Source organism: Collinsella sp. CLA-ER-H6, assembly GCF_040092305.1.
Taxonomy (GTDB): domain Bacteria; phylum Actinomycetota; class Coriobacteriia; order Coriobacteriales; family Coriobacteriaceae; genus Collinsella.
On record NZ_JBBNLS010000001.1, the window covers coordinates 1 to 115,343 of the forward strand.

Sequence of the window (115,343 nt, forward strand, 5' to 3'; positions counted from 1 at the left end):
AACGAGGGCAGCCCTGTGGGCGCCAGCGGAATGTGGGGTCACCGCGCGGTCCGCATCTGATGGTGTCGACGTCAATGGTATACGGGTGCATCATCGACGTCTTCAATACAGAAAATATCAGTGCGGAATGTACGGATTGCTGCCGTATCCTTAGTAATTAAAACTGTCCGTTCAGTAGTAGGGGCGCGCCGGCGTTAGCCGGTGCGCCCCTACTTTGGGAAACATAAAACTCGCTTTTAATCGGTTGCCTGCGTAGCTCAAAGCGGGAACAACCGCCATGACGATGCATGCGATACCGAGCGGCGGTGCGCGGCAGCTATAAGCGCTGCTCCTAGCAGGAATAGCGCTAATGAGGCGGCGATCCAGTTGCTGTCGGCGGTCTTGGGGAGCGTGGCGGTGGCGGCGCCGGCAGCCTTGGCCTTGGATGGCGTGGACACCGTGGTCCTGTTTACTGTCGTTTTGGTTGTCGTGATCGTCTTGGGCGTCGCAGTCGCGGGCTTCAGGGCGGGATCCGTCGCGGACCCGGCACCGGGCTGCCCACCGGCAGGACCGGCGCCACCAGCCGGCTCGCCCGCGCCACCGGGCACCTCGCGCCCGTCGGTCTCCCCCGCCGGCGCCGTCGCGCCCTCGGGCTCAATCACCACATGCGGAGCCATGGCCCCGGAGGCATCCACCACGCCGCCGGGGCCAAAGGTCCCGCCAACGGGCGCCACAAATCGCGCAGACACAAGTGATCCGCCCGTGCACGCAACGCCGCCGTCTGCGCCGGTCGCATCCAGCCACGAGGCATCGACGGAAAGCCGACTGCCGGCCGCGCCATCCCCAATGCCATCGTCCTGCAGATACACGCCGTAGGCGCGCACGCCCGCTCCGGACCCGGCGCCCGCGGCAACGACGCGCCCGCCGCCGCGCACGGCCATGTCGCCGGCAATCACGCCGGCGACCGCCTCGTTTGTAATATCGGCCCCGTCTGCCCGCGCATCGACGGTGCAGCCGTCAACCACGAGCGCCTGCGACACGTGGATCCCGCACTGCGAGCCCGTCGCCGTCAGGGTCCCGGTGCCGCGAAGCGTCAGGTTGCCCCACACCTCCATGCCGCACAGCGTGATGTCCGCATCGGGCGCATGCGACTCCGTCACGGAGTTCTGCCCGGCAAGCGTCAGCACCAGGTCGCCCTCGGCGCCGATGGTCTCGCCCGCGTAGCCATTAAGCTCCAGGTGGTCGGCATCGGTCCAGGCCCAGCCAGGACCCGACACGCCCGGCTCGCAGTACGTCGCGCCCGCGATGATGAGGCTCTCCGCGCCCGCGGCATAAGAAGGCCCGCCCAGCAAAACGCATAGGCAGGCCATGGCAGCGATCGCAATGTAATGACGGCTGGTGTGGGACTCGGCGGCAAACATACCCGCTCCGATCTTCGCAGGAGCCAATAGGATGTGCACCAGAAAATGCCCTGGTAGCAGCAGTTATTAGTTTAGCGAGATCAATGCGGGAGCAAAGAGAAATCGTGTGGGCAATGTCCACAATTAGGTGTAAATCGTTTTGCCAGTCGGTGAAAGGAGGGATCAACAGATTAGATATCCATCTTATTAAAGTCGATGGAATATCCCATGGACTTGAGTTCTTTCAAGAGGCCGAACTCCCAACTGTCTGTTCCGGTATAAACGACGCCCTGTAGATCGGAGGGAATCTCGATACCTTTGTCAACAAGAATTGCAACGTTTTCCCTGCCAAGCCGACCAATAAAGTATCCGGCTTCAAATACAACATTTTGTCTAGCCCTGGGCTTTTCCGACTGTTCTGCCTGGGCTCTTCCTTCGTCGTCCGCCGTAAAAAGGCATACCGCTCCTGCTGCATCGCCTTCAATTTCCAGCTTTTCGATGATTGTCTTGCCCTGATTTGACTGCTCGTTTAGGACAACCGCCGTCAGGCCCTGCCTTTCGATGATTCTCGCGACCCTTTCTCTAAGCTCTCCGTTGTGACCATGAACGATAAATACCTTCGAATAATCTCCAACATTTGCAGTCGATCCGGTTTCCCCTTCGTCTGAAAACTCATCAAGGTATGTCTCTAGCACAGCTTTTGCACTGCGCAGGCCGTCCGCACAGGCTTCAACGAAAGCCGAGTCGGGCGTACCGGAGGTGAAGAAAGACAACGAGTAGCTGATTTTGTTAAAGCTTTTAAATTCGTAGCTGTCTTTTCCAAATCGCCTAATTAAAAGCCTGTCCGCCCTTGTCTTCCATGCTTTAAAGTCAGGCGAACTAGAGCTGATGTATTTCTTTGAAAGTTCGTCTGCTGTTTCGCACAACTGCTGCAAAATTTCAAAATCAGACATTAAGCCTTCTTTCTATAACCAATAACGGAGCTAAGAAGCATCTTATTCCAATGAGCGGCCAAATCTCTTTACTGTTTCCTCGGTGCCCCTATCGGAGATGGACTTGCCCAGTGCGAACTCAATAGCGTCCAGCAAAGCCATGACGCGAGCTTTGAAATAGGCATCAAAGTCATCATTAATGAACGCATCCCAGTCAATGAGATTCGATTCGATGACGGAGTTCACAGTGTTCGATGTCAGCTTTCTTAACGAATTTCGCTGAGTAGACGCTGGGAGCCGCGCCTCCAATTTCTGTGCCCGAATAGGAGTACGAGCACGTCGGTCAAGATGCATTCGGTGGTCAACATGGCGGGATCTATCTGCGAGCGGAAAACAAGCGGCGCTGCTAATGGTAGCGCCGCTCGCATCATCAAAGAAGAATCGTTATCGATTGTCTCTGGGACTTTTCGTTCAAAACCAGAGCATGTCGACTACTGCTTATCGAAGTACATCCACCCTACAGGCTGCATTAGATCGTAATAATCGACGGGCGTTTTGAAGCGAATCCTGCCCAAATAACCACGCTTTTCAGCAACCAACTGCATCTGTCTGCGTCACGGCAAACTCTTTGAATTGGCGTTGCGGCAAGTTTGTCTTAAGAAAATAAGGCTGTTAAGACAAACCCATTTTGACGTTTACGTAACGTCGACCATCGATCAAGCCGTATTATTCGGAGTTAGATTTATCGCCCCACGACGCTAAGCTGGTGACCATCCAGTGCCTTTTGATATCGATATAGACATCGTCAATCTGATTGTCCAAGCATTCATCGGACTCGTTACCTTGGGGGCCTTGATTGCCGCACTCTGGCAAAGTAACCAGAGCAAAAAGAACAGGGAGGACGACATCAAGCGGCATCAGCCATCCCGCATATCGGCATGGTACGAAGGGGATCGAAACCGAACTGATCAGCCCGAGGACAATCGGTTCGTCTGGCAATTCGTCGTGCTTCGAAACGAAAGCGAGTCCCCCGTCTACGACGTAATCGTCACCTGCGTCGGGATTAGCGGGGCCGGCCCCTCTTTCAAAGGTGAGGATAACCGCCCCGCTTATCCCAACCGCGTCTGCGTCGGCACGCTTCCTCCTGGAGCATGGTGCATATGGCTCCCGACGGAAGGGCACGGAATGGGAGTACGCACGGCACCCGAAACGGCTTTCACCGACGCAAGCGGAACTTCATGGGTTCGGCGGGGCAACGGAAGGCTCGAGGAGATCCCTATGGAGCCAACCTCGTTCTACAGGCTGCCCCTTCCCTTGACCTGGCACGGATGCAAGAAGCTGACCGAGTAACCCCTTGGCATCGTCGTTTCAGGCATTGGGTTTTCCGGACTGGGACGCGAACTTCCCCAGATGTTCCGGATAACGGGAAAGTCAGAACTATTCGGGTTTGCGAGGCGGGATCGAGAGAGCGACTCCGCCCTATTATTTCGATGCGTCCATGAATTGAAGTGAGATCGGCATCATCACCTCGAAGCACTTACATACAGATCCATATGGCAAAGGCAGCAATTCGCCACCTTGGTTGCAGCAGCGGAGGTTATTACTCAGGATACAAGCGGAAGTAGCCAAATAGGCGCTGGGCGCAACCGAGACGCAGCCAGAGAAGGGTGACATGAGAGTTGTTTCAGAGGATTGGGGTGATATGGATGAAGTTGACTGGTAAGTGCATCTCCAGGTTCAACGGATGACTGATCAAGGCCGTCTTTAGGTTCACGTAGGGATCCGCTTTTGCTGACAAACAAACACGTGATTGATTTATGGCTTCCAGACGCTTAGCGTGTCTGGAAGCTCATTTATTTTATTGTCAGCAACCACGAAGCCAGCGCTGAACCTCGCCCTAGTAATTGCAACATAGAGCTTGGAGCGTGTTTGCGGCTTCAGATCCGTCGAGGCATCTTGCAACCAAGAGGCCATATCGGCAACTGGATAAATCAAAACATGGTCATATGTTCGGCCTTTTGCTTTGCCGAAGTTGCAGATCGATGAAGCGTTCGCGGTCTGAGTGGCGACGCTACGTCTCAAAATCACTGGATCCAAAAACTCGCAATACCTTTGCGCAAGTGACTCTGGAATGGCCCAAACTCCATTATGGGTTTCATTTGAGGCGGCGCGCAAAGATGCGGTTGGTGAAAACTCCGGATAAACCATGTTTGCGAATCGCCATTCTTGATTTGCTGCTTTTTCGTTATCTTGTCTATGCAATGCAACTGAAACGCATCGGTGTCTCATCTGCAAATACTCGTAGGGCGATAAATGATTATTTAGCCGATCCTTCTTCGAATCCGAAAAGCAAACCGTCCTCATTTGGTAAACAGCCCCGTTCGACGCATTCCAAGATTAGCGCTTGCAATAATTTTGCAGAATCGGAAACACAAGACTCAGAAGGTTGTTTTCCCTCATGAACGGCTTCTGACCTTGCTCTATATAGTTTCTTTATTTCTTGCTGTTTTTGCTTGCCTCCTCCAAGAAACAAAGCTGCGAGAGTACTGACACGAAAAACAAGTTCGCTCCGGACTCCAAACAATGACTCAATCCCAGCCCATATAATCGCCATTTGAACTGAAGGTCGAAGCGATTGCTTGTAGCTCCACAAGGAATTCACCGCGGTCTCAAATCGCGTGTTTTTATCAAACAGTTCCCATGCGTCCCGATAATGCTGTCTTATCCACTGCTTCTCTGAATCGTTGATCACTTTCAATTTTCTTGGAATGAACAACCTTGTAGAAAGAACAACATTGATTGCCGAGCATGGCGAAAAATCTTCTGTCCGCGAATCGCTCTGAACATGCCAATACAATTCGCAATTCAAAAGCGCGGACAATAGAACTATTGCAGATTGGGCATTCCAAACTCGAACTGCAAGCTCTTTGCCCTCTCAAACAAAGCGCAACTGAGCTGTAGTTTTCCTAAGGACGGCAATCAAGACACCTAAATCGGTCTCATCTCCGCTGCCATATTTCATCACAGAATTTATCATGTCGTCCGGCGAGGCCTTGCACGTGGCCGGCAATAGAGAGAGGTGTTGCGTAAGCGGCAGCTCTTCGTCTATGGTTAATCCCATTAGGTATAGATATGAAGCAGCAGCCGATTCATTTACAACAATCATCATCTTCGCCCCCCTGCCATAGCGCTCTATACCTAATCCATCCGAACAGCGCCAAACTGAGAGACGTCGATTTCGCCCTACATGAGTTTGGGAAGCAATGCGTCACGCAGTTCGCCAAGAGCCTACGACTTGAGTATATTAGCCTATATGAGCTCAAGAATACCATTGAGCGTCGAAGTCGTTCTTTCTATTGCACAAGCTGGAGCAAACGGGACGTTCATCGACTTAATGTTTTTTAATGCAAGCTTGGTCTGAACGGCACCAACAGTTCCAAGCCTAATAGCTTCCATGCCCATTGAGCTACGAAGAAAGAAATACGACCACGCCGCAAAGTCGCCTTTAAACGAAGTAAGTTTGTTGCAATTCTCTGTGAGGTTTGCCTCATCGAGCGTTTTTCCGATATACGCCGTAAGGCCAATCGTTCCGACAACGGAAACAATTAGATCGCCAGTGTTGACAACGTAGCGCGAAATATTAGATCGTGTTTCATCGTCGATATATAGCATTTCCGAAGTGAGTAAGAGAACAGAAGCGTTGTTTAAGTCGCGGACTCGAATATATGGATGAGAGTTTGCCTCTGCAATTAGCTCTGAACCTTTAGGGAGCCTCTAACCGCCCTTGACTTCGCAGAATGACTCGACTGAACGGTAATGATTTTCTCGCTTGTTCTCTTCAATTGTTTGAGCAAAAAGGGCTTCTCCGAGTTCAGCTAAATAATCATTTACCGGAACATAGGCCTGCACTTCAGAATTGTTTCCATCGAACCAAGGGGAAAGGAGCCCCCGGTGGAAGCGATGATCAATATGGTTCTAACACAGATGTAGCCGGTTCTAGACTATCTGCAGATAAAGCAATCTTAAAAGCAGTGCTCGAAAGCACTATGTGTAGCCATGCCGAAAGCAGCGTGCCCAGCAACTCGAGTCTACTCGGTCTCTTCCTTACCGACAAGGAAGTCGAGGGGTGCTCTCCGAGAACAATCGCGTACTACGAAAGCACCCTCAAACCATATGAGGCATGGATGGAAGAGAAGACGATGCTGAGCGAAGACGGCCGAATCGTCAGGGTGGACAACCCATGGTGTTCGTTCTACATCGACACCGAGCTGGCACCTGCGCTAGACGAGAGCAGGTGCGGGAAATGGATGTTCTACTTCAACGATATCGAGTTCGCGGAGGAAGTCTGCCGCAAGGCGGCCCTCGGAATGGTCGTCGCGGAATGCAAGCACAGCTCATTCGAGTCCGTTATCGAGAACGGCAGAGGCGTCTCCTGCTTCTACCTGAACTTGGACGACGTCGAAGCACATCGCCGCGTTGTCGCATTCATGCTGGAGCATGGCCTGGTTCGGAAGACGAAGTCGGGGAAGCTGTATAACATCGGCTTCAAGTTGGATGACCAGGCACGGGCGGGAGAATATGGAGCCGGTTTCAAGGCACGAATCACGTTGAGCGATCGCTCGAATTAGGCGAATTTTACCTGCGAAGAACAATGAAGGGCGGGGGTGTATCGGCTAATGCCGAACACCCCCGCCCTCGACGCGGTTAAAATAGCGAATGATTGAAGCGGATCAGCCTGGTTCCGCCCTCTCCCCTAGACCCTCTTAAACAAATCCCTCGTGTACGCCTTGTCCGCCACGTCCGCGAGCTCGTCGCTCCAACGGTTGGCGACGATCACGTCGCAGCCGGCCTTGAAGGCTTCCAGGTCGTGGGTCACCTCGGAGCCGAAGAACTCCGGCGCGTCCAGCGTAGGCTCATAGACCACCACGGGCACGCCCTTGGCCTTCACGCGCTTCATGACGCCCTGGATGGAGCTCGCGTACGGGGCATCGGAGCCGAGCTTCATTGTCAGGCAGCATCTCGCCCGCCGCAAAGTCCTTGCGGATGGGGTTGGCCTCCACGATGGCCCCGGTCAGGTTCCGCGGCACGTACTTGTAGATCGTCAGCGGCTGCTTGGCGCCCTTTGGCAGGCAGTAGCCGCCGCAAGCGAAACTAGAATCAGGTGAGGAGAATCCGAATCAACGACTGTGCTATAAATAATCACTACATAATGATTCAGTTGCAACAAAATCAGTTAAATTGAAATGAATAGACCCTTTTGAATCAGGGTTATGAATAAGAATTTTATCCAACCTTGAATGTCGCTTCGCCAAGGCTTCATCGAAGCTCAGTTAATGAATGAAATCAACCTTAATGTCATCGAGGATGTCGACAGGATAGCCGGCATCCTCCCCTGCGACTAAATGGGCCTCGCAGTTATAGTGCAAAGGTCGACGGTAGGTTCCTGAAAAACAATGCAAGGGCGCACGTTATCCACATCTCACCATAGGTCACTTTCCAATCAGTTTCAGCAACTTGTGCTTCTTGGTGCGAAGCCAGAATCGTTTCCAGGCCCAAGTCTTCCGAACGGCCGATTCGAACCCAACCTTTCCATATGCCTTAAGGAACCGAGACCTGTCCCTTGTCCTTGGGGAGGGTTCGTGGAGGTTGGTCTGTTCCACATTGTCGGCCTCGCTGAAGAGACGCTCCTCGCGGTAGACGGTCTCAGGTAAATCGGCGAGAGCGTCGATGCCAGTCTCCGTATTGCACAGTACTACGGAGACCTTGCCGGGCGGCTCAGACCCAAGTGTCGACTTATCTAGGCCCCAAAAGTCTCCGAGTGTGATGTCTCCCGCCCGCTGGTTGCACGCGTAAGGACATTCGTAACAGACCTCACGATGGATGACGCCTGTTACGAAGACGGAAAAATATTCGTCTTCGTAACAGGGCTCGTCGAAGACGAGCTCACCGTCGCGATATGCGCACATGTGGAAATCGTTCGCCCCACGAAACGAGAACGAATCCCAGCTCCCTTTGACCTTAAGGTCCAAATGTTCGCGAAGGAATGCAATCGGAGGGGTGCCGTGGCATATGAGATCGATGCAAATCAAGCCCTCGCGCGTATCGCCAACGATAGAGCGCAAGGCAGCGACCTGGCATGGTGTCGAAATGAAGAGTACTTTCCTGCCGTCTGCGAGATGCTTCTTAACGTCCTTGTATGCGCCGCCGGGATCACTGTAGACGTACTTGGATCCTCGTAGGCTCTCCAAGTCGACTTCTCGATCGACTGAAACGCAGCGCGCCGCCCCGTTTACAGAAGCCGTCCCGTATACGACGCCGCCCCCGTTGATGACCTTCCTTGCAAGCGCTGTGGCAATGCCGCCCGATGAAGAGAGCGCAACGTCACTCGGTTCACTGCTCCAAGCAGCATAGGTCTTTAGGGGCTTCCTGAGCTCGACGGGAGCGCATGCGGGACAAACAGCATGACATCGACCGCAATCCCTGCAATTTGAGGGGTCGACAGTCGGCACGGGCTCGCCACAAAGGCCGCTTTCCTTCATACTAAGCGCATGGAAGGGGCACGCTTCGACACATGCCCCGCACCCAGAGCACTTCAAGTCACCGCAAACGAAGTTAGCCGGCATTTCCTCTCCTAAAGCCAAGTTTATCTCGCATGATGTCGAAAATTACAAAACGTTCTCCCTTGTCAAACAAAGTGAGCAGCTCGAAGGTATAACCGATGGCGGCAGCAGCAAAAGCAACGGCTACGAGCGTAGCCCAATTTGTGCACAGACCAATCTGGTCAACAAGTGCGTAGCCGAGCCAAAGGACCGCGAAAACGAAAATCTCTCGCATAAGCGGCTTGTAGAACGTCCGTCTGTGTACATCGATGACAACCGCACAATAAAATGGTTGGACAAGTGCATGACGGACAAACATCAGAATCGAGCTTGTCCCGGCGATGACGGTGAGCTTGTCGAGCGAGGTGAATAAGATCAAAGGGAACTCTATGGCGAGCGTTGCCAAGCTGAATCCGAAGGCGATGAGGACCGAACCCTTAATTTTTGTGGTCAGCGTGTTCGCATAATATAAGGGCTCGACAAGAGCGCTCGCAATGAGCGTAATGACGGTCAAAACCGAAAGAAGCTGAATATCGCCTAATTCGGCAACAGAACGGCCAGGCAGCCATAGGGAGTAGAACGACGGCCCGAAGCCGATGAACCCGGCAAGCGGTACGATCATGAACGCTGAGGTGAAACGCATGGCGAAATCGAATCTGCTCACCAGCTCTACCTTGTCCCCACGGGCATAGGCTTGGGCCATCTTAGGGTAAAAGAGGTTCGCTATGCTTCCGGAAAGATTAGTCAAAGCCTGGGGGACCGTCTTAGCAATGGACAGGAGTCCCATGGCGGCCCCGCTAATGAAGATATTGGCAACCAGGAGGTCGAGGCCGGTCTGGATGAGGTTGTTGACGTTCTGGAGGCTGTTCCACACGCCGATTTTGAGAAGCTCCCAGACTTTGCTGGGACTGAACCGCGAAAGCGACAGCTTGAGTTCGGGAAGGAGCCTGCGTGTCACAGCAACTTGCGCCGCGCCGGTCACGACTGTCGCCACGAGGCCCGCGACGCTGAAGTACCACATATGAGGGAAGGCTACCCAGAACAGGACGAACAGGAAGATGACGCGAAGGACCGAACCGAGAAGCTGGCCGATGGAATTTAGGAATAACTCGTTTTTTATGAACGCCGCAACACCAAATACGACCGTAAGCAGCCCTATCCCAGCATTCATGAACGCGAGCAGAACGGTGATTCTCAAGTCGCTGACCAATTCCGGCGTCACACTGACAAGGGTCTCTATGTTAGCGGCGAGGAACACCGATCCCACGAAAATTGCAAACGCCATAATACAGTTCGAGAAAAAGACCGAAGAGAAATACTCTTCGGTCTTTTCGGTATCCCCCTCATGGTAGGAGACCGTGATGAACCGGCTTGCCATGGCATTAAGTGCTGCAGTGATGATTGCGACATAGCTGACGAAGTTGTTGACCAGCCCTACGAACCCATATGCCTCGTCGCCAAGCTTCTGGAGCACGATCGGCGTGAGAACGAAGCTAATGATGAACTGAGTGCCGAGTACCGCGATTTGCGCGGCGAAGTTAAGGGCGAATTTCTTTTTGTCTCCCATCGGTTTTGGCAGAACGCCTAACGCACCCCCCTGCCAACGGAAATGTTGCACCTTAAATAAGACAGGGAGCTTTCGCGAGCGGCCGCTCTGACGGCATCGGCAACTTCAAACTTCAGGGGCTTGTCGAGAATAAACGAGAGGTCTTCTGGTGTCGTCGCGAGTCTCTCCTTGAGCGACAACCTGTCGAGAAGGTCAACAAGCTTGTTTGCATTCTGTCCGCGCTTTATCACCGCGAAAGGGACGTGCGTTATGGCGGAGAATATCGTTCCGTGGAAGGTGTCAGTCGCCACGAAATCGGCTCCTTTGAAGTAATTCAGAATTTCATCAGGGCCGCAATCGACGTTCTCATCGCAGAAATCTTGATGTCCGTAGACCGCAAGGAGCTTGACGCCCCTTTTCTCGGCGATGGCCCTGATGGCCTCGGCCTCGTCCTGGGTGAAACGGTTGCCGTATCCGTAAACTAGGGCATAACGTTCTGGTGTCGCTACGGGCTTCCATTCAACATTTTCGACACCGGAGACAAGAACCGGATCGAGATGCGTGCTAACGCCATCGATTCCAAGGGCCTCGAGGATGGCACGGGAGTTTGCGTCCCTAACGGAAATGGCGTCGAAGCATCGGAAGCAATTCCTCACGTCGTCGGCCACGTGGTACTTCTCAAGGTCGGACAAAGTCGTGTGCCCGAAAGACCCGGCATAGCTGATTACGGATTCGCAGTTGTTCCCCCAACCAAGAAGCTGGCGGCAGAAACCGACATTTGGTCCCGCCTGTGTACAGTTGAAGACCTCATCGCTTCCGATGACAAGAACGTCGACATGCTCCCCGATGTTGCGCTTGCACGGGTCGACGCCGAGAAGACCGAGGCATCGCTCATATTCGACGTCCATCGGAGTTCGCTTATAAATTCCTGCGGCAATGAGGGCACGCCTTCCCGCGCCAGTAAACCTGACATCGGCCTTAATCCTTCCAAGAAAGTCCTTGAGCCTTCCTCGTGCGTCCCTGAGCCCCGGCACGCACGAGGAAGGCTTGTAGTCAACGAAAAGGACCTCGTGTCCCAGCGACTCAATCATTGACTTTAATCCGTATGCTTGCATGAAGGAGCCGTGGTTCACGACTCTCTGCATTGACATAATGCCAACGCGCATGTTTACCTCCTTGTGAGCGCCCCATTGACACAACAGACACTCTGCTTCTCGTCTTTTTCGATTCCTCCACTCTGGATATCCTCGCTAGCCACGAAAATAGCCATGAGCGCAATGAAAAAGTAGTAGTTGTACGTAATTTCGACGATAGATCCTGCGATCATCGCGTAAAGCATGATGTACATGCCCCAGCTCCAAGAAGGCTTATCTCCTTTTACGCTAGTCCAGGCCATATAGAAGACGGCGAATAGACCCACGACACCATAGTTGACGAGCGTCTCCATGATAGAGTTCTGAGCGTTTCCATACCCGACGTACATGGCCACGGCTGCGTTTCCATAGCCGTGGCCGAAGATAGGAGATTCGCTGATGACGGCCCGAAGCCCACTGTAAATCAAATCCCTGCCCGTCAACGTCAAGTTCTCACCGAGGACGTCTACGACAATATGCTTCACAAACGGCACCTGGAGGAGCTGTAATAAGAAGGCAAGGATAACGCCCGTCAAGACCATTGCCGCTATGACGACTGCAGGCTTTTCTAGAATACGCTGGGCTTTCCGTGGGAGGACCACTAAAGCAATCAAGAGGGCAGACATTGCGACGGCCGTCGAGCAGTAGACCGTATGAGCCACGACGAGGGCAAGCAAACCAAGGCCCGCGGTGACCAGGACAACTAAATCTTTGCTCCTGCCTTCGCGACAAAGCTTGGCGTAAGCCAGACATGCCAACATGATGAAGTAATAGCTCGTTGAGAACTTGTTGCCTGCAAAATAGTAGAGCAGGGGGCCATCGGCTGTACCCACCCTTGCAATGAATACAATAGATAGAACGCAGTAGATGACAGTCATCCAGAAGAAGACGCTCATGAAAGTCTCGAGCCTGCCACGTCTGCTGCATGTCGTAATTAGAAGGGCGAGGGCGTAGAGACAGATGGCGTAGAGAAGCGCGTCGGTGCAGTTGGAGGAGTCTACGTACCCAGCCAGATAGCCCGCGATGCTCGAGATCACGACCATGATGCAAAACAGGGCCGACGGGTGTTTGTACTCTCTTCCTTTGAGGTTGGTGATGAGAAAGAGAAGGACGAAGAACACGCAGCTGACTTTAAGGCCTTGCTGCAGCACCTTCGGGATGCAGACCAACTTGAAGACCGCAAAGTAGATAGCAACGAGCGACGCCGTGAGCCAATCGAAGCGTATCCGTTTCGACAAGATAGAATCTCGCGTCCACGACAATTGATGATGCATATGCCGGCCCACCTAAAGGTAGCTGTAGAAGCGCGGCGAAGCAGCGAACAACAGCGCCTTGGCCTTCTCTTTTGTGTTCATGCCGTATTCGAACAAAAACTTCTTGTCTACGCCCGGCACCTCAAGGCCGCCCCGAAGTCCAAGCTCGCGGCAAGTGTGTAGATAGCACTTCGCAAGATAGCCATATAAAGCGTGGCGAAGCTCCAAATCGTTGATTGCGTCAAATTGAGTCTTCCAGCGCCCTAGGATCTCGCACATGGAAATCGCACGTTCAGAAGAATTCTGCGATTTCATGATGGAGCCCGGCCGTTGAATGTAGTTGTAGAACTTGTATTTCAGGCAGACGACGGTATCCGCTGCAAGAAAGACTCTAGGCTGCATCTCCATGTCTTCATGCAGCAGCCCCACGGCAAACCTGAGCCCGTTTTCATTAAACAACGAGAGCTTACAAAACATGAAGCATGCGCACGGGTACCATTCTCCCGCTTTTAGAGCTGTGAGAATGAAATCCTTAGTGGGATACGCCTTTCCCTCCTCAAGCGACGCGTAGTGATCGGGCCTGTCCGGACCCGGGGTTACCCTCCAATCCCCAAGGACGATGTCAGCTTGGGAATCGGTTGCCAAACGCAGCAGCCTCTCGCTAGCATCGAGCTCGATAGAATCGTCTGAATCAACGAACATGATGTAATCCCCAGTCGCCTCGGCCAGACCGAAGTTGCGCGCATCCGAAAGCCCTCCGTTCTGCTTGTGGACAACTTTTACCCTCGAATCCGCAAGGGCGTAATCATCGCAGATTCGAGGGCAGTCATCCGGACTCCCGTCATCGACGAGAATCACCTCGATATCGCCCAACGTCTGGCAAAGGACACTGTCAACGCAGCGGCCAAGTTCTTTTTCGACCTTATAGACTGGAATAATTATGCTTACAAGCGGCACAAGCAACCTCCGTTTATATCTTGTCCCCAGGCCCAACGTCCTTCGTAACTATTCGGGCCGCCTTCACAATCGCGCCGTCCCCAACGTATATCGGTCCGAAAATGCAGGAGTTCGTGTACACGATAACGTTGCTCCCGAAATGGGGCTGCCAGAAGACCCCCCCCGACCATCTTCGCGATGACGTCCATGAGAGCCGCCGATGGTCACACCCTGATACACTGTGAGCGGCCCCTCGCTGACGACCCCAGCGCCTATAACAACGCCGAGCCCGTGGACGAGGCGAAACCCCGGTGCCAACTTCGCTTTGTAATCCAAATCGACGTGGTAAAGCATCCTGTTCAAACACCAAACAATCTTTGCCAGTGGCTCAAGATGGCAACGGTAGAGCAGGGCGGACAGGCGGAAAAGAGCCACAGCGTGGAAGCAGGGGTTCAAAAGAAACGTCCCGAGCGAACGAGGGAAGCCTTTTCCACCGGCGGCTTCGGCAAAGTCGACGTTGATGTTCATTCCCGTCCTCCTTTACGATCCAATGCGGCCTCGTATGCGCCCTCAAGAAGGTGGTAGCTCGAGGAGATGTCGAAAGGCTCCAGGCTCCCCGCACGGAAGGAGCCTTTGCTCCTATCATGTGGCCAAAAGGCCATCGCAGCTATCTCGCCCGCCCATCTTTCAGCGGTTTCTGTAAGGGAAATCGCGTGGAACCTGTCACTCACGCAAGCGTCCTGCGGCACATTGGACGATACGAAGCATTCAAGGCCGGCGAGTTGTGCCTCCACGAGGACGATACCAAGTCCCTCGTGAATCGAGGGAAACACAAAGCAATCCATCGCCGAATAGAGCTTGGCTGGGTCTTTTACGTTGCCAAGCAGCATAATAGAATCATGGGCAGGCGATGCCTCAACCAAGGCCCTAACATCCTTCTCTCCAGGTCCCCCGCCAGCAATCATCAGAATCGATTCGGGGTTCTCAGCATGAAATGCCTCGAAAACCTTGATTAGGAACGCATGATTTTTCTCGGGGTTCAACCTCGCCACGTTGCCAAGAATATAGACGTCCTCGTCGATACCGTAGGCTCTGCGCAGCTCGAGGCGAGCTTGCGGATCGAACCTGAACTTGTCAAGGTCGAAAGAATTAGGGATGACGGAAAAGCCCGCATTTCCAAAAAGCCATTTGCCCGCCTCGTCACTGCACGCGAACATGCAGTCGCAAAGTCGAGGCACGAAAGGCCTCAGCACCCTGTGCAGCACGGGATGTTCGCATCCCGTGCTGTGACAGTGGCAGGCCACCACTACAACACGGGAGCACTTTGCTATAACCAACTCAGGGAAGACCATACCACTGTTGCCGTGGACATGGCAGATGTCGAATTGTCCCTCGTCGAGGGCTTTGCTCAGCGCCTCGAAATAGCCAAGGGTGTCGGACCTCTTATCGGGAAGCTGTGTGACCGCGATGCCGTGAGCTACGGCCTCATCAACTTTCTCTTGTTCGCATGGACCACCGACGAGCAAGGTCACCGTGTGCCCATGCCGGATAAGTTCGAACGAATATGTGAGCACTACCTTGCCAATGCCATTATTGACGAGATTGTATGTAATCATGCAGACGTTCACTTGGCTACCTCACCGTAGAGCAGCAACCAGGCTTCTGCAGCATAATCCAGGGCAATCATTCGCTTTTCGAAACATGTTCTTGAATGTTCCAAGCCCATGGGATTTCTATCTTTCATTCCAAATGCAATCTTTGATGTAAGCCAGGGCTTACTGAGTGAATTAGATCGGGCGGAGTCTGGACCATGTTCTTCTCGGGATTATCCACACTCGCTAGATAACACTACCTACGCCGTTACATTCGCAGTTACGAATTCTGCTTAGGCAAAACGAATAGCTCTCCGAGCTCGCAATCGAGCCTGTCCGGCTGCTTCTCATCAGCGTAGAAGGGGTCGAAACCGCCCCCGGTGTAAAAAGTCATCTCGCCGAAGAAAGGATTGCCCGCGATGTTGTAAAGATCGACTCGTACATGCGGAAGATCCGACGCCAACGTCTCAGCAAGTCTGAGCATCAAATCGTAGTTCTCGGGCTTTTCAGTGGGTTTACGATTGGATACTTCGTGATTGATGTCTCCACGTTGCTCCCAGCATGGAGTGAAATACTGCATATCGTGCGCGGTAAAGCGATCGGCATCGGTCTGCACGAGCGCCGCCTTACCATCGAAGCAGTAGAACTTATAGTCAGTCGGGGTCTGCCTACCCGGTTCGTCGAGGTACGCCTCGGCAACCACACGAGGAGCTATATCCTTGTAGGCCCACTCCCGACCCTGCCAGTACCAGTTCCGTTGAAGTGCAGTACGCAGGCGTTTCTTAGCGACCTCAAAATCGAATATTGATTTGTCCGTACACACGATTGTGCTCTGCGAGTCGTGAGTGCACTTCAGCACGAACTTTTCCGGCAACTCATCAATGTCGATTTCTTCCACCGAATCGTAGACGCCATAAAGCGGAACAAGGTACTCATCGCCGATACGCTCCCTTACAAAGGATCGCACTTCAAACTTGTCAACAAGCGTGGTCAAGACTGGATTGTGATAATGCAGCTTGCACCACTGGAGCTTCTCATTAAAGGTCCTGGGATGATCAAGATCGAGCTTATAGTGCAGCTTTGCTCTGAAGCACATGCGAATAAAATCCTCGTCGGGGATAAAGCGCAAGTTGTTCCTCAGAGAAAGCGCGAATCTTTTCTTAAGTTTCATCGTACGCCTCCAACGCCATCGATGTAATCGGAAAGGTCGGCGCAGAACCGCGCCGCGTTGCTCTTATAGGGCAGGTAATCCTTGGAAAGCACCCGCGCATAAGCGGCGGGCAGGTCGGCAGGGTCCATACACGGCTCAATCAGCCCCATGTCCCCGAACTGTCGAACAATCTCAATCTGGTGATCATCCACATGTTCGCCGTATTTTGCTAGACGCGGAACAGCGATGACTTTCTTGTTGTCCTTAACGGCGCCGATGATGGCGCCGGTACCTCCATGGGTTACCACGACATCGCAAGCATCCATATGAACGCGGAAGGAATCACGATCGAGAAATGCCTCGTGTTCCAAATACTCAGGAATGTAAGTGCACACACCCGTCTGAGCAAAAGCTCCATCCTCAGCAACACCGCTCGCAACGAGAGCATCTACCGCCCTGACCAATCTGTCGAATTGGAACTTCTGGGAGCCTACGGTAACGAATATCATGCGACCACCTCCCTAGTACACGCCGCCGACAAAGCGGGCATTGGGGTACACGGATAGCATCGACTCCCACTGCACGTAAAAACGATCGGCGCGTTTGCTCAGCAGCTTTCCCGTCATGGTTGGTGAGTCAGTTTTCGCGAAAGACTCGACATACACAAGCTTAGCGCCCATTGCATGCCCGATCAGGCAAAACGGTATGGTAGCCAGTACCCCCGTACACACAATCACGTCGGGGTGTTCAGCGAACCAATAACGAAGAGACGTCACGGCATTGAACGCCATTCGAGGAAGAAAGCTTGCCTCGTGTCGATTCACCTGGTGCACATAGCGAGCCCGCACAGGTAGCTTGGCATCGTAGGCAGTCTTCTCGGTGAGGATGAAACTGTCGTAGCGCTCCATCAAAGGCTTAAGCGCAAGTAACTGCTCCAGATGCCCACCAGATGACGCAGCAAAGCACACTTTTATGTCCTTGCGACACCCCGTCATGAACTAATCCCTCTTAAACAAATCGCGAGTGTATACCTTATCCGCCACGTCAACGAGCTCGTCGCTCCAGCGGTTGGCAACGATCACATCGCAGCCGGCCTTGAAGGCCTCCAGGTCGTGCGTGACCTCGGAGCCGAAGTACTCCGGCGCGTCCAGCGTGGGCTCGTAGACCACCACGGGCACGCCCTTGGCCTTCACGCGCTTCATGACGCCCTGGATGGAGCTCGCGCGGAAGTTGTCGGAGTTTGACTTCATTGTCAGGCGGTACACGCCCACGACCGGCTTCTCCCTGCCCTCGTAGACGCGGTCCCACACCATCTGCAGCACCTCGTCGGCGACGAAGTCCTTGCGGGTGCGGTTGGCCTCGACGATGGCCTCGATCAGGTTCTGGGGCACGTCCTTGTAGTTGGCCAGCAGCTGCTTGGTGTCCTTGGGCAGGCAGTAGCCGCCGTAGCCGAAGCTGGGGTTGTTGTAGTGGGAGCCGATGCGCGGCTCCAGGCACACGCCGTCGATTACGTCGCGGGTGTTGAGGCCGCGGACCTCGCAGTAGGTGTCGAGCTCGTTGAAGTAGGCGACGCGGAGGGCCAGGTAGGTGTTGGCGAAGAGCTTGACCGCCTCGGCCTCGGTGGTGCCCAGCACGAGTTCCGGGATGCCCGCGGTACCGTCGGCGTTCACGCGCTCCAGCTCGGCGGGGTCGGCGCCCTGAGCGAGCAGGCCGGCGAAGCGTTCGGCCGCTGCGACGGCCTCGGCGTCCTCCTTGGGCGCGCCCACCACGATGCGGCTGGGGTGCAGGTTGTCGTAGAGCGCCTTGCTCTCGCGCAGGAACTCCGGGCTGAAGAAGATCTTGCTGTCGCCCAGCCTCTCGCGCAGGCCCGCGGTGTAGCCGACGGGGATCGTCGACTTGATGACGATCCAGGCGTCCGGGTTAACCGACCGCACGGCGGCGATGGCGGCCTCGACGGAGGAAGTGTCGAAGAAGTTCCTGTCCGAGTCGTAGTTGGTCGGCGTGGCGATGACGGCGTAGTCGGCGCCCGTGTAGGCCTCGGCCACGTCGACGGTGGCGTGCAGGTCGAGCTCGCGCTCCCCCACCTTGGCCTCCGCCAGGAAACGCTCGATCTCGTCGTCCTGGATGGGCGACACGAAGTTGTTGATCTTCGCGACCTTCTCGGGCACGATGTCCAGCGCGTGCACCTCGTTGTGCTGCGAGAGCAGGACGGCGAGGGACAGGCCGACGTAGCCGGTTCCGGCGACGGCAATCTTCATTTTCTTCTCCGATTCGAATCGGGTATTAAGGTTAGGCATTAGTACGCATCGCTCCCGTTAAAGACCTCCAGAACAGTTAGAAGGACGATCTTGAAGTCCATGAGTATTCCGCGCTTGGCTATGTATTCAAGGTCCCGGCGGACCATGCCATCAAAACCGGTTGAGTTGCGCTCCGTAACCTGCCAGAGCCCGGTAATCCCGGGCTTCACAGCAAGGCGCTGCAGGTCGAACTCGGTGTACTCGGCCACCTCGTTGGGCAGCGGCGGGCGCGGGCCCACGACGGACATCTGGCCCAGGAACACGTTCAGGAACTGCGGGAACTCGTCGATGGAGTGCTTGCGGATAAACTTCCCGATCTTGGTGACGCGGGGGTCCTCCCTCATCTTGAACATGGCGCCAGCGATCTCGTTCTGCCCCTTGAGCTCGGCGAGGCGCTCGTCGGCGTCCTTGTACATGGAACGGAACTTCCACATGCGGAAGGTGGTCAGGCTCCCGTCGGGGCGGGTCTGTCCCACTCGGATCTGGCTGTAGAAGGGGCTGCCCTCGCTCTCCAGGCGGATGAGCGCCGCTAGTACCACGCTGGGAATGGCGATGGCAACGAGCACGACACCGCTGAACACGATGTCGAACGTGCGCTTCACGGCCCTATAGACAAGGCGCGAGCGATCCCAGTCCATGATGGATTGCATGGCCTTGTAGCGACCGGCGCCCTCACGCCGGTCCATCGCCTGAGCAATCAGCGCCGCCCCCGCGGGCGCATCCGTTACTAATTGAGTTTTATCTGACTCGTTCTCTTCCAACACTTTGTCCCCAGGTCGGGGATCCTCCCTGTTCTGTGCAGCGGTCGCCAGCAGCTAGGCGATCGCCTTTTTGAGGTTGCGCATGACGCGCTGCTCGTTTGAAAGCACTGCAAGGCCAACGCGGGTGGTTACGCATCGGCCGCACAGGTCGAGCTCCAAATAAGCAGTGCTCTTGCGTCTGTTAATGGTTTTGATAAGGCCTTCGTGGCCCAGCAGCGGACCTGCCGTCACTACGACCTGGTCGCCGTCTTTTAAGGCCTCGCTCATGGGCACTACGCGGTCTCCCCTATGTGTAAAGCCGCCAATAAGCTGAACCTCTTCTTTTGCGAGCGGCACAAACTGACCGTCCTGGGAAAGCATCCGGGCAAAGTCGTCCATACGTAGCAGATACTGTTGCACGGTGCGGGGATCTGCCGTATCGCAGATTAGATAACCGGGAAAGAGTGGCTTGGTCGTATTAACCCATTCGCCGTGTACCTTGATCTCGGTTTGATATTGGGGATAAAAGAGCTCCTGCATGGCGACAGCCGGCACCATGTGCTCAATGCGCTCACGCATTACGTCTTCGCGACCGTTAATGACCTGGATTACATACCACACGAGCACCACCCCCTTGCTTTCTTACGTATGGCTCACGTGATTTGGATATGGCTTCGCCAGGGCGCTTGTGCGCGAAGGCGCTCCATATTCAAACCCTGAGCCCAGTAAGACAAGCACGTGGCTCTGCCCCACCGTGAACGGTATGTATAAGTGCAGTTGCTAGAGACGCGGACGTGTATCGCAAAATGACCGCGTCTCCAGCTGGCTGCGTGCGAACCAGTCAAACGGGTACAAAACTGGACCGCACGCAAACAGCTGTAGGACTGCTACGCTTTGACACACAAACAATTAAATGCATCCTCGAATTAACTCAATGCAAATAATTAACGTTGCATGGCATCTTTATTGGAGCTCGTGGTGTTTCTAGCACCGCCGTTACGGCCGGATGCTGATCGACCCTGTGCTTTGTGACTTGCTAGAGCCGTGAGCACAGTTGAACTCATGTAACGTTAGATATACTAGCATAAGCTGTTAGTGAAACTGATTTGGGCTGCGCTGGACAACATATCGTTCATTTGACGTGCTTAAGGGGGTTGTTTTGGGAAGTTGTTCACGTTGGCGCAGGTTATTGGGGTGCTGGCAATAATTGGGAGCGTTCCTGAAGCCCAACTGGAGCCGCGAGCTGCACTGGTAATTGCGTTTGGCTAACAAACTATGTACAGATACGGGAAATAAATTGTGCAACTTTTTGTAGGCGTAGGTGCGGCTTGCGGCGTGAGGTATTTTGGCATGAAAAAAAGCTTCGGTATTCCGAAGCCCTTAACATTCACGATGGTGGAGACGAGGGGGATCGAACCCCTGACCTCTTGACTGCCAGTCAAGCGCTCTCCCAGCTGAGCTACGCCCCCGTGACGAGGAGATACTATAGGGGAATGTTTTGCTTGATGCAAGGGGGAATTTTGATTGATTGTCGTATCTTACGGGTTTTCCTGGGATGGGGCTGAATTAGCTATTTTGGCGGGTATGAAAATAACTTGCTGGGTTTATTAGTTTTTCTGGTTGAAAAAGTCTCCTACCATTTTGTTAAGCCAATGGTTGGATTTAAAGCGGAGCAGCTCGATGAAGTTATAAAATCTCTGGTTGAAATCGTCTTTGCCAGGGAGGACCGACCATGGCCGAGAAGTTCGCGTTCGACTACGTGAACGAGATTTTGGGTATCGTCAACTACGTGCGCGAAGTGCTACGCCCCGCCTTCACTACTGGGACTGCCGAGCCGCATCTCAATTGCATCATCGCGTGCAGCAGCCTGACGATTGGCCCGCGCATCGACGTCCCGGAACCGCTCTTCGTGACCGAGCCCGACCGCGACGACGAGATGGTGGATGAGTTTATCGAACCGAGGACAGATCTGAGAATCGACGCAGAAACGGGCGAGGTGTTATGAACATAGCAGCAATTGCCGATTGGGAGCCCATGCCCTCTACGTGTTTAAAATGCAGCGACAACGAATACGGGTTCCCCACCGTCGTCTGCCGTACGCCCAGCAGACTTGTGGAAGAGTGCGAAAAAGCCTTCGACGCAGGGCTGCTGCTCGCCGCTTTGACTCTCGTAGTAACCATCCCAGACGTATGCGCAAACATCGACGGGACGGATTACCGAAAATGGTGCAAGGAGTACCTGGAGCTCCCGAACGATGGGAGAAAAATGACCAATGCGCGCAAGGGCGAGAAGCGCCCAGATGAGATAAAAGAGGGGTTTGAGACGATAGAGGATCGAGGCATCTTTACGGCATCGGATCTCTATCAGCTTCGCTGCGCGGTGATCCATGCGGGGTCGTCGGTCATCGAGGGAAGGGGCGAAGCGTATAGCCCCTACAAAGCCATCGGGGTTTGCGTTCAGGGCGATGCGCGCGGGATAATCGCGAGTTATGGGCATAAAGGAATCGGCTATGGAAGCCAACAAGACTGCGAGTTCGATTGCGTCGTCAAGCTTGAAGGGCTCATCTCTCTCATAGCAAAGGGTGTGTGGAAATTCGTCGAGGAAAACCCCGGGCGCGATCGAGAATACTCGACGGGGAAAGGACTTTCCCGCCAAGGCGTGGTGGACTTCAGGCCTTTAATCGAAAAGCAAAGTTGTTAAGTATGTGGTTGGATTTGCATACGAGCGGGTTGTTAGATAAGTGGTTGGATTTAACGGAATCCCGTTTGCGGAAACCAAACAATCGTTTAACAACTTCCAACCACTTATTTTACTTACCCTTTTTTGCGTTGCCAAAATTAGCCAATTCAGCCCAGTCCCGATAAAACCCTCACGCCAGCAAATAGCCGATCGCAACGCCTTGATGGACTTGGATCTTGGCCGTACCCCTAACGACATTGGAGATGCCGGTGTCAGCCAGTAGTCCCAGGGGGCTGTGATTTAGCTCCCATTCTAGGCCGTGTTCGCTTACCTCGGTGTTGGGGGCAACGGCGATGATGGAGAACGTCTTGCCTTCGGAGCCTTCGATGGTCCACGATTCGCCTGCGCGAAGGATGCGGGCGACAACCTTGTCCTCGGCAATCCAGACTGGGGCGTCATCGTAGCCCGCGAGCAGCCCCAGTACGGAAAGAGCCATGTCTGGACGGCCGCCGGTGGCGCAGGTCGCAACCACTTCGGCACCCGGCCAGCGACGACGGACGGAATCGAGCGCCAGCGCCAGATCGGTATAGTCCTTGTACGGGTCGTGGCGCTCCACTTCAAAGGCTTCGGCGGCATCGACCAACGCACGACCCGCGTCGCTCACCGTGTCGGCATCCCCCACATATACGTTGCAGCCCAGGCCAGCGCCCAGCAGTGCGTCGAGCCCGCGGTCCACGGCGACAACGTGGTCGCACTCCCCTGCTAGCCTACGCAACAGATCTGTGCTCGCCACCACGGGCGAGCCGCAGACAACTAATACCTTGCAAGCCACAGCCCTCGCCTATCCCTCAAACGAAAGCACGCGGGCCAGGTCAAGCTCCTCGTAGCTGTCGATAAAGATATCGCAGTTGGCGCGCACATCGTCGCGCTTCATGCGGCCATGCGGGTCATAAATACCTACACGCTTAAAGCCGGCGGAGCCAGAGCTCTTTAGGCCAAAGACGGCGTCCTCAAACACCCAAGCGCGCTCAAACTTGTGCCCATGGCGCTCCTCCAGGCGGCGCAGCGCCAGCTCGTACACATCGGGGAACTGTTTGGAGCGTCCTGCCTCACCCGTCGTGGTAACAAATTCCATGTAAGCATCGAGACCGGCACCAGCGAGCGCGGACTGCACCAGCTCGGCCGGCGTGGACGTGGCAACGCACATGGCAATACCGGCCTCCTGCGCCTGCTTCAAAAATGCCAGGAGCCCGTCGCGCGGCGGCACCTTGGAGTACCCATCGATCAGGATATCGCTCAGTTCGCGATACAACTCTTCGCCATTCGTGCCAATGCCCCACGTGTCGTGGTAGGCCTGGCACTCGTCCTCCAGCGACAGGTGCTCAAATTGGGCAAAGTCATCCACGGTCACGTCAATCCCGTGACGGTGCAATAACTCGGGCTGGGCATAGGCCCAAACGGGGGTGCTATTAACCAGTGTGCCGTCGCAATCGAAAATAAAAGCAACCTTGGGAGCGGCGGTATGGGACATAAACGAACCTTTCGATGTCAAATGGTAAACAACCTGCTAAAAACGTTTTACCAAACGTAAGCCTAACAATTTTGAAACCCTAATTGGTAAAACTGTCAAGAGTTTTACCACGGCAATTCTGCCAGTGGTATAAACATGTCGCTTACCGATTAAACGCCCCCGCAAATCCGCTTTCGTCCATAAAACTAACGCACAGGTGTTATCGTAGTTTCTGCCGAAAGTTCCACCGAGCACGCGAGGTGGAACGAATCACAGAAACTTCGCCGTCCCTTCGATTCGTGCAGCCTTGGACCTTTCGCATCTAGTCACCAAGGCAACACGCTGCCGCGTCATGATGGGATCAAACGTGAGCGATACAAAGCTAAAGCCAACGGCTAAAAAGCCCGCAACCCGCAAACCGGCTCCGCACGCACCGGAGCTCTCCAAGGACGATGTCTACCTGTTTGGCATTGGAATGTGGGAGCGCAGCTGGGAAAAGATGGGCGCGCATCCCGACACGCAGAACCGTACGCGCGGCTGGCGTTTTTGCGTTTGGGCTCCCGACGTAAAGAGCGTCCATGTCATTGGTGAATTTAACGACTGGGATGAGCAAGCCAACCCACTGGTGCCCGTGCATACGAGCGCTATTTGGGAAGGCTTTATTCCTGGCGCCGAGCAGGGTCAGCTCTATAAATACCTTATCGAGACCAACGAGGGCGAAAAGCTCTACAAGGCCGATCCGTATGCCTTTAAGGCCGAGTGCCCTCCGGGTACCGCGAGCGTACTGTGGACCCTCGATGGGTACCAGTGGAACGACGCCGCATGGCTCAAGCGCCGCGCCGGCCATAACCACATGTCGCAGCCCCTTAACATCTACGAGGTGCATATTGGATCGTGGAAGCGCCACGGCGACGCACCGCAGGGCGAACCCGACGAGTACGGCAATTACCCCGGCCCCATGGATCCCTTCCCCGCGCAGCGCGGCGAGTTCTACACCTATGACGACCTGTCGGTGGAGCTCGTGGACTACGTGCGCGACATGGGCTACACGCATATCGAGGTCATGCCGCTTATGGAGCATCCCTTCGATGGCTCCTGGGGCTACCAGACGACCGGCTACTACGCCGCCACGTCGCGCTACGGCAACCCGCAGCAGCTCATGCACTTTATCGATGCATGCCACGAGGCGGGCATCGGCGTGATCATGGACTGGGTGCCCGGTGGTTTTTGCGCCGACTCCCACGGCCTAGCCACCTTTAACGGCCACATGCTGTTTGAGCACGAGATTCACCCCAACTGGGGCACGCACAAGTTCGACTTCGCCCGCGGCGAGGTCCGCTCCTTCCTGGTCTCCAACGTGCTGTACTGGCTCGAGAACTTCCACGTTGACGGCATTCGCATGGACGGCGTGTCCAGCATGCTGTACCTCAACTTTGGCATCGACGATCCGGGCCAAAAGAAGTTCAACAAGTACGGTACCGAGGAGGACCTGGACGCCAGCGCGTTTATCCGCCAGGTCAACTGCGCCGTGGAGGCCCACTTCCCCGACGTGATGATGATGGCCGAGGAGTCCACCGCGTGGCCGCTCGTGACCTACCCGCCGCAGGACGGCGGCCTGGGCTTCCACTACAAGTGGGACATGGGCTGGATGAACGACACCCTGCACTACATGCAGACCGATTTTCCGTGGCGCCCCGGCAACCACGGCCTGCTCACGTTCTCCATCATGTACGCCTTTACCGAGAACTTTATTTGCCCGTTGAGCCACGATGAGGTCGTGCACGGCAAGTGCTCGCTGATCGGCCGCATGCCGGGCGACTGGTGGCGCCAGTTTGCCGGCCTGCGCACGCTCGCTTTCTACCAAATGACGCACCCCGGTGCCAAGCTCAACTTTATGGGCAACGAAATCGGCCAGTTTATTGAGTGGCGCTACTACGAGTCCATCCAGTGGTTCCTGACCGAGGAGTACGAGACCCACCGTCATCATCAGGCGTTCATCAAGGCGCTCAACCATCTGTACACCGCCGAGCCCGCCCTGTACGAGCGCGGCTACACCGACGACGGCTTTACCTGGATCGACGCGGACAACTCCAAGCAGTCCATCGTGAGTTTTGTGCGCCAGGGCGAGGACGTCGATGACGACCTGGTGATCCTGATCAACTTTGACCCGGCGAGCTACGAGAGCTTCCGTGTGGGCGTGCCGCGCGAGGGTGACTGGGATGTCATCTTTGATTCCGACCGTCCTGAGTTCGGCGGCAGTGGATACGCCGGTGAGGAGCCCTACACCTGCTCGAGCGAGCCCTATCCCTGGAACGGGCAGATGGACTCCATCGAGATGAAGGTGCCCGGCCTGGCGGGCGTGGTGCTTAAACGCCGCGGTCCCAGCAGCTACAAGCCGCCCGTGGTTGAGGCGCCCAAGAAGGCGACGCGCAAGCGTGCGTCCTCGGTAAAGCCCAAGCCCGCGGCCGACAAGAAGGCTCCGGCTAAGGCGAAGGCTGCCAAGTCTGCTGCCAAGGCTTCGGCCAAGTCCAGCACGGCCAAAAAGGCAGCCACCAAAAAGGCTGCCCCCAAGACTAAGGCAGCTGCTGTTAAGGCTCCTGCCAAGAAAGCGTAACAAAGGCGTTACCACTGCAATTACCCGCCCCGCGGGGGCGTAGGATACAAGTCATAACCGTTCCGGGAGAAACATCCCCGGGGGAAAGGAACGTATGAATAAGATCTTCGACAACAAGCAGGAGTTTACCGAGCTCTATCGCGATGCCGTCATGAGCATCAGCGGCAAGAGCGTCGAGGCCGCCAGCGACCTGGACCGCTTTAACGCCCTGGCAAAGCTCGTGGCCGAGAAGGCACGCACCGTTGCCACCAAGAGTGACGCCCGCGTCACCGCCGAGGGCAAGAAGCGCGTGTACTACTTCTCGATCGAGTTTTTGATCGGCCGCCTGCTCGACAACTACCTGCTCAACTTTGGCGTGCGCGATATGGTCGCCGAGGCTCTCGACGACATGGGCTTTGACCTGTCCGTCATCGAGAACCAGGAGCCCGATCCGGCACTGGGCAACGGTGGCCTGGGCCGTCTGGCCGCATGCTTCCTGGATTCCATGGCAGCCGAGGGCATTGCCGGCTACGGCAACGGCATGCGCTACCGTTACGGCCTGTTTAAGCAGGAAATCGTCAACGGCAGCCAGGTCGAGGCCACCGACGAGTGGCTCACTCACGGCTATCCCTGGGAGGTCCGTCGTCAGGACAAGGCCGTGACCATTAAGTTTGGTGGCCGCGTCGAGGGCTTTGAGGAGAACGGCCGCACGTTCTACCGCACGGTGGACACGCAGGATATCCTGGCCGTTCCTTATGACATCCCCGTGGTGGGCTATGCCGGCGAGACCGTCAACAAGCTACGCGTCTGGGCCGCCGAGCCGGTCGAGGAGCACTTTGACCTTGAGGCCTTCAACCGCGGCGACTATGCCCTGGCCGATGCCGAGCGTGCCGAGGCCGAGGCCATCAGCGCCATCCTCTACCCCAACGACGCCGGCGAGCACGGCCGTCTGCTGCGCCTGAAGCAGGAGTACCTGTTTGTTTCGGCCGGCATCTACAGCCTGCTCGACACCTTTGAGAAGGAGCATGGCGAAAACTGGGAGCTGCTGACGCAGTTTGTGGCCATCCACACCAACGACACCCACCCCGCCATGTGCGGACCCGAGCTCATGCGCATCCTGATCGACGAGAAGAAGCTTGAGTGGGATGACGCCTGGAACATCGTGACGCAGGTCGTGAGCTATACCAACCACACCATCCTGCCCGAGGCTCTGGAGAAGTGGCCCATCGGCACGTTCTCCAAGCTCCTCCCCCGCGTGTATCAGATCATCGATGAGATCAGCCGTCGTTGGCACGAGTCGTTCGACACCACCCAGGAGGGCTGGCAGGAGCGTTTGCGCCAGACCGCCATCCTGTGGGACGGCGAGATTCGCATGGCCAACCTGTCCGTGATCTGCAGCCACAGCGTCAACGGCGTGGCCAAGATCCACTCCGACATCATCAAGAACATCGTGCTCAAGGACTTCTATGCCCTGACACCCGAGAAATTCAACAACAAGACCAACGGCATCTCGCATCGTCGCTTCTTTGCCGAGGCCAACCCCACCTACGCCAAGCTCGTCACCGATGCCATTGGCGATGGCTGGCTCAAGGACGCCTTTGAGCTGGAAAAGCTTAAAAGTTTCCAGAACGACACCGAGTTCCTGAAGGCCGTGGGTGCTTCCAAGCGCGCCAACAAGGAGCGCCTGGCCGCCTACGTTAAGGCCGAGACCGGTTTGGTCATCGACCCCAACACCGTCTTCGATGTTCAGGTAAAGCGCTTCCACGCCTACAAGCGCCAGCTCATGAACATCATGAAGGTGATGGACATCTACAACCGTCGCATCGCCGATCCCAACTTCCACGTGACGCCGACGACCTTCATCTTTAGCGGCAAGGCTGCCTCGAGCTACACCTTTGCCAAGGAGACCATCCGCCTCATTAACTCCGTCGCCGAGGTCATCAACAACGACGCCCGCGTCAACGAGGTCATGAAGGTCTGCTTTATCCCCAACTTCCGCGTGAGCAACGCCCAGCTCATCTACCCTGCCGCCGAGATCTCGGAGCAGATCTCCACGGCCGGCAAGGAGGCCTCGGGCACGTCCAACATGAAGCTCATGATGAACGGTGCCATTACGCTGGGCACTCTCGACGGCGCCAACATCGAGATTGCCGACCTGGCCGGTCGCGAGAACGAGGCCATCTTTGGCCTGACCGCTCCCGAGGTCGAGCAGCTCTGGGCATCCAACAGCTACTTTGCATGGGATACCCTCAACGGCGACCGCGAGCGTCTGGGCCGCGTGATGGACGAGCTCAAGGACAACACCTTTGCGGGCCTTTCGGGCAACTTCGAGAGCATTTACAACGAGCTTATGAACAACAACGACCCCGACCTGGTTATGGCCGATTTCCGCAGCTACGTGGATGCGTGGGAGAAGCTCACGAACAGCTACGGCAACCAGGAGACCTGGAACCGCAAGGCGCTGCTCAACACCGCCTCGAGCGGCTGGTTCTCGAGCGACCGCACCATTCGCGAGTATCGAGACGAGATCTGGCACGCGTAAAGGCGCGCGAGTTCCCTTCTTTGCCGCACGGCATTATTCGGTGGGCGCGACCAGGAGCCGTGCCCACCGCTAATGGGTTAGAAACATCGATGACAGAAGGAGAAATCGATGAGTAAGAAAGAATGCATCGCGATGCTCCTCGCAGGAGGACAGGGCAGCCGATTGGGGGCACTCACCCAAAAGATCGCCAAGCCGGCGGTTAGCTTTGGTGGCAAGTTCCGCATTATCGACTTTTCGCTCTCCAACTGCTCCAACTCGGGCATCGACACGGTGGGCGTTCTGACGCAGTATCGCCCCTACCTGCTTCATGCCTACGTGGGCTCCGGCGAGGCGTGGGATCTGGACAGCCGCGACGGCGGCGTGTCGATCCTGCCGCCGTACGAGACGCAGACCGGTGGCGCCTGGTATGCGGGCACGGCCGACGCTATTACGCAGAACCTCGACTACATCAAGGCCAACGACCCCAAGTACGTCCTGATTCTTTCGGGCGATCACCTGTATCGCATGGACTACCGCAAGATGCTCAAGACGCACATTGAGAACAACGCCGACCTCACGGTGAGCGTTATGCCCGTGCCGTGGGAGGAGGCCAGCCGCTTTGGCATCCTGACCACCGACCCCGAGGACGGCCGCATCACCAAGTTTACCGAGAAGCCCGATAAACCCGATTCGAACCTCGCATCCATGGGCATCTACATCTTCTCGGCCGACGTACTGATCGAGGCGCTCGAGGAGGACACTCTGGACCAGCGTTCGAGCCACGACTTTGGCAAGGACATCATCCCCAAGCTGCTCGGCGAGGGCAAGCGCCTGTACAGCTACGAGTTCCACGGCTTTTGGAAGGACGTCGGCACTATCGCCAGCTTCCACGAGACCTCGATGGACCTGTTGGGCAACAACCCCGAGTTCGATCTGTTTGACAAGCACTTCCCCATCATGTCCAACATCACCACGCGACCGCCGCACTACATTAGTCCGGATGGTCGCCTGGACGACTGCCTGGTCTCCAACGGCTGCAAGATCTACGGCACCGCTCGCCACTCGATCCTTTCGACCGATGTCATCATCGAGGAGCGCGCCGTGGTCGAGGATTCCGTACTGCTGCCGGGTGCGCACGTTAAGAGCGGCGCGCACATCTGCCGCGCTATTTTGGGCGAGAACTCCACGGTCGAAGAGGGCGTGAAGCTCGGCTCTGTCGATACCACCAAGGATACGGCCGTCGTTGGAAATGACGTCGTTATCGGGAAGGGGGAATGATCCGATGATCAATCGCAAGGCCATCGGTTATATCACCGCTAACTACTCTTCGACCTACGGCAGCGTGCTGCTCAAGGACCGCCCCATCGCGTCCGTCCCGTTTTTGGGTCGCTACCGCCTGATCGACTTTCCGCTGTCCAACATGATGAATGCCGGCATCAAGACCGTCGGTGTCGTCATGCCGGGTAACTACCGTTCCCTGATCGACCACGTGGGCTCGGGCAAGGACTGGGGCCTGGACCGCAAGAAGGGCGGCCTGTTCATGGTGCCTGGCAACGCGTATGGCACCACCAAGGGCGGCATACGCTTCCTGCTGCGCGACATCATCTCCAACAAGACGCTGTTCCAGCGCTCGGACAAGCCCTATGTCGTGATGATGGGCACCAACATCATCTTTAACATGGACCTCAACACCATCATCGACGCGCACGAGAACTCCGGCGCCCAGATGACCGTGGTGTACTGCAAGGCCACGCGCAACGTCGATGACGAGACCAAGCTGCAGATCAACGAGAACGGTCGCCTGACGGGCGTGAGCGCCGGTGTCGTGTACGGCGACAACGCCTCTATGGACTGCTGCATCGTCAACCGCGAGACGTTGCTCGAGATCATCGACCACTACCAGGCCGCCGACTATCTGGACCTGCTCGAGGCGCTCCAGGGCGACTTTGGCAACATCGACGTGTGCAGCTACGAGTACAAGGGCGAGGTCGTGGGCGTGTTTAGCGAGAAGTCGCTGTATCGCCGCAGCATGGACCTGCTCGACCAGACCGTGGCCGACCAGCTCTTTGACCCCGAGCGCCCGATCCTGACCAAGGCCCACGACGTGCCGCCTTCGCGCTACGCGACCGGCAGCCACGCGTGCAACTCGATCATCTCGGCCGGCTGCATCATCAAGGGCACCGTGCGCAACTCGATCCTGTCGCGCGGCGTCGTGGTTGAGGAAGGCGCCTCGGTGACCAACTCGATCATCAACCAGAGCTGCATCATCAAGAGCGGCGCCCGCGTTGAGAACGCCATCCTGGACAAGAACAACGTGGTTCCCACCAACACCGAGCTTCGCGGCACGCCCGAGAACATCCTGGTGCTGGGCAAGGCTCCGTTAACTTCCGATACCACGATCGTACGTTAACGTTGGCACCGCAACATCGCTCGTAACATGTAGAATAGCCGCCCGGTTCGCGCCAGGCGGCTATTCTCGAATTGCAACATGGGAGACAATATGGCTGATTCCAGCAAAAAGATGCAGATCGTGTTTGCCTCGGCCGAGTGCGCGCCGTTTGTGAAGACCGGTGGCCTGGGCGACGTGGCCGGCTCGCTACCTGCGGCGCTTGTGCGCGCCGGCGCCGAGGTCATCGTGATGGTGCCCAAGTACGCCACCATCAAGGACGAGTACAAGGCGCAGATGGAGCACTTCTCCGACTTTTACGTGAGCCTGGGCTGGCGCAACGAGTACTGCGGGCTCGAGAAGCTCGAGCACGACGGCGTCACCTATATGTTCATCGACAACGAGCGCTACTTTGCGCGCGACTATCCGTACGGCTTCTTTGATGACGGCGAGCGCTTTGCGTTCTTCTCCAAGGCCATTACCGAGAGCCTGCAGCACCTGCCCGAGGGCTTTGAGTGCGACATCCTGCACTGCAACGACTGGCAGACAGCGCTGGCGCCCGTTTTTTTGCGCGAGTTCTACCAGGGCCTGCCGCTGTACGACCGCGTCAAGACCGTGTTCTCGATCCACAACGTGGCGTTCCAGGGCCAGTTTAGCGACACCGTAATGGAGGACATCCTGGGTGTGGCACATATTCCGGCGGCCGCCTCGCAGCTGCGTTGCGACGCCTGCAGCATCAACTACATGCTGGGCGCCCTGCGCTATGCCGACGCCATCACCACGGTGAGCCCTACCTATGCCAACGAGATCCAGACGCCCGAATTTGGCGAGGGCCTGGACGGTGTGCTGCGCGAGCGTTCGTACGCGCTGCAGGGCATTTTGAATGGCATCGACGTTGCGGGCTTTGATCCAGCAACTGACAAGCGCATTGCCGCCAACTACACCGTGGAGGACCGCTCCGGCAAGGCCGTGTGCAAGGCCAAGCTGCAGGAAGAGCTGGGGCTCGAGGTTCGCGATGACCGTCCGCTCATGGTGATGGTCACGCGCCTGACGCGCCAGAAGGGCATGGACCTGGTCATGTACGCACTCGACCGCATCCTGGCCGGCGGCGTGCAGGTGGCGGTGCTGGGCACCGGCGACCGCGACTACGAGGACGGCCTGCGCTATTTCCAGGACAAGTACCCCGGCACCATGGCCGCGCGCATCGAGTTCGATCCGGCGCTGTCTCAGCGTATGTATGCTGCCGCCGACATGTTCCTGATGCCCTCGAAGTTTGAGCCCTGCGGCCTGTCGCAGATCATCGCCATGCGCTATGGCACGCTGCCCATCGTGCGCGAGACCGGTGGCCTGAAGGACACCGTGCAGCCGTATAACGAGTTTACCGGCGAGGGCACGGGCTTCTCGTTTACCAACTTTAACGGCGATGAGATGGGCGATGCCGTATTCCGCGCGGCGCGTCTGTTCTGGGATAACCGCGAGGCCTGGAACCAGCTGGTCACGCAGGCTATGAGCCAGGACTTTAGCTGGACGCGCTCGGCCGATAAGTATCTGGACCTGTACTTCTTTATGCATCCGGAGATCGAGCGCCCGGTGGCTGTGGAGGCTGCGACGACTGTCGAGGAGCCCGCTGCCGCAGAGTCCGAGCCTGCGGCGACCGTTAAGGAGCCCGCTGCCGCTGAGGAGCCCAAGGCCGAGGAGATGCCGGTTGAAGCCGAGCCCGTTAAGGTCGATCCTGAGGTGAAGCCAGCGTCGAAACCTGCCGCCAAGAAGACGACGGCCCGCAAGACGACGGCTAAGAAGGCCACGACCACGAAGGCCGCTGCTAGCAAGACTAGCGCCGCTAAGGCAACTACTGCCAAGGCATCGACTACGCGCAAGCGTACGACCGCCGCTGCCAAGAAAGCTGCCGAGGCCGAGGTCGCTCCCGAGGTAAAGGCCAAGCCCGCGGCAAAGGCTCCGGCCAAGACCGCTGCCAAGAAGACGACCGCGAGCGTCAAGAAGGCAACGGCAGCCAAGAAGACCACGGCAACGAAGTCGACGGTGTCCAAGGCTGCCACGACGAAGGCCGCCGCGAAGACGACCCCGAAGGCTGCTGCAAAGCCCACCGTCAAGGTCGAGGAGGCGCACTCCGAGCCCAAGGCCAAGGCAGCTGTCGAGGCAAAGCCGGCCGCCAAGACCACCACGCGCAAGCGCTCTACGACGACGGCCAAGAAGACCACGACCAAGGCTGCAGCTCCAAAGGCAGAGGCTAAGGACGAGGACAAGCCCGCAGTAAAGGCCGAGCCGACGCCGAAGGTCGCCGAGGTCAAGACCGCTCCCAAGGCTAAGGCAAAGGCCGAGCCCGCCAAGGAGGCCCCGATCTCCCCCGCCACTCCGGCCGAGGAAAAGGCTCCGACCAAGAAGACCTCCGTCCGTAAGGCAACGGCCACCCGTAAGCGTCACTAGTCTGGACGATTAAAACTTAATCCAACGCAAAAGAGGGCGCCCCAATTAGGCGCCCTCTTCTTGGTTGAACTTCTGTATTAAAAAGAGGGCCGGTTTACTACGACAAAATAGCTCTGGCCGACCACGGAGAGTATTCTATGAAATTGGCAACGCTTCTACCTGCGGTTTTAATATCACCAAATTGACCGTGGTTGAGATCATTCAATTCGTCGTAGTAAACCGATGTACTTTTGTTTGGCTACAAATAGTATCGGTATAGGCTTTTTCGAATATCGCGATAATATGGATGGTAAAACGATTTTCTAGGACAACCGTTCGCCGATGGTAAACGGATGTTGTTTATACAGCCTGTGTACAACAGATATACTTATATCCTGTGCGTAAAGCCCATGGCCCGCAGGCCGTGATTCTATTGAACTGGACCGTATTATGAGATTGATTCACAACAGCCGTCTGCCGCAGTTTCGTACTCCGTTTGGCGCTGTGACCACTGGAACTTCCGTTTCGCTATCGGTGATTTTGGAGGATGCCGACCCCGACCAGGCAACGCTTACACTGCGTACCTGGGTCGATGAAATCGGTGAGTCTCTGTATCCCATGACGCACGAGGGCGACGGCATATTTACTGCAGAGCTTGAGTGCACCGAGCCCTGTCTTATCTGGTACAGCTTTATCTGCAATATCGAGGGCCAGCCCGAGGTCCGTTTGGGTGCACCGCAGGGTCGCACCGGTGGCGAGGGCGTAACCTACGACTACGCCGAGGTTCCGTCTTTCCAGATTACCGTCTATAAGCACCGCGAAAACCGTCCCACCTGGTACGAGCGCGGTATGGTCTACCAGATCTTCCCCGACCGCTATGCCCGCGACGAAAACTGGCGCGAGCGCACGCTGGCCGAGGTCGAAAAGCCGCGCAACGGAATCCAGCGCCGCATGGTCGAGGACTGGAACGAACCGCCCGAGTACGAGCGTGCCGAAGACGGCTCCATCAAGACCTGGGATTTTTACGGCGGCTCGCTCAAGGGTATCCAAAATGACCTGCCCCGCATTGCCGAGCTAGGCTTTACGGCCATCTACCTCAACCCCATCTTTGAGGCCGCGAGCAACCACCGCTACGACACGGCCGACTACACCAAGATCGACCCGATTCTGGGCACCGAGCAGGACTTTACGGAGCTGTGCGAGGCGGCCAAGAAGCTCGGCATTTCCATCATCCTGGATGGCGTCTTCAACCATACGGGCGACGACTCGATCTACTTTAACCGCTACGGCAATTATCCCGGCGTCGGTGCGTGGCAGAGCGAGGACTCGCCGTGGCGCGATGCGTTTTACTTCCATGAGGACGGTTCGTATGACTGCTGGTGGGGCGTGGGCAACATGCCCGCCATCAACGAGAGCTCCGAGCTGGTACGCGAGCGGCTCCTGGGCAAGGACGGCGTGATTCGCAAATGGCTGCGCGCCGGTGCCCACGGCTGGCGACTCGATGTGGCAGATGAACTTTCCGATGACTTCCTGGCTGAGATCAAAAAGGCCGTGCTCGCCGAGAAACCCGACGCGCTGCTGCTCGGCGAGGTCTGGGAAGACGCCTCCAACAAGATCAGCTATGGCCATCTGCGCCGCTACCTGCAGGGCTCCGAGCTTGACTCTGCTATGGATTACCCCTTCCGCGACATGGTCATCGGCTTTTTGATGGGTTACAAGAACGCCTACCAGGCAGCCGAGGATATCGAAACCCTGCGCGAGAACTACCCGCGCGAGGCACTGGCCTGCGCACTCAATCTGCTTTCGAGCCACGACCGTCCGCGCATCATCTCGGTGCTCGGCGGTGGTCCCGACGAGTCGCAGCTGCCCGAGAGCGAGCGCAGCAAGTGGCGCCTGAACGAGAATTCCATGGGCCTGGCCAAGAGCCGCTTTTGGTTGGCGACGCTCATGCAGATGACCTTCCCGGGTGTGCCCTCGATCTATTATGGCGATGAGTACGGCCTGGAGGGCCTCACCGATCCGGGCAACCGCCGCACGATGCCGACCAAGGACCAATTGCACGACTTCGATACACTCGCCATCCTTAAAAACGCCTCGGCCGTGCGCCGTGCTCTACCGTTTATGGTCGACGGCGAGATCAAGGCTTTTGCGCTCAACGACGACGTCTTGGCCTACACGCGCACGGGCCAAGACGGCGAGGCCGCGACGGTTATCATCAACCGCAGCCTGCGCAATTCGCACTGCGTGACGATTCCAGCGCTCGGTGAATGTGCAAGCGACGTGATCAGCGGCCACGAATGCGAGATCCACAACCGCACGGTTACGCTCGACCTGTACCCGTTGGGCTCTTCGATCATCTATCACCATGCCGAGGAGCGCCTGCAGGAACCGCTCGATCATGGCGCAGGCGTCGTGTGCCATATCACCTCGGTGCCGACCGATGACGGCAAGCCCGGCACAATCGGCGCGCCCACGCGTCGTTTTATCGACCACCTGGCCGCCATGGGCATGCGTTACTGGCAGGTCCTGCCCGTCAATCCCACGGACTTCTTCCGCTCCCCCTACGCCGGCCCCTCGGCCTTTGCAGGCAATATCGACCTGCTGCCCGAGAGCCACGAGGAGCTGGCCGCCGACTTCGTCACCTGGAAGACCCGCGGCGGCGAGGATGCCGACCCGCTGTACACGGCGTTTAAACATCGCAACGCCGACTGGCTCGAGAAGTACTGCGTCTACATGGCGGTAAAGAAGCACTTTGAGGGTCTGTCGCGCCACGATTGGCCGGCGGATGTCGCGCGCTACAACGAGTACCTGATCGATGACAAGCGATTCCACGACGAGGCCGAGCTGCAGGCGTACATGCAGTATCGCTTTGACCTTGCCTGGTGCGAGCTTATGAACTATGCACACAAGAAGGGCATCGAGGTCATCGGCGATATCCCGATGTATGTCTCGGACGATTCGGCCGACGCGTGGAGCGAGCCCGAAAACTTCTGGCTGTCCGACACCGGCAAGGCGATTGAGATTTCGGGCGCGCCGCCCGACAACTTTGCACCCGAGGGCCAGGTCTGGGGCAACCCCACCTTCCGTTGGGATCACATGAAGAAGAACGGCTATCGCTGGTGGATGGATCGCCTGCGTCGTGCGTTCGCGCTCTACGACCGCGTGCGCCTGGACCACTTCCTGGGTTTCCACAGCTACTTTAGCATCCCTGCCGGCAAGGCCTGTGCCGACGGCCGCTGGCTGGCTGGCCCGGGCAAGGACCTGTTCCAGACGGCCTACGACGAGCTGGGTCCGCTCAACTTTATTGCTGAGGACCTGGGCTATTTGACGCCTGGTGTTCGCGCGATGGCTTCGACCTGTGGCTTCCCCGGCATGGACGTACTGGAGTTTAGCAACTACGACGTTCGCTGCGGAATTCATCCCACACCGGGCAAGATCCTGTACACCTCGACGCACGACACCTCGACGCTTGCCGGCTGGTGCACGCACTCCTTTGCAGGCGGCGACGAGCCGAGCGGCATTGCATTGGCAGGCGAGCTCATGGGCAATGCCCTGGCAAGCGATGCTCCGCTCGTGATGATGCCGTTGCAGGACGTGCTGGGGCTTGGCGACGATGCACGAATGAACGTACCGGGCGTGGCCACGGGCAACTGGACATGGCAGGCTGACGAGGCCGACGTTGCGGCAGCCGAGGAGAAAACTGCGAAGCTCCTGCGCAACACTCATAGATTCTGGGGCGAAGCGTGATAAAACCCCCGATATAGGGTACAGTTACAGCTGTTTGAATTTTTGCGGGCAGAGCGATCTGCCCGCTTTGTGCTGAAAAGGAAGTATTATGGCGCGCTACGATTACAAGTGCACGAGCTGCGGCAACGTGTTTGAGGTTGAGCACCCCATGTCCGAGACGCCCGAGATCGTATGCCCCAGCTGCGGCGCCCCGGCATCCAAGACGTTCTCGGCCAGTGGCATCAAGTTTGAAGGCAGCGGTTTCTACAACACCGACCAGCGAAGCGGCGGCTCCAGCACCAACGCCACCAGCGGCTGTTGCGCCAACTGCCCGCATAACCACTAGTGACAAGCGGCCCCGCTACCCAGGTTTCCCTATGAGTTGCGGTGAAATAGTTCCTGAATCAGCCCATCCAACGGCCAAACGGGAACTATTTCACCGCAACTTTTCTTTAGATCGGATTTCGGGCTGATGCTAAGTTTGTAGCTTTTCAAAACTTTGCCGGATTACGGGGCTGAATTGACAACCTCTATCCATTCCGGTAATTTGCAAATTTCAACAAACCATCTACCTGCGGTTTTATTTAGGCCATTTTTGCTGTGGTCGGGCATCACCAATCTAGCCCCGTAATCCGCCCTACTTTTGATAGCAGCAAGTATGAAACAGGGCTGTTTTCCCACTCTTTACCGCTATTGCGATTTCCGCTCGCATGACCTTCTGAGTTGCGGTGAAATAAGAACTGTTTGGCGGCTAGAAGCCGCTGTTCAATCCCTATTTCACCGCAACTTAGTTGTTACTTGTGGACCAGGCGGGCGCAGAAGTGACCGTCGTAGGAGTCGGCGTTTACGGGGACGCTTTGGAAAAGTCCACGGTCGTTTTGGCGTACGGAGACAAGCTTCTTGGCTTGTTCGAACTCGGGTAACTGCAGAATTTGGGCTTCGGAGAGCGGCGCCACGGTAAAGTCGGCGCCCTCGGGAGAGGCCAGGAAGGCATCCACGACCTGCGCGTTCTCCTCATCAAAGACCGAGCACGTCGCATAGATAAGCTCGCCATCCTCGGCAACGCGCGCGGCTGCTTCCTTGAGCATCGTCAGCTGCAGCTTGGGCAGCTCAGTCGTAACATCGTTCTCGGTCAGGCGCCAGGGAATCTCGGGATGACGACGCATGGTGCCGGTGCCCGAGCACGGCGCATCGATAAACACCGTATCGAACTTAACCGGCTCGCCAAGCATGGCATCAAACGATGTGAGCACCTCATCAAGCTCGCAGGCATCACCCGAAACCGTACGAACACCCGTAATACCCGCCTTATGCAGGCGAGCGAGATTCAGATCGCACTTGCGATCATGCAGATCGAGCGCCGTATGCTGACGCTCATAGCCCGCACGCTTGGCCTGGCACATCATCACATAGGTCTTGGTGCCACGACCGGCACCAATCTCAAGGCAGCTACCAGGGCGCGTGCCAGCTGTGGCGATAAGCTGCGCGTTGAGATCAGATGCCACCGCGGCAGCACGCTCAAACACACCCGAAGCAACGGTAACCTGGGCATCAACCGGGGCATGGCAGCCCGGGAAGACAGGCGCGACGAGCTGCGAGATATACGGATCGGGCTTGGTCGCAAAGGCGTTCTCATGCAGGGCCAGCGGAGCGGGGGCCAGATTACCGGCAAAGCTAAGCGCGCCCTCCGGTGTGTCAAACGAAGCCATAATACGAGCGCACAGCCAACGCGGCAGACCCATCAGGCGCGACAGACGAACCAAGCGTCGCTCAGACTCGTCTACATCGGACGCAGTGGCAAAGTCCTCAACGTTGTCCGCGACCTTATGCAGCACGGCATTGGCCAAACCGGCGGCAGACTTAGCTCCGCTGCGCACCAGCTCAACGCCCTGACTCACCGCAACGCGGCCAGGCGTATGCAGGTAGAGCATCTCAAAGGCCGAGATGCGAAGCGCCATGCGAACACGCGGCGTGACCTTTTTGGGCTTATCGAGAAACTGGTCGAGCAGCTCGTCCAAAATACCCTGCGTAGCGGCCACACCCAGCGCCAAGCGGGCGGCAAAAGCGGAATCGCGCTGGTCAATAGCCTTGGCCGATGCGCGAGAGGACAGCACGTCACGCGCATACATGCCGCGGCGATCGGCCTCCATTAGCACATCGAGCGCAAGTTTGCGCGCGGGAGACAGCTTGCTCATGACAAAACACCCCAGATAAGATCAGCGCCTTGCAGCCCAGCAGCCCAAGCAGAAGCGGCCATGGCACGCTTGCCATCGGGCTTAACCTCGAGCAGTTCAACCGCACCATCGGAAAGACCAAGGTAAACACGCTTGGCCTTAATGAGAACCTGACCCTCGCCAAGCGACACATCAGCCGGCGCAGCATCGAGCACGCGCACGGTCTTGCCGGCAATCACGCAACGAGCAGGCGCGGTATCGGACGAAGCGAGCACATGACGCACGCAATCGAGCGGAGCCATCTGCGGATCCAGACGCATCTCCAGCTTGGAAATCTTGGCAGCATGAGTGACGAACGACTCATCCTGCTCAGTCCACACAGCGGTGCCATCGGCAAGAGAAGGAAGCGTATCGGCAAGCAGTTTGCCGCCAAGCTCACCAAGCTCCATGGTCAGCGCCTCAGCATGCTTACCGGCAACCGACGTGGAAGCCTGAGCACAATAAGCACCAGTATCCACGCCATGCCCAATGCGCATAATGGAAACGCCAGCAACCTCATCACCAGCAAGAATGGCACGCTGAATGGGAGCAGCCCCACGCCAACGAGGCAACAAGGACGCATGAACATTCACAATACCGAGCGGCGCCATATGCAGCACCTCATCGGGCAAAATGCAGCCATAGGCAGCCACACAGAAAATATCAGCCCGCGCAGCCTTGAGCGCCTCAACAACTTCAGGCGTCATACGATTAGCCTCAACAACCGGCAGCCCAAACTCAAGCGCCTTGGCCTTAACAGGAGAAGGCTCAAGCTTCTTACCGCGCCCACGAACAGCATCGGGACGAGTAATAACAAGCGCAATCTCGTTCCCAGCCTCAACAAGCGAAGTCAGCGAAGGCACAGCAAAATCAGGCGTACCCATAAACACAATACGCATAAAGGACGTCTCCCCTCAACCAAAGCCGAGACAGCTACAAATAACAGCGGAAAGCCAAGTACCCAGCCCATCCGCAATAACAATTCAACAAGAACAAATATACCCAAAACCAAAGAAAGAGCCGCAATAAAAGCAGCTCTTCCAACAAAGCAATTATCAGCGAAGACGCCCCTCCCTGGCCCAACGGCACCCGGGCGAACCGAAGAGTGGCAACGCAGTCCCCGGGACAGGGCCCGCATATATCGTCCCGCGCGCAGTTTCGCAGCAAAGCGAGAATGTTTGAGCACGGGATGATATATGCGGGCCCTGTCCCGGGGACGGACGACTTACTCCGTCTCGCCCGGTCGAGCGCCGCGGGCCAGGGCGTCCTGGTACTCCTTGACGGCCTTGAGCCTCTGCATGGGCTTCAGTCGCTCGAACATGGTGTTGCCGTGCAAGTGATCGATCTCGTGCTGCAGGCACACGCAGAACAGGTCGCCCGTGGCCTCGTAGCGAATCAGGTTGGCGTCCAGGTCATACGCCTCGACGACAACGTGATCGGGACGCTCGATCTCGCAGCTAATGCCCGGAATGGAAAGGCAGCCTTCGCTAAAAGGAACCAGGTGGTCGCTCTGCTCAACAATGACAGGGTTGATGAGCACGTACGGGTCGTAGTCGTTCTTGTCGCTGTAATCGCAGTCGATGGTAACGAGTTGGATGAGCTCGCCGATTTGCGGGGCAGCCAAGCCGCAGCCGCCGTTCTCGAACATGATCTTCTTCATCTTCTCGGCAAGCGCCTCGATCGCCGGGGTGATCTCCTCGATAACGGCACACTCCTGACGCAGACGAGGGTCGGGCGACAGTACGATTCCGTTGGCTTCCATGGCCATCCTTTCGGGTTGTTACATCAAATCATAGGCGTCGACGTCAACGCTCACGCTCACGCCGCGCACGGAGCCCACCTCTTTGAGGCAGGCGTCAATATCATCAGAGACATGGTACCCTACCGGCGACTTCACAAGCAGATGGAAGCGGTAACGGTCCTTGGCTCTCTCGATTACACATGAAGCCGGGCCCAGCACCTGCGGCACCGCGCTGCCCGCCCGCAAAAAGTCGGGCGCGGCGGCATGCCAGCGACGCTTGAGGAGCTTCGCGATGCGACCGATGTAGTCCCGCGCATCATCCGCGTTCGTCGACCAAACCAAAATGTTGACCAGGCGCACGAAGGGCGGATACAGGGCGTCGCGACGCTGGTCCAAGTCGTGGTCGGTAAAGATCGAACGGTCATGCTCGGCAACGGCGCGAATGACCGGGTCCTCGGGCAGATAGGTCTGGATAATAACCTCGCCAGGGCGATCGCCGCGACCGGCACGGCCCGCGACCTGCTCCAGCAAATCGTAGGCGCGCTCCCCCGCTCTAAAATCGGGCAGCTTCAGCGCGAAGTCGGCATTGACCACGCCCACTAACGTGACCTCGGGAAAATCGAGGCCCTTGGCAATCATCTGGGTGCCCAGCAGCACCGCGCAATCGGCGGCGTCGAACTGTTCGAGCAGCTTTTTGTGTGCGTCCTTGCCGCGTGTGGAATCGGCGTCCATGCGAATGATGGCGACGTCGTCGGGCAGCATCTGGTGCAGCGCGTCCTCGATCTGCTGCGTGCCAAGACCCATTTTTGCCAGGTAGCGGCTGCCGCATTTGGGACAGCGGCTCGTGGGCGCGGGATAGGGCTGCACGCGCCAGGACGAACCGCAAGTGTGGCACTGCAGTGTATGCGTGCGCTCGTGATACGTGAGCGCGGTGGAGCAGTGGTTGCAGGTGGGGACGCAGCCACACTCGCGGCACATCAAAAACGGCGCAAAACCGCGGCGGTTATGCAGCAGCACAGCCTTCTCGCGGCGCTCGACCACGCGTTCCAAACCTTCCATCAGCGGTTTTGAGAACATGGAGCGGCTGCCATGCGAAAACTCGCGGCGCAGGTCGGCAATGCGGACCGTGGGAAGCACGGCGTGTCCCGGGCGCTCGGGCATCTCGACGCGCGTCCAGGTGGCAGCGTTGTACGTGCCGCGGCGGCAGCGGTCGAGAGCCTCGGCAGAAGGCGTAGCCGAGCCCAGCACGAGCGGGCAGCGATACCGACGCGCCATCTCGGCCGCCACCTCGCGCGCATGGTAGCGCGGGCTGGAGCCCTGCTTGTAGCTGGTCTCGTGCTCCTCGTCAATGATGATGAGACCCAAGTCGCAGAGCGGGCAAAAGAGCGCCGAGCGGGCGCCCACGACCACGCGCGCGGCACCGCTGGCAACCATGTCCCATTGGTCCAGGCGCTCGCCGGCCGAAAGGCGCGAATGGAACACGGCGACCGTCTCGCCAAAGCGCGAGCGAAAACGACCGACGGTTTGGGCCGTCAGCGAGATCTCGGGCACAAGCACGCACGCTGAGCGCCCGGCCGCCAGCACGCGCTCAATAGCGGAGAGATAGACCTCGGTTTTACCGGATCCGGTGACGCCGTCGACAAGGACCACGTCGCCGTGTGCGTCCAGGCGAGCACGCTCAATCTGCGCAAGCGCCTGCTGCTGGCCGTACGTGAGCGCGACCGGCGCCTTGCCGCTTGCCGAGGACAGCGTAGTCTGTTCGCTGCAGCCACGCCAGGCACGGCGCTCCTCCACCACCACGACGCCGCGTTTTTCGAGCGCCTTGATGGTCGCCGACATGCTGTTGTAGAGCAGGTTGAGATCGCGCGTCGTGACCGGCCCGCACTGGAGCGCCTCGATGAGCTGGCGCTGACGAACGGCGGTCTTGGGCGGCGTATAGTCGAAGCCCTCGGGAGTGAGCATGACCCAGCGGTTTTGAATAGGCTTGACGGCGGGACGTTCGACCATCCACGCCCCGTCATCACCCTTCACGACCTGCGGGCTGCCACCCGGAGGTAAGAACAGGCGCAGGCATTCGGAAAGCGTCGCGACATATTCGCGGCTCATCCAGCGCGCAATGCGGGCGGCCTCGGCGCCAAAGAGCGGTTTGCTGAGGATGGCCTCGATGGGCTTGATGCGAGAGGGGTCGAGGGCGTTGTTGCCTTGCAGGTCCCCCAACTCAGATGCAATGTCGACGATATAGCCCGCGGCCGCACGGTTGCCAAAGTGGACTAGGACCGTGGACCCGATCTGGGCCTCATTGGCAAGGGACTGCGGAATGCCGTAGGCAAAAGGCTCGGACAGCGCACGGGTGGGAATGTCCAGGACCACGCTCGCGTAGGCGGCAATGGGCTCTGGCGCAGGCTCAGGTTTGGCCTGCTCGTCCGTGTGGGCATGCTTCATGGGAGCTTGCTCCGGTTCGGGCGAACCAAACAGCGACAGTTGCTCGGCCATGGTCTCTGTGCCTCCCATCCCATACGTCTTTAGAAACAAGAGCCCCACTCGTGGTGAGCGGGGCTCGGATACATGCGTTTGCGCGACTGTTACAGCGCCATCGTGCGGGCGCGGTCGATGCGCGCCAGGCAGTCGTCGCGGCCGACGAGCGCCATGGTCTCGCCCAGCGGAGGGCTCACCATGTTGCCGCAGACGGCGACGCGTACGGCCTGGAACACCACGCGCTTCTTGAGGTCCATCTGCTCGGGCAGCGGCTCAAGCGCGGCGTCGATGTTCGCGGCCGTCCATTCGTCCACGCCCTCGAGCGCGGTCTTGGCGGCATCCAGAATGGCACCCATGCCCTCCTTGGCCAGACCCTTGTTGACAGACTTCTCGTCATACTCAAGCGTCTCGGCCGTAGCAAAGATGGGGGCGGCGACGGTCACGGCGTCAGCCGGCATCTTGGTACGCGGCTTGACGATGGCGGCAAGCGCGTCGATCCAATCCTCGCCGTACTCTACATTACCCTCGATGAGACCCGCCTCGTGCAGCTCGGGGACCATGATCTCGTCGGCAAACTGAGCATCGGACATGCCGTTGATGTACTCGGCATTGACCCAATCGAGCTTTTTGGGGTCGAAGGTCGCCGGGTTCTTGGAAATGCGGTCGAGCGAGAACTTGCTGGCCAGGACATCGCGCGGGATGATCGTGGTCTCGCCGTCGAGCGACCAGCCGAGCAGCGCCAGGTAGTTGACGAAGGCGTCGGGCAGGTAGCCGGCATCGCGGTACTCCTCCACCGAGGTGGCGCCATGGCGCTTGGAGAGCTTCTTGCCGTCGGCACCCAGGATCATGGAGATATGGGCAAACGTGGGCACGGGCGCACCGAGGGCCTCGTAGACCATGACCTGGCGCGGGGTGTTGGACAGGTGGTCGTCGCCACGAATGACATGGGTAATCTTCATCATGGCGTCATCGACGACGGTCGCGAAGTTGTACGTGGGCGTGCCGTCGGAGCGGAAGATGACAAAGTCGTCGAGCTCCTTGGCGTCGAAGGTCACCTCGCCGTGGACGGCGTCGTGGATGACGACGTCGCCGCGGTCCTCGGGCACTTTAATACGCAGGACGTAGGACTCGCCGGCCTCGATGCGGCGGCGGGCCTCCTCGGGATCAAGATCGCGGCAACGGCGCTGATAGCCCTGGAAGGGGTCCTTGCGCTCCTGCGCGGCCTTGCGGTCGGCGTCGAGCTGCTCCTTGGTGCAGAAGCAGGGATAGGCCTTGCCCTCGTCCCAAAGCTTCTGGGCGGCCTGCTTGTACAGGTCCAGGCGCTCGGTCTGGGCGTAGGGGCCAAAGTCGCCGCCAACCTCGGGACCCTCGTCCCAGTCCAGGCCCAGCCAACGCATGGCGCGCAGGATGATCTGCGTGTTCTCGTCGGTAGAGCGGGTGGGGTCGGTGTCGTCGATGCGCAGGATGAACGTGCCGCCGTTAGCACGGGCGAAAGCCCAGTTATAGATAGCGGTGCGGGCGCCGCCAATGTGCAGCTTGCCCGTCGGTGAGGGTGCAAAGCGGACGCGAACGTCTGATGCCATGGAAATCTCCTCGATTGCAGGATGGATGTCTAACCGCACCAGTATAAAGCATCAAAGCAACCTCCGCACAAAGGGCACCGACCTACTCATTGGGGACAGACTTAAATGACCATTCTTTAGGCAACCTGTCGGCACTTAGGTAAGGCTGGTCGTTTAAGCCTGTCCCCAATGAGTACACGGATGGTCATTTAAGTCTGTCCCCAATGAGTACACGGATGGTCATTTAAGTCTGTCCCCAATGAGTAGGTGCGGAAAGGGTGTGAATGTTTGATTTACGCGCTATGATGTGCCCTTGCATAGAGAGCCTGGCGGAATGGTAACGGTCGCCGGGACACGTTTTTGAAAGGACAATCATGTCAGAAGAACTTCGTTCCATCCCGCCCCAACACGGGTCCTTTGTTTTTACGTCGGAGTCGGTGACCGAAGGTCATCCCGATAAGATCGCTGACCAGATCAGCGACGCCGTCCTCGACGCAATCCTCGCCAAAGAAATAGAGCTGCAGGAGCAGGGCTACATCGCCCCCAACGGCGTGCCCGCCAACGTGGAAAACGTCCGCTGCGCCTGCGAGACCCTCGTGACCACCGGCACCGTCATCGTCGCCGGCGAGATTCGCACCCAGGCCTACGTCGACGTACAGGAAATCGCCCGCGGCGTTATCCGCCGCATTGGCTACAACCGTGCCAAATTCGGTTTTGACTGCGACACCTGCGGCGTTATGAGCCTCATCCACGAGCAGTCGCCCGATATCGCCCAGGGCGTCGACGAGTCCTTCGAGACCCAGACCGGCGCTACCACCGACCCGATCGACCTGATCGGTGCCGGCGACCAGGGCATGATGTTTGGTTATGCCTCCAACGAGACCAAGACCCTCATGCCCATGCCGCACTACTTGGCGAGCCGCCTAGCCGAGCGCCTGGCCGCCGTGCGTCACGACGGTACCCTCGCTTATCTGCGTCCCGACGGCAAGACCCAGGTCACCGTGCGCTACGAGGAAGGCAAGCCCGTCGAGGTCACGACCATCGTCATCTCCACGCAGCACGCCGCCGAGATCGAAGACATGGGTAAGATCAAGGCTGACCTCATCGAGCACGTCATCACCCCCGTGATGGCTGCCGAGAACATGCCGTGGGACAACGCGGACATCTACGTGAACCCCACCGGTCGCTTTGTCGTGGGCGGCCCCATGGGCGACACGGGTCTGACCGGCCGCAAGATTATCGTCGACACCTACGGTGGCTACGGCCGTCACGGCGGCGGTGCCTTTAGCGGCAAGGACTGCACCAAGGTCGACCGCTCCGCCGCGTATGCCGCGCGCTGGGTCGCCAAGAACGTGGTCGCCGCCGGTCTGGCCGACCGCTGCGAAGTCGAGCTTGCTTACGCCATCGGCGTTTCGAAGCCCCTCTCAATCATGGTCGACACCTTCGGTACTGCCAAGGTTGCCGAGGACAAGATCGTCGAGGCCGTAGAGAAGACCTTCGACCTGCGTCCGGGTGCAATCATCCGAGACCTAGACCTGCGTCGCCCCATCTACGAAAAGACGGCAGCCTACGGCCACTTCGGCCGTGAAGACGCCGACTTCACCTGGGAGAAGACCGACCGAGTCGAAGAACTCAAAGCAGCCTGCGGACTGTAAGCTAACGGCAAAAGCTGCAGCCACATATCGATGCGCCAAAAGAAGTACCGGCCCCAACCGGTACTTCTTTTTTTATTTAAAGGTGGTGAAGATGAGCCGACCTGGGACATGGAATAGGTCACAGGCCGATAAATTTCGCAGCAGAGCGACTCCAACCATGTATCCTAAGTTCCGAGGGCTTTAGTATTTGGTCGGTCGCGAGTTCCGCACGAGCCGGAGGCCACTTAATGTGGCCTCCGTGCGAGCAGGACTGTCCGAGCAGGCGACCAAATACTAAAGCCCTCGGAACGGCGGGACAGAGTATGCCCCGTCCCTCGGGACGACGGGATAGAACAGGAGCACCCATGGCAGGCAAGCCGCAAACACTAGCTACGACCTCGGCATTCGAGATCTTGGGCCCCGTCATGGTCGGCCCCAGCTCATCGCACACCGCCGGCGCCCTACGCTGCGCCCAAGTTGCCGCCAGCCTGCTGGAAGGCCGCATCACCAAAGTCACCTTTGGCCTGTGGAACTCCTTCGCCCACACCTACCGCGGCCACGGCACAGACCGTGCGCTCGTCGCGGGCATACTGGGCCTCGACACCGATGACGAGAACATCAAGCAGGCCTTCGACCTCGCAAGCGAGCAGGGCCTCGAATATCACTTTGACATCAAGGGCGACGACGCCTCCATCCACCCCAATACCGTCGATATCGACATGGTCGACGACACGGGCGCCACGGCTCAGGTCCGCGGCGAGAGCCTGGGCGGCGGCAAGATGCGCATCAGCCGCATTAACGGCGTCGGCGTCGACATCTCGGGCATGTATTCCACGCTCTTCGTGGCGCACAAGGACGTCCCCGGTGTACTCGCCGCGCTCACCAACCTGCTCGCCTACGCCCACGTGAACATCGCATTCTGCCGCACCTACCGCACCGAAGTGGGCGGCCAGGCCTACTCCGTCTTTGAGACCGACGGCGCGCCCGACGACACCGTCGTCCCGATGCTACGCAAGCTCGACAATGTTGATTACGCGACCTTTATCGAGCTCCCCGGTTCTGCCTCGTCGCTCTCCCCCGGCGTCTCGGCCAAGGAAATCTTCGACGACGGCGAGCAGCTGCTCGATGCGTGTGAGGAACTGGGGCTCAGCATCGGCGCCGTCATGGCCGTTCGCGAGGCGCGTCTGACCGGCGAGGCCCACGCCGTCGCCGCCATGCGCCGCGTGCTCGACGTCATGCGCGAGGAGACCACGGCCCCCCTCGCAAATCCGCTGCGCTCACTCGGCGGGCTTATCGGCGGCGAGGCCAAGCTCGTCGAAGCCACCGGCCGCAACGATTTGAGTGCAAACCTGATGGGCCCCGTTCAGACCGACGCCGTGGCCCGCGCCATGGCCGTGCTCGAGCGCTCCGCCACCATGGGCGTGATCGTCGCCGCCCCCACGGCAGGCTCAGCGGGTGTTGTGCCCGGCTGCGTGCTGGCGCTCGCCGATCGCCTGCAGCTCGACGACGAACAGGTCATGGACGCGCTCTACTGCGCAGCCGCCATCGGCCTCAACCTCACCACAAGCGCCTGCGTTGCCGGCGCCGAGGGCGGCTGCCAGGCCGAAGTCGGAAGCGCCGCCGCCATGGCAGCCGCCGCGCTGGTGCAGATGCTCGGCGGCACGCCCGAGCAGGCGCTCGACGCCAGCTCCATCGCGCTAAGTAACCTGCTGGGTCTCGTTTGTGACCCCGTCGGTGGCCTCGTGGAAGTGCCCTGCCAAAACCGCAACGCCATCGGCGTGGCAGCGGCCTTTAGCTCGGCACAACTCGCCCTCGCAGGCATTAAGAGCCTGGTGCCGTTTGACCAGATGGCACATGTCATGCTCTCGGTGGGTCACGCGTTGCCGGCAACGCTGCGCGAGACGGCAAAGGGCGGCATCGCGCAGGCTCCGGCCGCACTTTCGGCCTGTGCAAAATGCGGTGTGTGTGGATAACGGCAAAGAACGACTCAAAGGTGGGACAAATGTCCCACCTCTTTTGAATGCCACCGTTTCCGTACCACAAACAGCAGGGCAATCGCTATAATGCAAGCCCAGTAAAAACACGATGAACCGCAAGGCGAAAATCGAAGGATATGCATACGATGTCGCAAAACGATCGAACTCAACTGATTCCCGATCCGCAGCAGCCGAGCAGGCACACCGGCGGCGTTCAGTCACCGCGTCCTATCGCGCCGAGCCACGGTCAGCAGCGTGGTGCGGCAAACGCTTCCCAACGCCCGAACCAACAGCGACAGCAGCGTCAACAACGTCAGCAGCGCCAGGCAAACGGCAATGCGCCCAAGCAGACCCCCACGCACGCTCGAGGCGATCGCGGCCCCGCGCGCAAACCCGCCGAGAACAAAAAGTCGGGCAAAAAGACGACGCTCTTTGTCGTCCTGGGTCTTATCGTCATTGTCTATATCGTAGGCGTCGTAGCGTTTTCGCAGCTAGCCTACCCCAACACCACCATCGCCGGCGTGGATGTCTCGTTCTCCAACGCCACGTCTGCCGCCACCAAGGTCAACTCCGCGTGGAAGCACTATAAGCTCGCCGTGACAGGCGATGACTTTAGCTGGACCTATCAGCCCGAGTCCGATGAACCCATCGTCGACGGCGAAGCTGCCGCAAAAGAAATCATCAGCCACAACGAAGCCTTTGTATGGCCGGTCCGCCTTGTGGAATCCTTAAGCGGCAAGACCAAAACAACCGCCACCTCCAACGAAGTCGATCTTGATCAAGACGTCGACCTGTCCATGCTCTCCGACACCTTTGACCAAAAGAAGTTTGAGAAGGATCTGGGCGCCGCCATCGACGAGTTTAACGAGGGGCGTTCGGGCACGTTCGAGGCCAATAGCTCCTATGACGAGCAAGCGGGCAAGTTTACCGTCGAGAAGGCACGCTCCAACGAAAAACTCAACCGCGAGCATGTCATTAAGTATGTCGAGCTCGAGCTTGCCTCGCTGGCCGAGACCGTAGATCTTTCGAAGCTCGGCAACGATGCCTATGAGCCGCTCAATGGAACGCTGACAGATGATCAGATTCAGGCCGCATGCGATGCCGCCAACAACTTCCTGGGCGTCAACGTGACCCTTAAGCTCAACGGCGAGGATGCCGGAAAGGTCGACGGCAGCTCCGTATTGCAGTGGATCAGCTTTGCCGATCCGGCCAACCCCACGCTCGATACGTCGCAGATCAGCAGCTGGGCAGCCGAGCTCGCCAACGGCTTTAATACCGTGGGCTCCACTCGCTGGTGGACGCGCGCCGATGGCAAGCAGTGCGCCGTCGAAGGCGGTGACTTTGGTTGGTCCATCGACAGTAGCTCGCTCGCCAAGCAGGTCGAGGACGCCATTAACAACAAACAGACCGGCGAAATCGAGATCAAGTACTCCCAGAAGGCCGACACCTTTACCGCAAAGGGAGAGCCCGACTGGAAGGCATACATCGATGTCGATCTGTCCGAGCAGCACGCGCGCTACTACGACGAGAACGGCAATATCGTTTGGGAGGCCAACTTTATTTCCGGCAAACCGGGCGAAGACGCCACCCCCGAGGGCGTGTGGCAGATCAACAGCAACGACGGCGGCAGCACTCTGATCGGAGCCAAGGACCCCGAGACCGGTAAGCCCAAATACGAGAGCCCGGTGAGCTACTGGATGCCGTTCGAGGGCAAAATGATCGGCTTCCACGACGCCACCTGGCAAAACGACAAGAGCTTCGATAATGCCGAGTCGTACAAGTGGTGCGGCAGCCACGGTTGCATCAACCTGCGCCTGGCAGACGCCAAGGCACTTCACGACTGCATCAAAGTCGGCCTGTGCGTGGTTGTCCACTCGTAGTGCAACGCGCACATTCCTACAAAATGGAGCTGCTGCGACCAATCTAACAGTTCCGAAAGAAACCATCCTATGCGCCCGCCCCAACTGGTGGGCGCATATACTTATCGAGGTACTTTCTATAAAGGAGACGCTATGCCGAATGTCCCCACGATCACCCCGGGCCCGGATGATACCGAGCACACGCCCGAAGATGTCACCGAAACGATTCCTCTGATTACAAACGTACATGCCGATAAGCAGAACGGACGCGCGAACGATGCAACCGAGATTTCCGATGAAGAGGCCTACGCCAAGCTCAAAGTAAAACGTGCCGAACGTCGACGCAAAAAGCTCATCCGACGCGGCATTGCGGCCGGCGTCGTGGCCGCCATTGTGCTCATCGCCGTTGTCGTGACCTTAGCCATCAACGCACGGCCCGCAGGCAACAACGGGCCGGTGACCGACATGGTGACCGAGGGCACGTTTACCACAACGGTCGAGGCGAAAGGCCAGCTCAAACCCATTTCGTCCTCAGTGGTCTCCCCTTCTGTCGACGGCACGGTCGATTCTATCAACGTGCAGGCAGGCCAATCCGTCAACGAGGGCGACGTGCTTATGACCATTAAAAACGACGAGCTCGATCGCAACGTTGCCGAGGCGCAACGTGCAGTTGCAGCCGCTCAGGAAGACCTCGCCAACGCGCAGAAAGCCGCAGCTGCCGCGCAGGCCACCCCAACGACGGACGTCGAGGGAGCTTCCGCAGCGGCTGGCGTCTCCGCCGCATCAGCGGACACGAACGCCGTATCGGCCGCGCAGCGCAGCCTCGCATCAGCCCAGGCAAACCTCGACCAGGCGAACGCCAAGGCCTCCAGTCGCACGGTCACGGCCCCGAGCTCGGGTAGCATCGTGGAGCTCAATGCCAAAGTGGGCGCCACGGTTACAGGCGGCATGATCATGGGCGAAAGCGATACGAGCGGCGGCAAGCAGTGCATGCAGATCGCCGACCTATCTAAGATGAAGGTGACCGTGCAGGTGGGCGAAAAGGACATCGCCAAGATCGCCGTTGGGCAGAGCGCCAACGTCACGTATCCCGCGTTTCCCGATATCGTGAGCCAGGGCACCGTCACGGCTATCGCGTCGGTGGCAAACTCCGACGCCGCCAACGGTGGCGGCGGCAGCGTGACCTTTAACGTCGACATCCTCATCGAGGCGCCCGACGCGCGCCTGAAGCCGGGCATGACGGCCGAGGTATCGGTGGTGACCGAGCAGCTCGACGACGTGGTGATGGTGCCGACGATGGCGCTCATGACCGAAGACGGCGAACACTATTACGTCAACGTGGCGACTGATGACGAGGGCAAGCAAACCCGTCGCGTGAAGGTGACCGTCGTGACGCAAAACGACAACGAAGCCGTAGTCGGCAAGACACAGGTCAAGCGCGACGACCAGGGCAACGAGATCAACCCCAACGTGCCGGTTACCAAGCTGCGCGATGGCGACACCCTCGTCATGGACACCGGAGCGGACGCAACGGCTGACGGCGGCTACAGCACGGATTCGGGCAGCATGTCTGACGACGAGGGCATGTAATGCGACCCGTTATCGACATCCGCAACGTGCACCGCATCTTTGAGAGCGAGGCAGGTTGCGCCCACATCCTGCATAACGTGAGCCTGGCGGTAGATCCCGGCGAGTTCGTCACCATTACCGGCCCTTCGGGCTCGGGCAAGTCAACGCTCATGAACATCCTAGGCTGCCTGGATAAGCCAACGGCAGGTGACTACTACCTGCAAGGGCTCAACGTGGCCGAGCTCGATGATGACGAGCTCACCGAAGTTCGCGCCCTGAGCATTGGCTTTGTCTTTCAGAGTTTCAACCTGCTGCCGCGCCTGTCGGTTATCGAAAACGTGATGCTGCCGCTGGCCTACACCAATGTGCCCCGTAGCCAGCGCGAAATGCGCGCCGTGCACGCGCTGCAGGCCGTCACGCTGCCGGTCGACCACTGGGACCACCGCATATCCGAGCTCTCGGGCGGCCAGATGCAGCGCGTCGCAATCGCGCGCGCCCTCGTCAATGACCCGCCCATCATTCTGGCTGACGAGCCGACAGGAAACCTGGACTCCGCTACCGGAGCGCTTGTGATGGAGACCTTCCATAAGCTCCAGAAGCGCGGCAAAACCATCGTGCTTATCACACACGACCCCAGCATCGCCGCCGAGGCCGACCGTGCCGTGACCATCCGCGACGGTCGCATTCACGACGGCGCGTATATTTCACATACACCGCGGACCCTGCGCAGCGCCGTAGATAGCCTGCCCATGATTTCCGCCTCCGCCAACCCGCCGAAGGGAGAGATGGCATGAGCGCCCGCGATCTCATCCAGGAAGCCCTTCACTCGCTCGAAGCCAACAAGGGGCGCAGCCTGCTCACCATCCTGGGCATTGTCATCGGCATCGCCTCGGTTATTGCTATGACTTCGCTCATCGGCGGCATCCAAAATAGCTTGGTCAACAGCCTAGGCCTCAACGCAGCTCGTATGGTTCAGATCTATTCGTCGCAAGAACTCACCGAGTCGGACATCGAGAAGCTTCAAAAACTGGTGCCGCAGATAGAGCAGATCGGCATTGTCGACAGCGCGTATACCGAGTACAAGACCGGCGATAAAAGCTATACCGTCATGGCACAGGGTGTCGATAGCGACATGCTCGACGCCGTGGGGGCCAGCAAGCTCGTTGCGGGGCGCACCTATTCCCAGGCCGAGTCCCAATCAGGCTCGCGCGTGGCGCTCATCAGCCGCGGCGGCGCCGATCAGCTTTACGGCAACGAACAGGATGCGCTGGGGAAAACCATCAAGGTGTCCAACGGCGAGGTGCAGATTGTAGGTGTGATTGATGGCGGCAACGACTCCATGGGCTCGCTCACGCTGTATATGCCGCGCGAAACCATCTCAGGCCTGTTTGGCGACGAAAATCCTTCATTCCCCAGCGTGACGGCTCTTGCCGCCGAGAGCACAGACATGGACGAGCTTTGTAAGACCATCGAGTCCAAGGTGCGCGCAATGAAGGGCATCGCGGAGGATGATGAGTACGACAGTGTATCGGCGACCTCCATGAAAAGCGCCATCGATGCACTCAACTCCTTTATGGGCGCGTTCTCGCTCATCATGGGCGCTGTCGCCAGCATCTCGCTGCTTGTCGGCGGTATCGGCATTATGAATATGATGCTCACCAACGTGACTGAGCGCATCCGTGAGATCGGCATTCGCCGTGCCCTGGGCGCAAGTCGTCGCGATATCACCGCGCAGTTTTTGGCCGAGTCCTCGGCGCTGTGCGTCACCGGCGGACTGTTGGGTGTCCTGATTGGCTATCTGCTGGCATGGGGACTCACGTTCTTTGCCGCAAGCTCGGGCATCATGAGCGAGTTTGGAGCTACCGGGACGATCACGCCAAGCTTCTCCATTACAACAGTGTTGATCGCGTTTGCCGTATCGGTCGGCATCGGCGTAATCTTTGGCTTCTACCCCGCTCGCCGTGCAGCAAAGCTCGACCCGGTGGAATGCCTACGCTACCAGTAAGCCACCACCAACAAGTTGCGGTGAATTAGGGACTGAATATGCTATTTAGCAGCAAAAACAGACGCTATTTCACCGCAACTTATTGAAGGGCTGCTTGCGCCAGTTCCGTGCGTCGTCCTCGAGCGATTGGCGGATGACGGGCTTGTACGGGTCGAGCTTGCTCGGGGCGCTCCTCCTCGCAGGCGGGAGGGCACGCATGCGCGGCGAGCGCCTAGCGCGCGAACTCCCGTAAGAGCGCGTCTTCCACTTCCCTAAGCGAAAGGGCTCCGCCTCCCTCGGCGGGACGGGCGACCACGATACAGCGCGCTCCCACGTCGTGCGCGGAGGCGATCTTCTCGGCCGTGCCGCCTACGGTTCCCGAGTCCTTGGTCACAAGCCACTGGGCGCCCACCTGCCGAAGCATCGCCTCGTTGAGCTCGCGGGTGAAGGGCCCCTGCATGCCGATGACGTGCGACGGCGAAAACCCCGCGTCGATGCACTTCGTTATAGCACCGGGCAGCGGGAGCACACGCACGAAGAAGCGCTCCGCGAAATCGGCGACGCGCGTGTAGGGAGCAAGCTCCTTGCTCCCCGTCGTGAGAAGCGCGCGACCCGGGTTCTCGGAGAGAAAGCGCGCCGCGCAGGCGATCGACGCGACCGACACGACGCCTTTGGGCAGCGCCTCGACCGGGCGCGTAAGGCGCAGGCATCGTGCACCCACGGCGAGCGAAGCGGCCCGGATGTTGCCGCTTACGAGCGTAGCGAAGGGGTGCGTGGCGTCGACGACGATGCGCGCGCCGGAAAGCTCACGCTCCATGTCGGCCTCGTCGAGCCTGCCCGCATGCACCTCGATGCCCGGAAGCTCGCCCAAAAGCTCGCCTCCGTACTCGGTTGCCGCGTAGGCACGGGCGGGGATTCCCGCCCCGCTCGCCCATTCGCACAGGAGGCGGCCCTCGGTGGTGCCGGCGAAGATGCGCAGCGCCGGCGCGGATGCGGGGGCCGTCACTTCGGGCCGCCTGGGCGCGTGATCTGGTAGAGCAGCGCGTTCATAATGGCGGCCGCCACGGACGAGCCGCCCTTGCGACCCCTCGCGACGATGGCCGGCACGCGTCGCGCGAGTAGCTCCTCTTTCGCCTCGACCACGTTCACAAACCCGACCGGCACCCCAACGACGAGCGCGGGCGCGATCTTCCCCGCGTCCATGAGCTCGGCGAGGCGCAGAAGTGCTGTGGGAGCGTTGCCGACGGCCACGATGAGCGGACCCTCGATGCCGCAAGCTTTGTCCATGCTCGCAACGGCGCGAGTCGTGCCCGCGGCGCGCGCCGTTGCGGCGACATCCGGGTCGGCCATATAGCACACGGCCTGGCAGCCGATCTTCGCGAGCGCGGGCTTGCTTATGCCTGCGAGCGCCATGTTCGTGTCGGTGAGCACCGTGGCCCCTGCGCGCAGTGCGTCGAGCGCACAGTGCGCGGCGTCATGGTTGAACACGAGGGAATCGGCGTACGAGAAGTCGGCAGTGGTGTGGATGACGCGCTTCACGACGGGCTCTTCGAGCGGCGGGAACGTGCGGCCGCCGAGCTCTTCGGTGATGATCTCAAAGCTGCGCCGCTCGATGTCGCCGGGCGCCATCTCCTTGGAATCCATCTAGTACTCCACTCCTTCCCTTGCACATATCCCCTGCTCGTAGGGGTGTTTCTCGCACCGCATCTCGGTTATGTAGTCGGCCTTCTCCGCGATCTTGCGGGAAGGCGCGCGCCCGGTGAGCGCTACTTCGACGCCGCGCGCGGACATATCGAGCGCGCGGTCCACGAGCGCCTCGTCGACAAGCCCCTTCGAAAGCGCGTCGAGCGCCTCGTCGAGCACGAGCAGCCCCTCCTGCGCGCCCTCGAGCTCGGCGAGCGCGGAAGCGAGGTTCCCATCGTGCAACTCGCGCGTCGCGGCAAGTTCTTCCGACGTCATGGACCAGGTAAACTTGTCCGACGCCTTCCCCGCGAACACGGGCACGCCGAAATGCTCGGCGAGCAGGCGCACCTCCCCGCTTTCGCCGTCTTTCAGGAACTGCACGACGACGACGCGGCGGCCTGCGGCGAGCATGCGAAGGGCGAGGCCCATCGCCGCCGTGGTCTTGCCTTTGCCGTCGCCATGATACACGTGGATCATACGCCCTCCTCGATAATGCGGTAGACATACTCCATGTCGAGCGCCCCGCGCACGGAGTCGGCCAGGCGGTCGAACTCGCGCGCACGGTGATCGGCCGCGGACACCGCGCCCTCAGCACCCACGACGCTCTCGGGCAGGCCGCGCATGCGCGCGAGCGAGCGCGCGAGGGCGAGTGCCACCCCCGGTTCGTCGAACAGGCCGTGGAGATAGGTTCCGAACACGTTTCCGCAGGCCGCGCCTTCTGGTTTGCCGCCAATCGTGCCCGCAGGGGCGCAGGAGACGGTCGTTTCGCCGTCGTGAATCTCGTACCCGCGCGCCGTCACGCCGTTCCACACCGAAAACGCGCCTTGGGCGCCCGTGATGCGCAGCTCCGACTGGGCGAGGCGCTTTTCCTCCTTGAACACCGTACTTGCAGGGATGAGCCCGAGCCCGCGCGCGGTGCCAGCGCCTTCCCTGCCGTGCGGATCGGAAAGCTCGTCTCCCAAAAGCTGGTAGCCTCCGCATATGCCGAGCACCGGCGTGCCCGCGCCCGAAAGCGCGCGTACACAGGCTCCGATGCCGCTAGCCGCAAGCCAGCGCGCGTCGTCGAGCGTGGTCTTCGAGCCGGGGAGCACCACCAGGTCGGGTCGGCCCAGATCGGTCGTCGAGGAAACGTAGCGCACGCCCACGCCGGGCACGCGCGAAAGCGGGTCGAAGTCGGTGAAGTTCGACAGATGCGGAAGGCGCACGACGGCGACGTCGATGACGCCGCACGCCTCGCGGGCAGATAGGCGCGGAGCAAGCGAGTCCTCGTCGTCCAGGTCAAGCGTAAGATACGGCACGACCCCCACGACGGGAACCCCGCACATCTTCTCGAGCGGGGCCAAACCCGGGCGCAGGATTTCCACATCGCCGCGGAACTTGTTCACCACAAGCCCCCGCAAAAGCGCGCGGTCCTCGGGCGCAAGGAGCGCGACCGTGCCGTAGAGCTGGGCAAACACCCCGCCTGGGTCGATGTCGCCCGCGAGCAGCACGGGAGAGGACACGGCGCGTGCGAGCCCCATGTTGACGATGTCGTTTTCGGCAAGGTTGATTTCGACGGGGCTGCCGGCGCCCTCGATGACGATGACGTCGTTTTCCTCCGCAAGCGAATCGAACGCCTCCAAAATCTGCGGCATGAGCGCCTTCTTTCGCGCGAAGTAGTCCCTCGCAGCGAAGGCTCCCTGCGCCTTGCCGGCCACGATGAGCTGGCTTCGGTGGTCGCTTTCGGGCTTGAGCAGGATGGGGTTCATGCGCACGTCGGGCGCGATGCCGCACGCCTCGGCCTGCATGATCTGGGCGCGCCCCATCTCGAGACCATCGGCCGTGACACCGCTGTTGAGCGCCATGTTCTGGCTCTTGAAGGGAGCCACGCGCAGGCCGTCCTGCGAAAGCACGCGGCACAGTCCCGCCGCAAGCAGGCTCTTCCCCGCGTTCGACATGGTGCCCTGGATCATGATGGGCTTCGCCCTACCCACGGGTATCGACCTCCTTCTCCGAGCCTCGGCCATCCGCGCCCGCCATAGCGCCGCTGCAAGAAGCGCCGCCCCGTTCGTCGGGTTCGCCTTCGCCCGAAGCGCCTTCCGCCCGAAGCACGCGACTGAACGCCATCACAAGCCGGGCGTTCTCCTTGCGCGTGCGCACCGCGACGCGGCACCAGAAACGGGACAGTACCGAAAACGAGTCGCACGTGCGGACCAAAACCCCCTGTTTATACAGGCGCTCGGGGATGTCTTTCGCCGGCGTGCGGACTAAAAGGAAGTTCGCATCCGACGGCACGACGGAAAGCCCGAGCGAGGAGAGCTCGTGGGAAAGCCACGCTCGCTCGCCCGCCAGTACATCGCGCGTGCGCGAGACATATTCGACGTCATCCAGGGCGGCGATGCCCGCGGCCTCGGCGACCGAGGAGACGGGCCATGCCTGCCCCGCCCGGCGAATCCCCTCGATGAGTTGGGCGTTTCCGCTGATCAGATATCCCAACCGCAACCCCGCCATTCCGTAGAGCTTGGTGAACGCGGAGAGCACGGCCACATGGCGCGAACAAGCGGCGCGTGCGGCCACGCTCCTTTCGCGGGCGTCGGGCGCAAATCCGAGGAAGCACTCGTCCACGACGAGCAACGCGCCCGCCTGCTCGCAGCGGCAAGCCGCGGCATCGATCACGCGGGGGTCGACGAGGCGCCCCGTCGGGTTGTTCGGATTGCAGAGGTACGCCACGTCTCCCGGCCCCTCGATCGCGCGGGCGAAGGAGGCGGGCACGTCGAAGTCGTCCGCTTCGGAGAGCGGAAACTCCTGCACGCATGCGCCGTAGTACGATGCCGCCTCCGCATAGTCAGAGAACGTCGGCGCGCACACGACGATGCGTTTCGGGCGCACCGCCGCGGCTAGCCGCCAGATGATGTCGGACGCGCCCGCGCCGCAGACGATAGTATCTTCGGGAATGCCCTGGGCGCGCGCTAGGGCGCGAACGAGGGCGAGACTTTCCCTATCGGGGTAGGCGTCGATTCGAGAAAGCGCCTTGCAAGCTGCGGCGACGGCGCGCGGCGAGGGGCCTGCCGGATTCACGTTCACCGAGAAGTCGATGAGGTCCGAGGCGCCCCCTTCGCAAGCGATGCCGAGCGATTGCGAGCTGCCCCCATGCGTACGGGCGCGCAGGATTCCCCCGGCAGCCCGGGGCGCGGCGTGGTCTTCCCTCATGCCATCACCCCCACGGCGAGCACGACCGCCACGCGCGCGGCGCCGAAGACGACGAGCGCGCATACGGACGCGGCGAGCATGAGCCTTGTCGCCCGGGCGATGTCGCCCCACTCGATTTCACGGGACGCGTCGCCTATCGTCGGTTTCTCAACGAGCTTGCCGAAATACACCGCGGGTCCTGCCAGGCGCAGCCCAAGCGCGCCCGCACACGCTGACTCGGTCTGCGCCGAGTTGGGGCTCGCATGGCGACGCCTGTCGCGGCGCCAGATGCGCGCCGCCCCGCGCGCGTCGAGCCCGACAATCGGGCACACGGCGATCATGAGCAGGGCCGATAAGCGCGAGGGAATCCAGTTCACCGCATCGTCGAGGCGCGCCGAGGCGCAGCCGAAGTCGATGTAGCGCTCGTTTTTGTAGCCCACCATGCTGTCGAGCGTGTTCACAGCCTTGTACGCCATGCCCAAGGGCGCACCCCCGATCATAAGGTAGAAAAGCGGCGCGATGACGCCGTCGCTCGCGTTCTCCGCCACCGTTTCCACGGCGGCGCGCGCGACGCCCTGCTCGTCGAGAACAGACGTGTCGCGTCCCACGATGAGCCCGACGGCTTCGCGCGCCGCGACAAGGCCGCCCTTCGAGAACGCGCGGGCCATGGCCAGGCTCTGGCGGCGCAGCTCGCATGCCGCGAGAATCTGATAGCTCGCCCATGCCTCGGCCACGAAGCGCAAGCCGGGGTGAACCATGCCGCAAAGATGCAGGATTCCCCAGGTCAAAAGCCCACACGTAAGCGGAAGCGACACGGCGAGCACAAGCCCTGCGGCGCGAGTGCCCGCGGACGTTTGCGGGAATGCGCGCCGCAGGCGGCCTTCGGCCCACGTGATCGCGCGCCCCATAGCGACGACGGGATGGGGAAGCCAGCGCGGGTCGCCGAAGGCAAGGTCGGCCGCGAACCCGGCGGCGACGGCAAGAATGGTCATCACCGGGCATCGCCCCCCGAAGCGGGGCGAACGTCGAGAAGGCAGCGCCCATCCCAGGTGGCGGCCCATGCGCCGCCCGGCTCGGTATGCACGTCGAAGTATCCCATTTTCGGGACAGCTAGCTCGGAGAGCAGCGCTTTCACGGTACCCGCGTGAACGACGAAGACGGCGCGCCCACTCCCCTGGGCACACCCCGATTCGCACGCCTCCCGAAACGCCGCGACGACGCGGCGGGTGAAATCGCTCTTGCCCTCGCCATGCGGGCAGCGCGTCTCGCACCAGGAGTCTACCCAGGCGCGGTAGCGCGCATCCTCTTTAAGCTCAGCGGCGCTTCGCCCCTCGAAGTCGCCGAAATCCATCTCGCGCAGACCGGGGCACGCCATAAGCTCCGCGTTCGGGAAGAGGATGCGCGCCGTCTGGTCGGTGCGAGCCATGCCGCTCGTGATAACACGGTACACGTCACGATCGCACGCGAGGTTGCGCAAAGCGCGCTCGCCCGCGCTCGACAGGGGCTCGTCAGTGCCCGCCCCGCTGTAGCGATGGTCTTCCGTGCCCGCCGTGGCACCATGGCGCACGAAGACGACTTCCAAAGGCGCGACCGCGCCCTGCGTCCCTCGAGGCGCATCGGCAAGGTTTCCTTTGATGACCTGGGGAATCCCGCACGTCATGCGCACGACGACGTCGGCGCGCGCAGCGAGCGCGCATCCCAGGCGCCCCGCACGCTCGCGCCATTGGGCGTCTTCCGCACGCATGGGGACGACCCCCGAGCCCACCAAGGACAGAATCACTGCGTCGAAGCCGATCAGCCGCTCGAGCGCCCGGTCAGCGTCGAGCGCGCGTACGAGTTCCTCAGCACGGTACGCGACGCGGCCGGCAAAAGCCGCGGGCACGCCGCCCTCCGCAAGCTGCGCCGCGTCGACGAAATCGTCCGCCGCGAACCCGAGCCTTTCGCACACGAAGGTCCTCTTCCCCGAATGCGCGCCACCTACCACGAGCATCATAGGAGCATGCCCCCCGCCACCAACATGGCAAGCATCGCGAGCTCGGCCCATTGCAGAAACCATCCAGCCAAATCCCCCGTCACCCCGCCGAAGCGGGACAGGGCAACATGGCGGTACCACGCGAGCGCCAAAAGCCCCGCCACCGCCATAAGGGCGCCGACGGCCTGAGCGCACGCGACCATCCCTGCAGCCGAAGCCGCAGCAAAAGCGCAAAGCGGCACGACGATCGCCGCGCGCTTCTTCTCAGGCGAGAGCCCCGCGGCCATGCCGTCCGCCCGCGCGGCAGGCCAGCATTCAACGGCGAGCCCCGAAAGCGCGCGGGAGAACACGAGCGAGCACAGAAGCGCGAGGAACGTCCCCGCCGTAAGCGGCAGCGCGGTGAACAGGGAAAACTGCAGAATAAGGTACACAACAACACCGATGACCCCGAAGGCGCCCGCCCGCGGGTCGTGCATGATCTCTAGCTTTCGCTCGCGCGGGGCCCAACTTGCAAGCGCATCGGAGGTGTCGCAGAGCCCGTCTAGGTGGATGCCTCCCGTCACCGCCACAGGCAGCGCCACGAGCACGGCCGCGACGATGGTCGCAGGCACGCCGAGCAGGTTCGCCACGTACCCCCACAACATCATGAGTAAGCCTTCCGCAAGGCCCACCAGGGGAAACGCGGCAAGCGCATGGGTTGACTCGAAATCGGTCCAAGCCGATTTCGGGACGGGGATGCGCGAGAACGTTCCGAACGCCGCGCCGATTGCCTCTGCTATCTTCACCTTGTAGGTCCTTCGCCTTTCATCCACACGGGAATCCCGCATACCACTTCGACTGCGCGGTCGGCCAGCGCCGCCACGCCCGCGTTCACGCGCGCGAGCGCGCGCCTCCATGCCTCGGTCCCCTCATCGTAGCGCATCCCATCGGCGAACACGTCGACGGTGACCACCACTGTATACGCAGCGGCCTGAGCGAGCCGTTCGATGTCTCCGAGCACCTCGCGCGCCGCAGCGTCGGGGTCACGTGGGGACAAGCCACCTTCCGCGAAGAGCTCGTTCGCAACCAGGTTGCCCACGTCCTCCAAAAGAAGCGTGCAGCCGCGCGGAAGCCTGGGCACTGCGGCGCCCACGTCACGCGTGCGCTCGAGGGTGGAAAATCCCTTGCCCTCGCGCAGCGCCCGATGGCGCGCGATACGGCGGGCGCCCTCTTCCCCAAAGGGCTCCATCGTTGCCAGGTACACGCGGGGGCCGTCGTGCCCGAGGCACAGGGACTCGGCGTAGGCGCTCTTGCCGCTCCCGGCGGCGCCGATAACGAGCGTCACCGTCATTTCCCGGCCTCGAAATGCTCGTAAGCAGCCATGCCAGTCGACGCGAACGTCTTCCCATCCCGGTACACGCGCAGCGCCGAATCCAGAAGGGGCAGATACGCCATGGCGCCCGCGCCCTCGCCCAAGTGCATGCCTGCGTCGAGGGGTGCCTTTATGCCGAGCTCGCGAAGGAGCACCTGGCTTGCGGGTTCGCTTGATGCATGGGTGCCCAGGAGGTAGCCCAAGGCGTTGGGGCACAGGCGCGCCGCGCACAGGGCCGCCGTGCAGGATATGACCCCGTCGAGGAGCGCCGGCGCCTTCGAGGCCGCGGCCCCCAGGTAGAAGCCGCACATCGCCGCGATGTCGAAGCCGCCCACCTTCGAGAGCACGTCGATCGGGTCGGCGGGATCGGGCGAGTTCGCGTCGATAGCGCGCTCGACCACGTCGCGCTTGCGCGCGAGCGAGGCGTCCGAGAGCCCCGCGCCGCGCCCGACGAGGCTCCGCGCGTCCGCCCGGATGAGCACTGCGGCCACCGCCGCCGAGGTGGTCGTGTTGCCGATGCCCATCTCGCCCGCGGCGAGAAGGCGCACGCCGGCGCGGGCAAGCCCGCACGCGACGGCGATTCCGACCTCGATCGCGCGCACGGCCTCATCGCGAGACATAGCGGAGCCGAGCGCGATGTTACCGCTCCCCCGCTGCACGTTCGCGCGCACCATGCGCGCGTCTTCTATGCCCCGGGCCATACCCACGTCGACGGGCACGACCTCGGCACCCGCGAACGCCGCCATGCGGCAGGCGCTCGTGGCCCCCTCGCACATGTTGCGCGCGACGGCTCGCGTCACATCTTGCCCGCTTTGCGACACGCCTTCGGCAACGACCCCGTTGTCGGAAAAGAATACCGCGAGCGCACGGGGAAACTCGGCCACATCGGCGCTCCCCTGAGCTGCGGCGATACACGCGACGGCGTCTTCAAAGTCGCCCAATCCCCCCAAGGGGTGCGCGATGGAGTCCCACGCGGCGTACGCGGCGGCGCGGGCGCACTCGTCTGCGGGCGCGATCCGGGAGAGCGCAGCTTCGAGCACAGCGCCCGACGCCGACGAGAACGCGCGCTCAACTTCCTCGCGGATGCAGGCAAGCGCGGTTTCGGTTGCTTCAGCCATGCCGTCTCCTCTCTGCGAACGACGATGCGGCAGACGCGAACGCGCGCGCAACGTCGGGGTTCGCAGGATAGTACACATGCGGGAAGCCCGCAACCAGGGACGGGGTGGTCGTCATGCACGGCCAGCCCTTGTCGCGCCGGGGCTTCTGCGCCCAGAAGTCGCCGCCCGGGCAGGTGGACTGCCAGTAGTGGAACTCGTGCGCGCGGATGCGTGTGCCGCGCGGCCCGTAGAGCCCGTCGCGTTGGGAAGTGAGCTCCACGTACCCGAAATGGGACAGCCTTCCCCCGTTCTCGCTTGCGCCGTCAAGGGCGCCCGCAACAGGCCAGCGCCGCCCCTCGCTATCGGCGATTTCGCGCTGCAGGTACAGAAACCCACCGCATTCGGCGACCGTCGGCATGCCGGATTCCACCGCATGCCGCACCGTCTCGCGCATCGGCGCGTTCTCGGAGAGCTGCTGCACATGGAGCTCCGGATAGCCGCCTCCCAGATAGAGGGCGCTTGTCCCCCGGGGCAACTCGCTATCACACAGGGGGCTGAAAAAGGCCAGCTCACAACCCAGGTCCTCGAGCGCGCGCAGGTTCTCCTCGTAGTAGAACGAGAACGCCTCGTCACGCGCGACGGCGACGATGGGCCGCGCTCCCGCGATCGGCTCCAACCGGTAAGGTTCCTCGCGGATATCGGGTGCTGTCGCCGCTATTTCGAGCAAGCGGTCGACGTCGACGCTCTTTTCCACCAGCTCGGCCATCTTGTCGATGCGCGCGGAGAGCTGCTCGACCTCGTCGGCGGTCACAAGCCCCAGATGCCGGCTTTCGAGCGAGAACGCCTCGTCGGCGGGGATATTCCCCAAAACCGCGACGCCCGTGTGCTTCTCGATCGCAGGAGCCGCGTAGGCACAGGCAGCGGCGCTCGTCTTGTTCAGCACGACGCCGCGCACGTTCGCACAAGGCAGGAACTCGGCGATGCCGCGGATTACGGCGGCGAGCGATAAAGACGCCCCACGCCCGTTCACCACTAAAACGACCGGCGTTTCCGTGTCGCGCGCAACCTGGTAGCTGCTCGCATCGGCCACGCTGGGCGCCATGCCGTCGTAGAAGCCCATGACCCCCTCGAGCACCGCGACATCCGCGCCCGCAGCGCCGCGTGCGAGCAGGGCGCGCAGCGTCGGGACGTCGGTGAAGAAGCCGTCTAAGTTGCCCGAGCGCGCACCCACGACGCGGCGATGAAAGAGCGGGTCAATGTAGTCGGGGCCGCATTTGAAGGCCGCGCATGCAAGGCCGCGGCGCGCGAGCGTGCGCAGGAGCGCGCACGTTACGACCGTCTTGCCGCTCCCGCTCGAGGGCGCAGCGACCATGAAGCGCGGGATGGACGTGCTCACCGGGCGCCGCCTTCCCCACCTGCACCACGCGCGCTGACGAGGAACACGGGGTTTTGCGCCTTCATAAGATGGTGCGAGCCTACAGCCTCGGCGCGGGCGGCCGACACCTGGCACACCTCGAACCCCTTAAAGCGCGAACCCGAGAGGAGCGCGCACGCCTCGGTGAGCGTCTCAACGGTGACGCATGGCACGCACAGGCGAACCTGCGAGTTCATCTCGAGCGCCGCCTCCACGATGGAGGGAAGCTCGCCCGCGCTCCCGCCGACGAACACGGCGTCGGGGACGGGCAGTTTCGCGAGCGCTTCGGGGGCGACACCGGGGACCGCATGCACGTTGCCGCACCCGAATGCATCCGCGTTCTCTCGGATGAGCCGCACGCCGGCCGCGTTGCGCTCGACCGCCCATACCGAACCCGCTCGCGCGACGAGCGCCGCCTCGATCGACACGCTCCCCGTGCCGGCGCCGACGTCCCAGACGGTGTCGGTCGCGGTAAGGCGCAGCTTCGCGAGCGCGACGGCGCGCACCTCCTGCTTGGTCATGGGAACGTCGCCGCGGATGAAGAGCTCGTCGGGAATGCCCGAGGAAGCGTACGGCCAGCGAGAGCTCGCGGCGCGGGATGCGCTAGAGACCACAGGCGACCCGGCGCCGCCTGCGAACTCGATAAGCATCACGTTCAAGTCGTCAAACGTCTGACCTGCGATTTCACTTGCGGTCGCGCAGGTGATGCGCTCGTCGGGGTACGACAGGCGCTCGGCCACCGTCACGCGCGCGTCCCCGAAGCCCGCTTGCACAAGCTCGCACGAAAGCCGCGAGGGGTCTTCCCCGCCCGACGTGGCGAGGAAGAGCTCACCCGCGCGCTCGGCCTCGGCCACGATGTCGCACGCCACGCCGTGAGCGCTCGCGAAGCGCCAATCCTGCCATGGACGCGCGAGGCGCGCGGCGAGATACGACGCTGAGCTTATGCCGGGAATGACGTGCACGTCCACCTGCGCGTTGCCGGAGAGCGCCTCCACCAGGCGGCGCGCGCCGCTGAACAGCCCCACATCGCCCGTCATCACGACCACGGCGCGCTGCCACGACGCCGCATCGGTAAGCGCGGCGACGATGTCCGCCGTCTTCACGAGCTCGCATCTCACCACGTCGGGCGGCACGTCGATGCCGACAAGCGCGCGATGAGCGCCGATGACCACGTCGGCGATGTCGATCGCGTCGAGCGCCGCGCGCGAGAGCAAGTCGGGGTTTCCGGGCCCCGCCCCGATGATCGTTACCTTTCGCATGGAATCTCCCGATACCCGCGCGGCGTGACCATACGGCCACCTACGAGCTTCGTGTCCGCGTTGCCGACGAACACGGTGGTGAACATGTCGGCGTCGATCTCCCCCAGCTCAGAGAGCCTGCACATGCCCGACTGCTGCCCCTCGCGCCCGATGTTGCGTACCCAGCCGCAGAGCGTGTCGGGGGCCTTCCATTCGAGCATAATCTTCGCCGCGCGTGAGAGCCTGTCGGCGCGCTTTCTGCTGCGCGGGTTGTACAAACAGATGCAGAAGTCGGCGCTCGCCACGGCGGCGAGCCTGCGCTCGATGACCTCCCATGGCGTGAGCAGGTCGGAGAGCGACACGACCGCGAAGTCGTGGGCAAGCGGGGCGCCGAGCACCGCCGACCCGCTCTGAGCCGCGGTGGCCCCGGCGATAACTTCCACGTCTACATCGGGGTAGTCCTCCGCAAGCTCCAGCACGGGGCTCGCCATGCCGTACACGCCCGCGTCACCGCTGCACACGAGTGCCACGGCTTCTCCGCTCTGCGCGCGCGAAAGCGCCAGGCGGCACCGTTCGACCTCGTGCATCATCGGCGTCGCGAGATGCGCCGCGTCGGGCACGGCGGCGAGCGCGAGCTCCACGTATTTCGTGTACCCCACAACGATGTCGGCCGCCTCGAGCGCGCGCCGAGCCGCAATCGTCATGCCGTCGGGGACACCCGGGCCGATCCCCACCACGAAGAGCTTTCCCATCACCGCTCCTTAAACGAAAGTTTGATAGTTACCTTGGAAAACGCGACGGTCACGCCGCCGTGAGCGAGCTTCGGGAAGATAAGTTTGCCCCCGTCCGCGAGCGCCGCGCGCTCGCACACGTTGTCGACCCCCACCGTCGCACGCACGAAATCAGATGGCGAAACGCTGCCTTCGACCTGCGACAACTCCTCTGCGGAATACGTCGCAAGCGGGATATTGCGCGCGCGGCAGAAGGCGAGCAGACCCTCCTCGTGCGCCTTCACGTCGATCGTCGCCGCCTCGCGCACGGCCGAAGGCGAGATGCCCGCCTGCCCGCACGCGAGAAGAAACGCCTCCCCGATGGCTTCGGCGCACGCACCGCGACGGCACCCTATGCCCGCAACGATGCAGGGCACGACAAGGCGAAGCGGCTCGGGCGCAGGCGCCTGCGCCCGCACGCCCGCCGGCTTCCCCGTCTCACCGACGGGCACGACCTCGCCCGTTGTCTCCGCCGCGCGAACGGACGCACCTGCATTCGCGCCAGCGAACGGCGACACGACGATATCGGCCCGAGCGCGGTCGGACGCAATGTCAACCCCCTCAGGCAGCTGTCCCGAAATCGACATGTCGGAATAGAGCGTCACGCGCCCGCCCGAAAGCAGCCGCGCCGACACTCGCTTGATGGCCTCGGGATTCGAAACGGCGAGCCCCGCACAGCGCGCCCACGTATCCACCGCCCACACGCCGCGGACGTCGGTCGCCGTGGTGATGACAGGGATGGCCCCTGCCGCGCGTGCCACAGTTTGCGCAAGCTCGTTCGCACCGCCCAAATGCCCCGACAAAAGCGGGACGGCAAAGCGCCCCGCCTCGTCAATCACCACAACCGCGGAATCGGTTGCCTTCGAGGCGACATGCGGCGCGATCGCCCGCACGGCGATGCCCGCCGCGCCCACGAACAGAAGCGCCTCCGACGCTTCCCACGCGAGCGCCGTCCATGCGCGCAGGTCGGCCTTCCCCTCGCCGAACCCGCGCGAAACGGAAACGTCCCAGCCAGGGTCATCTTCACCTGTCTGCGCGCAATCGGAAAGCGCGCGTGCGGTGCGCTCCGCCAACGCATACCCCCTCTCAGTGAACGCTATGCAGGAAACCCTCATCTAGCGCACCACCATCGTCGAGAAGTAGCTGCCCCGATCGGGCACATCGTCGAGCGAGCGGTAAACGCGCTCGCCCGGAAGCCCACAGTCCTCTACGAGCTCGGCACCGTCGAATGCGCCCTCCTCGCGAAGGATGCGCTTCGTGTCCGCAAGCGAGCGGCGCGCCTTCATGACCACCTTCGTCCCCGGCCAGCCAATTGCGCGGCCCACCCCGTACAGCACGCCTTTATTCATACGTCGCCCCCAATTCCCCGATAACCGCATCGGCGCCCGACGTGCGGAAAAGCTCGCGGCGCTCGGCGTCGAACACGACCGCGGCGATGTCGCATGCGCCCGCCGCGCGGCGGCGCAACCTGTCCTCGATTGCCGCAGCGAGCGAGGCGCGCGCAGCGTCCCCCACGCCGGCGGCCTCGATTACCTCGAGCGCCGCCGTGGTCGTGACCGACGACATGATCTCGCGCACGGTCTTCGCGCCCGCTCCGGCCATGGCCGCGTGGGCGGCCAGAATCTCCGCGCGGCAGTCGGCGGTACGCGAATGGGTGTCCATGATGCCGCCCGCGACCTTCACCAACTTGCCGATGTGTCCCACAAGAAGGACATTGGTAAATCCCTCGCGAACGCAGCAGTCAATCGCATCGCCCACAAAGTTGGAGATGAAGACCACCGGCGCACTGTTTAGGTGGAAATGCCCCGAGATGAACTGCCCGCCGTAGTTGCCGGGCGTGAGCACAACTCCGCGCCGCCCCATAGCCGCATGCTGCCGGATCTCGAGCTCGATGCTGTCGCGCAAGGCAGCGAGGCTGCGCGGCTCGACGATGCCCGTCGTGCCCAGGATGGAGATGCCGCCCTCTATCCCCAGGTGCGGGTTGAAGGTCTTTTCGGCAAGGGCAACACCCTCGGGTACCGAAATCGTCACAGCAATATTTCCAGAAAAGCCGTGCGCGGCGCACACCTCGCGCACCGCCGAAGTGATCATCGCGCGCGGCGTCGCGTTGATGGCGGCCGCCCCAACCGGCTGCTCGAGCCCGGGCAACGTCACGCGCCCCACGCCCACGCCGCCATCGACGGAAACTTCCGATTCGCGCGCGGGCACGTCCTTGCCGCCCGCAGCACCCGTGCCCGACCCCGCATGTTCCACGCGCGCGTACACGAGCACGCCGTCGGTCACATCGGCATCGTCGCCTGCGTCCTTTCGCACGGCGCACTGGGCGCACCCCTCGCCGATGCATGCGTCGATCACGTTCGCCTCGACGGGCAGCCCGCCAGGGGTGACGATCGACACGAGGCCGACGGGCTTTCGTGACAAGAGCATCTCGCAGGCTGCCTTCGCCGCGAGCGCGGCGCAGCTCCCCGTGGTGTAGCCGCAGCGCAGGCGGGTCGTCCCGGTATATATGTAATGCTCGAAGGCCACGCTAGCTGCTCGCCTTCCGATACCCCGTGGCAAACGAAGGGTCGTAAAGCTTGCTGCGCTCGTACGACTCCGTTTGCGCGCCGTTGTGCGCAAGCCCGCCGCGAGCTCCGAGCACGCGGCCCACCACCACGAGCGCCGTGCGGTCGATGCCCTCTCGCGCGCCCGCGTCGGCGAGCGTGCCCACTGTGCATCGCACCACGCGCTCCTCAGGCCAGGTCGCCTTGTACACGAGCGCCGCAGGCTCGTCGGAGCTGCGGCCCGCGGCCAAAAGCTCGGCGGAAAGCTCGGCGAGCATACCCGAGCTCAGGAAGATGACCATAGTCGAGCCACTTTCCGCCATGGTGCGCATGCCCTCGCCCGCGGGCATGGGGGTACGTCCGGAAAGCCGCGTGATCACGACCGACTGGCTGATTCCCGGCAGCGTGTATTCCTGGCGAAGCGCCGCCGCGGCACCGCAAAAGCTCGACACGCCGGGCACCACCTCGTAGTCCACGCCGCGCGCGTCGAGCGCGTCCATCTGCTCCTGGATGGCGCCGTACAGGCACGGGTCACCCGTGTGCAGGCGCACCACGTCCTCGCCCCGCGCATCTGCCGCGCACATCACGTCGAGCACTTCCTCCAAGGTCATGTGCGCGCTGTCGTAGACGATGCAGGATTCCTTGCACTCAGCGAGCAGCTCGGGGTTCACAAGGCTTCCCGCCCAAACGACCACGTCGGCTGCGCGCAGAAGGCGCGCCCCGCGCAGCGTGATAAGGTCGGCGGCGCCCGAGCCTGCGCCAACGATATGAATCATCCGAGCCTTCCCTTCCCGTTTCTCATCGCAACCGTTTACGCCGCCATTCGCGCAGCGGGCAAAACACGGCGCCTGCGGCGGCAATCGGCGCAAATACGCAGGCAGGAGGCGCAATGCCGCCCGCCCTGGCTTTGACACGTTCACAAGTGCCCACTATCATAGTAAAAGATTCGGCAACGAGCATATGACAATCGGATAAAAGGAAATGACCGGCGCGGCGCCCGCACAGCCCGCGCTGGCTTGCGGAGGGAACCAGGTGGGAATCCTGGGCAAGGGACATTACTGTATAGGACGCGCGGGCGAACCGCCTCGCGCCCCAAGCCAGACTGCTTCGCCTTTTCCTCACGGCATCGCCGTGGCGTTAGCTCCTTGTGAACCCCGAGGGGTGCGCTTTTCTTTCGCTTGTGCCGACAAGCAACTGTCGCCGGGGGACCGGCAAACCGAGGAAAGGAAAAACCATGTCCGACCAGATGTCACGCCGCGGCTTCATGGGCGCCGCAGCAACCGGAGCCGTCGCGCTCGCCGGAGTCGCGCTCGCGGGCTGCTCCAACACCTCCGCGAGTTCCGAGAAATCGAGTGAAAAGGAGAAGGCCGTGAAGCCGGTAATCCTCGTCACGAGCTTCGGCACGAGCTACAACAACTCGCGCCACATCACCATCGGCGCCATCGAAGACGCTATCCGCGAGAAGTACTGGCAGGACTACGACATCCGCCGCGCCTTCACCGCGCAGATCATCATCGACAAGCTGAAGAAGCGCGACGGCATCACGATCGACAACATGACCGAGGCGCTCGACCGCTGCGTGGAAGACGGCGTGAAGGAAATCGTCGTGCAGCCGACGCATCTCATGGGTGGCCTGGAATACACCGACGTGAAAGACGAGCTCGACAAGTACGCCGACAAGTTCGACAAGATCTCGCTCGGCGACCCGCTGCTCACCTCAGACGACGACTACAAGAAGGTGGCCGCAGCCATTAAGGAGAACATGGCGTCCTTCGACGACGGCAAGACGGCGCTGTGTCTCATGGGTCACGGCACCGAAGCCGATTCCAACGCCGACTATGCCAAGATGCAGGAAGTGTTTAAGAACGAGGGCTTGACGCAGTTCTTCGTCGGCACCGTCGAGGCTGAACCGACCTGCGAGGATGTTATCGCCGCCGCGAGCGCCGCAGGCTACAAGAAGGCCGTGCTCGCGCCGTTCATGGTGGTCGCGGGCGACCACGCGAACAACGACATGGCAGACGAGACCGACCCCGACAGCTGGGCTGCGAAGTTCGTGGCCGCCGGCTTCGAAGTGACGTGCCTGCTCCAGGGTCTGGGACAGAACGTCGCGGTCGACGAAATCTACGTCTCGCACGTGGACGACGCCATCGCCAAGCTGTAAACTCGCCGCGCACGGGGGCGCCGGTCGCGTCCCCGTGCAACGGGCATGCGCCTTCCCCGACCGACGGCGCATGCCCGTTGCATTCGCATCCCGCCCACCGCACGGCGCGGGCGGTCGAAGCGATTGAAAGGAACCCCCTCCATGTTGAAGAAAACCCTCGCCTTCGCCCTGTCAGCGGCGCTTTTCGCGTTCTCGCTCGCCGGCTGCGGCGGAAATTCAATCGACAGCGCAAAGGCAAGCGATGCCGATTCCCAGGAAAAGACCGAACAGGCGGCCGATGCGCCCGAGGGCGCAAGCGCTGCCCCCATCACCGCCGACAAGGTGGCCGACGGCACCTATCCGATCACCGTAGATTCCAGCTCGAGCATGTTCAGGATTGTGGACGCCCAGCTCGTCGTGGAAAACGGCTCCATGCACTGCGTGATGACGCTTTCCGGCACGGGCTACGGCAAGCTCTTCATGGGAACGGGCGACGAGGCTGCCACCGCGAGCGAGGCCGACTTCATCCCCTATGTGGAAAACGCGGAAGGCAAGTACACCTACGACGTGCCCGTTGATGCGCTCGACGAGGACACCGCCTGCGCCGCGTGGAGTATTAGAAAAGAGCAGTGGTACGACCGCACGCTCGTGTTCGAATCCGCCGGCGTCGATCTGCGCGCCGACGCGCTGAAGTAACGCCATGCGGTCGATTCTTCCCAAGGGGGAAAGCAGGAAGCGTCGCAGCATCGCGGTGCGCGCGATCGCCTGCGTTCTCGTCGCCCTACTCGCGCTTCCCTTCGCGGGGTGCAGTGCGAGCCCGAACGCGACCGGTGGCACGGCAGGCTCTCAGGAATACACTGTGAGCGTCTCGCTCTCCGGCGGGTCAGGGCGCGCAAGCATCGCCTCACCCACCACAATTGTGAAGGATGCCGACACCTACACCGCGACCATCACCTGGTCGAGTTCGAACTACGACAAAATGACCGTCAACGGCGTGGACTACGCGCCCGTAAACGACGGCGGCAACTCCACGTTCGAGATACCCGTCACGCTCGACGAGGACATCGCCGTGTCGGCCGAGACCGTCGCCATGTCGACGCCGCACACCATCGACTACACGCTCCACTTCGATTCATCCACCATGAAGGAGAAATCGGGCGACGAAGCAAGCGGCGGCTCCCCTGCGGGAACGGCTTCAAACGCCGCGGCCGACTACCACAACGCCGATTTGGGCTGCGGCTGGAAGCCGACGGGGACGCTTCAGCTTGAATACGCCGAGCACTTCACTGTCGACGAGTACGAAGGCGGCCTGCGGCTTATCTGCATTTCGAACGGAGAGCGCTTCCTCGTGGTGCCGCAAAATGCAAAGGTACCTGATGGGTTGAGCTCCGACATCGCGGTCATAAGGCGCCCCGCCGACAAGGTGTACCTCGTGTCGTCGGCGACGATGTGCCTGGTCGACGCGCTCGATGCGAACGACAATATCCTCATGTCGGGCACGAAGGCCGACGATTGCTCGGTCGGGGGCTTCAAAAGCGCGCTCGAAAGTGGGGCGATCGCCTACGGCGGCAAGTACAGCGCGCCCGACTACGAGCGAATATCGGCCTCGGGCTGCACGCTCGCCATCGAGAACACCATGATCAACCACACGCCCGATGTGAAGGAAAAGCTGCAGAAGCTCGGGCTCGTCGTCCTCACCGAACAGTCGTCGAGCGAGCCCGAAGCACTCGGGCGCGTCGAGTGGATTAAGCTTTTCGGCGTCCTGTTCGACAAGGAAGACGAGGCCGCGCACCTGTTCAACGAGCAGAAGGCCCGCGTCGAGCAAACGTCGAGGCTCGCGTCGTCAGGTAAAACCGTGGCGTATTTCTACATAAACTCGAACGGGGCCGCCGTCACGCGGCGGGCGGGCGACTACGTGGCGCAGATGATCGAGCTTGCAGGTGGCAACTACGCGCCCGATGACGCGCAGACGGCGTCGACGTCAGGTTCGTCAGTAACGCTCGAAATGGAGCGCTTCTATGCGACGGCGAAGGATGCCGACATCATCGTCTACAACGGCACCATCGACGAATCGGTTGCCACCTTGAACGACTTCGTAAGCAAAAACGCGCTATTGTCGCAGTTCAAAGCCGTGAAGAACGGCAACGTCTGGGTCACATGCGCCGACATGTACCAGCAGATGACTTCTACCGCCGACATTATCGACGAGCTGCACGGGGCGTTCGCTGGCGATGACGCGAGCGACTTCCATTATCTGAGGAAGCTTGGCTAGCGTCATGAAAAGCCGGCTTTCCATGACATACGACGAATCGGGGCGCGCCGCGCGGTGTCGCGTCGCGACGGCGCTGCTCGCTGTTGTCCTCATCGTGCTCGTCGGGGCCAACCTGTGCGTCGGGAGTGTGCTCGTGCCCGCAGACCACATCCCCGGCATCCTTTCGGGCGGCGCGGCCAATTCCATGGAAAGCCAAGTCATCTGGGAGATTCGCCTGCCGCGTGTGCTTTCAGCCGTGCTTCTCGGCGGGGCGCTTTCCCTCTCCGGGTTCCTGCTGCAGACGTTTTTCAACAATCCCATCGCCGACCCGTTCATCTTGGGCGTCTCCTCGGGCGCAAAGTTTGTCGTCGCGCTTACGATGATCGTACTTCTGGGCGCGAACCAGGCCATGTCCTCGCCGGCCATGGTGGCCGCAGCGTTTCTGGGCTCGCTTATCACCATCGGCTTCGTGCTCCTCATCGCACGGCGCATAAGTTCCATGGCCATGCTCATCGTGGCGGGCGTCATGGTGGGATACATCTGCTCGGCGGCGACGAACTTCCTCATCGCCTTCGCCGACGATCAGTCCATCGTGAACTTGCACAACTGGTCTTTGGGTAGCTTCTCGGGTTCGAGCTGGGACGACGTCGCGGTCATCGCGGTCGTGGTGATCACCGTGAGCGCATGCGTATTCGCGATATCGAAGCCCCTTTCCGCCTTCCAGCTGGGAGAAGCCTACGCGAAAAGCGTCGGCGTGAACGTCGCACGCTTCCGCGTGGTGCTCGTCCTTCTAGCGAGCATGCTCTCCGCCTGCGTGACCGCGTTCGCTGGTCCGGTGTCGTTCGTAGGCATCGCGGTTCCGCATCTCGTTAAGTCGGCGCTGAAGTCGTCGAAGCCCATCCGAGTGATTCCTGCGTGCTTCTTGGGAGGCGCCATCTTCTGCGCGGGCTGCGATTTGATCGCGCGCACGCTGTTTTCCCCCGTCGAGCTTTCCATCAGCGCCGTCACCGCCATCTTCGGCGCGCCGGTGGTTATCGCACTCATGTTGAAGAAGCGGGTGAGGTAGATGGGGGAATTCGTGCCGCGGCCCAAAACGCTCGGAGGGGAGTCGAACCTCGAAACCCCGGTAAAAACGCAGGCTGACGGAGCGCCGCTTTTCCGCATAAGCGACCTGTCGGCGGGCTACGACAAGAAGGTCGTAGCCGAAGGCATCGAGCTGGAGGTTCGCGCGGGCGACGTCGTGGCGCTCATCGGGCCGAACGGCTCGGGCAAGTCGACCATCTTGAAAACCATTACACGCCATCTGGCACCGCTTGCCGGCGCGGTCGAGCTCGACGGGCGGGAGATTTCCCGATGGAAGACGGCGGAGTTCGCAAGGAACCTTGCCGTTATGCTGACAGATCGACCCCGGACCGAGCTCCTCACCTGCCGCGATATCGTAGAGGCGGGAAGGCATCCCTACACCGGGCGAATGGGCACACTCTCGCCCGACGACCATAGTCGGGTCGATGAGGCCATGAAAACCGCACATGTGGAAGAGCTCGCCGAGCGCGACTTCATGCAGATAAGCGACGGGCAACGCCAGCGCGTCATGCTCGCACGAGCCATCGCGCAGGATCCGCGTGTGCTCGTGCTCGACGAGCCCACGTCGTATCTCGATATCCGCTACCAGATCGACCTGCTGCGAATACTTCGCCACCTTTCGAAATCGCGGAATGTGGCTGTCATCATGTCCATCCACGAACTCGAGCTCGCGCAGAAAAGCGCCGACAAGGTGATTTGCGTGAAGGACGGCCGGGTCTTCCGCGCCGGCGCACCCGAGGACATATTCACGCGCGAGACGATTGGCGAGCTCTACGGCCTTCAACATGGCACCTTCAACGAGCGCTTCGGCAGCGTGGAAATTGGGCGCCCACACGGCGATGCGCACACGTTCGTCATCGCTGGCGCAGGTACGGGGTCGGCTGTGTTTCGCCAGCTCATCCGGCAGGGCAAGGCGTTCTACGCGGGCGTTCTGCACGAAGGGGACATCGACTGCGAGCTCGCGCGCGACCTAGCGACGGAATGCGTGGCCGAGCGCGCCTTCGAGCCAATCGGGGATAAAACCATAGCCCGCGCCAAAGAGCTCCTCGTCCACTGCGCACGCCTTATCGTGTGCCCCGCCGCCTTCGGCACCATAAACGCCCGCAACGCAGAGCTCGTCGAGTTCGCACGCTCGCATGGTATCGAGGTCATGCGAGCGTGCGAAGGCGCATCGGAGGATTCCAATGGATACGCCTAGGCGCGGCCCAAGAAATCGTCCGCATCCCCATCTGACACTATTTCACCGCAACTAAGAAGGTGTCGGCGTATAACGCTTCACCCCAAATTAAATTGATTCGTTGAATAGACACATTCCAAATCTTTAGACTTCGTTTAATCTACAAGTGGGTATTATCACAAAATAAGCACACGTGAAAGGATATACCCATGTCGCTTACACAGTCAGCAGAGCGTGCAGCGCTTAACAAGCTCATCGATTATCTCGACGACAACCCGCAAGAAAACATCGACAAAATCATGGACCTCGTGAACAAGCTGGTCCCCAATCGCGTATTTCCTGTACAGCGAGAGGCATTCACCAATGTCATCAAGAGCCGCGGCAATTGGTATGACCTGATCATGCGTGTGTTCAGCCTTAATCCCCAGATGCGAACCAAACTGCTTAAGACCCTCATTGTCGACGCCAACCTGCTTGCTTGGCCAGAGCAGGAAAAAAACCGCGAAAAGTACCAGTGCAACGTTCCGTGGGCCATCCTGCTCGATCCCACGAGCGCCTGCAACCTGCATTGCACGGGCTGCTGGGCCGCCGAGTACGGCTACAAGCAGAATCTCTCGTTCGAAGACATCGACTCTATCGTTACGCAGGGCAAAGAGCTCGGTACGCATATCTACATCTATACCGGCGGCGAGCCACTCGTCCGCAAGCACGACCTGATCAGAATTTGCGAAAAACATCAGGACTGCGTGTTTCTCTGCTTTACCAACTCCACGCTGATCGACGAGGCCTTCTGCGACGATATGATTCGCGTAGGTAATTTTGTCCCCGCCATCAGCGCCGAGGGCAATGAGCACACCACCGACGCCCGTCGCGGCGAGGGTACCTACGCAAAAATCGAGCACGCCATGAAACTCCTGCGCGAGCGCGACTTGCCGTTTGGTATCTCCACCTGTTGGACCAGCGCCAATGCCGATACGGTTGCTACCGAGGAGAACATGGACTGGATGATCGGCGAGGGAGCACTCTTCTGCTGGTACTTCCACTTTATGCCGGTTGGCCGCAATGCAACCCCCGAGCTCATGCCCACGCCCGAGCAGCGCGAGCACATGTATCACTTTATCCGCGAAATGCGTAAGAAGAAGCCGCTGTTTACGCTCGACTTCCAAAACGACGGCGAGTTTGTAGGCGGATGTATCGCCGGCGGCCGCCGCTACCTGCACATCAACGCCGCCGGAGACGTGGAGCCGTGCGTGTTCATCCACTACTCAAACGCCAACATCCACGATGAGAGCTTACTCGACGCGCTGCGCTCTCCCCTCTTTATGAAGTACTACGAGAACATGCCGTTTAACGACAACCACCTCAAACCATGCCCCATGCTCGAGAATCCCGACGTGCTGCCCAAACTGGTCGCCGAGAGTGGCGCAATGAGCACCGACCTAATCGAGAAGGAGTCACCCGAGCAGCTGCGCGAAAAGACCCAGGCTGCCGCCGAGGCATGGTCACCTGTCGCCGACCGCATCTGGAACGACTCCGACGATCCGTTATACGCCAAGCGTCACGAGGACAAGTCGCAGGGCATGGCCGATAGCGACATGCACAAGTTCGAAAAACAGGGCCGCATACTCAAAAACGGCGATTAATGCTGCCCTACACGACAAACGCTCAGAAATGAAGCGGAGCAGTCTCGAGGCTCATCTTCGAGGCTGCTCCGCCTTACCATCAAAACAGTTTTACTAAGTTGCGGTGAAATAGGGACCAGAACGGCCTTCCAATAACCAAAACAATCCCTATTCCACCGCAACTTCTATAAGTTGTTGAATTATCGATGCTATTCGAAGCGAGATTCCAGACTCGACAGACCGTTGAGAGTCAGGTCGTTGGCGACCTCAGAGACGCGCTCGATAGGAACCGAACCGTCAGACAGCGCCCACGTGCGATAGATACCGATAATACCCGATAACAAAAACGCCAAATAGTAGTCGAACATCTCGTCCTTGAGACCTTGAGGCAGCAGATCGCGCTCGGCAATCTCGTGCTCGAGCGGCGCACGAAGACGAGCCATAAAATCATCGAGCGGAATGTTCTCGATCAGCTGACGATTGAGCACCAAGTTGTTGCACAGTGCCTCGTTAACGGTTTTAAAGAAGGTCGCCGCCGCGCCAAGAGCGCGCTCGTTGGTGTCGCCGTCCATTGAAGCAAGTGTTTTCTCGACCGAGTCGACAATCATCTCCACCACATCGACGGCAATGGCATCGAGCAGGCCGTCAACCGTACCAAAGTGAACGTAAAAGGTCTTGCGGTCGACATTGGCCTCGCGCGCGATGGCACTCACCGTAATGTCTGCCAGCGGCTTTTCCATGAGCAGGCGCTCGAAAGCCGAAAGGATGGCATTACGGCTGCGAATGATGCGACGATCAAGACGCGGTTTGCTGGTCGCCATGGGCGTGTCCCTTCGATATGCGAGCATTCATCAACAGATGAGAGATAATCTACGTAAGAGGATTATCCCCCATACAGCACAAATATGCCCCGCATCATGAAGAACGCACGACTGCCCTACTGCGACTTGGGATGCTTCTTCTTATTGAGTGCCGACGGAGATACGCGAATACCATCGCCTGTCTGGCGCACATAGGCTTTATGAGCCGGCTTAGCGGTCCCAGAAGCCTTCTGAGCGCGCTTCTTGGGATCAACGGTAACAGCATTCGTGGGGTGCGGCATAGTGGGCGCAGAGGGCGTCTGAGGCGTGCGGCCGAGCTTGCGCATCACACGATCCCAGCGTGCATGGATGCTCTCGTTGTGGGCGCTCTTAAGTCCCAGCAGGGGCGCAGCCAAAATGGTCGGCGCAATAAACGTAATGAGGCGCCACAGCAGATAGCCGGCGGTCGAAGCCGACCCAAAGAAATGACCCAAGAACAATGCAAAGCCGCCCTCAGCGCCACCAGTTCCACCGGGCAAGGGAACCGCAGAGCTCAGCAGCTGGACAAAGGCGCTCGCGGCCATGACCGAGAAAAAGTCGACCTCGTGATGGCCAAAGGCAAGCATCAGGAAATACGGAACCAGATAGAAAAACGCGAGCTGCAGCATGGTGATAAACACGGTGAGCAGCATGGAAGAAAAATGTCCGGCCGAAAGCTTGAACTTCTCGGAGAAGGAGTAGATCTCGCCATCGACAAACGTGCGCCATCCCTCGATCTTAGTGGCCGAGACACCAATACGCTCGAGCCAATTGATGATGCAATGGGCGACGCGCGTGACGGTCTTAGGCATCAGCGCGACGGCGAAGATGCCCAGCAAGATGCAGCAGTGCCCACCAAAGCTAAAGACGCACAGCAACGTCATGTCGCCATAGCGCTCGGCAAAAAACGGCATGCGAGCAAGCAGTAGGATAGCGCCCCAGGCAACGAGACCAAACTGGTACACGATAAAGCGCGTGAACTGCGTGGCTCCGGCCTCGCCGACGTTTTGGCCCGCTTTAGTCAGGCGGTAGATCTGGGCGGGAGTCGAGCCCATCATCATGGGCGTGAGGTTGCCAAAGAAGATGCCACTCGCCTCGACCGAAATCAGGTCGCGGATACCGACGGGCGAATATGGGTCGAGCCAGACGGCGATCGCATAGGCCACAATGCCAAAGAACAGATACATGAACATGCAAAGACACGCAACAACGAGCCATGGCGCCTGGACGCTCGACATTGCGGCCCAGAACTGCCCCATCTGCCCGGTTACCACCAGATAGACGATATAACCCACCAGCACGACGCCGATGAAGATGGCGCCGCGGCGTGCGCTCTTATTGTCATCTCCGCCCGAGGCCTCAACCTCGACCTGGGGCTTAGACGTATGCTGAGAGGACTCCGTCATGAGACTCCTTCTAACAGTCAAAATATCTTGGATATTGTACCCGCAAGGACCATAGACAGAACGCAAAGCTCTGGTTCAAACGGGAATTGCAGACGGTTGTTTGAAAATAAAAAACCCGGCCTTCCATGGGAAGCCCGGGTATCAAATGCGTGGTAGCCCGTACCAGATTCGAACTGGTGATCTCCGCCTTGAGAGGGCGGCGTCCTAAACCGCTAGACGAACGGGCCATAAGCCTCAGCAGAAAAGAAGTGGTAGCCCGTACCAGATTCGAACTGGTGATCTCCGCCTTGAGAGGGCGGCGTCCTAAACCGCTAGACGAACGGGCCACATGACATCTGCACTGCCGTGCTGCGAGGAAATATATTACGGGACAAAAAACGTCAGCGCAAGAAGAAATTCCAAATTGCCGAAAAATTGTCGGCAGGTTATGGAACACGCAGGTAAACTGGGTAGCTAATTCAAGTTGAGATGGACCAAAAGAGCTTCGCGATCGTTGGGGATGTTGTCATCGATCACGGCGTCGAGAGCGGCGTTGAGTAGCTGGCCTAGCTCGGGCCCCGGCTTCACACCGGCACGGATCAGGTCGCCGCCGTTGATGGCGAGCATCTTGAGCGTATAGGGCTCCCCTGCCTTCAGCAGCTCGTGCGCCATCGCGCGCATTTCCTCAATCGTCTCAACGTAATAGAAGCACGACGGGGCCTTGCCGAGCGTGTCAGCACGCTTAAGGTCCATGAGCTCGTCAATCAGACGGGCCGTGTCGACGCCCTCGCCAGAAAGCGCACACATCATATTGAGCAGGCAGGATCGCTCGGGACGCAGCGGTTTGTCGTGATATTTGATGAGCAGGCACACGTCGTGCACCAGGTCGTGCGAGAGAGCCAGGCGATCCATAGTGACGCGCGCTTTCTTGGCGCCGAGCTCGGGATGACCGTAGAAGTGTCCGCTGCCGGCGTGATCGACCGTAAAGCACTCGGGCTTGGAGACATCGTGCAAAAACGCCGCCCACATAAGGCTCGACGATGGCGCGACGCCGTCGCACAGCGCCAGCTCCCCTGCCACTGTCAGCACACGGGCGATATGCTCGTAGACGTTAAACGCATGGTAGACACTTCGCTGATCAAACCCGCGACCCGCTGCCAACTCGGGCACAGCGGCACAGATGAGCTCGGGATAGCGAAGCATCGCGTCTCCCCCATGACCGGTCGAAAGAATGCCCTCGAGCTCAATACCCACACGCTCGCGCGCCACGGCATCGAGCAGCGGCGCGCACTCGGCAAGCGCACGCTTAGTCTCGGGCTCAATCATAAAGTCCAGACGGCAGGCAAAGCGCACCGCACGCAGCATGCGCAGGGCGTCCTCGTTAAAGCGACGCTTGGGATCACCGACAGCGCGAATCAGCTTGCGCTCCAGATCACCCTGGCCGTCGTAGCGGTCGACAAGCCCGCGCTCGGGATGCCAGGCCATAGCGTTGACGGTAAAGTCGCGGCGCGCCAGATCGTCCTCGAGCGAGGCGGCACGCTCCACAATCTGAGGATGGCGCCCATCGGTGTAAAAGCCATCCAGGCGGTACGTGGTGACCTCGATACGCTCGCCATCGGAAATAGCCGTGATTCCGCCAAATTTAATGCCCGACTCCACAACCGCGATATCAGCGGCCTCGAGCGCCGCTTTGGACTCCTGCCACAGGCCGCTACAGCACATATCAACATCGTGGCTGGGGCGCCCCATCAGGGCGTCGCGCACCCAACCGCCTACGTACCAAGCCTCAAGACCAGCCGCCTCAAGCGCGCGCAGGACGCGCAGGGAGGCATCGGACGGTTGCGTACCGTTGAGCGAAACATTGCACATGCCTATGGCCTCCTGCACTTGTGAGCGTTAATCGATGGTTCTCAAAAAGTCTAACAAGAAACGAGAAAGCGCGCACACGCAATCGCGTCGTCAATTCGATAAAACGAGACAGCAGACGCCACATACGTTCAGCGCGCAAAAAACACCCGCCCTGGTAATCCAAAGCGGGTGTTCGGCAACGATGTATCGATGCGGCTAGCAAACCTGGCGAACCTCGATGTGCTTCTTATATTCGTCCACCTTGGCAAAATCGCCCAGACCGGGGCACTCGACCACGTTGGCGCCGGTGGCCATCGAAAGACGCAAAGCATCATCAACACGCTCGGGGGCGTCGTGCCACACGGACAGGAAGGCAGCGAGCGAGGAATCGCCGGCGCAGACGGTCGACAGCAGTTTGACCTCAAAGGTGCGGTTGGCAAACCAGATATTCTCGCCGTTGGAGAAGTACGCGCCATCGCCACCAAGGGTCAGCAGCACGTTCTTGGCGCCCTTGGCGTGCAGCTCGGCCATAGCGCCCTTGACAGACTCATCGTCGCCACCGCTCACCTTAATGCCAAAGATATCGAGCAGCTCATCGTCATTGGGCTTGATCAGCAGCGGCTCCATGGCAATGAGGTCTGCCAGCTGATGGCTCGAGATGTCGAGGACGAACTCGGCCCCCTTAGCCTTGACGCGGCGCAGGACCTCGGCCAGGAAGCCCTCGGAAGTGTTGGGAGGCAGCGAGCCGCTGATGACCAGGCAGGTCATGTCATCGAGCGAATCGATGAGCTCAAACATCTCCTGCTCGTTGACCTCGTTGATGGCGGCACCGGCGTTGACCATGTTGTACTCCGTGTCGGGGCCGGCATTGAGGAACACGTTGACGCGCGTGATGCCGTCGGTCCACACGGGCTTGACGGGCACGCCCAGGGCCTCGGCGCCCTTGACGATGAACTCGCCCGAGAAGCCAGCGAAGAAGCCCAGGATCGTGGTGTCGACACCGTAGTGATCGAGAGTGAACGAGACGTTAAGACCTTTGCCGTTGGGCGTGTAGACCGCGTTGCGGGTACGCGTGACTGTGTTGGCGGAAAGACCGTCGCAGGCAATGTTGTAGTCAATGGCGGGATTTGCAGTGAGCGTGTAAATCATGAATGTTCCTTTCACGAAGCAACGTGCTAATGAAAGTATATTCCACGCATCGGTAAAAGGCTACAACAACTCGGTGAACGGTGTGGAAGCGATGAAGCACGGCAGGACACCTCTCCCCCATGACGGAACAAAAAAGGCGCCCCGGCCGAAACCGGGGCGCCGCATACGCACGAATATGTCGCGTTTCGATTACTGACGATCGAGCTTGCGAACGGCAACGCGCTTGCTGTACTCGTCGACGTGACCGAAGTCGCCGATGCCGACGGACTCGGCAACGTTGGCGCCGGTGGCCATAGCAAGCTTCATGGCCTCCTCGACGTTGTCGCGATCCCTGTACCACTTGTGCAGGAACGCAGCGAGGGTGCAGTCGCCGGCGCAGACGGAAGAAACCAGTTTGATGTTGAACTCACGCTTGGCGTACCAGATGTCCTCACCGTTGGAGAAGTAAGCGTCACCGCGACTACCACGGGTGAGCAGCACGTTCTGAACGCCAGCGTCGTGAGCCATCTTCATGGCAACGCGAACCTCGTCGTCGGTGTCGACCGGCACGCCGAAGATGGCCTTCATCTCGTGATGGTTCGGCTTGATGAGCAGCGGCTTCTTGTGAGCGAGCTCCTTGAGCTTGTCGGAGGACAGGTCCAGGACGACGTCGGCGCCACGAGCCTGAGCGTGCTCCATGACCTGAGCCAGGAAGTCGGGCGTAGCTTTGGGAGGCACGGATCCGGAGACGATCAGGCACTCAAGATCGCCCGCGGTATCCAGGATGTTGTAGAGCTCCTCCTGGTGCTGCGGCGTAATAGGAGCACCCGGGTTCAGGATGCCGTACTCGTGCTGGCCATCGTTGACGTAGGTGTTAATGCGCGTGATACCGTCGGTCCAGACCGGGCGGCAGAGGCAACCCAGGTTCATGACCTCCTCGACGATAAACTTGCCCGTGAAGCCGGCGAAGAAGCCGAGCGCGACGGTGTCGACGCCCATCTTCTTAAAGGCGAAGGACACGTCGAGGCCCTTGCCGTTAGCCGTGTAGCTGGCCGAGCCGGTGCGGACGTTCTCGTCGGGCTCGAGCGGAGAGCTCGAAACCGTCATGTCGACAGCCGGGTTAGCGGTTAGCGTGTAGAACATTTACAGTACCCCCTGTATATGTGAGGGCCGCGTGGCCGGCCCATTCCAACCACGCGGTTACCTCTGATACCAAATTAGCGAGCTGCGGACTCGAGCAGTGCCTTGACCTCGGCGGCGGTGTTGCAGGCGAGCGCCTTCTCGGCGAGCTCGTCGCACTCGGCCTTGGTCCACTGGCTGATGGTCTTGCGGGCGCGCAGGATCGACGGAGCGCTCATCGAGAACTCCTCCAGGCCCCAGCTGATCAGCAGCGGCTCGAGCAGCGGATCGGCAGCGGCCTCGCCGCACATACCGACCATGATGCCGGCCTTCACGCCGCTCTCGATGATGTTCTTGAGCGAGCGGAGCACGGCGGGATAGTAAACCTGGTACAGGTTGGAGATGGTGTCGTTGCCACGGTCGGCGCACATGGTGTAGCCGATCAGGTCGTTGGTGCCGATGGAGAAGAAGTCGGCAACCTCGGCAAGACGGTCTGCGAGCAGCGAAGCGGCAGGCGTCTCAACCATGATGCCGACCTCGATGTTCTCGTTGAACTTGCGACCCTCTTCGGTCAGCTCGGCCTTGCACTGCTCGACGAGCTCCTTGACAGCCAAGACCTCCTCGACGCAGGTGACGAGCGGGATCATGATCTTGACGTCACCGAAGGCGCTAGCGCGCAGCAGAGCGCGGAGCTGGACCTTGTACTGGTCGGGATTGGCCAGGCAGTAACGCACGGCGCGGAAGCCCATGAAGGGGTTGTCTTCCTTGACCATATGCAGATACGGAATCTCCTTGTCGCCACCCACATCGAGCGTGCGGATGATGACCGGAGCACCCTTGAGCGCGCTGGCGACCTTACGGTAGGCGTTGAACTGCTCCTCCTCGGAAGGAAGCTCAGCGGAGTCCATGAACAGGAACTCGGAGCGGAACAGACCGATGGCCTCGGCGTCGTGATCGAGCGCGTTGGGCACGTCATCGGGGTTACCGATGTTGCAGGCGATGATCTTCTTGATGCCATCGGCAGTCACGGACGGCTTGCCACGGAAGGCCTCGAGGGCTGCCTTCTCGGCAGCGAAGGCCTCGGCCTTGGTGGCGTAGGCGGCGAGCGTCTCCTCGTCGGGATCGGCCTCGACGATACCCTTGCCACCGTCGACGACAACGGTCATACCGTTGCGCAGCGCGGTGCAGCTGTTGGAAACCGAAAGGACAGCCGGGATCTCGAGGGCGCGCGCAATGATCGCGGAGTGCGACGTGCGGCCACCGGTCTCGGTGACGATACCGGCAACGTGGGCCTTATCGATCGTGGCGGTCATGGACGGCGTGAGGTCGTGCACGACAACGACGGTGTTCTCGGGCAGGACGGAGAGGTCGACGACCTCCTTGCCCAGCAACTCGGCAAGAATACCGGTGCGGATGTCGGCGATGTCGGCCGCACGCAGACGGAACATCTCGTCGTCCATGGACAGGAACATGTTCTCGAACATGGTCGAGGTGTCCATGAGCGCCTGCTCGGCGCAGGTACCGCCGTCAATGGCGGCGTTGATGGCGTCGGTCATGCCCGGGTCCTGAGCCAGGACAATGTGTCCGCTCATGATCTCGGCCTCAGCCTCGCCCACCGTCTCCTTCATGTGGTCGGCCTGAGCCTGGGTCTTCTCGCAGAAGACCGAAAGAGCGGACTGATAGCGCTCCTTCTCTGCTGCCGAATCAGCAACCTCGTGCGGCTCAAACGTCAAGTCGGGATCGACGGCAACCATGACGGTGCCGATACCGATGCCCTCGGAAGCGTTGACTCCCTGATACATTCCCATTCCTCTCTCCGTGTCATGTGATAAAGCGTTTTGCCATATCCATGACAAAAGAGCGCAGCTACCTTACAACAGGTCACTGCGCCCCCAAATATGAACTTAGTTGTTCAACATGCGACCCGTTTGAGTTCTACTCGCCAAGACCGCTCTTGATGAGCTCGATGGCAGCAGCCAGAGCCTCGGCCTCGTCAGCGCCGTCGCACTTGACCTCGACCTCGGTGCCGCAGGGGATACCAGCAGCCATGAGGGCCATCGGGGACTTGCCGTTGACCTCCTTCTCGGGGGTGACGACCGTCACGTCACAGGCGTACTTGCCCATGGTGGAGGCGAACAGACCAGCCGGACGCATGTGCAGACCCTGAGGATTAACGAGGGTAGCCTTCTCAGAAACCATAGTTGACTCCTTTTTTGTGTTTAACCCCTGTCATGCATGTGGCAGGAGTCAGATTCACGACGTTGTTTATATTAACTCACATCAAACGGTTTTTCATTGTGTTTCAGACGAATTATTGGACAGATGTGTTTGTCGTCCGCTTGCTCGCCCACAGGGGCCCGTGCGCGGCCTGTGAGATTTCCTGCTCTACAGTCCTGCTCGCACGAAGAGCACATTAAGTGCTCTTCGGCTCGTGCGGAACTCGCGATAAATCTCACAGGCCGCGCGCGGGCCCCTGTGGGCGAGCAAGCTGCGGAAACTCAGTCGGTCCAAAGTAATGTCGGCTGAAAGGAATTCTGGCTGATGATCTGTTCGCGACAAGGACTCGATAGGCGGCCCCCTCTATGCCCTTTTATAAGTTGCGGTGAAATAGGGACTGAATTTGGGGTTGAATCGTTTAAACAGTCCCTATTTCACCGCAACTTATGGGAGGGATAGAAAAAGGCGGGGGCTCCTGGTGGAGTCCTCGCCTTTTGTACAGAGGGCGATGTTATTCGCGTACCGTGGAATTAGACCAAGCGGGCGTTGATCGTCTTGGCGATCTCGGCGGCGTCGGTGGAACCCTTGACGGTGGCACGGAAGTCCTCATCCATGAGCGCCTCGGCGACCTTGGACAGGATCTTGAGGTGCGTGGTGCCGGCCTGGGCACCGGGGATGAGCAGGGCAATAGCCACGTTGACGGGAGCGCCGTCCATGGTGTCCCAACCGGTCACGCCGGACTCGTCCTTGACGACGATGACGGCAGCCTCGGTAATAGCGTCGGACTTGGCATGCGGGATGGCGAAGCCCTCCATCATGCCCGTGGTGCCCTCGGCCTCGCGGGCCAGGAAGGCGTTCATCACGGCGTCGGCGTCGCTGGCGATACCGGCCTTGACAGCCTGGTTGGAAACGAAGCTCAGAGCCTCGTCACGAGAAGCGAAGTCCTCGGCGACAAAGACATTCTCGACCTTCACGAAGTCGGCAGCCTCGGCCTTGGGGGCCTCGACGGCAGCGGCCTTGGGGGTCTCAACGGGCTTGGCTGCAGGAGCGGCCTTCTGGTTCTTCTCGAAGTCGTACTTCTTGAAGGCCACGAACAGGATGCCACCGACCACAGCGCCGATGAGGATCGCGAGGACCCACAGCGGACCGTTCTCGACAACGGGCAGGACCAGGAAGCCACCGTGAGGCGCCGGATCGTGAACGTTGAACATAATGGTCAGGATCGAAGCGATAGAGGAACCGAGCATCATGATGGGCATGACGGGCCAGATGTTCTTGGTCATGAACGGAATGGCGCCCTCGGTGATGTGGGTGCAACCAAGGATGAGGTTGACTACACCGGCGTCGTGATCCTCCTGGCTGAAGTACTTCTTGCCGACAACGACGGCGAAGGTGGTGATCAGCGGCGGAACGATGCAGGCGGCGGAAACGGCAGCCATGAAGTTGGTGCCGAAGTTGTAGGTATCGGTGCCAACACCGGCGGCCAGTGCCTCGGTGAGCATAGCGGTCCCGGTAACGTAAGCAGCCTTGTTGACCGGGCCGCCCATGTCAAAGGCGCACATGCAGCCGATGGCAAGACCCAGGACAACGGCGCCAGAGGCGGACAGGCCCTTGAGGAAGTCCATCATGGCGGTGTTGATGGCAGCCATGGGGCCGGAAATGCCGAGCATGACCAGGCCGACGATAGCCGTCGAGAACAGCGGGTACAGGAAGATAGCCTTGAGGCCGTCCAGGTTCTTGGGCAGACCGGCAAAGACCTTCTCGAGCAGCAGGATGACATAACCGGCGAGGAAGCCGCCGACGATGCCGCCCAGGAAGCCGAAGCCCACGCCGGCGCCACCGGCGTCGATCATGCCGGTCTCGGCGTTAACAGGCAGGCCCTGGATGGCGATCATACCGGCAACAAAGCCGGGGACGAGCGCCGGGCGCTTGCCGATGGACTCGGCGATGTAGGCGGAAAGCACCGGAACCATGAGGTTCATGGCGATGCCGCCGATTATCTTGAGCATCGCAGCAAAGCTGTTGTAGTCAGACGCCGTCGAATCGAAGGACGTAATGCCCCACAGGAACGAAACGGCGGTCAGAACACCACCAGCAACGACGAAGACCAGCATGTGGCTGACGCCGTTCATGAGGTGCTTGTAGATGATGTGGCCGATGGACTCCTTCTCCTCAACCTCGTCCTCGACATCGGCAGCGGCTGCAACCGTGCTGTCGCCCTTAGCGGCGAGCGCGCGGTCAATCAACTTACCGGCGGCCTCAACGGACAGGGCCTTGGAAACACCAACGGAAACCATGGGCTTGCCGGCGAAACGCTCGGCCTGGACATCCTTATCGGCTGCGACGACGACGGCCTTGGCGCCAGCGATCTCACTCTTGGTGAGCTCGTTCTCGACACCGACCTGGCCATGAGTCTCGACCTTAATGGTCAGACCGCGCTCGGCAGCTGCCTTCTCCAGCGCCTCCTTCGCCATGAAGGTGTGCGCAATGCCGGTCGGGCAACCGGTGGCGGCGATGATGTCAAACTTAGCCATGTGTCCCTCCTTCTTGAGTACAGCGCCCGCGGGCGCTCCCCTACACGCGCTTCGATGCGCGTTTTTCCACAACTGAAAGATACCAACCTACCGTCCGCGTGAGAAGAGCTAAGGTGCAAATCTCCGGTGAAAGGTTCTTTCATAACCGTAAACGGTAGGTGAAAGTTTACCATCAACACTTGAAACGGCAAGGTGTATCTTGTAATTGAAAATGCCCGTATACTATGGCATTGCAAATCAAGCTAGATTTTCATGCCAACCAGGAGCCATCCATGACCGATAGTAGCAAGAGCGCACTTTCCCTCATTAGCACCCATCAGGGATACAGCGAGTCCGAGCAGCGCATTGTCGACTATATATTGGAGCACCAGTCCGAGGCTCCACGCCTCACGGCGGCTCAGCTCTCACGCGCCGCTGCCACGTCCGAGGCGACCGTTTCGCGCTTCTGCCGCAAGCTTGGGTTTGGCAGCTTTCGCAGCTTTCAGTTTTCGTTGGCGAGGGATTTGGAAAGCCAGCGCAACGAGGGCCTGACCGACGAGGTCTCGCTCGACAATATGGAGCAGAGCCTCAAGAACATCCTGGCTGCCAAGGTGAGCGAGCTTAATGCGACTATCGACGGGATCGACCACGATACGCTGGCGGCTGTTGTGCATGCCCTTAAGCATGCAGGGGTTATTGAGTTTGCAGCTGTGGGCAATACGAACGCGGTCGCGCTCGATGCGACGTTTAAGTTTTCGCAGCTGGGCCTGCGCTGCATGGCGAGTACCATTAGCGAGACATCAATCGGCTTTGCGCTCACGTTACGCCCGGGTGACGTCATCGTGCTTATCTCAAACTCCGGCAAATCGCGCCGATTGAATCGCATGGCAAAAGCGGCTCGCAACTGCGGCGCAACCGTAGTCGTCATCAGCAGTGACAGCAAATCCCCACTCGCGCGCCTGGCAGACTACACTTTTAATACCGTCAACCACGAAGCGCTGCTGACGACAGGCGACTTTGCGTTCTCCAAGATCAGTGCCACGATGATCATCGAAGTCATCTACAACTTCCTGCTGCCCGAGATTGAAGACGCGCGTGAGCATATCAGCTACTACGAGGAGCTCATCCAGCCGGATAAGGTCGTTGAGTAGGTAAATTGGGGAGCCGATAGACGCCCCTCGCCACGAAATCCGCCCATCTACTACGTTTTAACCTCAAGAGCCAACCATACACCCAAAATAGAGAAAACCGCAGGCGTTCTACCTGCGGTTTTCTTTTTGCAATTCTTGGCGTGGTTGCCGATGCCCTGCCAAACGTAGTAGATGGACCCGTTTCGTGGCGGCCGGATTGGACATACATGTGGCGGCTCGGCCTAGGCACGCGCCTCCGCAAGCATCTGTTTGGCGTGCGCCAGGCTTGCCTCGGACTGATCGCCGCTCAACATGCGGGCGATCTCGGCGGTACGCGCTTCGCCGGTTACCTCGTCCAAATGCGTCTGGGGAACATCGCCTGGTTCCTTGCTGACAACATAATGCTTGTCGGCCATGACGGCGACCTGCGCCAAGTGGGTTACGACAATCACCTGATGCGTAGAGGCGAGATCTGCCAGCACGCCCGCGAGTGCACGCGCCGTGGAGCCACCGACACCAGCATCGACCTCGTCAAACACCAGCGTATCGACACCGTCCGCGTTACCGAGGACAACCTTACTTGCCAGCATGACGCGGCTGAGCTCGCCGCCCGACGCAATGCGGCGCAGGGGACGTGGCGTCAAGCCGGCACCGCTGCGGTATAGCAGCTCGTAGCTCGAAGGACCAACGGGCGTCCACTCAGCACGGGGAAGATCGCGCGACTCCCAGACGAGCTCGGCACTACCCATCTCCAAGCGAGCCATCTGGCGGCCGACCTCGTGGCAGAAGCGCGGGGCCGCCGTATTGCGAGCACGCTTAAGTGCCTTGGCAGCGGCAAACAACTCGCGCTCGGCGCTCCCGAGTGCCTCACGCGCCTTTTTGATCTGCTCATCGCCATCATCGACCAGGGACAGCAGTTCTTGCGAGCGATCGCGCATGGCAAAAACATCGTCCATAGTGGGACCCCACTGACGCAACAGACCCTTGAGGTCGGAATACCGCTCACGCATGCGAGCGAGCTCGCGCGGGTCGAAGGCGACGCCATCGCGATAGGAACGAAGCTCGTTCGCGCAATCCTCAAGGGAGATACAGGCATCCGAAAGCGCATCGGCAATGTCGCCGAGTTTGCGATCGACGGTAGCCATGCGGGAAAGTTCTGCCACGGCGCTGTTCACGGCGTCGAGCGCTCCCCCTTCGGAGGCAAGCGATGCATGGGCATCGTTAGCTGTGGCAACCAGTACCTCGGCATGTTCGGAGCGCGGCAGCAGTTCCTCGAGTTCCTCATACTCGCCCGGTTTGGGGTCGACCTCGCCGATGCGCTCGAGGGCAAAGCGCGCCTCCTCGACGCGGCTCCCCTGCGCACGCGAGGCCTCTTCAACACGTCGAACCTCCTTGGCGGCAGCGCGCGATGCCTTAAAGCAGGCGCGGTACGCATCAAGCGCCTCGAGCGCAGAGCGTCCCGCCCACGCATCGACCATCGCAACGTGATGCACCGGATCGAGTAAGCGCTGGTGCTCGTGCTGGCCGCACAGATCCATCATCACGCCGACGCGCTCCGAAAGCTCGCGCACACTGGCGATGCGGCCGTCAATCTTCACGCGGCTGCGGCCCTCGACAGAAAGGCTGCGCTGCACGGTAAACCCCTCCGTGTCGTGCGGCCCGTCGAAGAGTCGTGCCTCGACGCTCGCGAGCGCCTCGCCCTCGCGCACCGTCGACGAATCCGCGCGCTCGCCCAAAATAAGCTTGAGGGCCGAGAGCAGCGCGGTCTTGCCGGCACCGGTCTCGCCGGTCAGGACAGTCAGGCCGGCACTCGGCACCAACGTCGCCTCGCGAATGAGTGCAATGTTAGAAACCTGCAGCTCATCGATCATGACGCACTCCGTAGAACACACGGCTCACCGAGTTATAGAAGCTCTCGGGGCCGTAATCCAGCAGCAGCACATCACCGGGACCGCGACGCACAGCCACGCTCTCGACCGTGCCATCGCAGGTAATAAACTGTCCATCGATGGCGATCGCCGGCACGCTCGGGCGATCATCGGACATAAAGATTTCGACGACATCACTCGGCGAAGTCAAGAAGGCACGGGCCTGAATGGTGTGCGGCGCAATGGGTACGCAGACCATGCCCGTATAGTCGGGGCTCACGATGGGGCCACCGGCACTGAGCGCGTAACCCGTAGAACCAGTCGCCGTGGACACGACCACGCCGTCGCCACGCAGTCGATCGATATGGTGGCCCGACACCGTGATGTCAAACTCGACCATATCGGACAGGGGGCCGCGCGTAAGCGCCATGTCGTTGAGGGCGAAGGTGCGCACGACATCCTTCGTACCGTCTTCGCGCACGGACACGATATCCGCGGCGATGGTGGCGCGACGGCTCACGTGCAGCTCGCCGGAAAGGGCGTCGCTCACGACCTGCAGAATGTCGCGCTCCTCGGGGCTCGCAGCAGTTAAAAAGCCCAGGTGACCATAGGAAAGACCGAGGATAGGAATCTCGCGATGGTTGAGGATGCGGGCAGCGCGCAGCAACGTACCGTCACCGCCGAGCGTAATGACCAGATCGGAGCCGTCAATATCAGGCGTGCTTTGAATCTTCGATCGCTGGTCGGCAGCCCATGCGACCTCATAGCCCTGGCGCGTCAGCCAAAGCTCGAGCATCAGGCCGCTCTCGACCGCCTCTTGCTTGTAGTAATTGGGAACCAGAAAGACCTTCATAGCGTTGCAGCTTTCTCGCTCAAAACCGATACCTGGGATTGCAGTTCATCGTCGGTACGTCCGCCGGGGGCACACCTCATGCCGTACAGGAAAAACTCAACGTTGCCCTTGGCACCATGAATGGGTGACACGCACACATCGACCGGGAACAGCCCCTTGGCAGCAAAGAGCTCAACCGCCGCAACGAGTGTATCGCGGCGCACGGTGGGATCGGTCACAATGCCGCCCTCGCCCACCAGCGCCGCCGGAGCCTCAAACTGCGGCTTTACGAGCGTGCAGAATTCACCCGTAGGAGCCAGGCACGCCAGTACCGCATCGATAATGTTCGCGATGCTGGTAAACGAGACATCACACACAGCCAGGTCGATGGCGCCGGCATAGCCAAGCTCAGGCAGCTGCGTCACGTTTGTGCGCTCATGCAGCGTCACGCGATCGTCCTGACGCAACGACCAATCGAACTGGGCGCGACCCACGTCCACCGAGACAACGGTCGCAGCTCCGCGCTTGAGCAGGCAATCGGTAAAACCCCCGGTAGAGCAGCCCACATCCAAACAGGCAAGGCCCGTCGGATTGATGCCAAACGCATCAAGCGCGCCTTCGAGCTTAAGACCGCCGCGGCCAACATAGGGAATGCGCCCCTTCACGTGTAGCGGCAGCCCCGGCATCACCTTAAGACCCGGCGAAGTCAAGCGCTCACCGCCACTCGAGACCAAGCCGGCCATAAGAGTGCGAAGGGCATCCGCGCGATCGGCGCAGATGCCCTGTGAAATCAGTTCGTCATCAAGACGCACGCGTTTCATGAATGCCATCAACCATTCGTATCCGGAGATGCAGCCTAGCTATCCTGGGATTCGTTTGCCGCATCCTCATCATATTCCTGCTCGAGCTTGTCGGCCTCACGCGGCGTCAGCTCAAACTTGTCGACCATATCGACCGCGCGGGAGCCCAGCTCAATCGCTTCGTCAAACAAATCGAGCGAACGCTCCAAGGAGGTATCCTTGGAGCGAACGGTAGCGATGATCTGGTCCAAGCGGTCCGAGATCTCGTCGAAGTTGCGGACGGAACCCTCTGGCATAGCTACTCCTCGACGGAGTCGACAACAGCCTCGGCGGCGTCCGCATCCTCGACCAGCACGCCAGCCTCAGCCTGAGCAACCGCAACCTTGGCGGCAGCCTCGGCAGCCTGTGCCTCCTCGCGAGCGCGATCTTCGGCCAGCAGCTCTTGGTACAGGTCCTCGCCTGGCAACTCCTCGCTGCGAGCGATCTTGCCCAGCACGCCGTTGACGAACGAAGCGGACTGGTCGGTGCCATAGGCCTTGGCAAGCTCGACAGCCTCGTTGATCACGATGGCGTCCGAGACCTCCTCGTCGGTGAGGAAACGCATCTCGTAAACGGCGATACGCAGCAGGTTGCGGTCGGCGCCGGGCATGCGCATAAGATCCCAGTTCTTGGCGACGGCGCGCAGAGCGCAGTCGATACGATCGATATGCTCGTAGGCACCGCGGCAAAGCTCCAGCGCATAGGGATCGAGGGGACCCTTCGAGATCAGGAAATCACCCTCGAGGACGCGCTCGAGCGGGCTGTCCGTGGCCTCGGCCTGGAACAGCAGCTGCAGCGCCTGACTGCGGGCAAGCGTACGCCCGCGATAAACCTTAAGGCTCAAAGGTTACTCCTTGGGGAAAACGAGACCGTCGATGCAAACGTCAACGCGCTCGACCTCGACGCCCACCTGAGCATCGATGGCGGCGACCACGGCGGCGCGAACGGCCTCGGCGAGTTTCTTGAACGGATAGCCAAAGAACACCACGACACGCACGGTGAGTGCGAGCTTGTCGCCAACGACCTCGGCCTCGACCGCCGGCTCGGAAGCCGGGGCCTTGGACGAAAGCATCATGGAGACAAGGTTGGTGGCAAGGTCCTTGACGCCAACGGAGGCGATGCCCTCGACATCCGACACGGCGCGCGAGACGATGGCGGTCAGAACATCGGGCGAAATGCCGATGCCGTCAATCTTGATTTCCTGGGGCATGAGTCCTCCTAGAAGAGTTGGTTGCTAGACGCGGGAGACGAACTTGCCGTCGCGGGTGTCAACCTTGATGACCTCGCCCTCGTTGAGGTACATGGGGACCTGGATGACAGCGCCGGTGTCGATCGTGGCCGGCTTGGTGGAACCCTGGACGGTGTCGCCCTTAAAGCCCGGGTCGGTCTGGACGATGGTGGTCTCGATGAACATCGGCGGAGTCACGCCCATGAGCTCATCGTCGGCGAAGAGCAGCTGGCAAATGTCGTTCTCGCGCAGCCACTTGGAGTTCTCGCCCACCATGTCCTCGGGAACGGGAACCTGCTCATAGGTCTCGTTGTCCATGAAGATGTAGTCGGCGCCATCGTTGTAGAGATACTGGAACTCACGGGTGGTGAGCATGACGCTCTCGAACTTGGTGCCGGCGTTACAGGTGTTCTCGACGACACGCCCGCTCTTGATGTCGCGGGTCTTGTAGCGCACAAACGCGCCGCCCTTGCCCGGCTTGACATGCTGGAACTCGACGATGGTGTAGACCTTGTCCTTAATGCGGAGACCGAGGCCGTTCTTGAAGTCGGCGGTAGAAATGGTAGGCATAGCGACCTTTCTTGTTATGGGCAGAACGCACAAGCGTCCAAATTACATACGACCGAAATTATACACTTGCAGACGGCGCCTGCAGCGAGCGCATAAAAAGAGAACGCGGGGCGCCCGAATTGCTCCGGACGCCCCGCCCCAAAAATCTATCGAAATGGGCTAGCAATCGATGACGTGCAGGTCGTGCGGGGTCTTGGTGAAGGGCTCGTAGCCGTTCTCGGTGACCACGCCGTAGTCCTCCAGACGCACGCCACCCACACCGGGCAGATACACGCCGGGCTCCATGGTGATAACCGAGCCGACCTCGATGGTGTTCTTGCTGCGGTTGAAGTTGGGCAGCTCGTGGATGTCGATACCAACGCCGTGGCCCAGGCCATGGTTGTAGTAATCGCCATAACCGGCATCGCCGATGATCTTCTTGGAAAGCTTGAAAATGTCGTTGCCCTCGACGCCCGGATGGATGGCGGCGACGCACTCCTCGTGCGTGCGACGCACGAGTGCGTACAGGTCGAGCTGCTCCTGCGTGGGCTCGCCCATCACGACAGTGCGCGTCATGTCGGAGCGGTAATCGCAGTAGCCCGCGCCGTAATCCATGAGGACGAAATCGCCCTTCTCGATCACACGGTCGCTCGGCACGGCATGCGGGTTGGCGGTGTTGGGACCGCTCGCCACGATGGAGCCGAAGGCCAGGCTGTCGGCGCCGTTGGCGAACATAAAGTTCTCGAGCTCGTTGCGAACCTGCTTCTCGGTCATACCGGGCTTAATGAAGCCGAGCATGTGCTGGAAGGCGGCATCTGTGATCGACTGCGCATGGCGCATGAGCTCGATCTCCTCGGCGTCCTTGATGGCGCGCATCTTGCGGATGTCGTCATGCATCAGCGGCAACATGCAGGCGACGGAACGATCCTCCAGACCACGCTGAATGCCCTGGTAGAAGTTGATCTGCATATCGTCCTCGACAGCGCAGACGCGGCACTTGTTGGCTGCGATCTTGCCGGCGACCCAACCGGGGATGGCACCCTCGTCCATGTCGTAGACCCAGGGGCTGCCGGCGGGCGTGTTCTCCTCAAAGCTGTTGAGGTAGCGCGAGTCGGTATGGAACAGGCACTGGTCAGCCGTAATAAACGCCGCGTGCGGGAACTCGAAGGTGTAGTCGAAGACGCCCTTAACGCCCGTAAGCCAACGAAGGTTGGCCTCGTCGCGCACCACGATGGCGTCGTAGCCACGCTCGGCCATAAGGGCACGGACACGCTCGATACGACCGGCAGGACCGGCAGCAAACTCAGACATGCAGATTCCTTTCTTGTTGTCTCTATATAGACGGGACGGGTCTCAACCGAACGAAGGAATCGCATGCAATCCGCAACCGATTGAAAACCCGCCCCTCAACATGATACGAAAGACGATGGATGTCAATAAATCTTAGAGAAGTTCTTTGCGAGAAGCCAAGTAGGCGTGAACATGGCGCTCAAGAACCTCGTCCTCGACGCTCGTTAGGCGAATGGCGCCGAGTGCCGCGGGCAGCGGCAGCATGCTGCGGTTTGAGCGCGCGAACTGCTGCCTACGGAACTCCTCGATATATGCGGCAGGCTCCAGATCGAAGGCAAGTTCCTCGATACCAAAGTCCTCCAGGCAGTCATCGACCTCAAAGACGTAATCGATATCGAAGTCGCAGGCATCATGTGCTAGGCGCGCCTCAAAGCGCATGCCCTCGGACAACAGCTGGTAGGCAGGGACCTGCGAAGCGGCATCGCCCAAGCAAGCGCGCAGGGTACGCTCCCCCGTCTTGCCAAAATCGAGCGCATGGCGAGCGCTCGGGTTCGTGGCCATCAGTACGTCCTTACGGGCAGTCTGAGACCATTGAACGGCATTGACGAGCGCGACCTCCTCGCCCGCGAGAATCTCGGGGACGGTCTCAGTAAACTGATTCCAGCGTGACTTACTGCTCGAAAGCATGGTGCCAACAAGTACCACATAGCCGAGCTTGAGGTCCTCGGGGTCCGCCTCGCGAACAAGGTCGAGGTCACACACGACCAAGCCCGGTTCGGGACGGAACGCGATGGCGGAAAGCGCATTGGCCGACGAGGCGACGAGCGGCTTCATGGTCGTCGCGACCGTGAGCATGGCGTCGAACGTCGTCGGCAGCAAGGCGCACTCGGTTCGGCCACACCACTGGTTGGCGCACCAGCTAACAACCGAGCAGGTTGCTGTGTCGCCGACAGCGACAACGAGATCGTCGCAGGTAATGCCGTTGGCAGACAGGGCGCCAAAGATCGCATCGGCATCGGCCAACGTGGCACCAGCAGGCGAAACCTCAAGGACTAGCAGCGACACGGCAAAACCGGCGTCGACCAGCGCATGCTCGACGACCTCACCAAAACGCTCTGACGTGTCAGTGTTCCAAACGACCATCGCGCGCTTAGGCTTGCCAACGGCCGAGGCAAACATGCGCGGCAGCTCATCGAACGCGCTCAATCCGACACGGACATCGACGCTGCGGTTTTGGAAATTGATCAGTTGACGGCGAATCATAGCAGCCCACGCTCCAAAAGCATCTCGGCACAAAGGTAGGAAACGTCCTCGAAGGACTTGTTGCGAATATCAAGGGTAAGGTCGGCGGCCTGGCGATACAGCGGACGTCGATGCTCAAACAGGCGCGCGGCATGCTCGGGAGAGCGAAAATCGGGGCGCGTGTCGGACCGACGAATCTGGCGAATCGAATCCTCAAAGTCGCCCTCAAGGTAAACGCACGTACCCATTTCGTGCATCAGTTCAATATTCACCGGCGTTTCGACGATACCGCCCCCGCACGAAACCAACAGGCTGCGCTCGCTTTGGAGCGAACGGAGCGCCGAGGTCTCGAGCTCGCGAAAACGATCCTCGCCCTCGGTCTCAAAAATCTCGGTTACCGACTTGCCGCAACGGCGAACTACCAGGCGATCGGTATCGATAAAACGCCGCTTGAACATGGTGCCGACGTTGCGCGCGAGCGTCGATTTGCCCGCGCCCAAAAAGCCGATAAAGAAGATATGGTCGCAGCCGTGTTTGGTGTGCTGGGACATAGCGAGACCTATTCCTCGCAGGGAAGGTCGCGCAGGGCCCGGCGCTCAAAGATACGGAAGACCTGCGTATACCACAGGTCCTGCGTCGCCTGCGGCTTTACCAGGATGGTATCGACGCCGGCGAAGTTGCCGCTCCACACGTCCGTGTAGAGCTGATCACCGATCAGCACCGCCTCGTCGGCCGTGGCGCCGAGACGCTTAAGACCCGCCTTGAGGGCAAACGGCGCCGGCTTCATGGCGTGGCTGATGGCCTCGAGTCCCAGCTCGCGCGCAGAGCTCATGACCTGGTCGCGATGCCAGTTGTTGGACACCATGCACAGCTTAAAGCCTTTGGCGCGGGCGGCATCGAGCCAGGCGGAAACCGCGGCGGGAACCTGCTCGGTGTCGCGCGGCACCAGGGTGTTATCGCGATCGAGCAGAATGGCGCGTTTGCCGTCGGCCCACAGGGTATCAAGGTCGATGCGATCGACCGAGGCAACGTATCGTTTGGGGCTAAAAATCCTCATGCTAATTCCAAGACTGTTGATGCTCTTCGTAGGTTTGCGAGAAGTACTCCTCGTCCTGCGTAATGTAGAAATACAGGTCATCGGAGTCGGTCGGCTCAAGCGTGGCCTTGAGTGCCTCGAGCGACGGAGAGCAGATGGGCGTGGGTGGCAGACCCTCGTGCTTATAGGTGTTATACGGACTATCGCTCTGCAGGTCGTCGGCGGTAACCTCGCCACCGGTGACATACATCATGGTCGCATCGCTGTTGAGATAGCGCAGACCGTCGAGCTTGCCGGCAAGGCGGTTGTAGAAGACCGAGGCCACGTGCGCGCGCTGGTCGGCATTGAGGCCCTCGCGCTCAACGATAGAGGCCAAGTTGACGATGTCGTAGTCGGACATCTCCACACCGAAGCGTTCCTTGATCTTGGCTTCGCAGCTCGCAAAGTCAAGCGACTTGTACTCGGTCTTAAACTGATCGAGCATGGCGCGAATCACGCCATCGGCCGTCGGCGAATCACCCAACGAATAGGTCTTGGGGAACAAGAAACCCTCGAGCGAGTCGTTGGCGGCGCCCTTAAGGAAGCTATAGTCGTCCACGTAGTTGGAGGCCTTGGCCTGGTTGAGGAAGTCTTCCTTAGAGATGCTGTCGTAGGCCTGGGCCACACGGTCGGCGACTTGATCGACCGTCAGGCCCTCAGGGATAGTCAGCGCATTGGAGCCCGCGTTGGGGCCTTCCATGAGTTGCTGAACAACCTTGGTCGCATCCATGAGTGTGGTGAACGAATAATCACCAGGCTTGAGCGACATATCGGCGTTGAGCTTTTTCACCGCCGCATAATAATCCTTGGGATTTTCGACGATATGATTCTCGGAGAGAATCGAAGCGATGCTGTCACCCGAGGCACCATCGGGAATCGTGATAGTAACCTGCTGGCCTGCAACGACTTTCGCACCCTCACCGCCAAAGAAGCCCTTGACGGCTGGCACGACAAAGAAAACGATCGCGACAAGCGCAAGCACGGCAACAACGCCACCGATAATCATAGGCACCGGGGAGCTTTTCTTTTGAGCACCGCGACGAGCATGCGTGTTGTAGCTCGAGCGCGTAGCCAGAGCAACGCCGTGGGAACCGAGAGCGTGATGCGAATGCGACTGGGGGGCCTGCACTCGCTGGGTAGATGCCTGCTGCTTAAAGCGGGTACCGCCTGCAGGCTGGGCCGAACGAGCAGAAGGCTGCTGAGCCGTCCGCTGAGCAGGCTGGGCCGAACGAGAGGAGGACTGCACCGGACGCGCGGCAGGCTGAGCTGCGCGCTGCGTCGGCTGCGCAGGGCGCTGACCAGGCTGAGTAGGGCGCGACGAGGGCTGACCCTGACGACTCTGCCGGCGCGGATCGGAAGCGCTAGGCATGCGAAACCTCCTCGTTTTTACGATCGAGCCATGTCTGCAAGAACAGGCTGGCGGCGATCATGTCAATCTTGCCCCTCATCTGCTTTTCGTTGAGTCCCTGCTCTCGCAGGATTCGCTTGGCCTCCTGCGAGGACAGACGCTCGTCCTCAAACTCCAGAGGAAGTTCGAGCTCGTCGGCAATCTTTTGGGCCACGGCGGCGACGCGCTCGGCCTGGGGGCCGGGCTCACCGGCCATGGTCAAGGGACGTCCGCTTACCAGGATATCGGGCTCATAGTCCTCCACCAGGTAGCGAAACGTCTTTGCCATGCCAGTGACCTCGGCAGCCGGAAGCACCTTGACAGGCATCGCCATCTTGCCATCACGGCTCGAGACGGCGATGCCAATCCTGGTCTCCCCTATGTCCAGCGCAAGCGCGACCACAGCGACTACTTAGGTTCTTAGGCGCCGAGCGCGGTCTTGGCGGCCGCAAGGGCATCGGCGATACCGGCAGCGTTCTTGCCACCGGCCTGGGCCATGTTGGGACGGCCGCCACCGCGACCATCGACCAGGCCCGCGATCTGCTTGATCACGTTGCCGGCGTGGAAACCGGCCTTCACGGCGTCATCGGAGCCGGCGGCGAGCAGGGCCGGGGTGCCCTTCTCGGTCACGCTGGCAACAACGCAGGCGACAGGGCCGGCGACCTTCTGGTGCACGGTATCCCAAACGTTGCGCAGGTCAGCGGCCTCGAGACCCTGAAGCTCAGCAACAACGAGCTTGTAGCCATTCAGCTCGACAGCACCCTCGATGGCGTTGGAGATCGCATCGGAGGAGCCACCAGTGAGCGCCTTCTTGAGCTTGTTGGACGTCTCGCGCAGCTCGGCCTGCAGGTTCTCCACGCGGGCGGGAACCTCGTCGACGCGGCACTTGAGCGCAGCGGCGGCGGCGTCAACGAGCGCCAGGCGGTCGGCCATGTAGTCGAGGGCACCCTTAGAGGTCACGGCCTCGATACGGCGGACATTGGAGCCCGTGGAGGACTCGGAAATGATCTTGAAGAGGCCAATCTCGGCGGTATTGGCGGCATGAGTGCCACCACAGAGCTCGCGGGAGAACGGCTGGTCCTCGGCGCCCACGGAGACGACGCGGACAACATCGCCGTACTTCTCTCCAAACAGAGCGACAGCGCCGGCAGCCTTAGCCTCGTCGATGCCCATGACACGGGTCACAACCGGCTTGGAAGCGAAGATCTGCTGGTTGACCAGGTCCTCGACAGCCTTGAGCTGCTCGGAGGACAGGGCCTCGAAGTGCGTGAAGTCAAAGCGCAGGTGCTCGGGCGTCACCAGCGAACCGGCCTGGGAGACATGCTCGCCCAGGACCTGCTTAAGGGCGGCGTCGAGCAGGTGCGTGGCGGTGTGGTTGCGGCGCAGGAAGCCACGGCGCTCGGCGTCGAGCGCGGCGGTAACAGCGGCACCGACAGTCAGCGTGCCCTCGGCAACGTGCGCGACGTGGGCATACAGGCCGTTGTGGTTCTTGGTGTCGGCAACGGTCAGAACAACGCCCTCGGCGGAAAGCTTGCCGGCATCGCCCTGCTGGCCACCCATCTCGGCATAGAACGGGGTGCGGTCGAGCACAACCTCGACATCCTCGCCGGCGGCAGCAGACTCGACGGACTCGCCGTTGCGCACGATGGCGACAACCTTGGCGCCCTCGATCACATCGTTGTCATAGCCGTCGAACTCGGTCGCTGCGACCTTGTCCGAAAGCTCGACCCACACGTCGTTGAAGCTGCCCCAGGCGTCGCCCTTGGCATTGGCGCGGGCGCGGGCCTTCTGGTCCTCCATGCAGGCAGTGAAGCCGTCCATATCGACGTCGTGGCCAGCGGTGCCGGCGATCTCGACGGTCAGATCGATGGGGAAACCAAAGGTGTCGTGCAGTTTAAAGGCGACATCGCCCGGAAGCACGGCGCCCTCGGCAAGCGCTGCCAGGGCCTCGTCCAGATAGACGCGGCCGTTGTCGAGCGTCGTGGAGAAGCGCTCCTCCTCGGAGGCGACGATACCCTTGACGAGCGCGACATTCTTGAGCAGCTCGGGATAAGCCTCGCCCATCTGAGCGTTAACCTCGTCGATGAACTTGGTCAGGAAGGCGCCCTCGATGCCCAGCAGGCGACCGTGGAACACGGCACGACGGAGCAGGCGGCGAAGGACGTACTCGCGACCCTCGTTACCGGGAAGGATGCCGTCCGAGATCATAAAGTCGACGGCACGGGAGTGGTCGGCGATGATACGCAGGGAGCGGCTGGCGCCAGAGTAATCGTCGGCGTCATAGGTCTTGCCGCTAATCTTCTCGCCCAGCTTGATGAGGTGCTGCATCAGATCGCCGTCGTAGTTGGCGGTCTTGTGCTGCATGATGGCGGCCATGCGCTCCAGGCCCATGCCCGTATCGAGGTTGCGGTGCGGCAGCTCCGGCAAGGAGCCGTCCTCCTGGCGGTCGTACTGGGTAAAGACGAGGTTCCAGAACTCCAGGAAGCGGTCGCAGTCGCAGCCAGGCTTGCAGTCGGGGCTGCCGCAGCCGACCTCCTCGCCCATGTCAAAGTAGATCTCTGAGCACGGACCGCAGGGACCGGTGGGGCCAGCGGCCCAGAAGTTATCGTCCTCGCCCAGGCGGGAGATGTGGTCCTCAGCAACGCCCAGAGAACGCCACACGTCGTGGGTCTCGTCGTCCTCGGTAAAGACGGTGAAGTACAGGCGGTCGAGCGGCAGCTTGAACTCCTTGGTGATGAGCTCAAAGGCCCAGGCGCAAGCCTGCTCCTTGGAGACGCCGCCAAAAGAGAAGTCGCCGAGCATCTCGAAGAAGGACAGGTGACGGCCGTCCTCGCCGATGCAATCGATGTCGTTGGTGCGGACGCACTTCTGGCAGGAAATCGCGCCGATCTCCTTCATGGTCTTCTTGCCCTGGTAGTACTCCTTAAACTGGTTCATGCCGGCGTTGGCAAGCAGCAGCGAAGGATCGTCGGGAACAAGAGACGAAGAAGGATAGAGCTTAAGACCGCGCTCCTCAAAGAAGTTGAGGAACTTGGAGCGAATCTCGGCCGTAGTCATTGACGGGTAGTCAGCACTCATAGAGGGAATCTCCTCGGTTTCACATCGAAACAGTTCAAACGTAACGATATTACCATCCCGCCGCGCCTGTGCAAAAAAGAGGGCCGGCACAAAGCCGGCCCTTCAGCGAAATTGCATGTTAGCGCGTATGAATATTAATCCGAATTACCCCGCTAGTTGTCGTCATCGTCCATGGAGCCGTCGATGCCGGTTTTGGTGTCGTCGTTCATATTGAAATCGTCGTCTTTGGCGAAGGGATTCTTGAAAAAGCCCGTAGCATCGGGCTGAAGGCCCGAGAGCTTCATCCAGGGATTATCGAGCTCGGGTTTGGGCATGGCCTGGGCCTCGGGCGCAGTCTCGTTACCGATGAGCTCGGACTCATAGATGAAGGTGTCGTCGCCGAGCGCGTCGTAGGCGGCGACCGGGTTGTCATCGGCATCGCGGTACGGCGTGCCCTTAAACACGGCTCCGTCATAGGCCACAAGCTGACGGCCGGTCTCATTCTCGAAGTAGTACACGAAGATGCCCTTGAGGGCCGCACAAAGCGGGATGGCAATAATCATGCCGATGGGCCCCATGAGTGCCGAACCAATAACGAGAGCCGTAAGGCTCATGATGGGATGCACCTGCACTGAGCTCTGCATGACCTTAGGCGAAATCACATTGTCGGTGACGTTTTGCGCGACCATCGTCACGATGAGCGTCCATAACGCCAACATGGGGCTGAACATAAAGCCGAGTACCGTGGCGATTGCCGCGCTCACCCAGGGACCGACGACCGGAACCAAGTGCATGATGCCAGTGAAGATAGCCATGAGCGCCGCATACGGATGGCCGATAATCAGGAAGCCGATAAAGGCGAGGAAACCACCGCAGATGGACGTCACGACCATACCGCGCATGTAGCCGCCGACAGAGCGAGAAAGGATGGCGACCATAAAGCGGTACGAGGTCTCCTTCTCCTGACCGATGATGGTGCAAATCTCGTGATGCATGCGAGGGTAGTCGCAGGCCATCCAGTAGGCAAGCACCAGACCAAGGAAGATCACGAACAACTGCGAGGCCGTATTGGTGATGAGCGGGAACACACCGCGGCCAAGCTCGGCAGCAATCTGAGACACATACTTCGATGCCACGGTAACCAGCGACGAAAGATTATCGTCCAAATACTCCTTGAGCGGCGTGTTATGGAGCGTCTTGGCATGCGAGATCATCTCATTGAGATCGCCACCCGCAACACGAAGCTGCTCGGGCAGGCGGCTCAGGACTTCCATGATCTGACCAAAGAGAATCGGCGACAAGATGCAAACGACACCGACGAGCACGGCAACAACAACAATAAGCGCGATAAGCGAACCGATGCCGCGATTCACGCCATGGTGCTCGAGCCAGTTGGTGATCGGGGACATCACAAAGGCAATGATGGAACCAACAGCGAGAAACTCGATAACCGGCGCCAGGATGCCCATAAGGTTAAAGATGACAGCGGCGATGACAATGCAGCCGACAACAGCCCAAATGCGAAGCGTCAGAATGCGGGTGTCGCGCAGCACGCGATCGGTTTGTTGGGGGTGTTCACTCATGAACGAATCATCACTCCGTCGGGGTCGATCTTGTCCTGAATCTTCTTAAGCGTGCGGCGCAGCAGACGCGAAACCTGCACCTGAGAAATACCCAGCTTCTTGGCGATCTCGATCTGGGTCATGCCCTTCACAAAGCGCAGCTCGATCACCTCGCGCTCGCGCGGCGAGAAATCACGGATGGCTTCCTCGATCACTAGGCGGTCATCGGTAAAGTCGAGCTCGTTGTCGTCGTCGGCGTAACGGTCGAGAATCGAAGGGGCATCGTCGGAATCGGACGCACCAGGAGCCTCGATGGGCACCGAGGTATAGGCCGAAGACGATTCCATAGCCTCGAGGACCTCATCGACAGTCACATCTAGATACTCAGCGATCTCCTCAACCTTGGGCGAACGCTGCAGCTCGTTGGTAAGTTTGTCAGTAGCCTGGTTGACCTTGGCCGAGAGCTCCTGCAGACGACGCGGTACGCGCACACTCCAGCCCTTGTCGCGAAAATGGCGTTTGATCTCGCCCAGGATAGTGGGTGTCGCAAACGTCGTGAACTCGAGTCCGCGCTCGGGGTCAAAACGGTCGATAGCCTTGAGCAAGCCCAGATAGCCGACCTGCATGAGGTCGTCGAGCGGCTCGCCGCGATTCTTAAATTTGTTGGCAAGAAACCTTACCAGGTTCATATGGGACATGACGAGCTGCTCACGGGCGTCCGGATCACCGGTCTCCTTGTAACGACGAAACAGCTCGCGGGTTTTCTCCTTGTCCCAAGCGGTCTTGCCGCTCCGGGAACGTTCGGTCATATTAGATATCCGCCTTGAGGTCGAGGGAAAGCGTCAGGGGCGCCGTAGTCTTTTCGTAGGAGTCGCACACGCTCGCGAGGATGAGCTCGGCATACACCGCAGCCTGGTCGTCTTCATCGACCGTAGCCTGGTCGCCAAAGGTAATAGTCATGCCAACATGGGTCTCATCGACATCGAATTTGATGGTGATGTCATCGCAGTCGACCGCGGTGCAACCAAAGATGAAAGCCTCCTCAGCAGCCATGCGGATGTCCTCGATGCGATCGACAGACATAGAGCACAGGGCACCAACGTTGGCTGCCGTCATGCGCACAAGGCGAGCGAGACGCGGGTCACCGGCAACGGTCAGCGTGATAGGGCAGGTTGCTTCGCTACTCATCGCAGGACTCCTCAGAGGTCTCGGCGGGCGTATAGGTGTAATACTGAGCCGGCTTGGATACAGACTTCTGACCATCATCGTCGCCCGCGGCAGCCTCGTCCTCGCCAATTAGGACGCGCTCGGTAGGCAGCTCGGCCTCCGCAGCGGCAGCGGCGAGCTTGCGATCGGCGTCGGCTGCAGGAGCCTTCACCTTATTGAAGAGCTTCTGCACAGCACCGGCGGCAGAGTCGGTCACGCTCGACACAGCATTGCTGGCCTCGGCCATGCTGCCCGTAACCTCAGAAATGTCGCGAACCACGGCTTCGACCTCTACGAGATTGGAGGTAAGGGCATCAACTGCCGTCTTGCTCGACTTAAGCAGCGGCTCCATCTGGGCAAGTGCCGGCGTAAGCTCATCGACAGCGCCATCGAGCTTTGCCACCACAGGCTGAGCCTCGGCGATGGTGTTGTTGAGGTCGTTCACGGTCTTATCGAGCGAGTCGACAACATTGCGGGTCTTGCGCAGGGTAAGCGCGAGCTCAGCGATGGCCCACACGCCGGCAACGGCGAGCAGCAGCAGGGCGATTTGAATGGGACTCATACAAGCCTCCCAAAGGAATCGATATACAGACGCTTTTCATGGTACCCCAAAGGGGACCGAACATGCCAAGAGTAGCAACGTGGGACAAAATTATCAGCAGCTACTTCGGTGCATTCCCGCTGCGGTCGCGCTCGCTTTGCTCTACGCGCCACTCTTCCCAGCCGCGCCCGGCAGGCTGCCAGAACGCACCGCGCTCCAGCCCCTCGGGCAAATAGCGCTGATCGACCCAGCCTTCGGGATAATCGTGCGGGTATTTATACACACCGTAGTCGTCGCTGCCTGGGCGATGGCGATCGCGCAGATAACTCGGCACCTCGCGAAGCCCACTAGAATGGATATCGGCCAGCGCCGCATCAATCGAAGCCTCACACGCGTTGGATTTAGGGGCCAAACACACATAGAGTGCAGCCTGAGCCAGGTTAATGCGGCACTCGGGATAGCCAATGACCTCGGCAGACTTAAACGCGGCATGCGCCACCAAAAGCGCCTGCGGGTCGGCGTTGCCAACATCCTCAGAAGCCTGAATCATAATGCGGCGAGCGATAAACTTAGGATCCTCCCCCGCATCAATCATGCGCGCGAGCCAATAGATTGTGGCATCGGGGTCGCTACCGCGCATGGACTTAATAAACGCACTGATGATGTCGTAGTGCATGTCGCCGTTTTTGTCATACGAAAATCCACGACGCGGGTTGGCGATCTTCACGTCATCCACGGTGATGGGATAGCGCTCCCCCGCCACGGGCGCTGGCGTTCCCTCGGTATCGGGACGCGTGACGGCAATCTCGCTCGCAAGTTCGAGCGTCGTGAGCGCCGAGCGAGCGTCACCCGCTGCCAGCGTGCAGATGGTCTTAACCGTATCCTCATCGGCCGAGAACTTGCCGTTCAAACCCTGCGGCGCCTCGAGCGCACGCTCGATAAGCGTGGCGATATCCTCGTCTTTAAGATGCTCAAGCTCCACCACGCGACCGCGCGAGAGCAATGCCGAGTTGACCTCGAAGTACGGATTCTCCGTCGTGGCGCCAATCATAATGACGGTACGGTTCTCAACCGCATGCAGCAAGGCATCCTGCTGAGACTTGGAGAAGCGGTGAATCTCGTCGATAAACAGGATGGTGCGGCGGTCGTAGGTATTCAGGCGCGTCTTGGCCTCGTCAATCACGCGGCGAAGATCCTTCACGGTACCCGTCACGGCGCTGACCTCGACAAACTCGCTCTTGGTATGGTTGGCGATAATGTGGGCCAGCGTCGTCTTACCCGTACCGGCCGGCCCGTACAGAATCACGCTGGAAAGCACGTCGTGCTCGATCGCGGCACGCAACCATGAGCCCTTACCGACGGCCTTTTGCTGGCCCACGTACTCGTCGAGCGAATTGGGTCGCATGCGCACCGCGAGCGGCGCATTTTTAAAGGAACGCTCGCGCGTCGAGGCAGAAAAAAGGTCGTCCATAGCCATCCCGTGCATCAATCAAAAACGTTTTCAACTAACCAGTATACCGAAAGGATACGAACTACCGTTCGTTAATATAGGTACGATGCGGAAACTTTAGACCCGGGAACAGCTTGCTCGTCAGTTCGCAGAAATAACCGTCCGTCATGCTCGCGATATAATCCACCACGGCTTGATCCTTGTCGTCCTGCCAGGCATAGGTGCGATCGTAGTAGGAAAGTTGCTGCTCAATGCGCGAAATATGGTGCTTAAAGATGTAAGAGGACTCGTCACCACTATTTAGATCCCGCAGGCAACGGTCGTAGAGCTTTACGAACGCCTCGCGCAGCTCCGCCTCGGAATCGCCTTCGATACCGCCCTTGCTATAGATCTTCTCGTAGTTCTCGCGCTTGGCTCGGCGAATTTCCTCAAACAGGTCCTCGCTCATCTCGATGCGCGGCTTACCATAGCTGTGCTCAACGATATCGATAGAGGCATGCGTGAGGATCCAACTGTTGTAGGCACCGCCCCGGCCATCATCAAAAACGTCGGGCGAAAGCAGGCCCGCCGCGATCGCATCCTGACGGTCACGACCGACGTAGGCAAGAATATCCGAGATGCGAACGACGCAGCCCTCGAGCGTCATGGGACGCAGATGCCCAATTGCGCTATAGCCCGTGGCAATGCAATCCTCAACCGTCTGGTCAAACTGGTCAAAGGAGCTCATGTCCGAGAGCTCAAACACACGCTGCTCGTACTCGCCGTTATGGCATAGCACGCCGTCGAGCGTCTGGAGCGACACGTTGCGGCCGTACAGTGTGTCGAGCACGCGGACCGACTGCACGTTATGGAAAAAATAACGCCCCGTACGCTCATGATAGATATCGTTGAGGAAACGCTCGCCGGCATGGCCGAAAGGCGTGTGTCCCAAGTCGTGACCCAGGCCAATCGCCTCGATCAGATCGCAATTGAGCCCCAGGGCGCGACCGATATCGCGCGCAATGCGGGAGACGAGCTGCACGTGCAAACCGCGGCGTGACAGATCGTCATTGCTACGGAAGCTAAAGACCTGCGTTTTGCCTGCATAACGGGTGTACGCCGGAAGATGAAGTATCTTTTCGGTATCGCGCATAAACGCCGGACGCATAAGCGTGCCTTTGTCGGCGGCGCGATCAATACGACGAATGACCTGATCGTCGTTGCAACGATACGGGTTGACATAGCCCGAAGCACGATCGGCGGCAATGCGCTCGACAAGTTCGGGCGACAACGCCGAGGGAATACGGTCCATGCGCGCCTTAATGACGGCCGTTTCTTGATTAGTTGCCATGGCATGCTCCTTAAGAAGGATGCGCAATCGGTTACAAAGTGCAGCCCACGACCTCGATTATGGCAAAAATCGGCACCAAAAACGGGAGCAATGGCAGGGAGCGTGATTTTGTGAAGAGGCAGGAGAGGGCCAGGGCCAGGAGTGCGACGGCAAATGCCACGATGCCACCCATAGGGTCGAGCGTGCAAAGCGCGAAGAGCGCCTTGGCATCCCCCATGCCGATGCCCGGGGCGTGGCGAAGGCGCCGCCAGAGCGACTCAGTGAGCACAAGGGCAAGGTAGACGATGACCGCAAGACCGGCGTGGTCAAGCGCTGTGTTCAAACCGAGGTCGAGCCAAACGCCCGCCAACGCCGCCACGGCACATGCGCCGGCAAGCCCATTGGGAAACCGTCGCTCTCGGGCATCAATTGCCACGCCGGCAAAGATGCAAATCCAAAACGGGATATAGGCCATCGGACTCCTCCTCGAGCTGCATCGCAAAAGCAAAAACCACCACAAAGGTGCCTGTCCCCTTTGCGGTGGTTTTGGTGGTGGTTATTTTGCGCCTTGCATGACCTCGTCAAGGGTAACGTTGACGGCGTGCTGCGTCGGCACCCAGTCGACCTTCAGGAACAGCGCGGCCACCGTGATGGGGATATAGCTGAACATAAAGATCGGGAAGGTAAACAGGTTAGTCACCAGGCGCCACTTTTGCGCGCAGTGAATATGCTTGTACTCAAAGATAGTCGTGAGCAGCGCCAGGATAAAGAACGTCTGATACATCATGGCGAAGGTCATAATGAGCGAAGCGGCGCACGCCTGCATCTCGACTTCGGTTGCCAAGAAACCATGCGAAAGGCCACCCACAATCAAGAACGTCGCATTAGCGAGCATCGAGATCAGCGATAGCAGCATACCCGGGGCGATCGTCATGAACATGTCGTAGGCGGCAAAGCGATGATAGCGGAGCATCGACTTGACCAGATGCTTACCGTAGGTAAAGAACACCTGGTAAAAGCCCTTGGTCCAGCGCATACGCTGCTTCCAGGATGCCTTGAACGTCACGGGTTGCTCGTCAAAGAACTCCGCCGGCGCATAGCCAATGCGAATACCGTGAATAGCGCAGAACGTAGTGAACTGAATGTCCTCGGTCAGCGTGTGGAACTGCCAACCGTGCATGCCCTCGATAACGCTTGACGAGATAAGGTAACCCGAACCCGAAACAGCGCAGGACGTCTTACAGATATTGCGCGCGTTGTTGAGGAAGCGCGCCTCGCGTAGATACCACGTGGCATTAGCAGCCGAGATCCACGAGCTGCCGAAGTTCTTGGAATTGCGATAGCTCGTGACCACATGGAAGCCCTGGTCAAAGGCATCGTTCATCTTGGACACGTAATCGCGGGAGATAACGTTGTCGGCATCGAAGATAAAGTAGCCCTCAAACGTGTCGGGATACTCGTTGAGAATGCGATCGAAACCAAAGTCCATGACCCAGCTCTTGCCCTTTCGGGCCAGGTCATTGCGCTCGTAAACAATGGCACCGGCCTCGCGTGCGAGCTGAGCGGTGTTGTCGGTGCAGGCGTCGGCAACGACAAAGACCTCGATAAGCTCGGACGGATAGTCCTGGTCCTTGATGGAGCGTACGAGATTGGCAATTACGGCTTCCTCGTTATGCGCCGCGATAAAAAAGGCATAGCGATGGAGTTTTTTGGCCTTGGGAGGCGCGACCTCGCCACGAAGAGCGCCAATGACAAAGAAGACCACCTGGTACAGAAAGCAGACCGTGAGCAGCGTGACGACAATCTGGTTGAAGATCACGATGGGTGTGTTGGTTTGTAAAAAGGCGAGCATGCAGGCTCCCAGCAACGTGTAACGTAAACAATCGTATATCTTACCGCAGGCTTACCGAGTTCAAGAAACCATCTAATACTGGCTAGGCTTCGAGAAGACCGAGCTGCGGAACGATTTCATCTCCAACGGCCGTGCGACCGAGCGAGCGCGGAGCCAGATCGTCGAGAACCGCAGCGAGATCCCACGGCAACTCGTCACGGCACTCAATGCGCTTCCCCGTTACGGGATGATCGAACGCAACGCGCCAAGAATGCAGGAACTGCCTGGTCAGGCCCTGATCGGCACGCGCATCGCACTTGCCGTAGAGCGGATCGCCCACGCAGGCGTGGTTGATATGGCGCATATGCACGCGAATCTGATGTGTGCGGCCCGTAAACAGGTGGCACTCAACGAGCGTATAGCCGTCGTCAAAACGCGTGGAATCAAAGCGCTCGAGGACCTTAAAGGTCGTAATGGCCTGACGGGCAAAGGGGTCATCCGAAACCGCCATCTTCACGCGGTCGCGCGTGGAACGGGCAATACCGGTGTTGATAGTGCCCTCGTCCATGGCGATGTGACCGTGAACGAGCGTGATATAGCGACGGTCGAGCGTGCGCGTGCGGATGAGATTCTGAAGCGCGCGCTGGGTGTCGTCGTCTTTTGCCGCGAGCATAAGGCCCGAGGTATCGCGATCCAGGCGATGCACGATGCCGGGGCGGTCCTCACCCTGCACAGTACCAAGATGATCGATGCCGCAGTGGTAGACCAGAGCGTTCGCAAGGGTGCCGCTCTCGTGGCCATGGGCGGGATGGCACACCAGGCCCCGCTGCTTGGAGAGCACGATAAGGTAGTCGTCCTCGTAGCGGATATCGAGGGGAATGGCCTCGGGAATCACGTCGGTCGGGTCGTGCGGCTCGGGCAAGTCGACCGAGATGCGATCGCCGGCGCGTACGGCGTACTTTTTAGAGAGACAAGTCTCACCGTTGACGGCAACGGCGCCTCCCTCGATCAGATGCGCGCAGGCAGAGCGCGTGGGACAGCCATCGTTGGCGCCCAAATAGGCGTCAAGACGCTGACCAGCGGAATCGTCGGCAACAAGAATATGGATGTCGGCCATTAACGCTCATTCCTTTCGCGAATCTTGCGGGCACGCTCCCCACGCTGCTTGGCTTTGCGCTTAGCGCGGGCCTCATCACGGGCATTGAGCTCGGCAGTCGCATCAACCTCGCGGGCCGCGGGACTCAAGAACATGTAGCCGAAGAGGGCGAGCACAACGCCCACGGTAATGCCGATATCGGCCACATTGAAGACGGGAAAGTCGATGAAGGTGGTGGCAATAAAATCGGTCACAAAGCCAAAAGTCAGACGGTCGATAGCGTTGCCGATAGCACCGCCCGCAACCATCGCCATGCCCACAACCTCAAGATGGGCGAGCTGGGGTGCACGAACGAGGTACACGGCAATAGCGATAATGACCGCCAACGCCAGCACGGCAAACGCGATGCCATGCCCCTCGCCCATGCTAAAGGCGGCTCCGATATTGCGGACAAATAGAAAGTCGATCACACCGGGGATAACAGTCACATGCAAAGCGTCGCCCACGGCACGAACCGCAAGCTTGGTCAGCTGGTCAACAAGCAGCACAACCAGCGCCACCCCACCAGCAACACCCAACCGCCAACGCAAAGGCGGCGTCATATCCCCAGCACGACCCAAATTAATCCCCTACCCTCAAGATCATCGAATTACGTTTAATACAAAGAACTATCTTATATTGCCATACGCAGAACGCACGACATATCCACCAACGCAAGCGAAATAACCAGCTAAAAACGAAAGCGACATTCCGAATAACGGAATGTCGCTTAATAGCTTTCGACTAAAAACGCAAGTCGAAAGAAAGCCTCTAGCTCCAGCAATGGAAACGCCGCGTTATCGTCACCAACAGCGAAAACGTCCCTAAGCGAGCAAGGTGACGTGAAAGAGGAGGGAAGCGTACTTTGGTACGCGACCGACGATTGAACGTCAGATTGCCGCTTAGGGGCGTTTGCAGCGTCGGTAGGTTACGGCGTTCTACGAACGCCGTAACCTACAAAACATCGGCGCAGCGCTTGCAAATATGCGCGTGGCCGTTGTACTCGCCGACGGTGGTGCGGTAGTTCCAGCAACGGTCGCAGCACTCGCCCTCGGCAGCATCAATGCAGACGGAAAGCTCTTCGCCCTGGGTCAGCTCAACATCGGAGACGATGTAGAACTCGGCAAGGTCGACCGCTTTGTCACCAGTCAGCAGCGCGTACATCTCGGCGGGAACGACCGCCTTGACGCGAACCTGCTGGCTCTTGGTGAAGGTGCCGGCAGAACGGGCATCCTCAAGGGCCTTGGTCACGGCGCTACGGAGCTCAAGAGAAGCCTCGAGCACGCCCTCGAACTCATTGGCCTCGTCGACCGTGATGGGCGACTTGTACCAATCGAGCAGCGCGGCGTACTTCTGGTGATCGACGCAGCCAGCGGGCGCATATGCCATGGCCTCGTCAACCGTGTAGGACAGGATCGGCTGCAGGTCGCGCATGAGCATCGAGAAGAGCTCGGCCAGCACGGTCTGGGCGCTGCGACGCTCGAGCGAGCCGGGCTTGTCGCAGTACAGACGGTCCTTCAGGGCGTCGAGGTACACGTTGGAGAGCTCGGTAACCACGAAGTCATAAAGCGCACGGTAGGCGCGCGGGAACTCGTAGCTGGCGTAGGCGTCGTCGACCTCGGCCTGAACCTGAGTCAGGCGGGCAACCATGAGCTTGTCGAGCGGCAGCAGGTCGGCAAAGGCGACGCCGTCGGTCTCGGGCTCAAACTGACCCTCGAGCTCGGAGAGCAGGAAGCGCAGCGTGTTGCGGAAACGACGGTAGGCATCGGACGTACGAGCAAGGATCTCGTGGTCGATGGACACGTCGGAGCTGGTATCGACGGATGCAACCCACAGACGGATGATGTCAGCGCCCATCTCGTCGCAGACCTTATTGGGGTCGATGACGTTGCCGAGCGACTTGGACATCTTACGGCCCTGGCCGTCGAGGGTGAAGCCCTGCGAGACAACCGCCTTGTACGGAGCGTGGCCGTTGGCGCCCACCGAGGTGAGCAGCGAGCTTTGGAACCAACCGCGGTGCTGGTCGGAGCCCTCGAGGTACACATCAGCCGGATACTCCAGCTCGGGACGGTACTCGCAGACGGCCTTCCAAGAGACGCCGGAATCCCACCACACGTCGAGGATGTCCTTATCGGCCTTGAGGTGATGGCCGCCGCACTTGGGGCAGACGCAGGCCTCGCCCAGGTAGCTCTCGGGAGCGTCGGTGAACCAGGCGTCGGAGCCCTTCTCGTGGAAGAGCTTGATGACGGCGTCGAGCGTGGCGTCGTTCATGACCTTCTCACCGCAGTCGGCGCAAGTGTAGCTGGGGATAGGCACGCCCCAGTTGCGCTGACGGCTGATGCACCAGTCGGGACGCTGCTCGACCATGGCGCCGATGCGGTTGGCCGCGTGGGCCGGATACCACTTAACGTTCTCGCGGACCTCTTTGCCAGCCTGCTCGCGCAAGCCGGTCTTGTCCATCGAGACAAACCACTGGTCGGTAGCACGGAAGAGCACCGGGTGCTTGCAGCGCCAGCAGTGCGGATAGCTGTGCGTGATCTTCTTCTCGAGGACCAGGGTGCCGCGCTCGCGCAGGAACTCGATGATGTGCGGGTTGGCCTCGTCGGTATCCATGCCGCTGAAGGGGCCGCCGGTGCCAAACTCCTCGCCGGTGTAGAACTTGCCGTCGTCATCGACCGGCATGCAAATGTCGGTGATGCCCTCCTTGAGGCAGGCGAAGTAGTCGTCGACGCCGTGACCGGGCGAGTTGTGGACGATACCGGTACCGTCATCGACACCGACGTAATCGGCCAACAGTGCCACGCCCTCAACACCGTCAAAGATCGGCTGCTTATAGTGAATGTGA

Annotated in this window: 101 protein-coding genes and 3 tRNA genes (1 of these 104 running past the window's edge); 23 read left to right on the top strand and 81 right to left on the bottom strand. The window is 60.0% G+C overall.

From position 1 onward, the window contains the following. Positions 1-257: 257 nt before the first annotated feature. From AAAX77_RS00005 to AAAX77_RS00035, 7 genes are all read right to left on the bottom strand, one after another. On the bottom strand, positions 258-1,400 hold the full coding sequence (locus AAAX77_RS00005) for a hypothetical protein (protein WP_349104108.1): 1,143 nt from the start codon (positions 1,398-1,400) through the stop codon (positions 258-260). A gap of 170 nt (positions 1,401-1,570) precedes the next feature. Beyond that, the gene (locus AAAX77_RS00010; protein ID WP_117636984.1) at positions 1,571-2,332 is read right to left on the bottom strand and encodes a nucleotide-binding protein; all 762 of its coding nucleotides are present in this window, start codon (positions 2,330-2,332) and stop codon (positions 1,571-1,573) included. A gap of 42 nt (positions 2,333-2,374) precedes the next feature. Then, on the bottom strand, positions 2,375-2,557 hold the full coding sequence (locus AAAX77_RS00015; protein ID WP_117636983.1) for a hypothetical protein: 183 nt from the start codon (positions 2,555-2,557) through the stop codon (positions 2,375-2,377). 1,569 nt (positions 2,558-4,126) lie between these two features. Next, on the bottom strand, positions 4,127-4,519 hold the full coding sequence (locus AAAX77_RS00020) for a hypothetical protein (RefSeq protein WP_147332604.1): 393 nt from the start codon (positions 4,517-4,519) through the stop codon (positions 4,127-4,129). 109 nt (positions 4,520-4,628) lie between these two features. Continuing rightward, complete coding sequence (locus tag AAAX77_RS00025) at positions 4,629-5,063, bottom strand: hypothetical protein (protein ID WP_349104111.1); 435 nt, start codon at positions 5,061-5,063, stop codon at positions 4,629-4,631. A gap of 183 nt (positions 5,064-5,246) precedes the next feature. Further along, on the bottom strand, positions 5,247-5,480 hold the full coding sequence (locus tag AAAX77_RS00030; protein ID WP_349104112.1) for a hypothetical protein: 234 nt from the start codon (positions 5,478-5,480) through the stop codon (positions 5,247-5,249). A 140-nt stretch (positions 5,481-5,620) separates the two neighbouring features. Beyond that, positions 5,621-6,061, bottom strand: coding sequence for a restriction endonuclease subunit S (locus AAAX77_RS00035; protein ID WP_117769675.1), 441 nt, complete (start codon positions 6,059-6,061; stop codon positions 5,621-5,623). 434 nt (positions 6,062-6,495) lie between these two features. Between AAAX77_RS00035 and AAAX77_RS00040 the strand changes: the two genes are divergently transcribed. Further along, on the top strand, positions 6,496-6,939 hold the full coding sequence (locus AAAX77_RS00040) for a hypothetical protein (protein WP_349104114.1): 444 nt from the start codon (positions 6,496-6,498) through the stop codon (positions 6,937-6,939). Between the two features lie 125 nt (positions 6,940-7,064). On the opposite strand, the gene AAAX77_RS00045 is transcribed toward AAAX77_RS00040, so the two are convergent. The 15 genes from AAAX77_RS00045 to AAAX77_RS00115 all read right to left on the bottom strand — a co-directional run bounded on the left by AAAX77_RS00045 (position 7,065) and on the right by AAAX77_RS00115 (position 21,026). Beyond that, positions 7,065-7,316 carry a hypothetical protein gene (locus AAAX77_RS00045; RefSeq protein WP_349104115.1) on the bottom strand — a complete coding sequence of 84 codons (252 nt, stop codon included), beginning with the start codon at positions 7,314-7,316 and terminating at the stop codon, positions 7,065-7,067. Positions 7,317-7,800: 484 nt separating this feature from the next. Continuing rightward, entirely contained in the window at positions 7,801-8,934 is a 1,134-nt protein-coding gene (locus AAAX77_RS00050; RefSeq protein ID WP_195521422.1) for a Coenzyme F420 hydrogenase/dehydrogenase, beta subunit C-terminal domain, read from the bottom strand. Next, positions 8,924-10,477: a hypothetical protein gene (locus AAAX77_RS00055; protein ID WP_195521414.1), complete on the bottom strand. Its 1,554-nt coding sequence runs from the start codon at positions 10,475-10,477 to the stop codon at positions 8,924-8,926. Before AAAX77_RS00055 ends, AAAX77_RS00050 begins: the two co-directional genes overlap by 11 nt. A 17-nt stretch (positions 10,478-10,494) precedes the next feature. Beyond that, the gene (locus tag AAAX77_RS00060) at positions 10,495-11,622 is read right to left on the bottom strand and encodes a polysaccharide pyruvyl transferase family protein (RefSeq protein WP_349104116.1); all 1,128 of its coding nucleotides are present in this window, start codon (positions 11,620-11,622) and stop codon (positions 10,495-10,497) included. Positions 11,623-11,624: 2 nt separating this feature from the next. Further along, positions 11,625-12,710: a hypothetical protein gene (locus tag AAAX77_RS00065; RefSeq protein ID WP_349104117.1), complete on the bottom strand. Its 1,086-nt coding sequence runs from the start codon at positions 12,708-12,710 to the stop codon at positions 11,625-11,627. A 165-nt stretch (positions 12,711-12,875) separates the two neighbouring features. Continuing rightward, on the bottom strand, positions 12,876-13,799 hold the full coding sequence (locus tag AAAX77_RS00070; RefSeq protein WP_349104119.1) for a glycosyltransferase family 2 protein: 924 nt from the start codon (positions 13,797-13,799) through the stop codon (positions 12,876-12,878). A 63-nt stretch (positions 13,800-13,862) separates the two neighbouring features. Further along, the gene (locus AAAX77_RS00075) at positions 13,863-14,306 is read right to left on the bottom strand and encodes a hypothetical protein (protein WP_349104120.1); all 444 of its coding nucleotides are present in this window, start codon (positions 14,304-14,306) and stop codon (positions 13,863-13,865) included. Further along, complete coding sequence (locus tag AAAX77_RS00080) at positions 14,303-15,406, bottom strand: glycosyltransferase (RefSeq protein ID WP_349104121.1); 1,104 nt, start codon at positions 15,404-15,406, stop codon at positions 14,303-14,305. The genes AAAX77_RS00075 and AAAX77_RS00080 overlap by 4 nt, the downstream gene beginning before the upstream one ends. 244 nt (positions 15,407-15,650) lie before the next feature. Then, complete coding sequence (locus AAAX77_RS00085) at positions 15,651-16,541, bottom strand: ATP-grasp fold amidoligase family protein (RefSeq protein WP_349104122.1); 891 nt, start codon at positions 16,539-16,541, stop codon at positions 15,651-15,653. Beyond that, positions 16,538-17,029: a PssE/Cps14G family polysaccharide biosynthesis glycosyltransferase gene (gene pssE, locus AAAX77_RS00090; RefSeq protein ID WP_349104124.1), complete on the bottom strand. Its 492-nt coding sequence runs from the start codon at positions 17,027-17,029 to the stop codon at positions 16,538-16,540. Before pssE ends, AAAX77_RS00085 begins: the two co-directional genes overlap by 4 nt. A 12-nt stretch (positions 17,030-17,041) precedes the next feature. Continuing rightward, the gene (gene pssD / locus AAAX77_RS00095; protein ID WP_349104126.1) at positions 17,042-17,515 is read right to left on the bottom strand and encodes a PssD/Cps14F family polysaccharide biosynthesis glycosyltransferase; all 474 of its coding nucleotides are present in this window, start codon (positions 17,513-17,515) and stop codon (positions 17,042-17,044) included. A 3-nt stretch (positions 17,516-17,518) separates the two neighbouring features. Beyond that, the gene (locus AAAX77_RS00100; protein WP_349104128.1) at positions 17,519-18,778 is read right to left on the bottom strand and encodes a nucleotide sugar dehydrogenase; all 1,260 of its coding nucleotides are present in this window, start codon (positions 18,776-18,778) and stop codon (positions 17,519-17,521) included. Positions 18,779-18,816: 38 nt separating this feature from the next. Further along, positions 18,817-19,578 carry a sugar transferase gene (locus tag AAAX77_RS00105; protein WP_349104130.1) on the bottom strand — a complete coding sequence of 254 codons (762 nt, stop codon included), beginning with the start codon at positions 19,576-19,578 and terminating at the stop codon, positions 18,817-18,819. Between the two features lie 54 nt (positions 19,579-19,632). Continuing rightward, positions 19,633-20,178 (bottom strand): antiterminator LoaP, encoded by a 546-nt coding sequence (loaP, locus tag AAAX77_RS00110; protein ID WP_349104132.1) that lies wholly within the window; start codon positions 20,176-20,178, stop codon positions 19,633-19,635. Between the two features lie 772 nt (positions 20,179-20,950). Beyond that, a tRNA-Ala gene (locus AAAX77_RS00115) sits at positions 20,951-21,026 on the bottom strand. Positions 21,027-21,289: 263 nt separating this feature from the next. On the opposite strand from AAAX77_RS00115, the gene AAAX77_RS00120 reads away from it, so the two are divergent. Further along, positions 21,290-21,562 (top strand): hypothetical protein, encoded by a 273-nt coding sequence (locus AAAX77_RS00120; RefSeq protein WP_349104134.1) that lies wholly within the window; start codon positions 21,290-21,292, stop codon positions 21,560-21,562. Further along, entirely contained in the window at positions 21,559-22,257 is a 699-nt protein-coding gene (locus AAAX77_RS00125) for a hypothetical protein (RefSeq protein WP_349104135.1), read from the top strand. Before AAAX77_RS00120 ends, AAAX77_RS00125 begins: the two co-directional genes overlap by 4 nt. A 169-nt stretch (positions 22,258-22,426) precedes the next feature. Here the strand turns inward: AAAX77_RS00125 and AAAX77_RS00130 are convergent, their stop codons facing one another. Both AAAX77_RS00130 and AAAX77_RS00135 read right to left on the bottom strand, forming a co-directional pair. Next, positions 22,427-23,068: a thiamine diphosphokinase gene (locus tag AAAX77_RS00130; RefSeq protein ID WP_349104137.1), complete on the bottom strand. Its 642-nt coding sequence runs from the start codon at positions 23,066-23,068 to the stop codon at positions 22,427-22,429. Positions 23,069-23,077: 9 nt separating this feature from the next. Beyond that, a complete protein-coding gene (locus AAAX77_RS00135; protein WP_161115684.1) occupies positions 23,078-23,767 on the bottom strand; it encodes an HAD family phosphatase in 690 nt (229 codons plus the stop codon). 331 nt (positions 23,768-24,098) lie between these two features. Here AAAX77_RS00135 and glgB point away from each other — a divergent pair, with 331 nt between their 5' ends. The 7 genes from glgB to AAAX77_RS00170 all read left to right on the top strand — a co-directional run bounded on the left by glgB (position 24,099) and on the right by AAAX77_RS00170 (position 37,742). Then, the gene (glgB, locus tag AAAX77_RS00140; RefSeq protein WP_349104278.1) at positions 24,099-26,360 is read left to right on the top strand and encodes a 1,4-alpha-glucan branching protein GlgB; all 2,262 of its coding nucleotides are present in this window, start codon (positions 24,099-24,101) and stop codon (positions 26,358-26,360) included. A gap of 94 nt (positions 26,361-26,454) precedes the next feature. Next, positions 26,455-28,881, top strand: coding sequence for a glycogen/starch/alpha-glucan phosphorylase (locus AAAX77_RS00145; protein WP_349104139.1), 2,427 nt, complete (start codon positions 26,455-26,457; stop codon positions 28,879-28,881). A 108-nt stretch (positions 28,882-28,989) separates the two neighbouring features. Next, a complete protein-coding gene (locus tag AAAX77_RS00150; RefSeq protein ID WP_349104140.1) occupies positions 28,990-30,138 on the top strand; it encodes a glucose-1-phosphate adenylyltransferase in 1,149 nt (382 codons plus the stop codon). A gap of 4 nt (positions 30,139-30,142) precedes the next feature. Next, positions 30,143-31,270 (top strand): glucose-1-phosphate adenylyltransferase subunit GlgD, encoded by a 1,128-nt coding sequence (gene glgD, locus AAAX77_RS00155; protein WP_349104142.1) that lies wholly within the window; start codon positions 30,143-30,145, stop codon positions 31,268-31,270. A 90-nt stretch (positions 31,271-31,360) separates the two neighbouring features. Further along, on the top strand, positions 31,361-33,691 hold the full coding sequence (glgA, locus tag AAAX77_RS00160; protein WP_349104143.1) for a glycogen synthase GlgA: 2,331 nt from the start codon (positions 31,361-31,363) through the stop codon (positions 33,689-33,691). Between the two features lie 429 nt (positions 33,692-34,120). Further along, a complete protein-coding gene (locus AAAX77_RS00165; RefSeq protein ID WP_349104145.1) occupies positions 34,121-37,417 on the top strand; it encodes a 4-alpha-glucanotransferase in 3,297 nt (1,098 codons plus the stop codon). Between the two features lie 88 nt (positions 37,418-37,505). Next, a complete protein-coding gene (locus AAAX77_RS00170) occupies positions 37,506-37,742 on the top strand; it encodes an FmdB family zinc ribbon protein (RefSeq protein WP_349104147.1) in 237 nt (78 codons plus the stop codon). 448 nt (positions 37,743-38,190) lie between these two features. On the opposite strand, the gene AAAX77_RS00175 is transcribed toward AAAX77_RS00170, so the two are convergent. From AAAX77_RS00175 to gltX, 5 genes are all read right to left on the bottom strand, one after another. Next, complete coding sequence (locus AAAX77_RS00175) at positions 38,191-39,591, bottom strand: transcription antitermination factor NusB (RefSeq protein ID WP_349104148.1); 1,401 nt, start codon at positions 39,589-39,591, stop codon at positions 38,191-38,193. Next, positions 39,588-40,508 (bottom strand): methionyl-tRNA formyltransferase, encoded by a 921-nt coding sequence (gene fmt / locus AAAX77_RS00180; RefSeq protein WP_349104150.1) that lies wholly within the window; start codon positions 40,506-40,508, stop codon positions 39,588-39,590. Before fmt ends, AAAX77_RS00175 begins: the two co-directional genes overlap by 4 nt. Before the next feature lie 326 nt (positions 40,509-40,834). After that, positions 40,835-41,371 carry a peptide deformylase gene (def, locus tag AAAX77_RS00185; protein WP_349104152.1) on the bottom strand — a complete coding sequence of 179 codons (537 nt, stop codon included), beginning with the start codon at positions 41,369-41,371 and terminating at the stop codon, positions 40,835-40,837. 18 nt (positions 41,372-41,389) lie between these two features. Continuing rightward, positions 41,390-43,861 carry a primosomal protein N' gene (priA, locus tag AAAX77_RS00190; RefSeq protein ID WP_349104154.1) on the bottom strand — a complete coding sequence of 824 codons (2,472 nt, stop codon included), beginning with the start codon at positions 43,859-43,861 and terminating at the stop codon, positions 41,390-41,392. A 71-nt stretch (positions 43,862-43,932) separates the two neighbouring features. Further along, a complete protein-coding gene (gene gltX / locus AAAX77_RS00195; protein WP_349104155.1) occupies positions 43,933-45,408 on the bottom strand; it encodes a glutamate--tRNA ligase in 1,476 nt (491 codons plus the stop codon). A gap of 353 nt (positions 45,409-45,761) precedes the next feature. On the opposite strand from gltX, the gene metK reads away from it, so the two are divergent. The 6 genes from metK (at position 45,762) to AAAX77_RS00225 (ending at position 54,430) form a co-directional block, all read left to right on the top strand. Continuing rightward, positions 45,762-47,042, top strand: a complete 1,281-nt coding sequence (gene metK / locus AAAX77_RS00200) for a methionine adenosyltransferase (protein ID WP_148345925.1) — start codon at positions 45,762-45,764, stop codon at positions 47,040-47,042. Positions 47,043-47,386: 344 nt separating this feature from the next. Further along, the gene (sdaAA, locus tag AAAX77_RS00205) at positions 47,387-48,994 is read left to right on the top strand and encodes an L-serine ammonia-lyase, iron-sulfur-dependent, subunit alpha (protein WP_349104157.1); all 1,608 of its coding nucleotides are present in this window, start codon (positions 47,387-47,389) and stop codon (positions 48,992-48,994) included. Between the two features lie 149 nt (positions 48,995-49,143). Beyond that, positions 49,144-50,877 (top strand): L,D-transpeptidase, encoded by a 1,734-nt coding sequence (locus tag AAAX77_RS00210; protein WP_349104159.1) that lies wholly within the window; start codon positions 49,144-49,146, stop codon positions 50,875-50,877. A 132-nt stretch (positions 50,878-51,009) separates the two neighbouring features. After that, on the top strand, positions 51,010-52,446 hold the full coding sequence (locus tag AAAX77_RS00215) for an efflux RND transporter periplasmic adaptor subunit (RefSeq protein WP_349104160.1): 1,437 nt from the start codon (positions 51,010-51,012) through the stop codon (positions 52,444-52,446). After that, entirely contained in the window at positions 52,446-53,219 is a 774-nt protein-coding gene (locus tag AAAX77_RS00220; RefSeq protein WP_349104162.1) for an ABC transporter ATP-binding protein, read from the top strand. Before AAAX77_RS00215 ends, AAAX77_RS00220 begins: the two co-directional genes overlap by 1 nt. Next, positions 53,216-54,430, top strand: coding sequence for an ABC transporter permease (locus AAAX77_RS00225; RefSeq protein WP_349104164.1), 1,215 nt, complete (start codon positions 53,216-53,218; stop codon positions 54,428-54,430). Before AAAX77_RS00220 ends, AAAX77_RS00225 begins: the two co-directional genes overlap by 4 nt. A 211-nt stretch (positions 54,431-54,641) precedes the next feature. Here AAAX77_RS00225 and cobK read toward each other — a convergent pair whose 3' ends face one another. Genes cobK through cobM form a run of 17 tightly spaced genes read right to left on the bottom strand, consistent with a single transcriptional unit; the run spans position 54,642 to position 70,421 of the window. Next, positions 54,642-55,415 carry a precorrin-6A reductase gene (gene cobK, locus AAAX77_RS00230; protein ID WP_349104165.1) on the bottom strand — a complete coding sequence of 258 codons (774 nt, stop codon included), beginning with the start codon at positions 55,413-55,415 and terminating at the stop codon, positions 54,642-54,644. Beyond that, positions 55,412-56,053 (bottom strand): precorrin-8X methylmutase, encoded by a 642-nt coding sequence (locus AAAX77_RS00235; RefSeq protein ID WP_349104167.1) that lies wholly within the window; start codon positions 56,051-56,053, stop codon positions 55,412-55,414. The genes cobK and AAAX77_RS00235 overlap by 4 nt, the downstream gene beginning before the upstream one ends. Continuing rightward, on the bottom strand, positions 56,054-56,569 hold the full coding sequence (locus tag AAAX77_RS00240; protein ID WP_349104169.1) for a cob(I)yrinic acid a,c-diamide adenosyltransferase: 516 nt from the start codon (positions 56,567-56,569) through the stop codon (positions 56,054-56,056). Next, positions 56,566-58,065: a cobyric acid synthase gene (locus AAAX77_RS00245; protein ID WP_349104170.1), complete on the bottom strand. Its 1,500-nt coding sequence runs from the start codon at positions 58,063-58,065 to the stop codon at positions 56,566-56,568. Before AAAX77_RS00245 ends, AAAX77_RS00240 begins: the two co-directional genes overlap by 4 nt. Beyond that, positions 58,058-59,281, bottom strand: coding sequence for a histidinol-phosphate transaminase (locus AAAX77_RS00250; protein ID WP_349104172.1), 1,224 nt, complete (start codon positions 59,279-59,281; stop codon positions 58,058-58,060). Before AAAX77_RS00250 ends, AAAX77_RS00245 begins: the two co-directional genes overlap by 8 nt. Further along, entirely contained in the window at positions 59,278-60,252 is a 975-nt protein-coding gene (gene cbiB / locus AAAX77_RS00255; protein WP_349104173.1) for an adenosylcobinamide-phosphate synthase CbiB, read from the bottom strand. The genes AAAX77_RS00250 and cbiB overlap by 4 nt, the downstream gene beginning before the upstream one ends. Beyond that, positions 60,252-61,253: a histidine phosphatase family protein gene (locus AAAX77_RS00260; protein WP_349104174.1), complete on the bottom strand. Its 1,002-nt coding sequence runs from the start codon at positions 61,251-61,253 to the stop codon at positions 60,252-60,254. The genes cbiB and AAAX77_RS00260 overlap by 1 nt, the downstream gene beginning before the upstream one ends. Beyond that, entirely contained in the window at positions 61,250-62,017 is a 768-nt protein-coding gene (gene cobS, locus AAAX77_RS00265; RefSeq protein ID WP_349104175.1) for an adenosylcobinamide-GDP ribazoletransferase, read from the bottom strand. The genes AAAX77_RS00260 and cobS overlap by 4 nt, the downstream gene beginning before the upstream one ends. Continuing rightward, complete coding sequence (locus AAAX77_RS00270; protein WP_349104177.1) at positions 62,014-62,562, bottom strand: bifunctional adenosylcobinamide kinase/adenosylcobinamide-phosphate guanylyltransferase; 549 nt, start codon at positions 62,560-62,562, stop codon at positions 62,014-62,016. The genes cobS and AAAX77_RS00270 overlap by 4 nt, the downstream gene beginning before the upstream one ends. After that, positions 62,559-63,701 (bottom strand): nicotinate-nucleotide--dimethylbenzimidazole phosphoribosyltransferase, encoded by a 1,143-nt coding sequence (gene cobT / locus AAAX77_RS00275; RefSeq protein ID WP_349104178.1) that lies wholly within the window; start codon positions 63,699-63,701, stop codon positions 62,559-62,561. Before cobT ends, AAAX77_RS00270 begins: the two co-directional genes overlap by 4 nt. Further along, positions 63,694-65,076: a cobyrinate a,c-diamide synthase gene (locus tag AAAX77_RS00280; protein ID WP_349104180.1), complete on the bottom strand. Its 1,383-nt coding sequence runs from the start codon at positions 65,074-65,076 to the stop codon at positions 63,694-63,696. The genes cobT and AAAX77_RS00280 overlap by 8 nt, the downstream gene beginning before the upstream one ends. Continuing rightward, a complete protein-coding gene (gene cbiE, locus AAAX77_RS00285; RefSeq protein WP_349104181.1) occupies positions 65,073-66,353 on the bottom strand; it encodes a precorrin-6y C5,15-methyltransferase (decarboxylating) subunit CbiE in 1,281 nt (426 codons plus the stop codon). Before cbiE ends, AAAX77_RS00280 begins: the two co-directional genes overlap by 4 nt. Continuing rightward, positions 66,341-67,084: a precorrin-3B C(17)-methyltransferase gene (gene cobJ, locus AAAX77_RS00290; RefSeq protein ID WP_349104183.1), complete on the bottom strand. Its 744-nt coding sequence runs from the start codon at positions 67,082-67,084 to the stop codon at positions 66,341-66,343. Before cobJ ends, cbiE begins: the two co-directional genes overlap by 13 nt. Next, on the bottom strand, positions 67,084-68,175 hold the full coding sequence (locus AAAX77_RS00295; protein WP_349104184.1) for a cobalamin biosynthesis protein: 1,092 nt from the start codon (positions 68,173-68,175) through the stop codon (positions 67,084-67,086). Before AAAX77_RS00295 ends, cobJ begins: the two co-directional genes overlap by 1 nt. 42 nt (positions 68,176-68,217) lie before the next feature. Next, the gene (locus AAAX77_RS00300) at positions 68,218-68,451 is read right to left on the bottom strand and encodes a hypothetical protein (RefSeq protein ID WP_346979117.1); all 234 of its coding nucleotides are present in this window, start codon (positions 68,449-68,451) and stop codon (positions 68,218-68,220) included. After that, the gene (gene cbiD, locus AAAX77_RS00305; RefSeq protein ID WP_349104185.1) at positions 68,444-69,628 is read right to left on the bottom strand and encodes a cobalt-precorrin-5B (C(1))-methyltransferase CbiD; all 1,185 of its coding nucleotides are present in this window, start codon (positions 69,626-69,628) and stop codon (positions 68,444-68,446) included. The genes AAAX77_RS00300 and cbiD overlap by 8 nt, the downstream gene beginning before the upstream one ends. A 1-nt stretch (position 69,629) precedes the next feature. Next, positions 69,630-70,421 carry a precorrin-4 C(11)-methyltransferase gene (gene cobM / locus AAAX77_RS00310; RefSeq protein WP_346979113.1) on the bottom strand — a complete coding sequence of 264 codons (792 nt, stop codon included), beginning with the start codon at positions 70,419-70,421 and terminating at the stop codon, positions 69,630-69,632. Positions 70,422-70,879: 458 nt separating this feature from the next. Between cobM and AAAX77_RS00315 the strand changes: the two genes are divergently transcribed. From AAAX77_RS00315 to AAAX77_RS00340, 6 genes are all read left to right on the top strand, one after another. Continuing rightward, complete coding sequence (locus tag AAAX77_RS00315; RefSeq protein WP_349104186.1) at positions 70,880-71,806, top strand: sirohydrochlorin cobaltochelatase; 927 nt, start codon at positions 70,880-70,882, stop codon at positions 71,804-71,806. A 141-nt stretch (positions 71,807-71,947) separates the two neighbouring features. After that, positions 71,948-72,481, top strand: a complete 534-nt coding sequence (locus tag AAAX77_RS00320; RefSeq protein WP_349104188.1) for a hypothetical protein — start codon at positions 71,948-71,950, stop codon at positions 72,479-72,481. A 4-nt stretch (positions 72,482-72,485) separates the two neighbouring features. Next, positions 72,486-74,057 carry an ABC transporter substrate-binding protein gene (locus AAAX77_RS00325; protein WP_349104190.1) on the top strand — a complete coding sequence of 524 codons (1,572 nt, stop codon included), beginning with the start codon at positions 72,486-72,488 and terminating at the stop codon, positions 74,055-74,057. A 22-nt stretch (positions 74,058-74,079) separates the two neighbouring features. Continuing rightward, complete coding sequence (locus AAAX77_RS00330; RefSeq protein ID WP_349104192.1) at positions 74,080-75,102, top strand: iron ABC transporter permease; 1,023 nt, start codon at positions 74,080-74,082, stop codon at positions 75,100-75,102. Continuing rightward, positions 75,103-76,317, top strand: coding sequence for an ABC transporter ATP-binding protein (locus AAAX77_RS00335; RefSeq protein WP_349104194.1), 1,215 nt, complete (start codon positions 75,103-75,105; stop codon positions 76,315-76,317). Positions 76,318-76,505: 188 nt separating this feature from the next. Continuing rightward, a complete protein-coding gene (locus tag AAAX77_RS00340; RefSeq protein ID WP_349104195.1) occupies positions 76,506-77,939 on the top strand; it encodes a radical SAM protein in 1,434 nt (477 codons plus the stop codon). A 188-nt stretch (positions 77,940-78,127) separates the two neighbouring features. Here AAAX77_RS00340 and AAAX77_RS00345 read toward each other — a convergent pair whose 3' ends face one another. The 10 genes from AAAX77_RS00345 to AAAX77_RS00390 all read right to left on the bottom strand — a co-directional run bounded on the left by AAAX77_RS00345 (position 78,128) and on the right by AAAX77_RS00390 (position 88,988). After that, complete coding sequence (locus AAAX77_RS00345; RefSeq protein WP_346964658.1) at positions 78,128-78,739, bottom strand: TetR/AcrR family transcriptional regulator; 612 nt, start codon at positions 78,737-78,739, stop codon at positions 78,128-78,130. Positions 78,740-78,855: 116 nt separating this feature from the next. Next, entirely contained in the window at positions 78,856-80,163 is a 1,308-nt protein-coding gene (locus tag AAAX77_RS00350; RefSeq protein ID WP_349104196.1) for a lysylphosphatidylglycerol synthase transmembrane domain-containing protein, read from the bottom strand. A gap of 150 nt (positions 80,164-80,313) precedes the next feature. Beyond that, positions 80,314-80,390, bottom strand: a tRNA-Glu gene (locus AAAX77_RS00355). 22 nt (positions 80,391-80,412) lie between these two features. Further along, a tRNA-Glu gene (locus AAAX77_RS00360) sits at positions 80,413-80,489 on the bottom strand. A gap of 127 nt (positions 80,490-80,616) precedes the next feature. Beyond that, the gene (locus AAAX77_RS00365) at positions 80,617-82,011 is read right to left on the bottom strand and encodes an HD domain-containing protein (protein WP_349104197.1); all 1,395 of its coding nucleotides are present in this window, start codon (positions 82,009-82,011) and stop codon (positions 80,617-80,619) included. Between the two features lie 195 nt (positions 82,012-82,206). Beyond that, the gene (locus AAAX77_RS00370) at positions 82,207-83,139 is read right to left on the bottom strand and encodes a 1-phosphofructokinase (protein WP_349104198.1); all 933 of its coding nucleotides are present in this window, start codon (positions 83,137-83,139) and stop codon (positions 82,207-82,209) included. A gap of 189 nt (positions 83,140-83,328) precedes the next feature. After that, positions 83,329-84,261 (bottom strand): 1-phosphofructokinase family hexose kinase, encoded by a 933-nt coding sequence (locus AAAX77_RS00375; RefSeq protein WP_006233969.1) that lies wholly within the window; start codon positions 84,259-84,261, stop codon positions 83,329-83,331. Positions 84,262-84,335: 74 nt separating this feature from the next. Beyond that, on the bottom strand, positions 84,336-86,039 hold the full coding sequence (ptsP, locus tag AAAX77_RS00380) for a phosphoenolpyruvate--protein phosphotransferase (protein ID WP_349104199.1): 1,704 nt from the start codon (positions 86,037-86,039) through the stop codon (positions 84,336-84,338). Between the two features lie 133 nt (positions 86,040-86,172). Further along, complete coding sequence (locus AAAX77_RS00385; RefSeq protein ID WP_022094575.1) at positions 86,173-86,436, bottom strand: HPr family phosphocarrier protein; 264 nt, start codon at positions 86,434-86,436, stop codon at positions 86,173-86,175. Positions 86,437-86,984: 548 nt separating this feature from the next. Next, positions 86,985-88,988 carry a fructose-specific PTS transporter subunit EIIC gene (locus AAAX77_RS00390; RefSeq protein WP_349104200.1) on the bottom strand — a complete coding sequence of 668 codons (2,004 nt, stop codon included), beginning with the start codon at positions 88,986-88,988 and terminating at the stop codon, positions 86,985-86,987. Positions 88,989-89,260: 272 nt separating this feature from the next. Between AAAX77_RS00390 and AAAX77_RS00395 the strand changes: the two genes are divergently transcribed. Further along, positions 89,261-90,118 (top strand): MurR/RpiR family transcriptional regulator, encoded by an 858-nt coding sequence (locus tag AAAX77_RS00395; protein ID WP_226790721.1) that lies wholly within the window; start codon positions 89,261-89,263, stop codon positions 90,116-90,118. Between the two features lie 221 nt (positions 90,119-90,339). On the opposite strand, the gene AAAX77_RS00400 is transcribed toward AAAX77_RS00395, so the two are convergent. The 25 genes from AAAX77_RS00400 to ileS form a co-directional block, all read right to left on the bottom strand. After that, positions 90,340-91,968 carry a DNA repair protein RecN gene (locus tag AAAX77_RS00400; protein ID WP_349104201.1) on the bottom strand — a complete coding sequence of 543 codons (1,629 nt, stop codon included), beginning with the start codon at positions 91,966-91,968 and terminating at the stop codon, positions 90,340-90,342. Beyond that, positions 91,958-92,818 (bottom strand): NAD(+)/NADH kinase, encoded by an 861-nt coding sequence (locus AAAX77_RS00405; protein ID WP_035138200.1) that lies wholly within the window; start codon positions 92,816-92,818, stop codon positions 91,958-91,960. Before AAAX77_RS00405 ends, AAAX77_RS00400 begins: the two co-directional genes overlap by 11 nt. Beyond that, a complete protein-coding gene (locus tag AAAX77_RS00410) occupies positions 92,815-93,618 on the bottom strand; it encodes a TlyA family RNA methyltransferase (RefSeq protein WP_349104280.1) in 804 nt (267 codons plus the stop codon). Before AAAX77_RS00410 ends, AAAX77_RS00405 begins: the two co-directional genes overlap by 4 nt. A gap of 35 nt (positions 93,619-93,653) precedes the next feature. Next, the gene (locus AAAX77_RS00415) at positions 93,654-93,893 is read right to left on the bottom strand and encodes an exodeoxyribonuclease VII small subunit (RefSeq protein ID WP_006233978.1); all 240 of its coding nucleotides are present in this window, start codon (positions 93,891-93,893) and stop codon (positions 93,654-93,656) included. Between the two features lie 2 nt (positions 93,894-93,895). Next, positions 93,896-94,480 carry a transcription antitermination factor NusB gene (gene nusB, locus AAAX77_RS00420; RefSeq protein ID WP_349104202.1) on the bottom strand — a complete coding sequence of 195 codons (585 nt, stop codon included), beginning with the start codon at positions 94,478-94,480 and terminating at the stop codon, positions 93,896-93,898. Positions 94,481-94,483: 3 nt separating this feature from the next. Next, the gene (locus AAAX77_RS00425; protein WP_006233982.1) at positions 94,484-94,846 is read right to left on the bottom strand and encodes an Asp23/Gls24 family envelope stress response protein; all 363 of its coding nucleotides are present in this window, start codon (positions 94,844-94,846) and stop codon (positions 94,484-94,486) included. Positions 94,847-94,870: 24 nt separating this feature from the next. Continuing rightward, positions 94,871-95,434, bottom strand: coding sequence for an elongation factor P (gene efp / locus AAAX77_RS00430; RefSeq protein WP_117806186.1), 564 nt, complete (start codon positions 95,432-95,434; stop codon positions 94,871-94,873). A gap of 159 nt (positions 95,435-95,593) precedes the next feature. Further along, entirely contained in the window at positions 95,594-96,724 is a 1,131-nt protein-coding gene (locus AAAX77_RS00435; protein ID WP_349104203.1) for a Xaa-Pro peptidase family protein, read from the bottom strand. A 132-nt stretch (positions 96,725-96,856) separates the two neighbouring features. Continuing rightward, entirely contained in the window at positions 96,857-97,966 is a 1,110-nt protein-coding gene (locus AAAX77_RS00440) for a hypothetical protein (RefSeq protein WP_349104204.1), read from the bottom strand. Next, positions 97,963-98,496 carry a shikimate kinase gene (locus tag AAAX77_RS00445; RefSeq protein WP_006233986.1) on the bottom strand — a complete coding sequence of 178 codons (534 nt, stop codon included), beginning with the start codon at positions 98,494-98,496 and terminating at the stop codon, positions 97,963-97,965. The genes AAAX77_RS00440 and AAAX77_RS00445 overlap by 4 nt, the downstream gene beginning before the upstream one ends. A gap of 8 nt (positions 98,497-98,504) precedes the next feature. Beyond that, on the bottom strand, positions 98,505-99,002 hold the full coding sequence (locus AAAX77_RS00450; RefSeq protein ID WP_349104205.1) for a YqeG family HAD IIIA-type phosphatase: 498 nt from the start codon (positions 99,000-99,002) through the stop codon (positions 98,505-98,507). 1 nt (position 99,003) lies between these two features. Beyond that, the gene (gene mltG / locus AAAX77_RS00455) at positions 99,004-100,389 is read right to left on the bottom strand and encodes an endolytic transglycosylase MltG (protein WP_349104206.1); all 1,386 of its coding nucleotides are present in this window, start codon (positions 100,387-100,389) and stop codon (positions 99,004-99,006) included. Continuing rightward, a complete protein-coding gene (gene ruvX, locus AAAX77_RS00460; protein ID WP_089571740.1) occupies positions 100,382-100,810 on the bottom strand; it encodes a Holliday junction resolvase RuvX in 429 nt (142 codons plus the stop codon). The genes mltG and ruvX overlap by 8 nt, the downstream gene beginning before the upstream one ends. A gap of 17 nt (positions 100,811-100,827) precedes the next feature. Further along, complete coding sequence (gene alaS, locus AAAX77_RS00465) at positions 100,828-103,485, bottom strand: alanine--tRNA ligase (protein WP_349104207.1); 2,658 nt, start codon at positions 103,483-103,485, stop codon at positions 100,828-100,830. Between the two features lie 152 nt (positions 103,486-103,637). Further along, positions 103,638-105,047 (bottom strand): AI-2E family transporter, encoded by a 1,410-nt coding sequence (locus AAAX77_RS00470; RefSeq protein WP_349104208.1) that lies wholly within the window; start codon positions 105,045-105,047, stop codon positions 103,638-103,640. Then, entirely contained in the window at positions 105,044-105,835 is a 792-nt protein-coding gene (locus AAAX77_RS00475; protein WP_022094589.1) for an RNA polymerase sigma factor SigF, read from the bottom strand. The genes AAAX77_RS00470 and AAAX77_RS00475 overlap by 4 nt, the downstream gene beginning before the upstream one ends. Before the next feature lies 1 nt (position 105,836). Then, positions 105,837-106,214 (bottom strand): hypothetical protein, encoded by a 378-nt coding sequence (locus AAAX77_RS00480; protein ID WP_006233993.1) that lies wholly within the window; start codon positions 106,212-106,214, stop codon positions 105,837-105,839. After that, positions 106,207-106,794, bottom strand: coding sequence for a hypothetical protein (locus AAAX77_RS00485; RefSeq protein ID WP_346981353.1), 588 nt, complete (start codon positions 106,792-106,794; stop codon positions 106,207-106,209). Before AAAX77_RS00485 ends, AAAX77_RS00480 begins: the two co-directional genes overlap by 8 nt. A gap of 100 nt (positions 106,795-106,894) precedes the next feature. Then, positions 106,895-108,244, bottom strand: coding sequence for a replication-associated recombination protein A (locus tag AAAX77_RS00490; protein WP_346981354.1), 1,350 nt, complete (start codon positions 108,242-108,244; stop codon positions 106,895-106,897). Between the two features lie 61 nt (positions 108,245-108,305). Further along, complete coding sequence (locus AAAX77_RS00495) at positions 108,306-109,553, bottom strand: HD domain-containing protein (RefSeq protein WP_349104209.1); 1,248 nt, start codon at positions 109,551-109,553, stop codon at positions 108,306-108,308. 31 nt (positions 109,554-109,584) lie between these two features. Beyond that, entirely contained in the window at positions 109,585-110,007 is a 423-nt protein-coding gene (locus AAAX77_RS00500; protein WP_260698951.1) for a prepilin peptidase, read from the bottom strand. Positions 110,008-110,088: 81 nt separating this feature from the next. Then, positions 110,089-111,384, bottom strand: coding sequence for a glycosyltransferase family 2 protein (locus tag AAAX77_RS00505; RefSeq protein ID WP_349104210.1), 1,296 nt, complete (start codon positions 111,382-111,384; stop codon positions 110,089-110,091). An 82-nt stretch (positions 111,385-111,466) separates the two neighbouring features. Further along, the gene (locus AAAX77_RS00510) at positions 111,467-112,480 is read right to left on the bottom strand and encodes an RluA family pseudouridine synthase (protein WP_346979561.1); all 1,014 of its coding nucleotides are present in this window, start codon (positions 112,478-112,480) and stop codon (positions 111,467-111,469) included. Continuing rightward, a complete protein-coding gene (gene lspA, locus AAAX77_RS00515) occupies positions 112,480-113,007 on the bottom strand; it encodes a signal peptidase II (protein WP_346979560.1) in 528 nt (175 codons plus the stop codon). The genes AAAX77_RS00510 and lspA overlap by 1 nt, the downstream gene beginning before the upstream one ends. A gap of 445 nt (positions 113,008-113,452) precedes the next feature. Continuing rightward, positions 113,453-115,343, bottom strand: partial view of an isoleucine--tRNA ligase gene (ileS, locus tag AAAX77_RS00520; RefSeq protein WP_349104212.1) — the 3' portion only. Its footprint extends 911 nt past the window's final position; only the last 1,891 of its 2,802 coding nucleotides appear in the window; the start codon falls outside the window, past its right edge — the gene reads right to left on this strand; its stop codon occupies positions 113,453-113,455.

Excerpts from the sequence above, each read along its gene's own strand:
- AAAX77_RS00145 (WP_349104139.1), top strand. The coding sequence starts at position 26,455 with ATGAATAAGATCTTCGACAACAAGCAGGAGTTTACCGAGCTCTATCGC.
- cobJ (WP_349104183.1), bottom strand. The coding sequence starts at position 67,084 with ATGGGAAAGCTCTTCGTGGTGGGGATCGGCCCGGGTGTCCCCGACGGC.
- AAAX77_RS00100 (WP_349104128.1), bottom strand. The coding sequence starts at position 18,778 with ATGAAGATTGCCGTCGCCGGAACCGGCTACGTCGGCCTGTCCCTCGCC.
- AAAX77_RS00505 (WP_349104210.1), bottom strand. The coding sequence starts at position 111,384 with ATGCTCGCCTTTTTACAAACCAACACACCCATCGTGATCTTCAACCAG.
- cbiB (WP_349104173.1), bottom strand. The coding sequence starts at position 60,252 with ATGACCATTCTTGCCGTCGCCGCCGGGTTCGCGGCCGACCTTGCCTTC.
- AAAX77_RS00270 (WP_349104177.1), bottom strand. The coding sequence starts at position 62,562 with ATGACGGTGACGCTCGTTATCGGCGCCGCCGGGAGCGGCAAGAGCGCC.
- AAAX77_RS00240 (WP_349104169.1), bottom strand. The coding sequence starts at position 56,569 with ATGATCCACGTGTATCATGGCGACGGCAAAGGCAAGACCACGGCGGCG.
- AAAX77_RS00055 (WP_195521414.1), bottom strand. The coding sequence starts at position 10,477 with ATGGGAGACAAAAAGAAATTCGCCCTTAACTTCGCCGCGCAAATCGCG.
- AAAX77_RS00390 (WP_349104200.1), bottom strand. The coding sequence starts at position 88,988 with ATGGCTAAGTTTGACATCATCGCCGCCACCGGTTGCCCGACCGGCATT.
- gltX (WP_349104155.1), bottom strand. The coding sequence starts at position 45,408 with ATGGCATCAGACGTTCGCGTCCGCTTTGCACCCTCACCGACGGGCAAG.
- AAAX77_RS00365 (WP_349104197.1), bottom strand. The coding sequence starts at position 82,011 with ATGTGCAATGTTTCGCTCAACGGTACGCAACCGTCCGATGCCTCCCTG.
- AAAX77_RS00450 (WP_349104205.1), bottom strand. The coding sequence starts at position 99,002 with ATGAGGATTTTTAGCCCCAAACGATACGTTGCCTCGGTCGATCGCATC.
- AAAX77_RS00345 (WP_346964658.1), bottom strand. The coding sequence starts at position 78,739 with ATGGCGACCAGCAAACCGCGTCTTGATCGTCGCATCATTCGCAGCCGT.
- AAAX77_RS00425 (WP_006233982.1), bottom strand. The coding sequence starts at position 94,846 with ATGCCCCAGGAAATCAAGATTGACGGCATCGGCATTTCGCCCGATGTT.
- AAAX77_RS00220 (WP_349104162.1), top strand. The coding sequence starts at position 52,446 with ATGCGACCCGTTATCGACATCCGCAACGTGCACCGCATCTTTGAGAGC.
- AAAX77_RS00030 (WP_349104112.1), bottom strand. The coding sequence starts at position 5,480 with ATGATGATTGTTGTAAATGAATCGGCTGCTGCTTCATATCTATACCTA.
- AAAX77_RS00210 (WP_349104159.1), top strand. The coding sequence starts at position 49,144 with ATGTCGCAAAACGATCGAACTCAACTGATTCCCGATCCGCAGCAGCCG.
- AAAX77_RS00370 (WP_349104198.1), bottom strand. The coding sequence starts at position 83,139 with ATGATTTACACGCTCACTGCAAATCCCGCCATTGACTACAACATTGCC.
- AAAX77_RS00260 (WP_349104174.1), bottom strand. The coding sequence starts at position 61,253 with ATGATGCTCGTGGTAGGTGGCGCGCATTCGGGGAAGAGGACCTTCGTG.
- efp (WP_117806186.1), bottom strand. The coding sequence starts at position 95,434 with ATGCCTACCATTTCTACCGCCGACTTCAAGAACGGCCTCGGTCTCCGC.
- priA (WP_349104154.1), bottom strand. The coding sequence starts at position 43,861 with ATGGGAGGCACAGAGACCATGGCCGAGCAACTGTCGCTGTTTGGTTCG.
- AAAX77_RS00480 (WP_006233993.1), bottom strand. The coding sequence starts at position 106,214 with ATGAGTAGCGAAGCAACCTGCCCTATCACGCTGACCGTTGCCGGTGAC.
- alaS (WP_349104207.1), bottom strand. The coding sequence starts at position 103,485 with ATGAGTGCTGACTACCCGTCAATGACTACGGCCGAGATTCGCTCCAAG.
- pssE (WP_349104124.1), bottom strand. The coding sequence starts at position 17,029 with ATGATATTCGTTACCGTAGGCTCCCAGAAGTTCCAATTCGACAGATTG.
- AAAX77_RS00385 (WP_022094575.1), bottom strand. The coding sequence starts at position 86,436 with ATGGTTTCTGAGAAGGCTACCCTCGTTAATCCTCAGGGTCTGCACATG.
- AAAX77_RS00405 (WP_035138200.1), bottom strand. The coding sequence starts at position 92,818 with ATGAAGGTCTTTCTGGTTCCCAATTACTACAAGCAAGAGGCGGTCGAG.
- AAAX77_RS00170 (WP_349104147.1), top strand. The coding sequence starts at position 37,506 with ATGGCGCGCTACGATTACAAGTGCACGAGCTGCGGCAACGTGTTTGAG.
- AAAX77_RS00335 (WP_349104194.1), top strand. The coding sequence starts at position 75,103 with ATGGGGGAATTCGTGCCGCGGCCCAAAACGCTCGGAGGGGAGTCGAAC.
- AAAX77_RS00020 (WP_147332604.1), bottom strand. The coding sequence starts at position 4,519 with ATGGTTTATCCGGAGTTTTCACCAACCGCATCTTTGCGCGCCGCCTCA.
- AAAX77_RS00320 (WP_349104188.1), top strand. The coding sequence starts at position 71,948 with ATGTTGAAGAAAACCCTCGCCTTCGCCCTGTCAGCGGCGCTTTTCGCG.
- AAAX77_RS00300 (WP_346979117.1), bottom strand. The coding sequence starts at position 68,451 with ATGAATAAAGGCGTGCTGTACGGGGTGGGCCGCGCAATTGGCTGGCCG.
- AAAX77_RS00010 (WP_117636984.1), bottom strand. The coding sequence starts at position 2,332 with ATGTCTGATTTTGAAATTTTGCAGCAGTTGTGCGAAACAGCAGACGAA.
- ptsP (WP_349104199.1), bottom strand. The coding sequence starts at position 86,039 with ATGTATCAGGGAGTCAACGCTTCCGAGGGCATCGGTATCGGCACCGTC.
- AAAX77_RS00350 (WP_349104196.1), bottom strand. The coding sequence starts at position 80,163 with ATGACGGAGTCCTCTCAGCATACGTCTAAGCCCCAGGTCGAGGTTGAG.
- AAAX77_RS00440 (WP_349104204.1), bottom strand. The coding sequence starts at position 97,966 with ATGATTCGCCGTCAACTGATCAATTTCCAAAACCGCAGCGTCGATGTC.
- AAAX77_RS00135 (WP_161115684.1), bottom strand. The coding sequence starts at position 23,767 with ATGTCCCATACCGCCGCTCCCAAGGTTGCTTTTATTTTCGATTGCGAC.
- AAAX77_RS00485 (WP_346981353.1), bottom strand. The coding sequence starts at position 106,794 with ATGAGTCCCATTCAAATCGCCCTGCTGCTGCTCGCCGTTGCCGGCGTG.
- AAAX77_RS00490 (WP_346981354.1), bottom strand. The coding sequence starts at position 108,244 with ATGGACGACCTTTTTTCTGCCTCGACGCGCGAGCGTTCCTTTAAAAAT.
- AAAX77_RS00120 (WP_349104134.1), top strand. The coding sequence starts at position 21,290 with ATGGCCGAGAAGTTCGCGTTCGACTACGTGAACGAGATTTTGGGTATC.
- AAAX77_RS00325 (WP_349104190.1), top strand. The coding sequence starts at position 72,486 with ATGCGGTCGATTCTTCCCAAGGGGGAAAGCAGGAAGCGTCGCAGCATC.
- AAAX77_RS00235 (WP_349104167.1), bottom strand. The coding sequence starts at position 56,053 with ATGGATTCCAAGGAGATGGCGCCCGGCGACATCGAGCGGCGCAGCTTT.
- glgB (WP_349104278.1), top strand. The coding sequence starts at position 24,099 with ATGATGGGATCAAACGTGAGCGATACAAAGCTAAAGCCAACGGCTAAA.
- AAAX77_RS00375 (WP_006233969.1), bottom strand. The coding sequence starts at position 84,261 with ATGTTCTACACGCTAACCGCTAACCCGGCTGTCGACATGACGGTTTCG.
- AAAX77_RS00125 (WP_349104135.1), top strand. The coding sequence starts at position 21,559 with ATGAACATAGCAGCAATTGCCGATTGGGAGCCCATGCCCTCTACGTGT.
- AAAX77_RS00315 (WP_349104186.1), top strand. The coding sequence starts at position 70,880 with ATGTCCGACCAGATGTCACGCCGCGGCTTCATGGGCGCCGCAGCAACC.
- AAAX77_RS00005 (WP_349104108.1), bottom strand. The coding sequence starts at position 1,400 with ATGTTTGCCGCCGAGTCCCACACCAGCCGTCATTACATTGCGATCGCT.
- AAAX77_RS00225 (WP_349104164.1), top strand. The coding sequence starts at position 53,216 with ATGAGCGCCCGCGATCTCATCCAGGAAGCCCTTCACTCGCTCGAAGCC.
- cobT (WP_349104178.1), bottom strand. The coding sequence starts at position 63,701 with ATGGCTGAAGCAACCGAAACCGCGCTTGCCTGCATCCGCGAGGAAGTT.
- AAAX77_RS00165 (WP_349104145.1), top strand. The coding sequence starts at position 34,121 with ATGAGATTGATTCACAACAGCCGTCTGCCGCAGTTTCGTACTCCGTTT.
- AAAX77_RS00250 (WP_349104172.1), bottom strand. The coding sequence starts at position 59,281 with ATGAGGGAAGACCACGCCGCGCCCCGGGCTGCCGGGGGAATCCTGCGC.
- AAAX77_RS00510 (WP_346979561.1), bottom strand. The coding sequence starts at position 112,480 with ATGGCCGACATCCATATTCTTGTTGCCGACGATTCCGCTGGTCAGCGT.
- AAAX77_RS00050 (WP_195521422.1), bottom strand. The coding sequence starts at position 8,934 with ATGCCGGCTAACTTCGTTTGCGGTGACTTGAAGTGCTCTGGGTGCGGG.
- mltG (WP_349104206.1), bottom strand. The coding sequence starts at position 100,389 with ATGCCTAGCGCTTCCGATCCGCGCCGGCAGAGTCGTCAGGGTCAGCCC.
- AAAX77_RS00075 (WP_349104120.1), bottom strand. The coding sequence starts at position 14,306 with ATGAACATCAACGTCGACTTTGCCGAAGCCGCCGGTGGAAAAGGCTTC.
- AAAX77_RS00410 (WP_349104280.1), bottom strand. The coding sequence starts at position 93,618 with ATGAAACGCGTGCGTCTTGATGACGAACTGATTTCACAGGGCATCTGC.
- AAAX77_RS00060 (WP_349104116.1), bottom strand. The coding sequence starts at position 11,622 with ATGCGCGTTGGCATTATGTCAATGCAGAGAGTCGTGAACCACGGCTCC.
- fmt (WP_349104150.1), bottom strand. The coding sequence starts at position 40,508 with ATGCGTATTGTGTTTATGGGTACGCCTGATTTTGCTGTGCCTTCGCTG.
- pssD (WP_349104126.1), bottom strand. The coding sequence starts at position 17,515 with ATGACGGGGTGTCGCAAGGACATAAAAGTGTGCTTTGCTGCGTCATCT.
- AAAX77_RS00475 (WP_022094589.1), bottom strand. The coding sequence starts at position 105,835 with ATGACCGAACGTTCCCGGAGCGGCAAGACCGCTTGGGACAAGGAGAAA.
- AAAX77_RS00500 (WP_260698951.1), bottom strand. The coding sequence starts at position 110,007 with ATGGCCTATATCCCGTTTTGGATTTGCATCTTTGCCGGCGTGGCAATT.
- AAAX77_RS00495 (WP_349104209.1), bottom strand. The coding sequence starts at position 109,553 with ATGGCAACTAATCAAGAAACGGCCGTCATTAAGGCGCGCATGGACCGT.
- AAAX77_RS00395 (WP_226790721.1), top strand. The coding sequence starts at position 89,261 with ATGACCGATAGTAGCAAGAGCGCACTTTCCCTCATTAGCACCCATCAG.
- cbiE (WP_349104181.1), bottom strand. The coding sequence starts at position 66,353 with ATGCGAAAGGTAACGATCATCGGGGCGGGGCCCGGAAACCCCGACTTG.
- cobM (WP_346979113.1), bottom strand. The coding sequence starts at position 70,421 with ATGATTCATATCGTTGGCGCAGGCTCGGGCGCCGCCGACCTTATCACG.
- AAAX77_RS00330 (WP_349104192.1), top strand. The coding sequence starts at position 74,080 with ATGACATACGACGAATCGGGGCGCGCCGCGCGGTGTCGCGTCGCGACG.
- AAAX77_RS00215 (WP_349104160.1), top strand. The coding sequence starts at position 51,010 with ATGCCGAATGTCCCCACGATCACCCCGGGCCCGGATGATACCGAGCAC.
- AAAX77_RS00400 (WP_349104201.1), bottom strand. The coding sequence starts at position 91,968 with ATGATCGATGAGCTGCAGGTTTCTAACATTGCACTCATTCGCGAGGCG.
- AAAX77_RS00340 (WP_349104195.1), top strand. The coding sequence starts at position 76,506 with ATGTCGCTTACACAGTCAGCAGAGCGTGCAGCGCTTAACAAGCTCATC.
- AAAX77_RS00435 (WP_349104203.1), bottom strand. The coding sequence starts at position 96,724 with ATGTCTGAGTTTGCTGCCGGTCCTGCCGGTCGTATCGAGCGTGTCCGT.
- AAAX77_RS00415 (WP_006233978.1), bottom strand. The coding sequence starts at position 93,893 with ATGCCAGAGGGTTCCGTCCGCAACTTCGACGAGATCTCGGACCGCTTG.
- glgD (WP_349104142.1), top strand. The coding sequence starts at position 30,143 with ATGATCAATCGCAAGGCCATCGGTTATATCACCGCTAACTACTCTTCG.
- AAAX77_RS00040 (WP_349104114.1), top strand. The coding sequence starts at position 6,496 with ATGGAAGAGAAGACGATGCTGAGCGAAGACGGCCGAATCGTCAGGGTG.
- AAAX77_RS00150 (WP_349104140.1), top strand. The coding sequence starts at position 28,990 with ATGAGTAAGAAAGAATGCATCGCGATGCTCCTCGCAGGAGGACAGGGC.
- AAAX77_RS00445 (WP_006233986.1), bottom strand. The coding sequence starts at position 98,496 with ATGTCCCAGCACACCAAACACGGCTGCGACCATATCTTCTTTATCGGC.
- glgA (WP_349104143.1), top strand. The coding sequence starts at position 31,361 with ATGGCTGATTCCAGCAAAAAGATGCAGATCGTGTTTGCCTCGGCCGAG.
- AAAX77_RS00175 (WP_349104148.1), bottom strand. The coding sequence starts at position 39,591 with ATGAGCAAGCTGTCTCCCGCGCGCAAACTTGCGCTCGATGTGCTAATG.
- metK (WP_148345925.1), top strand. The coding sequence starts at position 45,762 with ATGTCAGAAGAACTTCGTTCCATCCCGCCCCAACACGGGTCCTTTGTT.
- AAAX77_RS00470 (WP_349104208.1), bottom strand. The coding sequence starts at position 105,047 with ATGAGTGAACACCCCCAACAAACCGATCGCGTGCTGCGCGACACCCGC.
- def (WP_349104152.1), bottom strand. The coding sequence starts at position 41,371 with ATGGAAGCCAACGGAATCGTACTGTCGCCCGACCCTCGTCTGCGTCAG.
- AAAX77_RS00045 (WP_349104115.1), bottom strand. The coding sequence starts at position 7,316 with ATGAAGCTCGGCTCCGATGCCCCGTACGCGAGCTCCATCCAGGGCGTC.
- AAAX77_RS00085 (WP_349104122.1), bottom strand. The coding sequence starts at position 16,541 with ATGAAACTTAAGAAAAGATTCGCGCTTTCTCTGAGGAACAACTTGCGC.
- sdaAA (WP_349104157.1), top strand. The coding sequence starts at position 47,387 with ATGGCAGGCAAGCCGCAAACACTAGCTACGACCTCGGCATTCGAGATC.